This is a genomic window from Arenibacter sp. S6351L (assembly GCF_023016025.1).
Taxonomy (GTDB): Bacteria; Bacteroidota; Bacteroidia; order Flavobacteriales; family Flavobacteriaceae; genus Arenibacter; species Arenibacter algicola_B.
Genome location: NZ_JALKBB010000012.1, coordinates 1 through 115,343, shown reverse-complemented (window position 1 = coordinate 115,343; position 115,343 = coordinate 1). Strand labels below are relative to the sequence as shown.

Below are 115,343 nucleotides of genomic sequence, written 5' to 3'. Positions count from 1 at the left end.
TGCTTTATCAAGCTTCTTTCCTATATGGGAAAAATGGATTTAATTCGGAATTCGAAAAGGAGTTATACAAAGGAAATAGATTTGGTTTATAATTAAATTTAGGTGACTTAAGGCGCAAAACTATAACAACAGGGAATTAACCATTAAGTATTGTGTACCTCGGTCCATGAAAAACAATTTATATAACAGATGAAAATTATTATTGCAGGGGCTGGTGAAGTAGGTTTTCATTTGGCTAAATTACTGTCCTATGAATCGCAGGATATTACTCTGATAGATACCAATAAGGATAGTTTATCTTATGCAGACAGTCATTTGGATATTAGGGTGCTTAGGGGAGATGCTACTTCCATCGCCATTCTAAAGGATGCGCAAGTGGAGAAATCCGACCTGGTCATTGGAGTAACGTCTTCGGAGACCACAAATATAACCTTGTGTATGTTGGCAAAACAATTGGGTTGTAAACGAACAATAGCCCGTATTTCCAACGCTGAGTTTATACATAATAAGGAAGCCATTAGATTTCCGGACTTGGGTATCGATGAGCTTATTTCCCCAGAGGCTTTGGCCGCTACTGAAATACAACTTTTATTGAATCAATCCGCATTTAACAATACTTACGAATTTGAGGAGGGTCTTTTGATAATGGTAGGCGTGTCCTTGCCAGGTACCGCACCTTTTGTAGGTAAGACCGTAAAGGAAGCTGCAAAGATATTTTCTGAGCTACATTTTATGCCCATCGCCATTCAAAGGATGGGTACCCAATACACTATTGTGCCAAGGGGTGATACTGTTTTTAAGGAAAATGATCAAGTGTACTTTATAACTTCCAAAGCGGGGTTGGATGAACTATACAAACTCACCGGTAAGGAGAAAAAGGAAATCAAAAACGTTATGATACTTGGCGGTAGTAAGGTGGGATTCAAAACCGCAAGGGATCTTTGCAGAAATAGGTTTAATGTAAAGCTTATAGAGAAAAATAAGGAAAAGGCCTTTGACTTGGCAGATGAACTGCCCAATGCCCTTATCATAAATGGCGATGGCAGAAATGTAGAGCTGTTGGAGGAGGAAAATTTGGAGGCCATGGATGCTTTCGTAGCTGTTACCGGAAATTCTGAAACGAATATAATGTCTTGCTTGGTGGCTAAATCCAAGAATGTTAAAAAGACAATTGCCCTAGTGGAGAACATGGATTATTTTCAATTATCCCATTCCATAGGTATAGATACCCTGCTCAACAAAAAACTGTTGGCTGCGAATAATATTTTTAGGCATATCCGGAAAGGCGAAATAGTAGCGATGACCCGGCTGAATAATTTAAATGCAGAGATTTTGGAATTCATTGTTAAGCCAACATCCCAAGTAAACGGGCAAATAATTAGGGAGCTGGAATTTCCTAGGGAAGCTACCATTGGAGGGGTAATCCGGGACAATCAAGGGATTATTGCCTTAGGAGGATTTAGAATTACTGAGGGAGATAGGGTAGTGGTATGTTGTTTACCAAGTGCCATTCCAAAAATTGAAAAGCTATTCCTATAGTATGGGCCTAAATTCGAAAATTATCTTTCACCTCATGGGATTGCTATTACTTTGTAATGGTTTTTTTATGATTTTAGCTGCAGTGGTAAGTGGAGTTTATGACGATGGGGCTACTTTGGATATTACCCTTGCGGCCGTGGTTACAATGCTTGTAGGTGTTTTGGCCATGTTCTATACGCGAAATCACAAAAAAGAGGTTAAACGAAAGGAAGGATACATCATTGTTACTTTTGGTTGGTTGGTCATGTCCGCATCGGGGATGTTGCCCTATCTTTTTTCCGGGTCCATTCCGGACGTTACCAATGCCTTTTTTGAAACCATATCCGGATATACTACTACCGGTGCCTCGGTTGTGGACGATATAGAGGCTTTACCGGAAGGGATCTTATTGTGGAGGAGTTTAACGCATTGGATCGGGGGAATGGGGATTATAGTTCTTGCTATTGCTATTTTGCCACTATTGGGTATAGGGGGAATGCAATTGTTTGCCGCGGAGGCTCCTGGGCCAAGTGGGGACAAATTACATCCTAGGATTACGGATACGGCCAAGCGACTTTGGTTGATTTACTTTAGTTATACTGTGGCCGAGACCCTATTGTTGAAATTGGCGGGAATGTCCTTTTTTGATGCAGTAAACCATTCTTTGGCAACCCTTTCCACTGGGGGATTTTCTACCAAAAATGCCAGTATGGCCTATTGGAACGATCAGCCCATGATACAATACATTGTTATTTTGTTTATGTTTTTGGCCGGTAGCAATTTTGTATTAAGCTATTATGCCTTTAAAGGCAAAGTGCAAAAAGTGATTATGGATGAGGAATTTAAATTCTATTCCATCTTTATTTTTTGCTTTACCATAGTGGCCAGTTTGGTAGTTTATTTTCAGGCCAATGTACCGGTGTCCGATTTTCATCCCATGGTATTGGGGGAGTGGGAAAGCGCATTTAGGCATACCTTGTTTCAAGTGGTCTCGGTAATTACGACTACCGGCTTTGTTACCGCCGATTTTACTTCGTGGACGCCTTTTTTGACCATATTCTTTTTTGGACTGTTTTTCCTTGGGGGCTCTGCCGGTTCAACGGCAGGAGGTATCAAGGTGATGAGGCACTTGCTTATTATTAAGAATGGTCTGCTGGAGTTTAAGCGTACACTACATACCAATGCTATTATTCCTGTTAGGTATAACAATAAGACCGTACCCGAAAATATCGTGTATAATATAATTGCATTCTTTGTACTCTATATGTTGCTTTTTATTATTGGATCCTTGGTACTTGGTGCACTGGGATTGGACTTTGAAAGTGCTGTAGGAGGGGCAGCATCCTCGCTGGGTAATGTAGGTCCGGCCTTGGGGACATTAAATCCTTTGGTCAATTTTAACAGCCTTCCGGCTTTGGGGAAATGGTGGTGTGGATTTCTAATGCTTTTGGGTAGGTTGGAGCTGTTTACGGTATTGATCCTGCTTTCGCCTTATTTTTGGAAACGTACTTAGGATACAAAAAAAATAATAAAAAAATGGACGTCGGTTAGGACGTCCATTTTTTTTATGTGTCTAAAGTCTGTATTATAAAACAGCCTTTATTCTAGCTATTGCTTCCCTTAGTTCCTTTTCGGAAGCAGCGTAAGAGATACGTATGCAATTAGCGTTTCCAAAGGCTTCACCGGTTACGGTTGCTACATTTGCCTTTTCCAATAGGTATAGGGCAAAATCGGAAGCATTATTGATCAATGTCCCGTTAATTGTTTTTCCAAAAAAGCTGGAAATATCCGGAAATACATAAAATGCTCCCTCAGGGACATTAAGGTTAAATCCTTTTATTTCTCCCAATAGTTCCAATACAAGATCACGTCTTTTGTGGAATTCGTCTATCATAAATTTAATGGAGGATATAGGTGCATCTAGTGCGGCTATGGTAGCGCGCTGGGCAATGGAATTTGCACCACTGGTAATCTGGCCCTGGAATTTGGTACAAGCCTTGGCAATCCAATCCGGACCTCCTATGTATCCTATACGCCATCCGGTCATTGCAAATGCCTTGGAGACACCGTTTACCGTAATGGTGCGGTCGTACATGCCTTCAATGTTGGCAATACTAACATGACCTCCCCTGAAATTGATATGCTCATAAATTTCATCGGATACCACAAAAATATTGGGATGTTTTCTCAATACTTTGGCCAAACCTTCCAATTCTTCCTTGTTGTAAACAGATCCACTTGGATTACAAGGGGAGCTGAACCACATCATTTTGGTCTTAGGGGTAATGGCCTTCTCCAATTGTTCCGGTGTCATCTTAAAATCGGTGTCAATGCTCGTGGGTACTTCTACGGGCACACCCTGGGCCAATTTCACAATATCGCTATAGCTTACCCAATAAGGAGCTGGAAGAATAACTTCATCGCCGTCATTGAGCATTACCATCGCTATATTGGCCAAAGATTGTTTTGCTCCAGTAGAGACTACAATCTGGTTAAGGCCATAAGTAAGTCCATTGTCCCTTTTAAATTTATTGGCAATGGCCTGCTTTAAATCGGCATAACCATCCACAGGAGAATAGCTACTATAATTTTGGTCTATGGCCTCTTTGGCGGCTTCCTTGATAAAATCAGGGATGTTAAAGTCAGGTTCTCCTAGACTTAAGCCTATGATATCTTTACCTTCATTTTTTAATTCTCTGGCTTTAGCGGCCATAGCCAATGTGGCCGAGGTGGACATGGAATTGATCCTATCGGATAAATGGTTCTTCATTTTTCTGTTATAATTTACTGATATTGTAATTTGGGTTTTTTGCCCAGTTCCTTTAGATGTTTAAAGTGCGAAATTATAGCTTTTCTTGTAGTTTTATATTCGTTGTATGGTAAATTAAATTCATTTGCAGTCTCTTTAACAATTTTGGCAATTTTTGTGTAATGAATATGACTGATGTTCGGGAAAATATGATGTTCCACTTGATGGTTTAATCCCCCTGTAAACCAGTTTACTACACGGTTATTAGTGCCAAAATTTACAGTGGTGAACAACTGGTGAATGGCCCAGGTATTTTTCATGGTACCGTCCTTTTCAGGTAGTGGTGTTTCCGCTTCGTCCACAACATGTGCCAATTGAAAAACTACGCTCAGTATTACTCCGGCAACATAATGCATTATGAAAAAGCCTAAAAGAATTTTCCACCAGGCAATATCCAGAAATACCATAGGTACTATGATCCAAACGGTTATATATATTAACTTGGTGACTACCAGCATACTCCAGTTCATAAATGGATTTGGAAACTTGCCATAGGCCAATTTTCTTTTGGTATAGCGGTACATTTGCTGAAAATCCGTAGTTATTGCCCAATTGAATGTAAGAAGGCCATAAAGGAATATGGAGTAAAAATGCTGAAATTTATGGAATCTGTGCCATTTGGCATGCTTTGAAAACCTCAAAATCCTTCCTGCTTCCAAATCTTCATCGTGTTCATGGATATTGGTATAGGTGTGGTGCAGCACATTGTGTTGTACCTGCCAGTTGTAAACGTTGCCGGCCAGAATATAGATACTGCCTCCCATTAGTTTGTTTACCCATTTCTTGTTGGAATAGGAACCGTGGTTCCCGTCGTGCATTACATTCATCCCAACTCCCGCCATGCCAATGCCCATGGTAATGGTGAGTAATAAATTGGCCCAATTTGGAAGTCCTAGGGTTAGAATTAGAAAATAAGGTGCCAAAAATAAGGCAAACATTACTGCTGTTTTTAAGTGCAATTTCCAGTTCCCTGTCTTTTTAAGGTTGTTTTCTTTGAAATAATCATTAACGCGCTTATTTAGGGTTTTGAAAAATTGGGCAGAGTCTTTTCGTGAAAATCTTATGGGTCTGTTCTCCATGATTTAATTTTTTGTAAATATACGGTAAATCGAGCCCAAATTAAGTATAACTGCTTGGTTAAAACTTAGGCCATGCCTATTAAAGTGCTATTTTTGCAAAAATTTAACTAAACAAAATGGACTACACAATTATTTATAAATATTTTCCGGATTTAACCGATTTGCAGAAACAGCAGATTGAAAAATTGCAACATTTGTACCAGGATTGGAACGTAAAGATAAATGTGGTTTCCAGGAAAGATATAGATGAATTGTATTTAAGACATGTGCTACATTCAATGGCAATAGCCAAATTTATAAAATTTAATCCCGGGGCAAAAGTATTGGACGTAGGAACCGGAGGTGGATTTCCTGGGATACCCTTGGCTATTTTGTACCCCGAGACCCATTTTACACTGGTCGATGCCATAGGGAAAAAAATCAAAGTGGTGCAGGAGGTTGTGGCGGGGCTGGAAATTGAAAATGTCACTGCGGTTAATTTAAGAGTGGAAGAAATTAAGGGGCAGTTCGATTTTATTGTTAGCAGGGCAGTAGCGGCCATGCCAACTTTTACACATTGGGTGAAAGGTAAAATAAAAAAGAAATCGGAACACGAACGGAAAAATGGAATCCTGTATTTAAAAGGGGGAGACCTGGAAGAAGAATTAAGGGATTACCGTACCGTGGAAATCTATAATCTTTCGGAAATTTTTGAAGAGGAATTTTTTGAAACCAAAAAGTTGGTGTACTTACCCGTAAAATTTAAGGGCTAATTCTATAGGCTTAACATGTGGTAATAAGACTCCCTACAGGTTTTGGCATAGGCCTTTATGTAATTAGGGATATTTCTAAATGAAAAACTTTTTGCTTTACTCTGTGTTTTGTTTTCTATGCTTTCTTTCATGGTCACTTGCTTTAATGTTAACTTTAAATTGACTGTAAATTTACAATAACTTAACGTTAAATTTACATTATAATTGTGTGAAAGATGCTTTAATTTATGTTAAATCTATCCTTTTGCCTAGGTTTATTCCGATAATAATCGTTTTTGGGTAGCCGAAATTATCAATTTTAAAGTGTAGGCCATGGGCATATGATTGCCTATAGTGGGTGGAACTTTATAATAAGCAAGGCCCGTATCTGCTACTTGCAGATACGGGCCTTTACAATATAGTTTTATAACCTTATCCCAAGAACGGGTATCTGTAATCTACTGGGGTTACAAAAGTTTCCTTTATTAACCTTGGGGATACCCAACGCAAAAGGTTTTGGGCGGAACCGGCCTTGTCGTTGGTGCCCGAAGCCCGTGCTCCACCAAATGGCTGCTGTCCTACAACGGCACCTGTTGGTTTGTCGTTAATATAAAAGTTGCCGGCACAGTTCTGCAATGCTTTGGTTGCTTCGGCAATAGAATAACGATCTCCAGAGAGTACGGCGCCGGTAAGTGCGTATTCGGAGGTGCTATCTACCAATTTAAGTGTCTTGGACCAATCCTTGTCCTCATACACGTAAATGGTGACCACAGGGCCGAAAAGTTCGGTTTCCATGGTGGTGTATTTTGGGTCGGTGGTTACAATCACGGTAGGCTCTATGAAGTATCCCTTGGATTTGTCATAATTTCCGCCCACATAAATTTCGGCATTCTTGTCCTGTTTGGCCTGGTCAATGTACTTGGCCAATTTGTCAAAAGAGGCTTCATGGATAACGGCTGTAATAAAGTTGCCCATATCCTCTGGAGAACCCGGTTTGTTGAACGATTCCACATCGGTTTTTACAAAATCCAATATTTCCTTGGAGATAGATTTTGGAAGGTAAACCCTGGAGGCGGCACTACATTTCTGGCCTTGGAATTCGAAAGCACCCCTTACAATGGCAGTTGCAACCTGTTTTGGGTTGGCGGTAGGATGCGCTATAATAAAATCCTTACCTCCAGTTTCGCCAACAATCCTAGGATAGGTTTTGTATTTGTGGATATTGTTTCCAATCTGTTTCCACAATTCCTTAAATACATGGGTGGACCCAGTGTAATGGATTCCGGCAAAATCCGGACTGTCCAAAGCTATTTTTGTAATCATTACAGGATCTCCGTAAACCACATTTATAACACCATCGGGTAGCCCGGCTTCCTTAAAGATATCCACGATTACCTTAGCAGAAAACACCTGACTGTCGCTAGGTTTCCACAATACCACATTTCCCATCATTGCAGCACTTGCAGGAAGGTTTCCTGCAATTGCAGTAAAATTAAATGGGGTTATGGCGTAGATGAAACCTTCCAATGGACGGTATTCTACCCTGTTCCAAATACCTTCTGCAGAATCTGGTTGCTCCTCGTAGATCTGGGACATGTATTCCACATTGAAACGGAGGAAATCTATAAGTTCACAGGCAGCATCAATCTCGGCCTGATGTATATTTTTTGATTGCGCAATCATAGTTGCGGCATTGATTTTTGCCCTATATGGTCCCGAAATCAATTCCGCGGCCTTTAGGAATATGGCAGCACGTTGTTCCCATTCCAAATCTGCCCATTGTTTCCTAGCTTCTAAAGCGTTGGATACGGCATTGGACACATCTTCCTTGTTGGCAGTATGGTATTGGCCAACTATGTGCTGATGATCGTGAGGAGGGGAAATGGTTCTGGTATTTCCAGATTTTACATCTTTTCCGCCTATATACATGGCAATGTCTGCGTTGCCATTGAAATAGGCACTGTATTGTTTTAGTACTTCATCCCGCTCTGGAGTGCCGGGGGCATAACTTTTAATAGGTTCGTTATATGCCGTGGGGACTTGAAAAAATCCTTTGCCCATGATAATTATTTTTTAAGTTCAAATTATCGGCAAAGGTACTAAATGCATTAGCGAAAATAAAACTAAGTGCTAAGTGAATTTTGGGGTATGGTGAAAGAATACTAATATTAAGTTGCGGGAATCACGGATATTATTGTTGATACGACGCACTGCATTTTCCATAATGTAACATCATGGAAATATTAGTTAGTAAAAAAGGGTTTGCAATTTAATTTAATGCAAAGGGGGCGCTAAATTTAAAAGTAGGGATGTAGACCCTAAACTTCTCGGAATTATTAATGCTGACCATGTTGTAATGACCCTTCATGGCCCCAATGGTTGAAGCCAATAGGCACCCAGAGCTGTATGTGTGCGATTCTCCAGGTTTGATAACCGGCTTTTTCCCAATTACCCCTTCGCCGTCCAATACTTCCAATTCATTCAAGGAATCATAAATCTGCCAATGACGTGATGTTAATTGAACAGAATCCTTGCTTTGGTTTTCTATAGTTATGGTATAGCCGAAAGCAAAATGCATTTTGTAGTTCTTGAAGAAAGTTCCTTCAAAACTGGTGTTTACCGAAATTTTAATGCCTTTTGTTACCTGTGTTATCATAAGATCGGGTTCTAATATGTAAATAAACTTCCTGTCGTAAGCATTAAAACCTATAATGCCATCAAAACAAAAAATACAGTATTTTCAGATACGTATTTAACTGCGGTTATCAATCTACTTTGCTTAAAGGAATTCCACATTGTTTTACAAAGATAAAGAGCAAATATTACAATTTATCTTAAAATTATAATTCATTTTAATAATGAATATTGGACCTCTAAAAAGCAATTAGTCAGCAAGATAAAGAACAACTACAAATTATAAAAGTTAATGTAGATATAATCGGTGTAATTATATTTATTTCTGATGTAAATCAATACAATTTGTTTCTGCACAATGGTCCAAGGGCTATAATTGAAAATTCGTGCTGGTTCCCTATTTATGTATTAAGGGTCTCTTCAAAATTAATAATGACATTAGTACTATTGTTTCGCTGGATTATTATTTTATATAATCTCAGTAAAATTTATTTAAGCTGAAAAAGAGAACTAATAATGAATATTGAATTATTTTTATTTGTATTCGAGTTTTAATTGTAGAAATTTGTCAAAAGGTATTATGATAATTGAAGGTGTAAAGAAGGTTCTGGTACAAACTTGGTCGAGTTTCGGGCGGTTAGTTGTCTATGTTCGGCAACATCCTTTTAAATCGGTGCTTTTTGCAGCTATTGCAGGATTTTGCAGTCTGTTTTTACTTTTCCTGCTTATTTACCTAGGTGCGTTTGGGAAGTTACCGACCAAGGCCTATTTAAAAACCTTAAAAAACCCTGTAACCTCTACAATCTATGCCTCCAATAAAGAGCCCATTGGGTATTATTATCTTCAAAATAGATCAAATGCCGATAGTTCACAAATAAAACCTGCCCTAATACAGGCACTTGTGGCCACCGAAGATTCACGGTTCTACGAGCATAGGGGGATAGACTACAAGAGTTATGCAAGGGTATTGATAAAATCCATCATTTTGCAGCAAAATGCAGGAGGTGGCAGTACCATCACCCAACAGGTGGCCAAAAATTTGTTCGGTAGGGAGAAACAGTTTTTCCTTTCTACGCCCATCAATAAAATCAGGGAGATATTTATAGCCAGAAGACTGGAAAGTATTTATGATAAAGAGGATATTATATTGCTGTACTTCAATACGGTTTCCTTTGGTGAAAATGTCTATGGAATTGAAAAAGCGGCCTTGCGCTTCTTTAACAAAGCCCCTGAAGAACTTACTTTAACCGAGAGTGCCACCCTGGTAGGTCTCTTAAAGGCACCTTCCTATTATAATCCAAGAAATTTTCCTGAAAGGGCCGAACAGAGACGTAATGTGGTACTGTCCCAAATGCTTAAATACGATTATATTACCCCTGAAACTTTTGAAGAAGCCCAGACTCCCCTGAAATTGGATTATCAGACCCCAAAGAAGGTGTCCTCCTTTTCTGCTTATTTTAAGGATTATGTAGCAACGAAGTTTGCTTTATGGGCTGAAGACAACCCTGCTCCCGACGGTCATACTTACGATTTGGAGGCAGACGGGTTAAACATTTATACTACTTTAAATACGAACATACAGAAATATGCGGAAGCTGCCCTGCATAGACAGGTGGACAATCTCCAGAAACTTATGGATACGTATTGGGCAGCAGCAACTACAGAGGGTGGTAAAGAGGTGCTACTCCAAAAATTGGTGGATCAAAATAGCGAAGTAAAGCAAATGCTACAAAGGGGTAGGACCAAGGAGGAAATAGCAGCCTTTGTAAAGGAAAAGCGGAAAAGAAAATATTGGGTAATCGGCAAGGGGTATGAAGAACAAATGCAGTCGTTGGAAGATTCTATAGCAAAAAGCATCAATAGATTACATGCCGGGGTTATAGCGGTCAGCAGTAATTCTGGTAGGATAATGGGCTATGTAGGTGGTATCGATTACGGATTTAGCCAAATAGACAATGTTGTTACGCCAAGACAGGTCGGCTCTACTTTTAAGCCTATTACCTATTTGGCGGCTTTGCAGGCAGGGGAGGACCCGTGTAATTATTATGACAATAATTTAATAACATATTCCAAATACGAGGATTGGAGACCGCGAAATTCGAATAATAAGTATGGGGGCAGTTATTCCATGCATGGTGCCTTGGCAAATTCTATAAATACGGTTTCGGTGACCCTTCAACTGAGGACCGGTACGGAGAGGGTTTTGGACCAGGCAAAGAAAATGGGTATAGGCTCGGAACTTCCGAATGTGCCATCCATTGTATTGGGCACGGCCGATATCAGTTTGTTGGAAATGGTAACTGCATATGCCAGTATTTCCAATGGTGGAAACAAAATAAAACCTTATGCCATTGATCGTATAGAAGATGAACAGGGCAATGTTTTGTTCGAAGCAAAACCACGGTACGAAGGAAGGGTAGCTAGCTCCGAAAACATTAAGGCCTTGCAAAAAATGATGGAAGGTGTTATTCGGAATGGCACGGGGTCGCGTTTGTTGGGTTATGAGATTCCTTTTAATATTATAGGAAAGACGGGAACTACCCAAAATAATGGCGATGGCTGGTTTATTGGTTGTTCCCCGGAGTTGGTTGTAGGTTCTTGGGTGGGTACCTTTGACAAACGGGTGCAGTTTGCATCCACGAGTATGGGTTCTGGTGCCAATACAGCCCTGCCAATTGTAGCCTCCATATTTAAGAATTTGAGTTATTGGAAAAGACCTTTGCTCACCAATTTTGAGTACGATTTTGATTATTTTCCCTGTAGGCCTTTTGTAGAATCCAATGCGAAGGAGGCTTATGAGTTGGCTCAAACAGATTCTACCTATTTATTGGAATTGAGAATTAAGGATACCCTTGCCATATTAAAAGATAAACCCGTGGAAATTGATAGTGTACAAGGTATTTTTCCAGGCGAGATGCCCCTGGATTCCATTGCAAAGGATAGCCTTACTATCGGCATCGATATATCCAATACAAATATTGATTAGGGATGTAGCTACTACTATCCAGGATTTGTTTTTGGCAATGTTAATAAGAAACCTTTTTAATTATAAATAGTAAACAAATTGATAAATACAATTCTAAATGTCGGTCATTATTTAAAGAAAAATTGGTGTGTAGTTTTTCTCTTGCCATTATTGGTTTTGGTACTTGGCTGTTCCCAAAATTCGAAAACCAGTTTTAGTACAAATTATTTGCGAATAAGTATTAATGACCAAGGCCTAATTTATAGCATTAAAGACCTTACAAAGTCACAGCCAAGGGAGTTGAGTCCTTCTGATAGGCCATCTCCATTATTGACTTTGTACAATAGCAAGCTAGACACCTTGTACCGCCCGCTGAGTGTCGATTTTAAACAACCCCATATTATAGAGCTTGCCTATCCCAACAATTCCAGAGCTGAAATCAGAGTTGAGCAGAAGGACAAGTATCTAAAATTCACTCTTGTTTCCTTGACCAACCGGGAAGATATTGAAGGGGTGCAATGGGGTTCTATCCATACCAATATCACTAATCTTTTTGGGGAAATCATTGGTGTAGCCCGAGATACCAGTGAAACGGTCAATTATGCCGTCGGGATGCTGGCCCTGGACGACAATACCTTAGGTGGTACTTCCAGGACCATTGGGGATGCTGCTCCTTTTCAATATGTTATCCACTCACCCGATACTATTCAATATCCATTACCGGAAGACCTGTTTGAGGGGCAAATTTTTACCTTGGGCGGCAACGGAATTAGTGACGTAGCCTTTTATGCCCACAAGGAACCTTATTATAGGATTTTGTATGGCAACGCTGCTGAAATTGATAACAAGGGAAGGATCTCTATCACCTATAATTCAAGGGACAGAACAAAAAAAAGGGAGGTTTATTTTTCACTTATACCCAATATGGAGGCAAATACGCCCAACCATCTTCAAGTTGAACCTGTACCTGGTGTTGATTATATTGGGTCTTCGGTGGCTTTATGGGGCAGTCCGGATAGCACGGCCTTGATGGATGTGATTCAGGATATTGTTTTGTCTGAAGGACTTCCCTATCCCACGATAGATGGAAAATGGGTGAAAGACCCTGCTGCTTATGTTCCGGATGCCATTACCAGCGGAGGTCTTTACGATAGTATTGTGTCCTATGCTTCCAGATTGGGTTTTAAGGCGATCAGTCTTTATGACCAGAGCTTTTTACGTCCAGATCGTGGTAACGAGGGGTATATAGATGGAAAGAGATTTGAGAAAAAACCGTTAAAATTTACTTCTGGAAATTTATCACATAAAGAGTTTGCCAATATGGCGGGAAAATACGGTATTACAATAGGTAGAACTCCGATTACTACAGCATTAGCTCCAGGCACCAAAGATGCCAGTCCCGTTCCAAGCGATAGTTTGTGCTATCAGCAAAAACGCTTGTTGACGAAAGGCATCAGTCCAATAGATACCATTATACTAGTAGACGATCCCAAATATATGGACGAGATAGGCAGTTGGGAAGGCCATGCGGAAAATCTGAATATGGTAAAAATAGGCAAGGAGCTTATACATTACCTGGGCGTTTCCCAAGAGGAGCCTTATCGACTTCTAAATGTAAAGAGGGGTTATTGGGGGACCACTCCAACAGCACATAAAACCAACGACACCATATACAAACTTCAGGTGACCATAAACTATGGCTATGACGGATTGATACCTAATATAGGGCTTCAGGATAAAATTGCAGAGTACTATGCTGATGTAAGTTTTATTAACGGCTTGGGCTATTACGATTTTGACGGACAGGAGTTTTTGTTCAATAATGGGCACGGATACTATTCGGCCAAGCGTTTTTTTAGAAAAATGTTCGATAGAGCCGCTATGCACGGTATTCCTCCTATCCGATTTACGGGAGCTACCCTATCTGAAGGTTCATGGCATTATCAAAGTATATGGAATGTAGGAGGGGGGAAGAATTTATATGATGTAGAAACTAGGGAATGGGGAAGTGCCACAAGTCAGGGAAAGGATCTTAGGGATGTAACGTATGCCAATTATTTTCCGGTGGGTATGGGTGGAAATTTTCCTATCAATGCCAATTGCACTGTTGAGCAATATGAACATATACAGGCAATTTCAGTAGGGCTTGGCACTACCTATAGTCTCTATTTAAATCAGAAAGATGTGGAAAGCTGTCCAGAAAAGGAGGCCATATTTAAGGTAATAAGGACTTGGGAAAATGCAAGAGCGGCAAATGCCTTTCCGAGAGATGTAAAAAAACTTTTAGTTAAGCCTGAAAAGAATTGGAGGTTGCTCAATGGCGAAAACAAGGATACCTGGATTTTGAACGAATTAAAGGAAGGTGAAAAAGTTAAAAGCTATATATTAAATAGGGCTGAAGGGTATTAGATTATTAAAAATGATGTTGAGGTATGTGCTATATTGGTTATGGAACAAATCTGATTTTTTTTCCACGTTTCTGACCATTAAAGTAATTGGTCTGAAGCAGGCTATGCAGGAGTTCTATGCCCATAATAAATACCGACCATAGGCAAATCGTGTTAACTATTATTTGAAATGCAGCTTTATACGTTGAAATGCAGGTGTTTGGAATAAAATACACAGTTTCTGTTTGATTTTTTTGCCTACATTTGTATAAACAAAATTTATAGGAAAAATATTACTTTATAAAAAATTAAACTTACCCAAAATAAGGAGCGTCAAATCCTTGGCATTATTTCTGTGATTATTGTAGCTTGATAATAACCCACTGTAATCATTCGGAGAGTACTATGCACTAGCGATATGAGTGTGCCTTTTTACACTTTTTAAGGTTATGAAGATAGAAACAGTATGCATTATTGATGATGATCCCATTTTTGTTTATGGAACCAAAGTTTTATTAAACTACAACAGCAGTTTTGGTTCCTCTGTTATTGTACATGAGGATGGTAAGGAAGCTTTGGAAAATCTTTCTTCAATGGCTAAATCCGGCGAAAAACTGCCCGATGTTATCTTTTTGGACCTAAATATGCCCATCATGGATGGATGGGAATTTTTGGATGAATTTGTAAAATTGCCCATCGAGAATAAGCCAAGAGTGTATATAGTGAGTTCTTCAATAGATAATCAAGACATTGAAAAGGCCAAAACCTATGCTATAGTAAAAGACTTTATAGTAAAGCCATTGTCAGACTCCATTCTGTCCAATCTGTTCAAGACCATAGAGACGGAGGGACTACATAACACTTCACTGTAAAATTATTCGCTTTGTTTATTTTGTAGACTGGTTCAATTTTGGGGATTGGGCTTTGATTACTTTTTGCAAGGACACTAAGCCTTTGTGTGGTGCAGCCATGTAGTTGATAGTCGTGTTTTTATTGTTTGTTGGAAATGTAATCGTTAGGGGAGAAGCTAACCCTATATTCCTTTTGTATTTTTCAATTCGTTTAGTCATGGATTGGGCCTATTTCATTTATCCACCGGTACGTTGTTTTTTGGACTTTGGTTTTGGATTATTGTTGCTGTTCGGTAATCATAAAGGCTAGCTTCCGACCTGAATTTTTCTACCTGTACCGAACTACGTATCCGGTCCCATAAATCCAGTTCGTAATTGGTGGGCACACCCAATTGTATATTTTCCACACCTACAAAATCGGGTTCAGGTAAATTAATTGCCGATTGTGCATTAGCTGCCATTTATCGTTGCCTTCATCTGTTATTATGGCTTTTGCCGATAATATTCTGCCAAGTAGCCGCTAGATTTAGGTTGGACAATAATTTTCCTAAAAATCTTTTATCGGGCCATTTCTGTATTGGCAAAATCATAATTGTTAATAATGTCTTAGGGAAATGGGTTTGGGTTTTGCCAATACCGATGGCGTTTGTATTGATTTTTTTGCTGCGTTTGCTTTAGCAGTAATTTGGATAAACTGTTAGCTATCGGAACATACTACGTTTAGATGATAAACAAAGGAGGATATTAAATGTAACCTGCAATAACCCTTTTAAATAAGGTTATTCATAATTATTCGGTTGAATTGGAAGCCGGAATAAAATGGGCTTTCAAATCCGGTTGGGCCATAGTACTGTCCAATGGAAACATTGGTCTTTTGATACGTTTATAACCCAATCTATTAAGATCTTGATCTACACCACCTGGGGTCAATGCCATAACCCAATCGCCGCGCATGTCGTACAGTTCTGGTACCAAGTAACCTATCTTGACTACAATGATATCGGTTTCTTTGGGATTCAATCCTAAATTGGTAAAGTCGCTTAAATAATGGTACGGCTTTCTTTTTTTGGTAACGATTACCCGTACACTTCCAATTTTAACAACGACCTCCACTTCTGCGTTCACATCACCGGCCTTGATAGCTTCTATGGTTCCTTCCAGTTCCAAAGGACCTGCAAATCGGTCATCAACGGCTGCACCGGCCATGGCCTTAATTTTTTCACCTACGCCTAATTCAAGGGCTTTTTCAACAAATTCTGGTCCTGGGATAGAAGCATAAATCAAGGAAGGACCTTTGTCCGATTTAAATTCCGGCCTGGCCAATAATTGTTGCAATGTCCAGGTAACGTCTCCTGCACCGCCAGCAGTTGGGTTGTCTCCCATATCACTGATCATAAATGGATGTTTTTTACTGGCTAGGGCCATTTTTAAACTTTCTTCCAAAGTTTTCGTTGGAGCAACAAATTCAAATTGATTTCGCACATCCCAAAAGTTTTGAGCCAACATTTCTGCCCCTTTTTCAACTTTTTCCTTGTCATCGCCGGTAACCATTACTACGGCATGGTTACGCGGTTCATCCGCCCAAGCATATCCAATCCAGATAGCCGCGTCAATAATACCTTCTTCATTGGTTATATCGGGAACTTTTGCATATAGACTTTTACCCGGTTCAATTCGGGTACTGGTTTTTTCACCGGGCAATAATATGGGTACGGGGATCCAAGCCTTGTATTGGGGCTTACCCTTACCATTTTCAAGTCGTTCCAGAAGATTGGTGACCGCCCTTTTTTTGGATTGGATGGCATCCTCGTGGGGTGCCATTCTATAACAAGTGATCAAATCGGTATGTTTTGCCAATTTTTCGGACACATTTCCGTGAAGGTCCATAGAGGTGGATATGAGGACCTCGGTCCCTATCACGTCCCTAATACGTTCTATGAGGTCGCCCTCAGGGTCGTCCAATCCAACCACACTCATGGCACCGTGTATATCAAAGAAAAGTCCGTCATAGGGACCATTTTCCTTTAATAATTTTAAGGTTTTTGTTACCAAGGATTCGTATGCCTCACGGGTTACTGTTCCGCCTGGCAATGATTTCCCGACCAAGGTAGGCACCCATTGTGCCCTATTCCTATTTAAAGAATCTATTTGTAGAAACGGGTACTTGCCAAAAATAGAGTCACCTACTTTGGCGTGAAAGGCTTCTTCATGGGTTAAGGCAGGTGAAAAGGTACTGCTTTCTATTCCCAGACCTGCAATGGCAATTTTAGGCAGTTCTTTTGTTGATTTTTCATTTTTGCCTTGTTGGCATGAAGCCATTAGGACCAAGAGAAGGATATAAAAATTGTAAAGTGGTTTCAATAGTAATTATGTTTTAGGTTCCCTATTAAGTTTGAAAATGGGCAAGGGCAATATTTTGCCTTAGAAATCCCTTTATGGGAACCCAATATAAGGATTTCTTGGTGGGTTTTTTGAATAAGAATCGAACAAAATTCAATGTTCCAGAGACAAAGTCAACCGTTTAATTCATCCACATTGCAAATAAAAATTCGAGAATTAGGGATATGCTATTTTGGGCCAAGAATTCTAAAAATTATATAAATTATCAGGGAACTGGCTGATGATTTTATATAAATGGCCAACCGGCCTTTTGTAAACATTTTAATTTTTAAAATGTTAAATTTTAATAAGGGTATGTGAAAAATTCCTCTTGTTTATAACTCTGATAGTTCTTCTTTTAAAATCCCAATGGCTTCCTACATTGAATTTAATTCTTAATCATCATAGCTAATCCGGTCTCGTATACCGCCACTCTCTCGATGAATAATGACATCGGCCTTGTATTTTCTAGCTAAACTTTTGGCCTTGCGTATGGCCGTGCTCTGTTTTCGATGTTTACTGGTTATCCGTTGGTTGCCTTCGCGACGTACAGCCCAACCTTCCTCATAGGGCACTACATGGTGGTGCCAAGTTCTGCCTCGTTTGCTTTGTTGCGAGCTGTTAAAAAAGACTTCCAAAAGGTCAATAAGGGTTCGTAACCAAGATTTGACGTTCGACATATTCAATTATTGTTGTTCCGAAGATACCATTATTTCTAGTTTTCCGATTGATGAAAATGAATCGGTGAAGCTCGCAGAAATAGTTAGAGTGTATATTTTAGCTAAGGGGCGAACTAGTGCGCTGGCTTCAATTCGACGGGCCGAACGCAAAAAGGCCACCTATAGGGTAGCCTTTTTTAAGTGGAGCCGGAGGATTGCATATCCCTAATGGTTCCCGTTCTGAAAATGCAACTGGCTGTCCTTGCAGTCCAGGCGCTTTAAAACAACAAAGCCCGATCAAGTAAACTTGCCGGGCTTTTAATGTTGTAATTCGCAAACCAGTTGCGCTTAATCGTGAAGCCGGAGGGATTACCTTCGGTTTTCCCTAATGGTTCCCGTACTGCAAGTACAACTGCCTGACTTTTCAAGCCAGAAGTCTAAAAACATTAAAAACCCATCAAGTAAACTTGTTGGGTTTTTAATGTTTTGATCCAAAATGCAGTTGTGGGTGATCGTGGAGCCGGAGGATTACATATCCCTAATTCTCGCAATGTTGCAAATAAAAATACCCATTGTTATCACAATGGGCATCCTAAAGTGTTCAAAAATACTCAAGCCAGCTTGGCATTTTTTCATGCCTTTAGTCTGCTGCGTATTTTTGAGTGTCGTGGAGCCGGAGGGATTCGAACCCTCGTCCAAACAAGCAATTACAATGCCTTCTACATGCTTAGTTCCTAATTGATTTTCGATGTGCACCTGACTAGAAACAGCCTAATACACACTTATCTTCTTAAGTTTTGGTGATAGTGCCGAAGCTTCACTACCCTTGTGTTGACTTTGATGGTGCTTCTGAAAGGGACGCCGTCAACAAGGGCTTCCCAGAAACATCTCGCTTCCCTACCTTGTAGGGACGAGGCTAAATCCTACTATGATTCGGATTAAGCGGCAAGAGCGTAATTATTTTCGCCAATTAAAAAGTGTGGAAAATGAGATTAACGAGCTGTAGCCCAGCGCTCGGCATGCTTACATTCCAATTGGTCTCGCTGTCAAAACCAGTCGGCCCCTTCAATGAGATAGGTGCGCCCAGGCGTACCGTAATCGAATTGAATCCCGCCATTGGCGGGATATTTTATCCAACCTGCCTAATCGTAGGATAAAGTCAGGTTTGATTCCGCTAGCAGCGGAATATTATTTCGTTGAATAAAATCCCGCCATCGGCAGAAATATTCTCTCATCTTTTTTTTCAATGAACTATGTAATCTTTTCTTGGGCGTTCCCTTTTTTTTTCTCCTGCAAGGTTTTGAAAACCTTGTAGATATCAAAAAAGGTTGGGCTATCGGCTATATTTTTTTGATTTTTTCCCGAACACGGTCCAAGGAAAATCAAAAAAGATGCCGCCTCTATCCCTAACGCGGTCGCCAAAGGTACTCCAAAAACTATTCCAAAAAAAGTTTTGCTAGTCAACTTGTCATGTGTTATATTTATAACTTTATTAGCGAATATAGTTATAAAAATATATTTATGAAAATTGGGATAATAAGGGAACGAAAAAATCCACCCGATCGTAGAGTGGTCCTAACACCGGATGCCTGTGTAAAGATACTCGACAAATTCCCGGAAGCGGAAATTACGGTCGAGCCTTCTCCTATTAGGGTTTTCAGTGATAAAGAGTATGAGGCAAAGGGCATACAGGTCGCATCGGAAATGGAAAAATGCGATGTGCTTATTGGTGTCAAAGAAGTGCCCATAGATCATTTGATTCCCAATAAACAATACTTCTTTTTTTCCCATACCATAAAAAAACAACCTTATAACAGACAATTGCTCAAGGCAGTTTTGGAAAGGAATATCGAATTATATGATCATGAAGTAATTACCAATTCCAAACGACAGCGCTTGGTGGCATTCGGGAGGTATGCCGGAATTGTTGGCGCCTATAATGGTTTAAGGGCTTACGGACTTAAATTTGGTTTGTTTCAATTGCCAAAAGCAGAGACTTTGGCGGACCAGCAAGCTTTGATTTCGGAACTTAAAAAGGTGAAATTGCCAAATATTAAAATTCTCCTTACGGGTAGGGGAAGGGTAGGCAATGGCGCCAAAGAAATGCTGGATGCCATGGAAATCAAAAAAGTTGGGGTGACGGATTATCTGAATAAAACGTTCCCGGAACCTGTGTTTTGTCAGATAGATGCCTCCGAATATAACAAGCGCAAAGATGGGGTTAGAGGTAATAAGGCCGACTTTTTTGCTCATCCCGAGGAATACAAGTCCAATTTCTTTCGTTTTGCCAAAGTGACCGATTTTTATATCGCCGGTCATTTTTACGGTGATAAGGCACCTTATCTTTTTACACGGGAAGATGCAAAGCATCCCGATTTTGGAATAAAAGTAGTGGCCGATGTTAGCTGTGATATCGATGGCCCCGTTGCCACAACTATCAGACCGAGTACAATAGCGGATCCCATTTATGGCTATGACCCCCTCACCGAAACGGAAGTGGATTTTAAGGGCCCCCATGCCATTGCAGTCATGGCCGTTGATAATTTGCCCTGCGAATTGCCGCGCGATGCCAGTGTTGGATTTGGTGATGCCTTTGTAAAATATGTGATCCCCGCCTTTTTTAACGGGGATGCGAACGGGGTTTTGGAACGTGCAAGAATGACGAAAAAAGGAAAGCTTACCAAAAGATTCGCCTATTTACAGGATTATGTGGACGGCGAAAGGGTAGTGAACAGTAATCAGTGAACAGTTGCGGTAAGCAATTGAAATCGGCAATTAAACCATTTGTAGATTGAATAGGACTGTTTTTTATTCCACTATAACATTCCACTCTACTATTGGATGTGTTTTTGGAGCAGTGTAAGCTCCTAGGGCCTCTAGTTTTAGTGTTAAGGTATTCAGCTTTTCCAAGGTTTTGATTTTTAAGATTTTCGTATCTCCAGCGGAAATCCGAAATACTGGTGAGCTGTCATAAAAGGTGTAGCCCATTGCATTCTCAAACAATAGATCGCTACTTGATATGTTCTTGAGTTCCACTTCCAAAACCTGTGTTTTTCCAATATACGCTGCTTTCACAATTTCAATACTGGTCTGCAAAAATGGCTTTAGGTATTCGGCCTTCCCAACCAACAGCTCGTTATAAACGGCAACTGTTCTACCTGCAAAAAGGGCCTCCTTTAATCCTTCTATGCTCTTTTCTTTGGCAAATACCAAGGTAATAGGTCTATGGTTCCCTTTTTGGGTATAGCTCCAATCTATTAATCCGTGAATGTCACTCGTGCCCATAATGGTTAAATTGTTTTCAAGGGCCAGGGCAAGTGATTCTTCGGAATAATCTACAGTATTAATGACTTCAATACCGTGCAATTCACCTTTTTTAATGCGCTCTTTTTGGAAATCACTGAGTATAGGGGTTCCGGCCGGACTTTGGGCATACCAGGCGGGATGGTTCCAAAATACAAAGGCATTTTGCTTCTTTGCCGTGCTAAAGGCATCCTTGGCATCTTCATGCAATAATTCATTGGCATCCGTAATAAAAACGGCATTGTTATGTCCAACAGGTGCAGAACGCGTTATTTCAGAACCTGGGATTATTAATAGCTCGTGTTCCTTAGCTTCCTCCATGGCCAAATGGTAGGCTCTGTTACGATCCGGATGTGGTATATCCTCTTTATGGGGCTGGTACTCCAAATGCTCGGTAAGGGATATGGCATCCAAGTTTTCTCGCAGCGCTTCTTGTACCCTAATAGTTGGCCAAACATTGCCATCGGAAAATACACTGTGCATGTGTAGATCGGTCTTCAAGGTAACATATCCGTCGACATCGGGATAGGATAGGGGCTGGGCCCCGGAATGTGAATGTGTTTGGGCGTTTAAGCCTAGGAAAGTGAAAAGTAACGCCAAGGCTCCAATGGTATTTTTCATTTTGGTTGTTTTTTTCAAAAATAATGGATAGGATACCTTGAAAATAAAGAAAAATATGTTCATTTGGTTAAGAAAAGGTAAATTAAGTCTATCATGAATCCAGCTGAAGAATTTATCCTTAATCAGTCAGAGCCCTACAGAGGTATTCTACTGTACCTTCAATCTGTCATTGAAGGTTCCATTCCAGGTGTGGAGTTAAAATTTAAATATAAAATCCCTTTTTACTACATCAACGGTAGACCCTACTGCTATTTAAACCAAAGCAAGGATTATGTGGATCTGGGGTTCTGGAACGCAGCCCATTTAACGATGCACTTGGAACAAATGAACACAGAAGGACGAAAAATGATGAAATCCCTTCGTTACAAATCCCTAGAAGACATTGATACTACCGTTTTAAAGGAAGTCCTGGTGGATGCCTATAGCGTTAAGGATAGAAAGTTCTGGAAATAAAATCAACCAAAAAAATAATTGGTTATGAGATATTTACATTAATTCCCCCTCATTTTGTCAAATTTAACTGACCACTGACCACTGACCACTGACCACTGACCACTGCCTACTCCTCTATCAATCCCTTGTCCTTATACAGTTGAATATACTGGTTGCCCAACGAATCGGAATCCTTGTATTTTTTCCTTAGCTCATTAAGTTTCTCCTTCAGTTCAGATACCACTTGGGCATAATCCGGATCGTTAAATACATTGTTTAGTTCCTGCGGGTCTTTTGCGCGATCATAGAGTTCCCAAACATCTACATCGTAATAGAAGTGTATTAATTTAAACTCCTTAGTGGCAATGCCATAATGGCGTTTTACAGCATGTTCCGCTGGATATTCATAATAATGGTAATAAACGGCATCCCTGTCCCATTTTTCCTTTTCCCCTTTTAACAAGGGTACTAAACTTTTTCCTTGCATGTCCTCAGGAGCTGTTACCCCTGCAACTTCCAAAAAGGTCTGTGCGAAATCCAAGTTCTGTACCATTTCATCCTCTGTAGTGCCTGGAGTAATTACATTTGGCCATTTTATAAGTAGTGGGGTTTTAAAAGATTCATTGTACATAAACCTTTTGTCGAACCAGCCGTGCTCCCCTAAGTAAAAGCCTTGATCGGAAGTGTATACCACCAAAGTGTTTTCGGTAAGTCCTTCATCATCCAAGTAGTCCAATACTCTCCCCACATTCTCATCAACTGCAGCAATGGTCCCTAAATAATCCTGCATATACCGTTGGTATTTCCAAACCATTAGGGTAGAATCGTTCATGTTGGCGTACTCCTTTTTAAAGGCTTCGTTAATGGGGCCGTATACCTTGTCCCATTCAGCTCTCTGTTCTGGATTAAATTTGTTTAGGCCTCCAATGCCCAAATGTTCCTCAATATTTAATTCTTCCAGTACCTCATCCGTTATCTTTAGGTCATAGCGCAAGGTCATATGCTTAAGGATGTTCATCTCTGCAGGACCGGCCGTAGTTTCACGCGTGGCATAATCGTCGAACAAAGTCACTGGTAATGGATAGGTTTTGTTTGTAAATTCTTTGTAATGTCTTGGTGCTGGCATCCAGGACCTATGTGGTGCCTTGTGCAAATACATCAACATAAAGGGTTTTTTGTCATCCCTACGGTTTTGTAGCCAATCCAAGGTGAGGTCGGTGGTAATATCGGTAACATAGCCCGTCACGATGGTATCCCCGGTAGCTGTAATGAAGCGGGGGTTGTAATAATCTCCTTGTCCTGGAAGAATCTTAAATTCATCGAAACCCTTGGGGTTGTTCCCAAAATGTAGTTTCCCGAACATTGCAGTCTGGTAGCCTGCCTTTTGCAACAATTGAGGAAAGGTAACATTGGTAGTATCAAATGGGGAGATGTTATCTATCTTACCGTTGATGTGGCTATGCTTTCCGGTCAGGATTACGGCACGCGATGGGGCACATATGGAATTGGTAACACTTGCATTGGTAAAGAGCATACCTTCCTTTGCAATTCTGTCTATATTGGGGGTATTAATAAGCCTGTCGTCATAGGCACTAATGGCCTGATAAGCATGGTCATCGGACATGATGAATACTATATTAGGTTTCTTTGGGGCCAGGTCCTTGGCTTCTTGCTTACAACTTGTTATTATTATAAATAATCCTGCGAAAACGATTGTTAAAAATGTGGGCTTCATGTAACTTGTAATAAGGTCTAAAATTAAGGGGTAAAAATAGGGTTTTGTTTTTGTAATACCAGTAATAGATTAACTATTTGTAGTTATAAAAAAATGCCGCACAGACCTGTGCGGCATTCAATAATATATGTTTAACGCTTTTGGGTGTTAAATGTAGTTTATAAGGAATTTACCGTTTTTCTTATCGCTACCAAATTGGTCAACAGTTTCTCCAGATGATCCAAATGCAGCATATTGGCACCGTCACTTTTGGCATTGGCAGGGTCAAAATGGGTCTCCATAAAAATTCCATCGGCACCGGTGACAATTCCGGCACGGGCAATGGTTTCTATCATATCCGGTCTTCCCCCGGTTACCCCTGAAGACTGATTGGGCTGTTGTAAGGAATGGGTAACGTCCAATACCACTGGTGCATACTGCTTCATAGTAGGGATGCCGCGGAAATCCACGATCATATCCTGGTAGCCGAACATGGTGCCCCTGTCGGTGACCATAACTTGTTCATTGTTGGAATCCAAAACTTTTTGTACTGCATGTTTCATGCTCTCAGGGCTCATAAATTGCCCCTTTTTTAAATTCACCACTTTTCCAGTCTCTGCTGCTGCCACTACAAGATCGGTCTGACGCACCAAAAAGGCCGGTATTTGCAGAGCATCCACATATTCGGCTGCCATGTGGGCATCAGAAATTTCATGTATGTCCGTTATGGTTGGTACCTTAAAAGTTTCGGATACTTTTCTAAGAATTTTTAGGGCTTTTTCATCCCCAATACCCGTAAAGGAATCAACCCTACTGCGGTTGGCCTTTTTGAAACTTCCCTTAAAAACGTAAGGAATATTGAGTTTGTCGGTAATGGATACTACCTTTTCCGCAATTCGCATCGCCATTTCTTCCCCTTCAATGGCACATGGCCCACACAGTAAAAAAAAGTTGTTGCTTTTAGTATGTTTAAGTTGAGGTATGAGTTCTAGATTCATCGATCTTAATTTTGGGACAAAGATAGGAATTTGAAGGCAGCAAATTATTCATTGTCCATTGTTAAAGTGTTTTGGAGGTAGGTTAAATTTGTGATAATTCTGGGTTATCGAGGTGCTTGGATGGTAACATAGTGGGATAATTGTTGTAAATTAAAGGGTTAATCAAAAAACAAGACATCATGGAAATTCAAAAATTACTTATTCCGGAATTGGAACACGAAGTAGCCCTTACAGAGAAGTTCTTAAGACGCATTCCTAAGGATAAATTGGACTGGCGCCCACACCCTAAATCCATGTCCATTAAGCAATTGGGAAGTCATTTGGCCGAATTGCCTAGTTGGGTGGTAGGTACTATGTCTCAAGATGAGATGATAATGGATGAATACAAGCCTCCAATTAATGACAATGTGGACGAAATGATTAAAACCCTGAAATCGGCTGCAAAGGAAGCGGTAGATTCTCTAAAAGTAGCCAACAGTGAATATGATAGGAAATGGAAAATGATTCAAGGAGGACAGACTGTGATGGAAATGCCCAAGTATCAAGTGCTAAGGGGGATGGTATTAAATCAATTTCCGCATCATAGAGCCCAATTGGGTGTATGCCTTCGGTTGTTGAACGAGTCGGTTCCTGCCACCTATGGTCCTTCTGCAGATGAGCAATAAATCAATATGGAACAAAATAGGGTTGCAATTTAAAGGGTTAATACTACTTTTCCGCATTTAAGGAGCGTTATCCCAAGCTTTGTAAAACTACTTCAATATCAATAAGATAAGAAAAATTGGGCTTTTGTAGTTGGCGTAAAAAAAATGAGTATCTTTGCGCCCGCATTTAGGGTGCTTAGATGCGTTTAAAATCATATTATGGGAGTTACAAAAAACATAGCTATTATAGCCCACGTTGACCACGGTAAAACGACCTTGGTAGATAAAATAATGTATCACTGTCAACTATTTAGGGAAAATCAGAATACTGGTGACCTAATTTTGGACAATAATGACTTGGAGCGTGAAAGAGGTATTACTATTACCTCAAAGAACGTTTCCGTAGTTTACAAGGATACCAAGATCAACATTATTGATACCCCTGGTCACGCCGATTTTGGCGGGGAAGTAGAGCGTGTTCTAAACATGGCAGATGGCGTACTTTTGTTGGTGGATGCCTTTGAAGGTCCTATGCCACAAACTCGTTTTGTACTTCAAAAGGCAATAGATCTAGGTCTTAAGCCTTGTGTGGTTATCAATAAGGTAGACAAGGAAAACTGTACTCCTGAGGAGGTACATGAAAAAGTTTTTGATCTAATGTTCGAACTTGGTGCCGAAGAATGGCAATTGGATTTTCCAACGGTATATGGTTCTGCGAAGAACAATTGGATGAGTGATGATTGGAAAAACCAGACCGAGAACATAGAACCATTGTTGGATATGGTTATTGAGCATATCCCAACATTTGAACCTAAGGAAGGGAATACGCAAATGTTGATCACTTCTTTGGATTTCTCTTCTTTCACCGGTAGGATAGCTATTGGTAGATTGCAAAGAGGTACTTTGAAAGAAGGTCAACAAGTTTCTTTGATAAAAAGAGATGGAACCATTGTAAAATCTAAAATTAAGGAACTATATACCTTCGAAGGAATGGGCCGTTTAAAGGTTCCAGAGGTAGTGACCGGAGACATTTGTGCTTTGGTAGGTATCGAAGGTTTCGAAATTGGTGATACCGTTGCCGATATTGAAAATCCTGAACAATTGAAAACTATTGCTATTGATGAGCCTACCATGAGTATGCTGTTTACCATCAACGATAGTCCATTTTTTGGAAAGGATGGTAAATTTGTAACGTCAAGACATATCAATGACCGTCTAAAAAGGGAATTGGAAAAGAATTTGGCCCTAAGGGTTAATGAAACCGATAGTGCCGATAAGTTTTTGGTTTTTGGCCGTGGGGTACTGCATCTTTCTGTTTTGATCGAAACCATGAGAAGGGAAGGCTATGAATTGCAAATTGGGCAGCCACAGGTAATCATCAAGGAGATTGATGGTGTTAAATGTGAGCCTATTGAGCAATTGACCATAGATTTGCCGGAAGAAGTTTCAGGTAGGGCAGTGGAAATGGTATCGATCCGTAAAGGGGAAATGACCAGTATGGAAGCCAAAGGAAATCGTATGGTATGTGAATTCTTAATTCCTTCAAGAGGTATTATAGGTTTAAGAAACCAATTATTAACGGCTACCGCAGGTGAAGCCATTATGGCACACCGCTTTTTGGAATACCAACCTATGAAAGGGGATATTCCTCAAAGACAAAACGGTTCTTTGGTATCCATGGAAACAGGAAAGTCTATTCCTTACTCCATTGATAAATTACAGGATAGAGGTAAGTTTTTTGTTGATCCGGGAGAGGATATCTACGAGGGTCAGGTAATTGGAGAAAACTCCAGAGGTGACGACATGACGGTTAATATTACCAAAACCAAAAAACTGTCCAACGTTCGTTCTTCAGGTGCGGATGACAAAGCCAAGATCGTTCCTGCTATTAAGTTTTCTTTGGAAGAAGCTTTGGAATATATCCAAAAAGACGAGTATGTGGAGGTTACACCTAAACACTTACGTCTTAGAAAGATACATTTAACAGAAAATGATCGTAAGCGTAATAAGATAGCATAAGTAGAAAGTCCCTTTTTAAAGGGGCTTTTTTTTACTCTATTTAATAAACTATGAGCCACCTTTTTTGGTGGCTTTTTGTTTATCACACATTTACTATATCAAATTTAAACAGTGGGGCTTGGTGAAATCATTCAGGGAAATTGTCATTTTGAGCTCTTGAATTAAGAAATCACTAAAATTTTGGGCTACATTTTTCTACTTTCTGAATAATTTGAACTAAGTCTATTTTTCTTCGTTTCGGATATGAATTTTAGCTAATTTGAAGTTGAATTACAACTTAATTCGGCCTAACCCAAATTAACAAAATATGCAACTAGAAGGAAAAAATGTACTCATCACAGGCGGTACTAGAGGGATTGGAAAATGTATGATACAGGAATTGGTAAAAGGGGGTGTACGCCATATTGCCGTGATTGCCCGTGATAAACAAAATTTAAAACAGTTATCCCAAGAATTTGATGACGTTAAGTTTATACGCATTGCTGGTGATGTGGCAAACATAGAAGTTTTACGGGAGGCTGCGGCGCTTATAGAAGATAAATGGGGCCATTTGGATATCCTGATCAATAATGCCGGTATAGTATCAGCTGGACCTTTGGAGGATATACAGGATGAAGACCTTTATGATCAAGTAGCGGTGAATATTACTGCGGTGCTTTTGCTTACTAAATATTGCATACCGCTTTTAAAAGCATCCAAAGAAGCTGCCATTTTAAATATATCTTCTGGTTTGGGTCTGTTAGGTATGCCCTTTTATGCAGCCTATGGAAGCACTAAGGCGGCCGTACGCCAATTTTCGGATGCTATGCGAAGGGAACTTGCGCCGTTCAATATAAGTGTTACCTGTTCTTTTCCAACCGGAACTGATACGGATATGATGGAGAAATTTAAAGGTAGAACAATGGATTCTCCGGAATTTGTGGCCCAGCGCTCAATAGAAGGTTTACTAAATAAAGAATTACATGTAATTTTTGGTGGTGAGGAGCGACTTAAGGAAAATATCATGAATTTTGAAGCGCCTCAAGAATTTGATAAAATGGTAGCACAGAATTATGAGGACCGAAAAAAAGCAAGTATAGGCCATAAGGCCGTTTAATCCTTAGGGGATTAGTAATAGTAAAACACAATTTTCAAAATGAAGTATACGCTTATCTATGCAGTATTAATATGTAGTTCTTTGTTCTCCTGTAAGGAAGCCTCTCAATCAAAACAGGAAGTATCTGAGGCCGAAGTGGTTGAAGAAGCCAATCCTGGTCTGATTCCAATTTCCTGGGTGAACAATAGGGTTGAAAAGGCAAAAAAGAGACTTGATGGGACTGAAGCGGGAAAAGTGGTTTGGGATGCCATGGAAGCGATGGGAGGGTTAAAGAAATGGTATGGTAATGGCTATTTGTCCTTTAGATTCAATTATCAACCCTTGGATGGTTCCGTGCCCAGGGATACATACCAGACTATTGATACGTGGAGCAATAAAGCCAGACACCGCAGTGTTACGGACAGTACTGCAATTTATGGATGGGATGGAAAAAACGCTTGGGTAAAAGTCAAGGACAGTACCACTTTTAAATATAATTTGCGATTTTGGGCCTTGACCCCTTTATATCTTGCCGCGCAGCCTTTGGTGTTGGACGGGGAAGGTGTTAATTTGGAATTGTTACCGCAAGTAAATTATAAGGATACACTACAAGATGTGGTGAAAGTAACTTTCGCTTCTGGGACCGGTGATGCTCCGGACGATTATTATATTTTGTATTTGGATGCCAAAACGCACCTTTTATCAGCACTACGGTATATAGTTTCCTATCCAGGATATTTTCCCAATGGGGGGAATAATCCTGAAAAAATTATGGATTTGGTAAGTCGTACTACCGTTAACGGTATAAATTTTCCTTTAAAATTCAATACCTATTGGTCTACAGACGACGGCCAACCAAAAGGAGAACCTATTACGACCATTGAATTGAGCGATATAGAATTCCAAAGTCAGTTGGAAGAGAATTTCTTTGAACAGCCGGAAGGGGCAAAACTTTTGGAGGGTCTGTAATATTGAATAAAAAAAAGGTGATTTCCATGGAACGGAAATCACCTTTTTTTTAATTGCCTATTAGCTAATATTGCTACTTATTTGGGAGCTACATTTTCAGGAATGAAAAATAGCGATTTAATTATGGTCAACTACTTTTAATGTAGTACCCCTTTTTTATTATAAGCTGCGGCTGCCGCGCCAATAATCCCGGCATGATTTTGCAATTCTGCAGGAATTACAGGGGTTTCAATAGTGATATAATCCTTAAACTCGTCCCAATCCTTGGAGGTTCCTCCCCCTAATATAATTAGATCCGGAGATACGATCAATTCAACCAACTCCAAGAAGACGTTAAACCGCTTGCCCCATTTCTTATAACTAAGTTCTTCCCTTTCCTTGGCCGAAGCTGCTGCCCATAATTCAATTTTATCATACTTTTTATAAGGGATCTGGCCCAATTCAAAATTTGGTATCAATTCTCCATTGTAAAAGGCACCACTGCCCAAGCCTGTTCCTATAGTGATCATCAGCACAAGGCCTTCCTTGCCCCGGCCTACGCCAAAATTCATAGATGCGTATCCTGCGGCATCTGCATCGTTTACTACGGTAACCGGTAATCCCGTTGCCTCGCTGAACAATTCATTTACATTTACACCGGCCCACCTTTTATGTAGATTTCCCGGAGTCTTACAGATGCCATTTTTTATAACGGTTGGAAATCCACAGCCTATGGGTCCGCTATAATCAAAATGCTTTACAATTTTGGCTACCACTTCGGCCATGGGTTTTGGTTTTCTCGATTTTGGAGTGGGTATCCTAAACCGCTCCGATATCATTTCACCAGTTTCCATATTCACTAAAGCTCCTTTTATGCCCGAGCCACCGACATCTATTCCTAGGATTTCCATGTATTATATTAATATATTTGTAAACAAAGTAACAAAAAACTTTTGGGAGTTGTAGTATGCATACTTCAAGGACAGACTTTTGCAGTCTTGTTGGGCCTTACTTATATAAAATTACTGCAATAGCTCTTAGGTTCTTATTAATTCTCTATTTTCCTTCATATAGGCCGGTATTTCCCTTTTCCAACAAAGGCATAAGTGACTTGACAATGTCTGGATTTAATTGGGCAATATTTTTGGTTTCATTGGGATCCGCAATATGATCGTATAATTCAACCGTAGGTTCCTCCTCTCTAAAGTATTTGGTTAATCTGTATTTTGTGGTCCGCAACGAAATGCCATTTCTAAAATAGCTGTAGGCCACCAGATCTTCTTTTGGTGTGGCGGCTGTGAAACTATCGTTGAAGCTTTCCCCGTCTATTTTGTGTTTCATACCAATGTTGCACAGTTCCATTATGGTTGGATAAATGTCTACAGTCTCAACAATGGATTCTACTTTTTTGGTCTGATGTTCTTCAAAGGGTGATTTTATTATCAATGCACTTTTTAAGGCATTTTCAAACAAGGTGTGTTTTCCCCAAACCCGCTGATCTCCCAAGTGCCAACCGTGGTCTCCCCATATAACGATAATGGTGTTTTTATCCAGCCCCAACACTTTTAGTTCATCCCAAATTAGCCCTATTTGGGCATCAATATAACTTATGGAGGCTAAATAGGCATGTCTTAATTTTTTGGCGTATTCTAGGGAAACCGGTTCGGAGAGACTTGCCTTTTCCTCACCTAGGGCATATTGATTAAACTCACCGCTCTCGTGTAGGCTTTTTAAGCTTATGTTTTCCGGAATATTGGGATTTGGGGAAACAGGTATCTGGTCCCGGTCATAAAGGTCCCAGTACTTCTTGGGTGCATTAAACGGAAGGTGTGGTTTAAAAAAACCAACTCCCATAAAGAAAGGTTGTTCCTTATCTTTGAGCTCCCTAAGTTTTGTAAGGGCCAATTTGGTGGTCAATCCATCCGGGTAACCCTCGTCATCTACCTCTCCTGCCTCATATGGTTTTACCTGCTTCTTTAGGCTTTGGCGATTTTCTCCGTTCGCGTACCCGAAAAATGCATTCCAACCAGTACCCCATTTCCCGGCATCGAACAATAGCTCGTTCCAGCTATGCGGCAACTCTTTTTTTGTGGAAACAGGTTCTTCATAACCGTAGACCAAACCATCGGCAGAGTGACTAATTTTACCTATCCCAACAGTGTAGTAACCGTTCCTCTTAAGATGGTGGATAAAACTCTCGGGGACATCTTGTTCTTCCTTGTCCGATAGTAAATGTTCAATGGCACTGTTGTTCAAATGTATGGGTTTGCTGGGCCGCATTCCGGTCAATAGGGCATAACGGGAAGCCCCGCAGGTAGGTACTTGAACAAAATGGTTGGTGAAAATAGATCCTTCGGAAGCTATGGCGTCCATATTTGGCGACTTTACTAAAGGGTGACCATATGCGCCCAATTCGGTTCTTAGGTCATCTACAGCAATAAACAATACATTGGGAGGCCTTTGGGCTTGCTTGCATTGCAGATTGCTCCCTAGGAATGTTAGAATTGCGAAAAGGATAAATGGTCTTTTAAAAATGGTTGGCATAGGAGGATTACATTAAGGTGTTAAAGTGGTTTTAAATATAAAAGGCTAGTCAATATATTAAATCAATTGGCCTGAATCTTTAAGTAAATCAAAAATTAATTTATCAACTTCAGAAACTTTTTCCCTGTCCTTGTAGTGCAGCCAAAATATTTCGCCTACTTCAGGCATAATGGTGAGTGTTCCGGTATACTGGGCGGCATAACAGGTGGACCGCACTAAAATAGTAGGTTTGTTATCATCGGCCCGTGCTTCAAAAATCCCCAAATGTTCAAAGGAGGAGATTTCTAGAATTATTCCCAGCTCATTTTTTATTTCCCGTGAAAGTGTCATTACATCGGACTCTTTTGGTTCTTTTTGTCCCCCTGGAAGTATATACTTGGTGTTTCCTGCTGGTTTAATGGCCAATAGCTTTTGGTCTACAATATGGATCCATTTCAATTGGTCTATGATTTCGGCCGAAGGTTCAATATAGTAATCAATGGAATTAAGGGAGTGGTTCTTGTCTATAAGATCCAAGAGTTGATCTATGGCTGATCCAAATTTGGTGAGTGTTCCCAACTTGTTGTTGCGGCCAAGGGCACTGGAAATGGTTTCGTCCCGATTACCAAATTTATAGCCGCCTTTTTTGATCCACAATACGTTTAAAAGATGTTGCATCCCAACATTTCCCAATTGATCTATAGAGATGGCTATTTCTAGAAGATACTCAGACAATCCTACAATACCCTTTTTGAATAAACCATGAAAAATACCATATATAAAACCCAAAGGGAGAGTGAGTGTGAGTAAAAATATAGAGATGAAGAACAGGAGGATCCCAATCAACGGGTTCACCTTTTTGTCTACCTTATAGACTTGTTTTTTTAAAATCATTGGTCTTAGTTGGTAGCTTAAAGGTATAAAATAATTTCTGCCGAAAGGAAGGGTTTTAAAAGTGCTATTGGAAATGGATAAATGAAATCGTATCCATAATTAAAAGTGTAGCTGTAATAATATTAAATAAATGCTATATTTGAGAAATTCTAAAATTTCGGATATTGCCTGTTGTTTGTTTTTTTAATGAGCTAAGTGTTTATGATATTCCTACTTCCAATAATTCTATGTAAAACTTAAGCTTATCCGATAGATCGAAATAATCATTTTAAAATCTTATTGATGAAAAATCACATTGCCCTTGTCCTTGGTCTTTTTATACTGTTTTTTAGTTCTTGTGATAGCAAGAAAAGGGAAGGCGAACCCCGAATTTTGGTCTTTTCCAAGACCATGGGCTTTAAACATGCTTCCATACCCAATGGATTGGAAGCAATACAGAAGTTGGGGATGGAGAACAAAATTAGTGTAGATACGACCAAGAATGCCGATATCTTTAATGATGACGACTTAAAGAAGTACTCTGCAGTAGTATTTCTTAGTACCACTGGCAATATATTGGATGCTAAACAAGAGGCTGCCTTTGAGAGGTATATTCAGGCCGGCGGAGGTTTTGTTGGTGTTCATGCTGCAACGGATACCGAGTATGATTGGGGTTGGTATGGAAGATTGGTCGGGGCTTATTTTGATAGTCACCCAGCAGGTACTCCGGAGGCGGATTTTGTTATTAAGGACAACACTTTCAGTGCTACAAGTATGTTTAGCGATTCTATCTGGCATCGCACCGATGAACTCTATAATTTTAAGAAATTAAATCCTGAGGTAAACGTTTTAATGACCGTTGACGAAAATACCTATAAAGGTGGTAAAAATGGAGAACATCATCCTATGAGTTGGTATCACGAATACGATGGTGGCCGAGCCTTTTATACTGCCCTGGGCCATACTGCGGAAAGTTTTTCCGAAGATTTGTATTTAAAACATCTTCTTGGGGGCATTCAATATGCCATTGGGAAGAATGAAATCTTGGATTATACAAAGGTTACTACTCAGATTCCTCCAGATTCTGATCGCTTTACCAAAGTTCCTTTGAAATTTGGTGAGTTTTTTGAGCCTACCGAAATGGCTATTTTACCCAATAATGACATTTTGGTTTCCCAAAGACGTGGCGAAATAATGCTTTACAAAGCTGCTACTGAAGAATTGTCCCAGGTGGGATTTTTGGATGTGTATCATAAGACCCTAAACACACCAAATGTAAATGCAGAGGAAGGGTTAATGGGATTGCAAAAGGATCCCAATTTTGAAACCAACCATTGGATTTATGTTTATTATAGTCCAACTGGCGATAAGTGGGTCAATAGATTGTCTAGATTCAAGTTTGAGAACGATGTTTTTGATATGGCCTCTGAGCAGATTATTCTAGAAGTGGATAGTCAGCGTGAAATATGCTGCCATACAGCTGGTTCCATAGCTTTTGGTCCAGATAATATGTTGTATTTGTCAACAGGGGATAATAGTACCCCCTTTAATGAAAAAGGGGCGAAGTATACCAATAAAGGGTATGCGCCTTTAAACGATTTACCGGGAAAGGAACAGTACGATGCCCGTAGATCCTCAGGGAACACCAATGATCTCAGGGGTAAGATATTGCGTATTAAGGTAAATGAGGACGGAAGTTACAGTATCCCCGAAGGAAATTTATTCCCAGTAGGTACGGCCAAGACCAGACCTGAAATATTTACCATGGGCCATCGCAATCCATATCGGATTTCGGTAGACCCCAAGAAGGGTTATGTATATTGGGGAGATGTGGGGCCTGATGCTAGAGTAGATAGTTTGGATACTAGAGGGCCAAGGGGTTACGATGAAATGAATCAGGCCAGGGAAGCCGGCAATTTTGGTTGGCCATTATTCGTTGCCGACAATAAACCTTATCGCGACTATGACTATGCCACAGGCGAAAGTGGAGAAGCTTTTGATCCGCAAAAACCCATCAATGATTCTAAAAACAATACTGGGTTAAGGGAGCTTCCGAAGGCCATGCCAGCCTATGGTTTTTATCCGTACGTAGCATCCCAAGAATTTCCGCAAACCGGTACCGGTGGAAGGAATGCTATGGCGGGACCCGTGTATTATTCGGATCTTTACCATGGACCCAATGCCCTGCCAGAGTATTATGATGGTAAGGTGTTGGTTTACGATTGGATACGTGGCTGGATGATGGCCGTTAGTTTGTTTCCCAATGGGGAATTTAATAAAATGGAGCCTTTTGCCGATCAAATTAAGGTAAATAACCTTATAGATATGGAAGTAGGTCCTGATGGTAGGGTATACCTCTTGGAATACGGCAGTGGCTGGTTTTCTAAAAATGATGATTCTGCATTGAGTTATATTGAATATAATGGAGGCAATAGACCTCCGGTGATCGAGAATATCACTGTAGATAAAACATCGGGAAAAATACCGTTGACCATTACGGCCAAGGTTGAGGCTAGTGATAGGGAGCAAGATGTTATGACCTATCTTTGGGACCTGGGGAACGGTGAGACCAAGGAAACCACTACTCCCCAAATAACCTATACCTATGAAAATGTAGGGGACTATTTTGTTTCCGCTTCTGTTGTGGATGCTAAGAAAGCTTCTGCCAAAAGTGAGGCTTTAAATGTTGTGGCCGGAAATACCAGGCCGGAGGTTTCAATAGATATCAGTGGAGGTAGCTCATCCTTTTTTGTACCGGGAGAAGCAGTGAGCTATAAGGTTTCCGTTGTGGATCCGGATGGTTCTGTAATCGATGCGGACAATATTTTTGTTTCCGTAGATTATCTGGAAGGTATGGATGAGGCCTCACTTTCTTTGGGACATCAAGAAGTTTCAGCGGCCGTTACCGGAAAAGCCCTGACCTTGGCATTGGACTGTAAGACCTGCCATAAGGAAAAGGAAAAATCTGTTGGACCCATGTACCGCGATATTGCTGAAAAGTATAAGAACGATAAAAAGGGGCTTAGCTATCTGCAAGGAAAGATAATTTCCGGGGGTAGTGGCGTTTGGGGAGAGGTAACCATGCCTGCCCATCCCAACCTTACCAAGGATGAATCTAGGCAAATTGGGCTGTATATCCAGTCCCTTGCAAGTACTGCTGTTAAGAAGAAATCCTTACCGGCAGCGGGAAGCATAGTTCCAAACCCTACCAAGGGCGAAACAGTAATGGTTATTACGGCAAGCTATACCGATAATGGGGAAAATAATGTAAAACCCTTGACAGGTTCCAAATCGGTGGTATTGCAAAAAGACGCCAATACCGACAAAGCAGGGGCCAAGTAAGGGTCGTTTTTTGTGAATTATTTACCCCTTATGGTTGCCAATTTTGCAATCATAAGGGGTAAGTTTTGTTAAATTAGATGCTATCCGGCGGATTGATTTTACGGTTCGCCAGCTTGAAATCTATGGACTTTGATGGATAAATGGTTTTGTCTTAGAAGTAATAATTGTTACTTTAATTTTTGGGTCAGTTATTCATCCAGTTTTTAAATTCGGCGGCTTTGGCCTTACTGACTACTACTCGCTCTTCATAAACCGGGATTACGTTTACGATAAGCTTTCCGTTGAAATATTGTTTGATGCCAGAAATAGCGTCTCTTTGAACAATGAATTGACGGTTAAGGCGGTAAAAAATGCCAGGGTCCAGGTCATTTTCAATATCTTCCAATTTTTGTTCTATAATATAAGTATGTTTATCCTTGGTTACCGCTTTAACGATTCCGTTATCAATATATAGGTACGCAATTTTTTCTGTCTTTAATGGAATTAATTCATCTCTATGATGGACCAAATACATTGATTTGTAACCTTTTTTCTGATCTTTTAATAAATGCAGTAATCCCTCGACTTGATTGGAAATAAGGCCCTTGCCTTTTTTTTGCTCTTTAAATTGAATCAGGCTTTCTTCCAGCTCATCCTCATCTATGGGTTTTAATAAATAATCGATGCTATTTAGTTTGAAAGCTTTTAAGGCATATTGGTCATAAGCGGTAGTAAAGATTATGGGAGCGTCAATTTTAATGGCGTCAAAAATTTCAAATGACAGCCCATCGGCCAAGTGTATATCCATAAAAACCAGGTCGGCTCCCTGATTTTTCGAAAAATAATCGACAGAGGTTTTTACAGAGTCTAAAACTGCCAATACCTCAATGGTATCCTCTAAGTTTTTTAGCATATAGACAAGATTTTCACTTGCCGCCAATTCATCTTCTACAATTACTACTTTCATGTCATTTTGTTCAAAGGTAACTTTACACGGAATATATCATTTTGTTTATCCACAATAATTTGTTGCTTTCTTATCATGTAATAACGTTTGTACAGATTTAAAAGTCCGGTACCGGTACCTTCCGCCAATGTAGTCCGCGCCCGTACTTTGTTTTCAACATAAATGCATTCACCCTGTGAGTAGATTTGAACTTTTAAAGGATGTGTTTCCGAAATCTCGTTATGTTTTACTGCATTTTCTACCAATAACTGTAATGCCAAAGGTGGAATTTTTCTATCAAGATAACTTTCGTCGATTGCAATATCAATTTGAAAACGGTTCCTGTATCTTGTTTTTATTAAATAGGTATAGCTTTCTAGGAACTTAAGTTCCTCTTTTAAAGAGACCAGATCTCTATCCCCGCTTTGCAATATATAACGGTACATAAAGGAAAGCTTTTTAACAAAAATGGTAGCCTCCTTATTGTCTCGTATAAGGGAATTGAGTGTATTTAGGGAATTGAAAAGAAAATGCGGGTTGATTTGATTCTTTAGGGCAGAAAGTTCATTTTGTAGGTTTTGTTGTTTTAAATGTTCATTTTCCAGAATACTTTCGCCCTGAATAATTTTTAGCCTTAAAATTCTGGAGATAAAAAGGATGATGATGAGGACAACGATGAATATAAAATCTTGAAAATCCTCTTCCCGGTTAGAAATGTCCTTGTCAATAAAAATAGGGTATACGAAATTTAGGATAGAAATTGTGGCCAATAGAATTCCAATATTGCCCAAGAGCCTCAATCCCCAATCCAGTAAGCGGTACTTTTTAGGGATGCGATAAATAAAATTGGTATTGAACTGCAGTGCAGACCATGAAAAAAGGAAGAAAAACCAGAATTTTAAATCAAGATCTACAAATAGCTCACTGGAAAAAATCTCTTTATTGAGACCTGTTGACCTAAAAAGCGATATGGTCAGTGGAAGGGTCACTAAAACAGCAATAAGTAAGGCTATCTTTATTATTTCAAGCTGTTTTACCTGTTTTATAGTTTCCATATTACCTTTGTTGTTTTAAATATACTTCATTACACCTCCCTATCATAGTTCTCAAGATGGATTTTGTAGTTCTCCCGGTTTGGAGTGCAAAAAAGCCCCTGAATAGAGTCAAGGGCTTGTAGGTGATAAATTTATGTATTTATATTATTGTTATTTGGCATAAGCGTTAAATCCCTTGGGCAAATAGTTCATTACTTCAAAGCCAAGGTTGATCTCTTCCTCAATTTCTTCTACTACAATATCGTTAAGGTTCAGTTCCATACCGGCATAGGCATTAAAACCAAGGGGAAGATATTTTGCCGGATCAAATCCCAATACAATTTCTTCATCCAATTCCTCAACAATAATACTGTTAAGATCCAATTCCATCCCAGCATAAGCATTGAATCCAAGAGGGAGGTAGGTTGTAGTCTCAAATCCTAAATTAATTTCTTCCTCCACTTCAATAAGGTTAATTTGATCCAAACTTAAATTTCTTACTTCTTCATCCATAAGCAATCCTTCGGCAAAGGGGTTGTGTGATTCAATATAACAGTTAATGTCATCAGAGTTTAAACATTTGTCCTTTCCTGAAAATGAGAACAGTGAAAGAGATACTAGTATGGTACTTAATAAAAAAGCTGCGTTTTTCATGATATATAATTTTATGAATATTTTGATATGCAATTTATTTCTGGTGCAAAGATAAGGGGCGCATTAGTGCCTTTTAGGTGGTTATTAAGTGAAGTGGATAAAATGGTGGGTGAAGCGACTTTGGATTTAACTGAACCGAACCTGATTTGGAAAATAAAGTAATTAAAATGGTGTCTAATGGCCTATGCGCAACTAGATAAGCCAGTAATATAACCAGCTATTTTAGGTCGGTTTGATGAAGGATATGGCGGGTCTAGACCGGACTATTTTCTTTTTTAATATTTAAACTGCCCGTTGTATTACTTCAAAAACCTTATTGCCATCGCACTTTAATGTCTTGGATGGATATTTAAGAATAAGGGCATAGTCGTGGGTGGCCATAAGGATGGTCCTTCCCGTTTTATTGATGTCCTGAAGTACCTTCATCACTTCTACACTGGTCTGTGGGTCGAGATTCCCGGTAGGCTCGTCCGCCAGAATTAGGTCTGGATCATTTAATAGCGCTCGGGCTATGGCGATACGTTGTTGTTCCCCTCCCGAAAGTTCATGGGGAAATTTAAAGCCTTTTGTTTTCATGCCCACTTTATCCAGGACATCTTCAATCTTGGCGTTCATCTCACTATGGTCTTTCCAGCCGGTGGCCTTTAGTACAAAAAGGAGGTTATTGTTGACGTTGCGATCTGGTAATAATTTAAAATCTTGAAAAACCACCCCTAGTTTTCTTCTCAAATATGGAATTTCTTTTTCTTTCAAGGTGGTGAGATCGAAATCTACAATATGGCCGCTTCCCTGTTTTAATGGAAGATCGCCATATAAAGTTTTCATAAAGCTGCTCTTTCCACTGCCTGTCTTTCCGATAAGGTATACGAATTCCCCTTTTTTGATTTCAAGGCTAATATCGTTCAATACTAAATTTTCACCCTGAAATACGGCTACATCCTTCAATCGCAATATGCTTTCGCCCATAGTTTTTAATGTTGATATAAAAGTAATAAGTTCCTTTGGAATTAAGTCAAATCTTCTTTAAAAATCTTTTTCTTTATCATATACTTAGGGACAATATTTATCGTTATATAATTAAATTACGGTAATTCTTAACTTCTAGAGAACACTATGCTAAGAAAAAAAACCGCTGTAATACTGTGTTTTGTTGGGTCTTTATTTTACGTAAATGCCCAAGAATCCGAGATCTATACTTTTGACCAAAAGGACTACCAAGAAGCTTTGGCCTTGTATAACAATAAACAGTATCAGGCAGCTCAGACTATCTTTGAAAGAGTAAAAAATAATACCAGGGATGAAGAGACCCAGGCCAACAGTGCTTATTATGCCGCTACTGCTGCAATTCGCCTAAATCAGTTGGGGGCCGATAGGTTGATGGAAGACTTTGTTGAAAAGTACCCAACTTCTACCAAACGTAATTCTGCCTATCTCGATGTTGCCGATTATTATTTTGCAACCGGAAAATACCCCTACGCCTTAAAATGGTATACCAAGGTAGATCAAAGTTCCATGTCCAGAAAAGACAAGGAACGCTTCAATTTTAACAATGGTTATGCCTTGTTCTCCTCCAATAAGCCAAAAGAGGCCGAACGTTACCTTAACCAGGTGACCACTTCTCCGACCTATGGTTCCCAAGCCAAGTATTACTTGGGGTATATTGCTTATCAGCAGGACGATTATGCCCAGGCCAACCAGCGTTTTGATCAGATTACCGACCAAGAACTGTTGGAAGAAAAGCTGTCCTATTATCAGGCGGATATGAACTTTAAATTGGGCAAGTTTGAAGAGGCTATTGCCTTGGCGAAAAAGCAATTGCCAAAATCTGATCGAAATGAAGTTTCTGAACTCAATAAAATTATTGGGGAGAGTTATTTCAACCTAAAACAATACGCCAATGCCATACCCTATTTGTCCGAATACAAGGGGAAAAGGGGAAAGTGGAGCAATACCGATTATTATCTATTGGGCTATTCCTACTATATGCAGGGCGATTATGCGAATGGGATACAGCAATTCAACAAAATAATCGATGGCAACAATGATGTTTCCCAGAATGCCTATTATCATTTGGCGGAATGCTATCTAAAGCTGGATAAAAAACAAGAGGCTTTGAACGCCTTTAGAAATGCCTCCCAAATGGATTTCAATCCGGAAATTCAAAAGGATGCCTATTTAAATTATGCCAGACTGAGTTATGAAATAGGGAACGCATATGAGCCTGTGCCCAAGGTGTTGACCAATTATTTGGAGAAATATCCCAATGATGCCAATAAAGGGGAGATGCAGGAACTTTTGGTGGATTCTTATATTACTTCCAAAAATTTTGCCGGTGCCATGGAGCTTTTGGAGAAAAACAAAAACTTTGCCAGTAAGGCTACCTATCAGAAAGTGGCGTTTTATCGGGGAGTGGAATTGTTCTTGGAGGGGAATTACGAGGAAGCATCAGCCGTGTTTAAAAAATCCCTGGACAATGCCGAAGATCAATACTTTAAGGCAAGATCTAGCTACTGGAAGGCGGAATCGGATTATAATATGAACCGTTTTGATGATGCCCTGACCGGATATCTTCAATTCAAATCAAATCCGAGTGCCAGAGCAACTCCTGAATTCAAGGACTTGAATTACAATCTGGCATATACCTATTTCAAATTGAGAAATTATAACAATGCCATATCTGCGTTTTCCAGTTATGTGGAGACCAATAACGGGGATAGTGAAAAACTTAACGATGCCTATCTACGCTTAGGGGATAGCTATTTTGTAAGCAGCAAATATTGGCCTGCCATAGAGACTTATAACAAGGCAATAGCACGGAATAGTGCTTCGAGCGATTATGCTGCCTATCAAAAGGCGCTGAGCTATGGGTTTGTGGACAGGAGTGCAACCAAAATAGAGGAGCTTTCCAATTTTGTGTCCAGGTATCCCAATTCAACACTTAAGGACGACGCTTTGTTTGAACTGGCCAATTCCTATGTGAGGGCCAATAATACGGAAAGAGGGTTGCAGTTATATGATCAGCTCACCATGGATTATAAGGGCAGCTCTTTGGTGCCACAGGCCATGCTGCGTCAGGGATTGGTGCATTATAATGCCAATCGCAATGAACAGGCTTTGGCCAAATTTAAAACGGTGGTAAGGGACCACCCAAACACTCAGGAAGCGCTTCAGGCCGTAACTACGGCCAAGCTTATTTATGTAGACCTGGGTAGGGTGAATGAATATGCCCAATGGGTGAAAGGTCTGGATTTTGTTGAGGTGACCGATACAGAACTGGACAATGCTACTTTTGAATCTGCTGACAAACAATATATTGAAGGCAATCAGGATGCGGCCATAAAGGGATATGAGGCCTATGTTAAACAATTTCCAAACGGATTGAATACCTTAAAAGCCAATTTTAATTTGGCACAATTGTATTTTGGAAAAGGTCAGAAGGATAAAGCATTGCCCTACTTTAAAAATGTGGCAGGCAAGGGGACCAATGAATATGCTGAACAGGCACTTACAAGGGTGTGCGAGATTTATGTAGGCAAAAATGATTATGTCACTGCCATTCCCTTTTTGGAAGAACTGGAAGTCAAGGCGGAAATTCAGCAGAATATCACCTTTGCCCAGTCCAATTTAATGAAGGGTTATTATGAACGGTCAGACTATGCTAAGACCATTCAGTACGCCACTAAAGTGTTATCCAATTCCAACATTGATAACCGTATAAAAAGTGATGCACAAATAATGATCGCAAGATCGGCCATTAAGACCAAAGATGAGAACAGGGCGGAAAAGGCCTATTCGGAAGTGCTTAAAATTGCAACTGGGGAGTTAGCGGCCGAGGCACTATATTACGATGCTTATTTCAAGAACAAGTCTCAAAATTACGAGGCTTCCAACGCTTCGGTTCAAAAATTGGCCAAGGATTATGCGGGGTATAAGGAGTGGAGCGCCAAAGGCTTGATCATTATGGCCAAGAACTTCTATGCCTTGGGAGATGCTTTCCAAGCAACCTATATTTTGGATAGTGTTATCGCCAATTTCGGGGATTATCCGGAAATAGTGGCCCAGGCCAAACAGGAGTCGTCCATTATTAAGGCAAAAGAAGCTCAAAGTAATTCCTCTATTAATCCAGAGGGAAATTAAAATTTCCTTGCAAAAAGAACACAATATGCACAAGCACATAAAAATATCCATTTTTGCTATTCTAGGTTTTCTACAAATCGGATTGGCACAGGACGATAAAAAAGATTTAGGTACGGAAACGGTGACAGTGGTAAAGGCCTATGCACCTACCATTTCGGACGCGTTTAAGGTGAAGTCGGTCCCCACTTTGAACGATTCCATTGTTTTGCAAAAAAAGCCAATCAAATACAGCATATTTTCTGTACCCGTTGCCTCTACTTTTACTCCTTCCAAGGGTAAAGCTTCAGGTGTGAAGAAACTGCCTCCGGAAAAAATATATAACTCCTATGCATCAATAGGTCTGGGCAACTATAATAACGCTTTGGCTGATTTTTATACCAGTAGTGCCCTCAATAGGGATGAAAGATTGGATGTAAGCCTAAACCACCATTCCTCAAGGGGAGAAATAGACGGAACTGCTTTGGATAATATATTTTATAATACCAAATTGGACGCCAATTATACCAAAAGGGACAGGGATATAAGTTGGGGAGCCAATATAGGGGCACAACATCAATTATATAATTGGTACGGAATTCCCAATGGATATTATACAGAGGAACTAGTGAACGGCATAGATGAAAAACAGAACTATTTTAATGCATTTGCAGGTGGTTTTGTGGAAATGGAAGATTCTTTTTTTAAGAGTGCCAATTTGTACTATAGACGATTTTGGGATTCCACTAAATCAGGTGAAAATAGGGCAGTGCTAAAGCCTGCCTTCGAATTTCCTTTGGGAGATGAGTTATTGACGCTTAAGGCCAAGGTAGATTATTTGGGGGGTAAGTTTAAAAATGGTCAAGTGGCCAATGATTCTAATGTTCCCGGAATAGATTATTCGCATTTACAAGTTGGTATAAATCCCAATATTAATATTTTAGGGGATGATCTTTCGCTTAATCTGGGCGTAAATTTAGTGTATGGCATGGATTTGGAAAACAGTGAGGGCAACTTTTATATTTATCCCACAATAACGGCATCCTATCGTTTGTTGGATGAGGTAGCCATAGCTTACGGTGGGGTAGAGGGTGAGTTAAAGCAAAACTCGTTCTATGGATTTGTAGAAGAGAACCCATACGTTTCCCCAACTTTGGACATGCAACCTACAGACCAACAATATGATGCCTACATAGGCTTAAAAGGACAATTATTACCTAATCTTAGCTATAACCTAAAGGGCTCTTATATGGCGGAAAATAGAAAACCACTATTTTTGCTAAATCCTGAAAATACCTCCAGGACAGACGAAAAAGGGTATTTCTATGGTAATAGCTTCCAGGTGTTTTATGATGATGTAAAGACCTTAGGAGTCTTTGGTGAATTAAACGTAGATATAAACCGTAATTTTAGCCTGGGGATAAATGCCCAAGTATATGATTACGATACGGAAACCGATAATCCTGCTTGGAACCTACCAGGTCTTACTGCCGCTATGTTTATGGATTATCAAATAGGGGAGAAGTGGTTCATGGGTGCCAATTTGTTTTATGTAGGGGAACGCGATGACCTTTATACGGTGGCCTCTCCAGGAACTTTACCGGCAGATTTTGCAATGACTCCGGTTACCTTGGATAGCTATTTTGATGCCAATGCGCATATTGGCTATCGCATAAACGAGCAATTGTCAGTTTTTGCAAAGGCAAATAATATAGCCAACCAGAATTATATGCGTTGGAATAATTATCAAGTACAGGGTTTCCAGGTTTTGGCAGGAGCCACGTACAAATTTGATCTATAGATAAAAAAGAATATTTAGAATTAGCGGTTGCTCATGATCTGCCAAAAACCCCGTGGTATTTTATGATCGCCGTAAATGTACCTTCTGCCTTTAGTTTTCTATCTCGGGAAGCAAAAAAGGCAGTAAGGTATTTTTGTTTTTAGGAGGTTTGCCATTATGTGGGTGTTATATAGCGTTGGGACCTCTTGCCCCATTTTGAGCTGAAATCCTGCGATACAGCTGCCTGGGTTTAAGATTTTTTTTCAAAAGCAGTGCTGGTCTGTGTTAAACAAAGTTATATTTAACAAAATGTAATTTTTAAAATTGCCCCCATTCGTCACGGCTAGGACACATTTAATCACAGAATGGGAAAAAAGATTACTTTTTGTTGTTGTATAACTTTATTTTGTTGTCTAGATAATTATTAATTATAAAATTTTATAAGAATGAAAAATATTGGAAAATTGTTTTGCGCTTGTCTTTTTTTTGTTTCGGGTAGTACGTCGCTTTTGGCAGTAAACTCAGGTCATAGTCATTATTGTCCCAATAATTTAACCGAAGTGCTAGAAGAAGTGTATAAATCTCCAATTGGAACATGGGAATATACAGTGGAGGATGTTCCTTATGAATATAGTGCCGGTTTGTTAATTATTACTAAGGACAAAGAGGTGTATAAGGTAGTGGTAAAGGTAAATTATAATACCTTGACGGCTTCGGAAGTAAAGGTAAATGAGAATAAAGTAAACTTTTCGGTTTATATTGAAGGGGGAGAAGTGCAGGTTTCCTTGCAAGTGAAGGATGATGTTATAAATGGTAAGGCCAATTCTACAGAAGGCTCATTTTCGTTGAAAGGGAAAAGAAATAAATCCTAATAGTTATGTAGATCAGACAGTTGTATTTGTCTATAGGTATTACAAACATCCCTGAATATGGGGATGTTTTTTTATTTTTGATAAAATGTACTTAAACTTTTTGTCCGTGAGGGATTCTTTCTGCCAATAAGTTTTACATACAATTTGTTCAGTATGAGGCAAATCGCTGTAGGTTGTAGAAATTGGATAGGGATTTTGTCCGTATTATGCCTCGGTAGGGCCATGTCCCAAAACCTAGTAGAAAATCCAAGTTTTGAATCTTTTTTGGAATGCCCGGATCATTTAGGGAACTTTGGGGAAGACCTTAAATATTGGTCCGTACCTACTAAGGGAACTACTGATTATTTTAATAGCTGTAGTCTTAGCATGGGGGTGCCCACCAATTTTATGGGAGAGCAGACGGCAAAATTTGGGAACGCCTATCTGGGATTCTATATGTATGCCCCTGAAGATTACAGGGAATATATCCAAGGAGAGTTAAAGGAGCCTTTAAAGCAAGGGGTTACCTATACAGTGTCCTTTTATATTAGTTTGGCCGAGAATTCGGATCATGTTGTTCGTGATTTTGATGTCCTTTTGTCTACAAAACCAATAGAGGTTAAAATAAAAAAGGGACTCACTAAATGGCAGCTTTCCAAAATAGAAGGAAATAATTTTACCATCGTTGAAATTTTGGGCAACGAATTTATAACTGATGACAATGCATGGACCAAGATTTCCACTAATTTTCTTGCTGCGGGCGGCGAGCAGTTTATTACTATTGGTAATTTTAAGAACAATGCTTCTACAAGGCGACAGAGGTTGGTAAAGGAAAAAAATGTGAATGGGGCCTATTATTTTTTGGATATGGTATATGTTGGGGAGGGAATACAGACCTATGCCTTGGACGAGGCCCATATTTTTGAAAATGTTCATTTTAATTTTGATGAGTCCCATCTAGGGGAAAAGGGCGCTCATGAGATAATGCGCGTCTACAATTATTTGCAATCAGACAGTACTTTGAACATTGTAATCAATGGATATACAGACAATTTGGGTACTTCTTCCTACAATACAGACCTTTCTGTTAAACGTGCAATGGCAGTGGCAAATAGGTTGATCCAATTGGGTTTGGCCGGCCAAAGAATTACCTACAATGGTTTTGGAGCAGCGCAACCACTAGGAAATAATGAGGATGAAGAGGGTAGGGCACAGAATAGAAGGGTAGAGTTTATAATTTTCAAAACCCCTGAAAAGTAAGCTTTTAAAGGGCTGAGCGATTTTTTTTTAAATACATGTTAAAATTGTTGGCTATAAATGATTGTGGTTCAAACTTTTGGAACTATATTTGATTCACAATAAGTAATTAATTTAAATTTTAGTAATGAGTAGAGGAACAGTAAAATTTTTCAACGATGCCAAAGGATTTGGGTTCATCACAGAAGAAGGTTCTAACAAAGAACATTTTGTACACATCTCTGGTTTAATCGACGAAATTCGCGAAGGCGATGAAGTTGAGTTTGAACTAAAAGAAGGAAAAAAAGGATTAAACGCAGTAAACGTTAAAGTTATTTAATATATACTTTTTTAATTTCCTAAGACCTAAGGCCTATCGTTTGATAGGCTTTTTTTTTGTTCGTGAGACCCGTATTTTAAAAGCCGCAGGCGCATTGGAATACGATAGTCGAACGAACCCCGCCAAAAGGCGGGGTTTTCGGTATAATACCAGATCTTGGGACGGTTTAATACCCCGAGCTTCGGGTACGTCCCTTATAGGAGTCCAGTGAATGGTTTAGGTTTTAATGCCATTACTGTTTCAATACTGCTTTACCCCCAATGCTATGGCCAATAATGTGATTATATATCTTTATACCTTCGGGTGGCTATGATTTTATTCTTTATATTGGATTTTGGAAACCTTAGTTGGCATTATTGGTAGACGTGCTAGTACATCCCGATAGTAATACATATGGTTTCCTTCAATAACTAAATGTAATTGTTCCTATGTTCGAATATTTGGATAAAATAAAATTACTGATCAATAAAATGTCCACTGAACAGAAGGATCAATTGGTCAGTGCCGCTAATATTGTAGCGGATGTTATCAAGAATGATGGCATAATTCACACCATAGGCACAGGTCATTCCCAAATGATAGGGATGGAAATGTTTGGCAGGGCCTCCAATTTGGCCAACGTAAATGCCATTATGGACGATATGGTGCTTATGGCCAGCGGGGCAAGAAGATCGGCTAAAATGGAACAAATTAGTGGACTTGCCGAAATACTTTGGAATAAGTATCAATTTAATAAAGGGGATGTGTTGATTGTTGTTTCAAATTCTGGAAGAAATGCCTTGCCCTTGGAGATGGCTATGAAGGCAAAGCAGAAGGGGTTAAGTACAATAGCGATTACCTCTTTGGAGCAGTCCAAAAAGTATCCTTCCAGGCATTCTAGCGGAAAGAAATTATATCAGATTGCGGATTTGGTCATTGATAATTGTGTTCCATCCGGGGATGGGGTTATCGCTATAAACGACCTTCTTATAGGTCCTGCTTCCTCGGTACTGGGAATGATCATTGTAAACATAATCTCGACCGAAGCCATAAAAATTAATTTGGACAGAGGTGTGGATGTCTCCGTTTTTCAAAGTCAGAACATAGATGAGGCGGACAATGAGGCGCTCTATCAAAAATATGAATCTAGGGTAAAACATTTATAGCATCTATTAGGGCTCCCTAAAAGAAGTCCAACAGGGCCACAATCCCATTATAAGAGATAATAATTGAAAAAAGAAAAGCGGCATATAATCCTATATTTAGGAAAATACTTGCTTTGTATTTGCCCATTAGCTTTTTATTATTAATCAGTAAAATAATTCCAAGTATTACCAGGGGTAATACAAATACATTAAAAACTTGGGACAGAATTTGCATTTCTATAGGGTTGGCGCCAAAAACAGGAACAATTAGGGCAAACAGACATGCAACGGCCGTAATTATCTTAAACTGTTTGGAAGTGGTGTCCAATTCCCCCGATTGGTAATCGGCCAATAGGATAGGAGCAATCAATAGGCAGGGAAATATAGAGGACAGACCAGCGCTTAAAGTCCCGAAGAAGAACAGGGTCAATGCGAATTTTCCAGCGACCGGTTCCAGGGTGTTTACCATATCCAATACTTTGGTTACCGGTTGACCTTGATGAAACAGAGCTCCGCTGGCTACGGCCATGACCGATGCACTAATAACAAAGACAAGACAGGCGGCTATTATGGAATCCTTTTTTTGTTGCTTAAGGTTGTTGATATTCCATCCTTTGCCCTTAACAAATAAAGGTCGGGATAAAAAAGTAGCAGCAGCCATGGTGGTACCTACAAAGGCGGCCACCATCATTTTACCTCCTTCCACCTTGGGTATGGACGGTATTAATCCTTTAGCGACTTCAATAGGCAAGGGGTAGACCATAAAAAGTGAGATAAAAAAGGAAAGTCCCATAATGGTGACGAAAATGACCAATATTTTTTCAAAGAAGGCATACTTCCCTACCATTAGGAAACCGTACATGATTATAATGACCACTATGGCAATTATTAAAACGGATTCATATTGAAAGCCTTCCAAATTGGGAAAATAGATGAGGAATATCTCGAAGATAATGTTGGCGGAAATCCCTAAAATACCCATTAAAGAATTCCATTGCCCAAATGAAATGCCAATGATTATCATTATGGCAATTAGCTTTCCCCATCTTAGGTGCTTCTTAAAAGCAAATAGGGCTGTTTCTCCGGTGACCAGGGCGAAATTACCATAGGAATACATTAAGATTCCGGAGAATAGGCAGCTCAGCAACAAAACCCATAGCAATTGCATGCCGTAGGTGCTTCCTGCAACGATCATGGAGGTTACACTTCCTGTGCCGATAGTATATCCAATGGCAAAAATTCCGGGGCCAAAGGCCAGAACCAAAGCCAATAATTTTTTTAAAAGTGAATTTTTTTTGGTCTGGTTTTCCATCAATTTAGTTTCTTAGCTTTATTATAGACCCTAAAGTTTCGCGAACGGTATTTTCAAGTCCAACGAAATCCTCATTGGTCAATATTTCTTTACTAATAAGTTGGGATCCCAGTCCTACACAGGTTACGCCGGCATTGAACCATGCCTTTAAGTTGGAAACTTCAGTAGTGACCCCTCCGGTGGGCATTATGCTTGTCCAGGGTTGTGGTCCTTTAATGGCCTTTACGAATGAAGGACCATAAGTAGATCCGGGAAACAATTTTACGATTTCGCAACCCAATTCCTCGGCATTGTTAATTTCGGTAAGGGAACCGCATCCAGGAGACCAAAGGACTTTTCTTCTATTACAGGCAATTGCAATATCTTCCCTGAGGGATGGGGTTACTATAAAATTGGCCCCCATTTGCATATATAATGAAGCTGCGGCGGCATCGGTAATAGAACCTACCCCGAGAATCATGCCTGGAAGTTCTTTTATGGCAAATTTGTTCAGCGCTGAGAAAACTTCGAAAGCGAAGTCGCCCCTTGCTGTAAATTCCATTAATCTGGCACCACCATCTTAGCATGCTTTTAAAACCTTCTTGCCAAGTGCTATGTCCGAATGGTAGAACAAAGGTACCATTCCGGTTTCCTTCATAATAGTTGCTACTTCTATTCTTGTGTATTGTGCCATATATTTTTATTACTATTTGGTAGTCTTCCGGGTACTGTAGCAGACGGTATACTTTGGCCAAGAAAAAAGTATTCAGCGTGCCGTTTGCAAAGACGTGGGCCAAGTATGTGATCTGTAAATACAAATAAATCCGGGAAGAGCCTTCCGGCCTATGAATTCCCGGATTTTAATTACTTTTTTACTTATTGTTTTCTATTTCCTTAAATTCCTAAACCTTGTCCACCACCTATTTGGATAGTTTCGGCAGTAAGGAAAGCGGCATCCTTACCAGCTAAAAACGAAATTACAGAGGCTACTTCCTCAGGTTGTCCTAATCTTCCTAACAAGATATTGTTTTTCCAGGAAGCGAATACTTCTGGTTTGGTAGATTTGATTTCGGTATGGAAAGGGGTGTCAATGGTACCCGGAGATACTGCATTTACTCTAATTCCATATTCGGCAAGGTCTTTTGCCAATGCCCTGGTTATGGCATGGACACCCGCTTTGGATGTTCCATAAATTCCTGCTCCAGGCCCTCCGGCATTCCAGCCTGCAATGGATGTGTAGTTAATGATGGTAGGAAGATCTCCTTTTTTTAGATAAGGTATGGCAGCTCTTGAAGCGAAAAATACTGAATCCAAGTTTAATGCCATCACAAATCTGTAAAATTCAGTGGTCATTTCTTCAAACCTGGATCTTCCGCCCAGTCCACCTGCATTGTTTACTAGAACATCAATTTTTCCATATTTCTTGCCAATTTTATTAATGTTTGCTGTTACTTCGTCTTCCTTGGTAACATCAAATCCGTAATATTCAGCAGTGATACCTTCGGCAGTAAGCTCTTTAATTCTTTTAGCTCCTCCTTCATCATCTATACCGTTCAATACTACTGTGTATCCGTCTTTGCCCAATCTTTTTGCTACTTCGAAACCAATGCCTCCGGTAGCTCCTGTTATTACTGCTACTTTTCCTTTTGAATTACTCATATTTCAATTTTTATATTATTAAATTTTAAATTATTCTACTGATTTTATATTCTTTGCGAAATAATAGATAGATCCTACGCCAAGAGGAACGAAAATGGCTATGGCCACAAAAATGGGTGTATAGGAAACCTTTGCAATTACAGGTACTAAAAAGTTCATGATAATTACAGAAAACACCCCTACCATGCCACCTAGACCGGCCAAAGACCCTACAGATTTACCACTAAAAAAGTCGCTAGGTAAGGTTTGGATATTTCCAATGGCAAACTGAAATCCGAATAACACTATAAATACGATCGCAACGAATTTTTCTGGGGTATCTGCAAACAAAATAGTCGCTATAAGACCCAAGGCCATTATGACGCCACCTATGAAAATAGTGGTTTTCCTACCTTTGTTTATTGAGTTCGTTTTTGAAATAATGACTCCAGAAACATAGCCGCCTGCAATACTCCCAATGGCTGCACCTACGTAAGGAACCCAGGCAAACATTCCCACTTCTTTTACATTAAAGCCATACACGTCAAATAAATATATGGGCATCCAGCCCACAAAGAGCCACCAGATAGGTTCCAAGAAGAATCTACTTGCTACAATGGCCCAAGATTCTTTATAAGAAAGTATTTCTTTTAGGCTAAGTCCTTTTTGGTCTTCAGTGGCATTTTGATCGGCTACACTTTGTCCTTCTGAAATAAACTTTTGTTCTTCTTCAGTTATCCAAGGATGCTTTTTTGGTCCCGCTTTATTGATTAACAGCCAGGGAATAATCCATAAAAGACCTATGGCCCCTACTATGATAAACGTAACTTCCCAACCATAGGCCACAAAAAGGACTGCTATTAGGGGTGGTGCTATAACCGACCCAATGGAGGCACCGGCATTGAACAACCCCTGCGCTATGGCACGTTCTTTTATTGGAAACCATTCCGCATTGCTTTTTACGGCACCTGGCCAGTTTCCTGCTTCTGATAATCCTAATGTTGTTCTGAAAAATGCAAGTGATAAAAACCCTCTTACTGTAGAGTGCAATAAGGTGGATAAACTCCAAATACCAATGCTGATTACATATCCAATCCTGGTACCTACTTTATCGAATAGTTTGCCCGAGAATAATTGTCCCAAGGCATAAGCTACCATGAAAATATTTAGGATATAGCTATAGTGATCTTTGGTTAGGCCCAAAGAATGGGATATGGAGCCTTCAACATTCTCATTGCCCCACATTATGGACAAAGCACTTCTGTCTATATAATTAATAACAGTTGCTAAAAAGATAAGACCGATAATGAACCAACGTAATCCTTTAATTTTCATAGTATTTTGCTTTGGTTTGTATTTCTGTTGCTATGTCATTTTAGGCAATAGAGGGTAAGCGGATGAATTATCCGTGCTTTTTTAATACTTGAATTATAGCTGAAAATTTTAGGAGTATTTAAATATTACTCAATTCCATAGTATTATTTCAAGTATTATTTCCCTTCAGATTATTTTTTTATAAAGCGATAAAAGTGTGCGTTTTTATCACTTGGTGATTTTTATTAATCTTTAATATTGTAACAATATTGATATAGCATTTTAAAATGTACTTTCATTTTTTCCTTGGCCAATTGGGGGTCTTGGTTCTTTATAGCTTCATAAATATCCCTATGCTCTTGAATTCCAATAAAAGCGATATTCTTGTCGCATACATGATATTTGGTAAAGTTGGTAATGATCTCTGGTGTAATAGTCAGCATAAATGTATTTATCGTACTGTTACCGCTTGCCTTGGCAATGGCCAAATGGAACAATAAATCTTCCTGTACGGCATCTTCCCCATTCATTACTTTTGCCGAATAGGCCTCCAAAGCCTCCTCTATTTCTATCAATTCTTCTTTGGATCTTCTCAAAGCTGCCAATCTAACAGTTTTTAGCTCCAACAGTATTCTTGTCTCCACCAAGGATTTGAAATCTGGCTTTTCTAGCCTTAAAATATCCGTTATCATGCCATTCAATGCCACGGAACCAATATCGGCAACAAACGTACCGCTCTGCGGCTTTGATTTTAACAGACCATAGAACTCCAAGGTCTGAATAGCCTCCCTTACGTTGCTTCTGCTTACTTCAAAATTTTCGGATAGCTTTCTTTCCGAAGGTAATTTGTCCCCTGGCTCCAGGTTCTTGTAATTTATATAATCCCTGATCTTGGATATAATCTCTTTTTGAATGGCGTCGTTTTCGTTTTTTGGGAGAATTTCTATTTTCATGCTAATCTTGTTATGTCGTAAATTGGTTAACCAGTTTGGCGTGTCAAATTTAGGTATAAAAGGCAATCGAGAAAAATATTACTTAATTATAATTCCGGCCTTGTTACATTAACTTTGCGATAATAAAAATTTACTGGCCTGACAACAAGCCAGTAAATTTTAAAACAATAACTAACTAAAACTGCCAATCCTTTATGGGTGGGGTCCCACTTGTTTATATACCTTTACTTTTATGGCTCCACTTCCGACTTTAAAACCACAAGCTGGCAAATACTTTGTTGTCCCTAGTCTGAAGATAATTAGCTGCTTTTTAATAACCATCATTTTGGGTAATAACTCCATCGCTAGCAAGAATTTCTGAGTTTGGTATAGGAAACACATAGTAATCACTGCTAATCGTTGCTCCCATTTCCGCATCTACTCTACCTGTCCTTACCAAATCGAACCATCTGTGGCCTTCTAGGGCCAACTCCACTCTTCTTTCGTCAGCAATTGCCTGTCTAACGTCAGCTTGTGAGCTTACTGTTCCAGTTAAACTATTTAAACCCGCTCTTGTTCTTATAGGATCCAATAATGGAAGTACAGTTGATGCAGGAGCGCTATTTTCATTCAGTGCTTCTGCGTACATTAGAATAACATCGGATAACCTCAATTCTATATAGTCCTGTTCCAAAGCTCCAGTATATTTCTTACTGCCATTCATATTATCCGTATCAATAGTAAGCGCCTTTCTTAAATCCGTACCTCCACCACCAGCGCTACTGTCGTCAAAAGCGGCAATTAAGCGTGGGTCTAAAGGCGTAAGGGCTTTTGTATCTGCCCCGGTAAACCATCCTACAAATGTGGTGGCTGAGCCATAGGCGTTTGGAATTGAAGTTGATAATTGGGTTGCAAATATGATTTCCGAATTACCGTCGACTACAACGTTGGCAAAGTCGTTTTCCAGACTTATCCCTGCGGCAGCAGCACCGCTTATAACAGTTCCAAGCGTTGTTGCAGCTTCCGGAAAATTACCTCTGTACATATATACTTTTCCAAGAAAACCCTGAGCTGCGATTTTGGATGCGCGCCCACTTGCCAATCCAGAATTGTCCAAACCAGCTATTGCGGCTTGGAAGTCTGGGATAATCACGTTATTGTACACGTCGGCAGCCGGTTGTCTTGTTAAAATGGACAAATCGGAAGGGCTGGGTGTAGGGGATAAATTCACGGTGACATCACCAAAAACCATCACCAATTTAAAGTAGGACAGAGCTCTTAAGAATTTAGCCTCAGCTATCTCCTTAGGCTTGGTTGAATTTTCAATGACATTATTGGCACTTAAGATTGCCTTGTACATATTGCTATAGAATGGTCTAAAAAATTGTTCCACCAAATCTAAACCTCCTAAATCTGCATTGTAGGTGTCAAATGCCGTATATGGGCTTTCTAACATCAACATATTGTCGGCCCTAAAGTCGCCCATCACACCCATTGGTGTTGAACCACCGGTCTGATAGTAATACGCCGCATTCAAAACGGGTCCAAATTCCTCCAAACCACTGGATTCAAGTAATAAAGGTGGTGTTTGATCCAAATCGTTATCACATGATGTTATCAACAACAAGGAAACTATTACTAAATATATAGATTTCATTTTTTTCATGATTTCTTTATTAAAAATTAACATTTACACCCAAAGTAAAACTTCTCACAATAGGGCTTGCACCTTCTTGGTATCCGTAGGTGGTTGGACCCGCATAACCATCATTTTCGATCTCTACACCTTCAGGGTTAAATGAGGTATAATTATCTGCCATTATATACAACAAATTGGTAGCTGCAACATATACCCTCATAGAACCTATGCCAATTTTATCCGTTAGGTCAGGATCAAGAGTATACCCTAAGGTTATGTTTCTTAGAGCGGTAAAGGAAGCATCTTGAATCCCAGAACCATGTGCATTTCTAGTCTCTTGATAAAACTTGCCACTGGCATCGGCAATACCGTCATTATTGGCATCAAAACTGGACTTTAATCTACCTCCAAATTGTGATTTCCAGTAAATGGGGTCTATATTGTAAAGTTCTGCTCCTTGAGATCCTTGGAATTGGAACGAAAAATCAAAATTCTTTATGCTCATGGAACTAGAAAGTCCCCAATAGAAATCCGGTGTTGCGGATCCTAACTTTACATAATCTCCTTCATAGGTAATTTCTCCGTCACCGTTTTGGTCTACAACATACCATTCTCCGGCACCAAATCCAACGCCTCTGGAGGGATCTGACATATGTATCGTTTCAACCTCACCAGTTACTTCATAACCCCACATTTCACCAATTTCACCTCCTACATAGTTTCTAAATTCAGGACCTCTACCACTCGGTCCACCGTAAATTTGCCTGGGCAGTTCGGTCAGTTCACCTAGATTGGTAATTTCTGATTTAGCAGTTGATAAATTGGCGTTGATATTCCAAGAGAAGTTTTGATTGGTAATTATTTTTGTATTAAGTTCAAATTCCAAACCGGAACTGGTCACATCACCGCGATTAAGTTTTATAGCTGGTGTTCCAAGAACTTCAGAAACACTTTGATTGATCAACATATCTTGTACATCGGACGTATAGTAATCTACACTCAATCTAATTCGGTTATTTATAAACCCTGTATCAACCCCATAGTTTGTCTCTTTATTGGTTTGCCATGTTAGATCTGGGTTTGCTATATCCTCAGGAATTAGAAACCCTGTCCCGAAAGCGGTCGGTGAGGTACCTAAAATACTTAATGAGTTGTATGACCCTAAGAAGGAAGCGGTTCCTAAAGACCCGGTACTAAACCTAAGTTTAAATAGGCTAAACGCATCAGCATTTCCGAAAAAAGATTCATTATGAATATTCCAGCCTAAGGATAGTGCTGGGAATACTGCGTATTTTTCATTGGCCCCAAATCGTGAATCACCATCTCTCCTAATGGATGCCGATAATAGATAACGATCATCAAACGCGTAGGCAATTCTTCCAAAAAAACCATTTCTTGATTGAGTCTCATCTATCTCGTTGGTAATCACATCTGCAGGATCAAAAAAGTCATAATTTAAAGGTAGGCCAAATGGGACGTTCGATCCATTGTTGACAATTCCCTTATAATAGGTATTTACAAACTCCATTCCCGCCACCGCAGAAATATCGTGCTTATCAGCAAATACTTTTGCATAATTTAAAGTAGTTGTACTTAACACGGTAGATTTTTTTATATTGGATATATCCAACTCTGTTTGATTGGAACGCTGTTGGCCATCCGATAATATTCCGTGATATTCGTAGGTCTGGGTATCTTCAAGATCTGCTCCAAAAACGGTTTTAATATTTAAACCCTCTATGATTTCATATTGTAGATAAGAACTTACGTTCCCAAAATATGTCTTTTTCCATCTTTGTGAATTATCAAACTTCGCCGCTACACCTGCATCTCCTGTTCCTCCAATACCATTTTGATTTCTACCGTATTGCCAATCGTGAACTACATCACCTGGTTGCAGATCATAGATACTTGTAGGATCCAGACCTATACCTCTATAATCTTGGTCAAATGATCTGCCTATGTTATTTCCTGTAAATCCAGAATTAAATAATGCCTGTCTTTTTTGATCCAATTGTTGAACGAAATCTATTGAGGCTTGCGTATGGTATATAGGACTTATGCTATATGATCTCAAAAGATCTCTCATTTCCCAAGGAACAATATCTTGCTTGCCATAATATCCGTTCATACTCAATCCGGCCTTTAATTTGGCACCCAAGTTGGCATCTAGGTTCATACGTCCGTTATATCTTTCATAACCTTGCCCTTTTACAATACCTTCAGTGTTCAGATAGCCAAGGGAGGCAAAAGCTTTTATATTTTCAGACCCTCCGCTCACGCTGAAATCATGGCTAGTTGAACTACCATTTTTGAAAAGCCAATCTTCTATACTTACTACATCAGGCGCATTAGCGTATGCATCCAGTCTGTAAGCCAATAAACCTGGGTCGGTTTCGGAAAGATCATAAGCACTAGTTTGTAACTCATTGGCCCATTCCCCTGCAGTCTTAAGCATTTCAATGTCCTTTACATACTTGCTTGAAGTGCTTGTATATGAATTGTAATTAAAATTGACTTTTCCTGCTTTACCTTTTTTGGTGGTTACCAAAATAACACCATTTGCACCCAAAGAACCATAAATAGCAGCTGAAGCAGCATCTTTTAATACCTCTAAGCTTTCTATATCGTTAGGGTTAACGGTTGCTAGATTACCTGAAATTGGATAGCCATCCACAACAATTAACGGCCCTGAGTCACCTGAAACAGATGAAGCTGCCCTTATTTGGATCTTTGGATCGGCACCAGGTTCTCCGCTTTGATTTTGAATCCTTACCCCAGACAACTTACCTGCCAGAGCATCATCCACACGGGCCACTTGAACAGCAGCAACCTCATCCCCGCCTACTTTGGCTACCGCTCCGGTAAGATGTGATTTTTTTATAGTACCATATCCAACTACCACAACCTCATCAAGTTGACTTGCATCTTCTTGCAGGGTGATATTCAATTGTTCTTGATTTGTAATTGGTATAGATTGGCTTACAAAGCCCAAAGACGAGAACTGTAGTACATCCCCATTTTTTACCTCAATTTGGTAATTTCCATCAAAGTCGGTTGCCGTACCGGTAGTAGTATTGGCTATAATTACATTCACTCCAGGCACTGGAATCTGGGCAGCATCCGTTACCGTTCCGGACAGTATTCGTCCATCTTGGGCGAACAGTGCAATATTGAATAACAATACTACTGTTAGAATTAAATTGGTTTTGAATTTCATTAGTGATTTAATTAAGTTAGTAATAAATTCTGGCTCATTTGCCGTGGGTACCTTTAATGTGATATTGTTCACATTTAATCCTTCAACTTACTAAAACACATTGCTGCACTAATATTCAATGAAATTACTTAGTTTTGCAGTAAATATGTAATTAGTATTATTTGCATGTTTTGGTATTACTTCCCTTCAGAATGAAGTAATCTTTTTACAAAAGGATGGGTGTGCGCCCGTCCTTTTTTTTGTTAAATTCTAGGGTTTATTATTAAGTGTCTTTCTTTTAACATGGTCTTGTTGTTTTAAGTTTTTCTGGTAAACCAAATTGGTTAACCAGTTTGGTTTACCAAATATATGTTATTTAATTGTTAATTAAAAATTTAATTACAATTTTTGTGTGTTAAATTTTTCTATCTGCTAATTGGAGCTTGTAGAAATTATCAAATTCGTATTTGATCTATTCTATGAAAAGGCAAGTCCACCGTTAATATCGATGTTTGCCCCTGTAATAAAGGAAGTTTCAGAAGATGCCAGGCAGGCCACTGCATTTGCAATTTCCTCTGCCGAGCCTTCCCTGCGAAGCGGGGTCATTCCTGCTACTTTCTCCCGTACTTCATCTGTGGTGAAGGTGTCGTGAAAGGTGGTGGCAATCATACCGGGACAAAGGGCATTTACCCGAATATTTTTTGGGCCCACCTCTTTGGCCAGACCTCTAGTAAAGGTCATTATAGCTCCTTTTGATGTTGCATAGGCTATAGATCCACCGCCCCCACCATCCCTACCGGCCTGGGAGGCTATATTTACTATGGAGGCCCCAGATTTCATATGGGGCAAAACTGCCTTGGTGACCAAGAAAGTTGAATTAAGATTTAATTTAATCACCTTGTCAAAAAAAGCTTCGTCCATCTCAGCTACTGTCTTTCGGGCAACCAGGCCACCGGCATTGTTTACCAGTACGTCTATAGTATCACCATAATTGCCAATGGTTTCCTTTATGAGTCTATCTACTTCGGATTTCTTGGTCACATCCGCCTTGACAATGATGGCTTCCCCACCGGCCGATTTAATTGCGTTCAGAGTTTCTTTGGCATTTGCTTCATTGCTATAGTAATTTACTACAACCTTAGCACCTTCCTTGGCCAATTTAATGGAAATGGCCTTTCCAATATCTCTAGTGCCACCTGTAACAATGGCTATTTTTCCTTTTAAATTCATATGTGTTGTTTATGACATAAAGTCTTCCCGAAAAGGGCGTTTTTTTTATTATGACTTCTTATCTCCAAAATACGATACCTCTCCACCGCTCAAGAAATCTTCTCTTACAGGACTAAATGTGTCAATTAGTATCCCTTCTTCCAAACAAACTGCACTATGCAATAGATTAGGTTCAATATAAACTCCATCTCCTGCTTCTACAATTTTCTTTTCTCCATTAATTTCAAATTCAAATTTACCTGAAGCACAATAGGTAGCTTGTGTATGAAAATGTTTATGTGGGGAACCTAATGCTCCTTTTTCAAACTTCACTTTTACCATCATGATTTGGTTATCGTACCCCAAAAACTGTCTTGATACTCCTCCTCCAAGTTCTTCCCATTCCATTTCTTTTGTGGTGATGTACTTTTTACTAAATCGTTTCATTTTTTTATGATTTTAATATGTCTTTACTCTTTTTTAATAGCGATCAACTGCTTTATGTAAATCAATTCCATTTACTTTGGTGGTGTACCCTGACCTACTGTTGCTTCCCTAAACCATACTTCCGTATAACAGCCATTTTCATATTGTTTGGCGATATCACCTCCATAGGTTTCCGCACCTGCAAACCAAACCATATTGGTTTCGGGACTTTTTCCATTGGTCTGGTTGTACGCCCCTTGTTTAAAATAATTCAACTCTCCACTATAAGCAGTGGTACGTTCAGTTCCATCTTGACCTATGGGAACAAATAATTTCTTCATCTGTGCAGGAAAGTCCGATTTTTTTACATATTCAGATGAGATTAGATTTTTGGTAAATGTTTTAGTTTCGTGATCTTCACTTTTGAAGGTTAGATACATGATTCCCTTATAAACATTTACTTCATAACTGAATTCTTCACCCAATTCAATTCCATTTTTAGGCTCAGCGGGATAGTCGTTTTTACCTTTTCCAATGACAGACATATCGTGCCCCCAAACAGCATTGGAATATTCCCACCTTCCGGAATTGTCATCACCTTCTGGATTGATTTCATAATTCCAAAAGACCGAACCTTTAGTGTGACCAGGAAACTTCTTGTAAAATATTTTTAGTGGTTCATTTTCATGTCCTTCACCACTGTGAATTTGCCCGACAACAGTTGAATAAGAGGCAGCAACTCTGGCATCTCCAGAAATGGAGACCTGCATTACCTTGCAGGTACCTGTTAGTTTACCACCATCTTCAGGGAGCCATTCTCTTTTTTCGTGTAGTTCGGTTCTTGTATTACTGGAGTTTTTTGAAGTGACACCAGAATTTGGAGTTTTGTAGACTACCCAACGTCTTGTACCGTCAATCACGGTGTAGAAGAAATCTTTGTGTTCGAACTCCGTGATATCTTCCACCTCCGTGCCGTCACCCAACAATATTTTAAATTTATCCATAAAAGGAATTACCTCATTTGGGTAAACCGTTTTCGAACTTAAGCCATCATTCGCTTCGAAATAACCTGCATTCGAAATGGCATCATCGCTGATTGTGATATCTGCTGATTTAAACCAAACCTCGGCGTAATTGCCATCTGCATATTGTTTTTGTAGATCACCACCATGGGTTTCGGCACCAGAACACCAGACTTTATTGATTTTAGGGTCTTTCCCGTTGGTTTGGTTATACGTGCCCAATTTGAAAAATAGGCCCTCGCCGGTATACGCTTCTTTGCGCTCCAGGCCATCCTGCCCTATGGGTACAAATAATTTCTTGGTTTGCTCTGGCATGTCTGAACGATTTGCATATTCAGAGGAAATAAGATTTTTAGTGAATTTTTTGGTCTCATGGCCTTCACTCGTGAATGTTAGATACATCATACCTTCCTTAATGACTACTTCATAAGTGAATTCTTCACCTAAAGCAATTCCGTCAACCGGTTCAGGGGGATAGGTGTTTTCATCAGTACCGACAACAGAAAAGTCATAGCCCCATATAGGATATGAATAATCCCATCTTTTGGAATTATCATCACCTGCAGTATTTATTTCGTAATGCCAAAAGACAGAGCCTTTTTCATGCCCAGGAAATTTTTTATAAAAGATTTTAAGTGGTTCGTTTTCATGCCCATCTGCACTGTGAATCTGACCAACCACTACTGAATACGTTGAAGCAACGCGGGCATCGCCGGTAGTTGACACGTTCATTACCTTTAGGGTAGCTTTCATAGTAGCTTCTGTCATTGGTGACCACTTCTTTAATTGGGCCAATTCGGTTCTTGTATTGTTCGAGGTACCATGGGTATTTCCTGCATTTGGAGTTTTGAATACGACCCAATCCCCATGATCATCACTCGCAGTATAAAAGAAATTCTTGTTCTCATAGTCAAGTGCTTGGCCTACATTAGAGCCATCACCTAGGATCAAATTCCAATGTTGAAAAAATGGTATGATGTCGTTTGCACTGCGACCTAAGGCTACATTGTCAGTTTTGTCTGTAGATTCTTGTTTTTTGTTTTCTTTACAGCTAATAAATAGCAAAATGGTACTTATCATGAATAAATAATGTACCGAAACCGAATTGAATACTTTAAAGTTCATATTATATGGGTTATGTTTTCTATAAAAACCGTAAAAAGCTATTTTTTTAACGGCAAGGATAATTTCTTCAACAATCTAAAAGAAACCTTCTATCAGATGGTTTTACCTGCACTTCTACGATAACGAAAGCCATTAAAAAACATAGCGAAAGTGATTTTGTAAAAATTGGTTTACCAGATTGGTTTACCAAAAATACGCAAATTTGTGGAACCACCAAATATTTAACATTAAATCCATCTGTTTTATCTTTAATTAATAATATTCTATCTATGAAATTGCTAATTCGGCAAATATGAATTTTGCTCTAAGAGGGTATTGTATAGGGGGTATTCAAAAAAGAATTTGGGATTAAGGTTCTTTATTCCAAAAGACCGCTAAATAATAGACCTTATAAGATCTAATCAAATTAGAAGCAATGGTATTACATCGCTTGGATAAATTGTGGCTTTTGAATCTTGATTATTGGACCTCTTAGCGGTATTAAGAGAGCTATTTATTACTGCTATATGAGCTGGTACGAATAATTTTGCAATTATGGCGGCCATTTTAATAGGTTTTAATTTTTGTTTATTTCTTTTTAATTAGAAACATTGGATGTAATCCTTGCAAAGTGGCTTAATGAAAGGGGGATTGGTTTAGTACAGTAATTTCATTTCTAAATTCTCTTCAACACGGATTTCCCCTGAATTGCTTATCTCATTGTCCGAATAGGTATTGTTTTTCGCTCCCCAAAGTAAGGCTACCAGTTTTACCGGATTGTTTTTAAAGGTGTTTTTGGAAATATCGACATTAACAATGCCATGGGAGTTGATCAGAATTCCACTTTTTTCTTGTGCCCCACAATTTGTGAAGGTGCTGTTGGTGACCAACAGATTCCCACCAATGGTAGATTCGTCATAACCTCCACGATAGTAGTCGATCACATTGCTTTTTACATTGGAGAACCGGCAATTATTTATAGTTAGGTATTCAGTGTTATAATCTCCTAGATCATTAGTTTCTTCTGATAGTTCCAAACCATTTTCGCAGTTTAAAATTGAAGTGTTTTCAAAGGTGATACGTTCTGCAAAGGACTCTTTATAGACCTTTAAGACATAATTAAAATCATTGATATCACAATCGGCAACCGTTAACCCAAAATGTGTAAACATATTTTCTTTTAAACTGGCAAATGCATGTTGGGCATTATTTCCTTTTAATGTTACATTTTTCAGATTTAAAAAGCCTTTAGGTTGAAGTTGGAATAATGGTGAATTTTCTGCTCCTGAATAATTTAGGACAACTTTTGACTTATCCAAAGATTGAATGGTCAGCTTTTTATTGATTATCAAGGATTTCGGGATATCATAATTTCCCGCTTCCAGTGAAATTATATCCCCATTATCCGCTTCATTTATTTTTGTTTGTAGATTTTCTGTTTTTGCAACAACTAGCATTTTAGGTTGAGGAGCTTCTGCTGTAGCTGAATACCAACTTGGACCATATTTGGACCGGTCCAAAATTTTTGGGTCTTTAAAATCCGTATTCGTGAAGGCTCCAATAGAATTGTTTTTGGCCCTGGAATTTCCAACTAAATCTTTCGAAATTTTTTCAAATTCGAACCCATGGTAAGGTTCAATATCTATTTTGGATGAAGGGATAAAAATATTTTCACCGATTTCTTTAATATTAAAATTAACGGGCTCCAATCCTTCATAGGATTTAAAATCTACACCTTGATTATTGATGGCGTTGCTTCTAAAGGTCACTCCATCGGCCTTATCGTGTTCCACAACCGGTGAAGCATCACCTTTTTCATTATAAATTACGTTGTTGGCAATTATTGTCCTTATGGGTCTGGCTGAACGAATTTCAGAAGAAGGCAAAACATCTTCCTGACTTAAATTTTGACCAACTCCGAATTGCCAGGGGGAATCGCAATTTATGTAGGTATTATAAGCGACCACTACATCTGTAACCTGATTGTATCTGTTTAGGGGTGATTTTGGAATTCCGTTCATCACGGCCAGGGCACTTCTAAAATTCTTCCCTTTTATATTGTAGAAGTAATTGTTGGTTACCCAATGCCCAGTATTGATTATTCTGATACCTCCTATGTTTTCGTTTTTACCATCGCCAATAAAGTAATTGCCATCAATAGTGCAATAATTACCGTGTCTTGTTACCAAAGAACCTTCGCTTTTGTAGAATACATTATTTCTGAACTCATTGAAGTTGGTTTTACTGGAAATAATTTCAACTTCGCCATTGCACTCTTCAAATAAATTATTTGCAACCTTTGTATAACTTGGGGACATTGATGAATAGCTATTGCCAATTTGAATAGTCTCGCCACTTGCACCCCCTTTTGGAGGTCTAGGCCCAAAATGGTTGTTAATGATCTGATGGTAATTCTTTATGCTCTCATTGCCTTCCAGATCCACCCTAATAGTTGGGCCACGATTTGTTTTTCCGGCAATATAACTGTTGCTCAGGGTATTGTGTCTTCCCCAAAATTGAACCCAAAGATCCGTATCATCACGATGCATTTTATTAAAATCCTCAATAACGCAATTGGTAACGGTGCAGTGATTGCCTATCATATTTTCGTCCACCCTAAATTCCAATACTGCTTCGCTCGGGGAATGACCATTTCTAAAGTGCAGACCATCGACCACTAAGTACTTCCCTCCTAATTTTAAATCGGATACCCCTTCAATAAAAACTTTTCCAGGTGTTTCAGCTTTAATTGTAATTGGCTTGTCTTCTGTGCCTTCACCTATAAATTTGATTTGGACATCTTTCCATATACCATTGGCCATAACAATGTTATCCCCAGCCTGTACATTTTTTATGGCTTCTTCCAATTCTTCAGGAGTGCCTACGGTTTTGGTATTAAGATTGGTCTTTTCCCCACAAGCGCCGATAATAAACAAAAAGCAAAATAATGTTACTAGTCTTGTCATAATTAATGAATTTTATGTAGCACTTATAATTATTAATTGGTTAACCAGATTGGTTAACCAAAAATACGTATATTTGTTGGACTAACAAATATTTAACATAAAAACTGTGTAATAATCTATAAAGCAACCTATAAAATGAAGAAAAGGACAATTTATGAAAGAAGAGATTTTGTTAAACTTGCCGCAATGGCTGGTGCTGCCTTACCATTGATGGGATTTGATGAATCCATTTTTAATCCTATTTCCAAATCGAGCGGGAATCTGGAAGTGCATTTATTTTCCAAACATCTTCAGTTCCTTAACTATAAGGATATGTCCGAGGCGGCGGCGGAAATGGGTTTTGACGGATTGGATTTGACGGTAAGGCCAGAGGGGCACGTATTGCCAGATCGTGTATCGGAGGATTTGCCTAAGGCGGTCGAGGCCATGAAAAAATATGGTCTAAACCCTAGACTGATGACCACCAACGTTATTGATGTTAATAACAAGGAACATAGATCCGTGTTGGAAACAGCCAGCAAAAGTGGATTTTCCCATTATCGTACTGCTTGGCTAAGCTATCCTGAGAACAGGGAGATTTCTGAAAGTCAGACTATCTATGGCGAACAATTGAAGAATTTGGAAGTTCTAAATAAACAGCTGGGTCTTATCGGCTGTTATCAAAATCATGCAGGTAATCACGTAGGGGCGCCCATATGGGATTTGCCGCCTATTCTTCAGGCTACCAAAAATGCAAATATTGGTTGCCAATATGATATAAGACACGCCGTTGTGGAAGGGGGCAGCAGTTGGGAACTCGGGTTGCGACTTATTAGACCTTTTATTAAAACCATAGTCATTAAAGATTTTAAATGGGGAACCGTCAATGGACAATGGAAGCCCATCAATACTCCGTTGGGGGAGGGGATGGTAGATTTTGATCGCTACTTTTCATTGCTCAAAAAATATAAAATAAACGTGCCTGTTTCCCTGCACTTGGAGTACGGGTTGGGAGGTGCTGAACACGGCGCGACTGAAATCACCATAGATAAAAAAGAAGTCTTTGCACAAATGAAAAAGGATTTGACCTTCCTTCAGGAAGCTTGGCAAAGAGCGGAATAAATAGGGATAACCAGAGCATAACAATATGGACTACACAACAAATTCTACAAAAGAGAAATTAAGAAAAGTCAGTACCGCCACTATTGCTACCTGTCTTTTTAAAAAAGGATTGAAAAAACAATTTATTCAGGACATTAAACCTTTAAAATTGGGTAAGCCTACTATGGTAGGGGAGGCCTATACCTTGCGTTATATACCGGCCCGTGAAGATTTAAATACTATTGAAGTGTTCAAGGACCCTAAACATCTACAACGGGTAGCGGTTGAAGAGTGTCCCAAAGGCGCTATTTTGGTTATTGATAGCAGAAAGGATGCCCGAGCTGCTTCCGCGGGTTCCATATTGGTCACCCGATTGATGGTAAGAGGGGTCTCGGGAATTGTAACAGATGGCGGTTTCCGGGATTCCGCTGAAATTGCCGAGTTGAATATTCCCTCTTATCACAATAGACCATCGGCACCCACCAATCTTACCTTGCACCAGGCCATTGCCATTAACGAACCCATTGGATGTGGTGATGTGGCTGTCTTTCCAGGAGATATTTTGGTAGGGGACGATGATGGGGTTATGGTAATCCCTGCCGCTATTTCCGATGAGGTGGCCGACGAATGTTTGCAAATGACCCTATTCGAGGAATTCGTGATGGAAAATGTACAAAATGGACGATCAATTGTTGGACTATACCCTTTAGTGGATAAAAAAATTGCTGAAGAATTTGAGGCTTGGAGGGCAAATAAAACTTAAAACAATTAAACTATAACATTCTTGAGCAGTGGTAACTAAGCAATAAAACTGTTGTACTTCTAGTGGGTTTTGCTCCATCCCGGAAGTGCAAACTGAGTTTTTTTAATATCGTGAACCCCCCTTGTTCCTATGGCATTGTACTTCCTAGATCCCGAAAATCTGATTTTAGGGCATTGTACCGGTAACCGTGTCCAAAAAACAGGTTTGCTGGTCACTAATTTAATTGCCCTGAAAAAGGAATGGATTGTTAGCCCTTAGATAATGGAATAATGTTTATTAAGATTCTAGTAAAGACTTTTAGTGGTAATGCGAAATTAAGTAATTTGTACTCCTATTCAGTTTGACTTAAAAAAGAATCAACAAAACTTGAAACTATTTCTTATGATTTTAAAGTATACACATCGTATTATTCTTTTCCTAATTTTAAGTCTAACCGTTGGTGCAAAGGGTCAATCCAAACAACATCCCAACGTAATCTTGATCATTACGGATGACCAAGGCTACGGAGATTTGGGGATTACGGGGAACCCCCATGTGCAGACACCGGTTATTGATGCCATGGCAAGTGAAAGTGTTAGGTTCAATAATTTTTACGTTTCTCCTGTTTGTGCTCCCACCAGATCCAGTTTAATGACAGGACGATATTCCTTGCGTACAGGAATGCGGGACACCTACAATGGGGGAGCCATTATGGCTTCCAACGAAGTAACCATTGCTGAAATGTTGAAACAGGCCGATTATAGTACCGGGGCTTTTGGTAAATGGCATTTAGGCGATAACTTTCCGAGTAGGCCAAGTGATCAAGGTTTTGATGAATCCGTAATTCATCTTTCTGGGGGTATGGGTCAGGTTGGAGATATTACCACTTATTTTAAAGGGGATAGAAGTTATTTTGACCCTGTACTATGGCATAATAACCAGCAAGAGCCTTATGACGGGTATTGTTCGGATATTTTTACCGATCAAGCCATCAATTTTATTGATAAAAATAAGGAGTCCCCTTTTTTCTGTTATTTGGCATTTAATGCACCTCATACCCCTTTGCAAGTTCCTGATTCCTATTATCAAAAATACAAGGACATAGACCCCTCTTCTGGTTTTGGTAAGGACGGTAAGCCTTTTCCCGAAATGAGCGAGAAGGACAAGGAAGATGCTAGAAAGGTATACGCCATGGTCAACAATATTGATGACAATCTAGGGAAACTCTTCAAAAAATTGAAAGACTTGAAGCTCACGGAAAACACGCTTGTAATTTTCATGACAGACAATGGTCCCCAACAAACCAGATATGTGGGTGGTATGAGGGGACTTAAGGGAGATGTTTACAATGGGGGTGTCCGAGTGCCGTTTTATTTGAAATATCCAGCTCTTTCCAAAGGCAATATAGATGTGGAAACTATGACTGCGCATTTGGATGTTTTGCCTACCTTATCCGCAATTTGTAATGTGGAAATGCCCAAGGACAGGGTAATAGATGGTAAAAGCTTGGTTCCTTTAATAAAGGGCCAGCAAGTAGAGTGGGCCGATCGTTCCTTGTTTTTTTATTGGTCCCGGCGTTATCCCGAGTTGTACAATAATATGGCCATTCAAAAAGCTGGGTATAAACTAGTGGGAAAAACGGACTATAACGCCACTATTGAAGAGTTCGAATTGTTTCAGCTTACCAAGGATCCATATGAACAGTACAATGTGTTAAAGGAGAATAAAGCATTGGCCATAGACCTTAAAAAGGAATTGGATAAAATATATAATGAGTTGATCATTTCTGAAAATCTTGTGAACCCTCCAAAAATTTTGGTCGGTACCCCAAACGAAAACCCTGTCATTTTAAATAGGAATGATGCTGGTGGGGAACGCGGTATTTGGAATCAAGAGGAAATTTATGGTCATTGGGAAACTGATATTGAAGAGGGCTATTATGATATTACATTTAAGTTTGTAAAGCCTGTAGCAGCCAATGGTAAAATGGTTTTGGAAGCCAATACCCTGGTAAGACAAATGGAAAACAAAGATGGGAATACCGATATAATTCAGATGGAGAAGGTTTATTTTCCAAAAATGACGGGCAAGCTTTTACCTTTTTATGCAGTGGACAACAAAAATATATTTCCGTTTTGGATGGAAATGGAAAAGGTGGATTAGGAAGCTAACGGATATTTTTATCACTCATTTTCAAGGAAGGGGATGTATTTTTTTGGTCGGAATTTTCCCGAAGAGTTACCTTAAATAATTGTTGCACAATACCTTTATTGGCGTACATTCGCGCAAAATATTTATGTCCATGGAAAGTAGGGTAAAAGCAGTTGAGGCGTTATTCGCCGTTTTGGATCGGGAGATAGCTACTTTTCAATCCGAATCGGGTCTGGGCTGTAAAGCAGGTTGCGGTAAATGTTGCACCCATCCGGACATAGATGCTTCCCCTTTGGAATTTTTGCCATGGGCTTTCCATCTCTTTTTAAATGGGAAGGCAGAAACTACCTTAGAGGAATTAAGGGTAAATAGCAGTTCTCTGTGCTATTTGTACAGGCCACTTTCTGTGCTTGATAGTAATAGCGGAAGCTGTGGCGATTACAAGTATCGTGGATTAATATGCCGACTGTTTGGATATGGGGCAAGCAGGGATAAACTGGGACAACTCCGTTTGGCCACCTGCAAGATCATTAAGGAGAATCAGGCCGAACGTTACGAGTATGCCCAAGCAGCTATGAAGAATGGACTATACGTGCCTATTTTTACGGACTACTATATGAACCTCAATCAAATAGATTTTAGGATGGGCAACAGTATTCTACCTATCAACAAGGCCATGAAGGCTGCCATAGAGGAAGTACTTCAATATTATGCCTACCGTCCCTTTCCGGAAGGGCATAAGGTTATCGCATAATCTCATACTTTATACTTAATTAGGGTATTCCAGGTCTTTTGTGGTGGAAAAATCTATTAATTCCTCCACGGATTCATTTTGTACGGTTAAAGAAGAGTGTTTTGACTTTTTTACTTAGTTTTGAAAATGCCGTATGCTGGAACATTCTTTGGGATAACTAGATATGTTTTTCCTTCATAACCGGCGGATATCAACAAACTATTTATAAGTAAAATAATTAAAAGATAATTGTATGAAAGTGAGACTATTTTTGACTACACTGTTTGTTATTGGTGCCGTACTAAGTGCATTTGCATCCCAGATAGATACCTTGAACGTCAAGAGTAGATCAATGAATAAATCCATAGCCAATCTGGTAATTTTGCCTGATAGCTATACTGAGCAAAAGCAAGGTTATCCGGTGCTTTATCTGTTACACGGAGCAGGAGGCGACCATACGGATTGGGTAACCAAGGTAGGGGCCATTAAAGGGTATGCGGACACATATAACATGATTATAGTCTGTCCTGATGGAAGTAAGACCAGTTGGTACTTTGATAGTCCTGTAGATCCATCCATGCGATATGAGACCTATGTTTCCGAAGAACTTGTTCAGGCCGTGGATAAGAAATACAATACTCTGGCCAATAGAAAATCTAGGGCAATTACGGGCTTAAGTATGGGGGGTCATGGGGCATTTTACCTAGCCTTTAAAAATCAGGAGGTTTGGGGAGCTGCCGGAAGTATGAGCGGGGGACTGGATATACGTCCTTTTCCTGAAAATTGGGACCTCTCCCTACGCTTGGGCGATTATGCCGTAAATCGGGACAATTGGGAAGATAATACGGTAATCAATATGGTGTATTTGTTGAAAAAAGACAACCTAAAGCTCATTTTTGATTGTGGAGTTAATGATTTCTTTTATGATGCCAATAACAGAATGCACCAAAAATTGATGGAAAGAAATATTCCCCATGATTATATAGAGCGACCTGGAAGCCATAATTGGGATTATTGGGCTAATGCCGTTCAATACCAACTATTGTTTTTTGATAATTTTTTTAGATCCTAAAGTTAGGTTATAGTTCTTGTTGACTTTGATTGGGGTGTCAATTCGCTATTGATATTTTGGGAATTACGCCTTTAAATCTATTTCTTTAAGGTTCTCTATTCTGTTGCGTACCAAGAAGGCATCTATGGTCTCGAAATGTTCTATGACGCGTTTGTTCTTGAATTCGAACACCTTTTGAGAAAGTCCTTGTAGAAAATCCCGGTCGTGGGAGACCAATATAAGTGTGCCATCAAAGGCAAGTAGTGCTTCTTTAAGCACGTCCTTGGATTTTAGGTCCAAATGGTTGGTAGGCTCATCCAAGATCAAAAGATTTACCGGTTCCAATAGCAATTTAACCATGGCCAATCTGGTTTTTTCCCCTCCAGAAAGTACACTTACCTTTTTTTCCAGGTCATCACCGCTAAACATAAACCTGCCTAGGATATTTTTGATCTGTGTACGTACGTCTCCTTCTGCTACTTCATCCACGGTCTGGAAGATGGTAAGTTCAGGGTCTAACAAGGAGGCTTGGTTTTGGGCAAAATAACCAACTTTTACATTGTGTCCCAAACTGCATTTTCCCTCTACTTCAATTTCACCCAAAATGGCCTTGATCATAGTAGATTTTCCTTCGCCGTTTCTCCCTACAAAAGAAACCTTTTCGCCACGCGAAATAGAGAGATTGGCATCTTTGAAAACCACATGGTCGCCATAACTTTTGGAAAGTCCTTCGGCTGTAACCGGATAGTCGCCCGAACGTATGGAAGGAGGAAACCTTAACTTCAAGGCTGTTGTATCCACTTCATCGATTTCTATGATCTGTAATTTTTCCAACATTCTTTCCCTGGAGGTAACCTGGTTGGTTTTGGAATAGGTGCCTTTAAATCGATCAATAAAGGCCTGGTTGTCCGCAATAAACTTTTGCTGTTCCTGATAAGCCTTTATTTGATGGCTTCGTCTGTCTTCCCTCAATTGAAGGTAGTGGGTGTAGTTGGCCTTGTAATCATAGATCCTGCCCATGGTTACTTCTATGGTTCTGTTGGTAATATTGTCAATAAAGGTTTTATCATGGGAAATTACAACGACCGCCTTTGCTTTGTTCAAAAGGAAATCCTCCAGCCAAATTACAGATTCGATATCTACATGGTTGGTAGGCTCATCCAAAAGGATCAGGTCCGGCTTTTGCAATAATATCTTGGCAAGTTCTATTCTCATTCGCCACCCACCACTGAATTCACTGGTAAGGCGATGAAAATCTTCACGTTTAAACCCTAGTCCCCTCAGCGCTTTTTCAACCTCTGCCTCATAGTTTATTTCCTCTAGCGCATAGAATTTCTCGCCTAGGTCCGATACTTTTTCAATGATATTCATATAGGCGTCCGATTCATAATCGGTCCGGGTTTCCAATTCCTTGTTCAGGCGTTCAATTTCATCGCGCATGCTAAAGATTTCCTTAAAGGCTTTGGAGGCTTCCTCGAAAACGGTACAGCTGTCATCTGTTAGTAAATGCTGGGGCAAATAGGCAATTACGGCGTCCTTTGGATAACGAATATGACCACGGGTAGCTTTTTGCTCCCCTGCAATTATCTTCATCATGGTGGATTTTCCAGCCCCGTTTTTTCCCATAAGGGCAATCTTATCGTTTTCATTGATAACAAAGGAAACATCACTAAATAAGGTGTCACCACTAAACTCCACCGCTATTGCATCTACAGATATCATATCTCAAATTTAAGTCTGCAAAACTATAAAAAAGGGGGATACCCAGCGCATTTTATTGGGGCATTGGACGAATGTTTTTTATAGACGCTATAAAGAAGCTGTTTAATACTTCGTTCAACCATGAAATACCTATTTTTAAGGAACAACAGCCCCAGGGCCCAAAACTTATCCCTTTGCTGTGTTAAAGCGATGGTAGCAAAGTTTTAAACATTGGGTTTTTCAGGGCTTTTATGGTGAATAGCCAATCCATTTTGGATTATTATTTCGATCTTGTCCTCTTTCGGAGTTTCATGAGTCGGTCTTTGTAGTAAGCCTTCAGTTCGTCCACAAAGCTCATTGGGTTTTTGTACTCCGTCAATACTTTGTAGGTATGCCTGTTTTTGGTCTCAGCCAATTCCTCCTGCAGTTTTTTAAGTTCCATCTTTAAGTACGCAAGTTCGGGACCTTTTGAGGGTTCTTGTATTTGGGGAGGCATTATCAAGGTGTTGCCACTAAAAATGTGCGCGTGATAGGCTTTTAGAGCGGCCAAATCCCCGGATCGGTATATTTCTATGAGCTGGGTTGTAATCTCCGTAGCCAAATCCAATTTATCGGTTTGCATAGAAAATTTATCGGGATGTACATATAACATGGCCTCTCGGTACAATTGTTTCCTTAACTGTTGTTCCCTTGAATTTTTTTCTGGAATCGGTTTCGATTGGTTGGAGGTAAGGATTCCTGTTTGGTCATAGTTTTTTCCGCGCTGTTTTTGTGCCAAACGTTTGGCCTTTTTTGCTTTTTTCTGTTGCTTATAGAGCAGTGAAAGTTCTTGTTCCTCAATTAATTCATCTTCGATTTCGGCACGAAGAAGGTTTTCAAAAACGGATGTTTTATGTATTATTTCATTGATTTCCATTTGCAGGCGGTTAATCTCCGCCTGAAGGAGTTGAATTTGGGTTGGGAGTTCACTGGGAAGGTGATTTTTACTCATGGGTTCCGGGTGATAGCAATCTTATTTTGATGGCAATTTAAACAATAAAAATTGCCTAAACGGAGTTCTTATGGTGTTGTGCCCACCAAAGGAATAAAGTAGTAAAAATATTATGGGCATGCCAGTTGCCCAGTTTTATTATAAATTTTATTGTGTATAAAACAATTTTGATTCAAAAAAATAAAGAGATGAAAAATTTTAAAGGTATTGTGAAGTTTGGATTGGTAGTATGCATCATGTTATTGGGGCATTCTTCCTTTGCTTCTCAAAATGTAAATCAATTGGCTATTGAGGTAAATAAAAGTCCCACACTTTTTGGCGAGGAAAATTTTCTGGGCAATTGGAAGTATTCTGCTGAAAATGTGCCTTACGAGTATGCTAGGGGGATATTGTTTATCTCTAAAAAGGAAGGTATACTTACGGTTATTGTTGCTTTAAGAGGTGGGGAACGCAAGGCACAGGATGTTAAGGTAGAAGAGAATACTTTGACATTTGTGCTTAATTTGGAGGGCCAATTAGTATCCGTGAGTATCACCACGGACGGAGATAAAATAAGTGGAAAGGCAAGTTCTGAGGACGGTATTTTCCAATTAACAGGAGAAAGGCGTTTGGATCCTGAATAGGATTTGGATATTTAACCTTTTTTGGGGAGGCTTAGATTCCCTTAAGTCATAAAAAAAAACCGAAGTTCTTAACTTCGGTTTTTTTCTTTTAAAAAATATTTCCCTTAAAAGGTAATTGGCAAGGAAACTCTAGTATTTCCCCATCCTAAAACCATATGGGTACCATTATCAACATCTTTATAAGCAATGGAAAAGGCGTCCAATGATTCGGATGCGTTGCTCACACTGGCGGGTACACGTACTACGTCCGCATCTTCCTGATAGGAATAGGCACCCCATTGATTTAAATTTTTGTTCAAAATTACGGTCCACTCCTTATCACCTGGGATAGTGAATAGGGAATAAGTACCAGCGGCAACAGATTTACCACCTACAGTAGCATCCTTATAAAAAATAATTTCAGGGGCTTCGTTGGCTCCAGTTCTCCAAACCTTTCCAGCTGGGGCAAGTTCAGAAATTGAACGTCCTTTTAATTGTGGGCGACTATAAGTTACCCGAACCAATTTTTCTGAAACTTTATAATCAGTAGGATAGGAGGCAATGTCCGCTGGACTCTTGTCCAATCCGCTGAATTTCTGTGCCATAGCCTCAGAACTAAAGGCCAAAGCAATAACCATAAGTGTAATCGTAAATAAATTTTTCATTTTCTTTTGTTTTAGTGATTGTCAAATTTAAGTAGTATTCCTATTAATTTGAATTAAAAGTCGGTAAATTTTGGACACCTTACAAAATAGAGGGTTGGTGTAAGTGAATTCATTTATATTATGACAATATAGTGGTATTTGATCATTAATAGTTTTAAATTATAACTAATTATGGGTTTTGTATTTTATAATATATATATTAACTGGATATTTGCTTTAAAATTGACATAAATATTATTGTATGTGTGGAATTGTATGTGCATTTGATGTAAAGGAGAGTACAGAGGTTTTAAGGCCTCAATTATTGGAGATGTCTAAGAAAATTAGACATAGGGGACCTGACTGGAGTGGGATATATGCTAACGATAAGGCTATTTTAGCGCATGAACGTTTGTCTATTGTGGATCCGGCATCAGGGAAACAACCTTTATTCAGTCCGGATAAGAAATTGGTTTTGGCCGCTAATGGTGAAATTTATAACCATAGGGAGTTGCGTAAGCAGTTTGCAGGAACCTATAATTTTCAGACAGAGTCGGATTGTGAAGTGATCTTGGCCTTGTATCAAAAAAAAGGGGTCGACTTCTTGGATGAAATGAATGGTATCTTTGGTTTTGCTATCTATGATGCTGAAAAAGATGAGTACTTTATTGCTAGAGATCATATGGGAATCATTCCCTTATATATAGGTTGGGATGTTAATGGTACTTTTTATGTGGCTTCCGAATTAAAGGCGTTGGAAGGAACTTGTACCAAAATACAGTTGTTTCCTCCGGGGCATTACCTGCATAGTAAGGATGGGGAATTTAAGAGATGGTATTCCCGTGATTGGATGGAATATGATGCGGTAAAGGATAATGAGACTAGCATACAGGCCATTAAAGAGGCTTTAGAGGCTGCGGTGCATAGACAATTAATGTCCGATGTTCCTTATGGTGTTCTGCTCTCAGGGGGATTGGATTCTTCGGTAACCTCGGCTATTGCAAAGAAATACGCCCAGAAAAGAATTGAATCGGACGATACTACCGATGCTTGGTGGCCACAATTACATTCCTTTTCGGTTGGTTTGGAAGGATCTCCCGATTTGGCAGCGGCACAAAAGGTGGCGGAACATATCGGTACGGTGCACCATGAGATAAAATTTACAATTCAAGAAGGATTGGATGCTATAAAAGATGTCGTTTATAACCTGGAAACCTATGATATAACAACAATTAGGGCATCCACTCCAATGTATCTTATGGCCAGAGTGATAAAATCCATGGGTATTAAAATGGTTTTATCAGGAGAAGGAGCAGACGAATTATTTGGAGGTTATTTGTACTTCCATAAAGCGCCAAATGCTAAGGAATTCCATGAGGAAACGGTCCGTAAATTGGACAAGCTACATATGTACGATTGTCTAAGGGCCAACAAATCTTTGGCAGCTTGGGGTATAGAAGGGCGAGTGCCATTTTTGGATAAGGAATTTATGGACGTGGCTATGAGAATCAATCCTCAGGATAAGATGATCAACGGTGAGCGTATGGAGAAATGGGTGGTTCGTAAGGCTTTTGAGGATATGTTGCCAGAAAGTGTTGCCTGGAGACAAAAGGAACAATTTTCGGATGGAGTTGGTTATAGCTGGATAGATACCTTAAAGGAGGTTGTTAAGAACGAAGTTACGGATGATCAATTGGCCAATGCCAAATACAGATTCCCACTGCAGACACCTACCTCCAAGGAAGAGTTTTATTACCGCTCCATTTTTGAAGAGCATTTTCCATCCGATGCTGCTGCATTATGTGTTCCCCAGGAACCTTCGGTAGCATGTAGTACCAGAATTGCACTGGAATGGGACGAGGCCTTTAAAAACATGAACGATCCGTCTGGAAGGGCTGTATCCAAAGTGCATTCCGATGCTTATGTAAAATAATGCAGCCGGAATAGGCAATAAGAATTCTATAGATCAAGTTTTTAGTTTATTAGTGTACAAGAGGCATCTTTTAGGGGGTGCCTTTTTTATTTAAGGGGGTTGTTTGGGGGTTGGTGAATTGGCGAATCCAGACCTAAAGGGGCGAAGTCCTGTAAACACTTTATTCGGCTTTCCCGGAATATCTGTGTTAGCTGGGTTCTGTCGATCTAATTTCGTGTTATTTTGTTGATTGTTATCGTTGGAATCGGGTAGGTAGGGGGTGGAATAACGCGCTTCGGTATCTTATATATCGATTGGTATTTTTTCCACAATTTTTGTTGATAACTTAGTAACTTATATTGGCTATCAACCCTATATTTCATGGGGTATTGCGTATATTTGTAGGATTGCTAAAATTATAATGAAATAAGTATTTATTTATGAGCGAAGAAGCAAATAAAGACGAGCAAAAAAAGAACAATTATTCTGCGGATAGTATCCAGGCCCTTGAGGGTATGGAGCATGTGCGCATGAGGCCTTCCATGTATATAGGTGATGTAGGGGTACGTGGTTTGCACCATTTGGTTTATGAAGTGGTGGATAACTCCATAGATGAAGCTATGGGCGGTCATTGTGATGAGATTACTGTGACGATAAATGAAGACAATTCCATTACTACCCAGGATAACGGTAGGGGTATCCCTGTAGACCTTCACAAAAAAGAAGGTGTTTCAGCTTTGGAGGTTGTTATGACCAAAATAGGTGCCGGGGGTAAATTTGACAAGGATTCCTACAAGGTATCGGGTGGTTTGCACGGTGTTGGGGTATCTTGTGTCAATGCGCTTTCTAAACACCTGAAAGCTACTGTACATAGGGATGGAAAAATATGGGAACAGGAATACAGTAAAGGTAAAGCGCTTTATCCAGTAAAAAGTGTTGGGGAAACCGATAAGAGGGGGACCATCGTTACTTTTACACCGGACGATACAATTTTTACCCAGACTGTGGAATACAGTTATGAGACCTTGGCCAATAGAATGCGCGAGCTTTCATTTTTGAACAAGGGTGTTGCCATTACCCTTATGGATAGGAGGCAAAAGGATAAGGACAGCGAAAGTGGTTTTGTAACCGAACGCTTTTATTCAGAAGAAGGATTAAAAGAGTTTATCAAGTTTCTGGATGGTAATCGCGAGCCTCTTATACGTAGCGTAATTTCTATGGAAGGGGAGAAGAACGATATTCCTGTGGAAGTGGCTATGGTCTACAATACTTCTTATACGGAGAACCTGCATTCCTACGTGAATAATATCAATACCCATGAAGGTGGAACACATTTGGCCGGATTTAGAAGAGGTTTAACATCCACATTGAAGAAGTATGCGGATGCATCCGGAATGTTGGAAAAATTAAAATTCGAAGTTCAGGGAGATGACTTTAGGGAAGGTTTAACGGCTATTATCTCCGTAAAGGTGGCAGAGCCTCAGTTCGAGGGGCAAACTAAAACCAAATTGGGAAACAGGGAAGTATCTGCGGCCGTAAGTCAGGCAGTATCGGAAATGTTGACCAATTACTTGGAAGAGAACCCAGATGATGCCAAAACCATTGTTCAGAAAGTAATTTTGGCGGCCCAGGCCCGTCATGCGGCTACGAAGGCCCGTGAAATGGTTCAGCGTAAAACGGTGATGAGCATAGGTGGCTTGCCCGGAAAACTATCGGATTGTTCGGAGCAAGATCCATCATTGTGCGAAGTGTTTCTGGTAGAGGGAGATTCTGCGGGAGGTACTGCCAAACAGGGGAGGGACAGGGCTTTTCAGGCTATTCTTCCTTTAAGGGGTAAAATCCTTAACGTGGAAAAAGCTATGACCCATAAGGTCTTCGAGAACGAGGAGATAAAAAATATATATACGGCCTTGGGTGTTACCATTGGTACCGAGGACGACAGTAAAGCCTTGAACTTGGATAAGTTGCGCTATCACAAAGTTGTTATTATGTGTGATGCGGATGTGGATGGTAGTCATATTGAGACTTTGATATTGACCTTTTTCTTTAGATATATGCGCGAACTAATAGAGGGAGGGCATGTTTATATTGCAACCCCACCTCTTTATTTAGTGAAAAAAGGTAACAAGAAAAGATATGCCTGGACCGATAAGGAAAGGGATGAGATTGCCGAGAGCTTTAACGGAAGCGTAGGTATTCAGCGTTATAAGGGTCTTGGAGAGATGAATGCCGAACAATTATGGGATACTACCATGAATCCGGAATTTAGAACCTTAAGGCAGATAACCATTGATAACGCAACGGAGACCGATAGAGTATTCTCTATGTTGATGGGAGATGAGGTTCCACCTCGAAGGGAGTTTATCGAGAAAAATGCCGTCTATGCTAACATTGATGCATAAAAAATAGTGTTTACACAACAAAAACTCGCACCACCGGTGCGAGTTTTTTAGTTTTAACAAAAATCTAAGAGTTATGAAATATTTATTTTTAACAGGAATTTTGTTTTTTAGTGTAGCGGGTTTTTCGCAATCCAACGTCAATGAACTATTTGCTGCTGGGATCAATGATGCGGAAAAATTTTCGGATAGTTATTTTGGGCCTGTGTCCGAGGGTGCTATTTACAGTTTGTCCAATGGATGGTACAACTCTGCCGATTCTAAACCCTTGGGTGGTTTTGAGATTTCTATAATCGGTAATATGACCTCTTTTAAAAATAAGGAAGACAAAAAGACTTTCGTTCTAAACACAGCGGATTATGAAAATCTACAGTTCGTAGGTGGGAGCACTTCCCAGCCGGTTTCAACTGCTTTGGGGGATATGGAAGGTATTAGGGTGTTTGTGGAAGGAGAGGTTGGCCCCATTACAACTCGGGAGGAATTTGAATTGCCGACCGGACTGGCTTCTGAAAACATTAACTTTATTCCAACGGCCTTTTTGCAACTAAGTGTAGGATTGGTCAAGGGGTTGGAAGTTAAGGCCAGATTTTTGCCTAAAATTGATACGGAGGACGTTGCTGTGGGATTATACGGTTTTGGTCTGCAATATGACTTTTCTAAATTGTTGCCTGCGGATAAAATATTGCCAGTTGCGCTTTCCGCTGTTGCGGGGTATACGCATTTAAATGCCTCCTATGATTTTACGGACAGTAATATTGTGGATGGTAGCGATCAGCAGATAGAAGTGGATATGAATGTTATAACAGTACAGGCCGTGGCCTCCACAAAGCTTCCGGTCATTAATTTTTATGGGGCTATCGGATATGTTTCCGGAAAATCCACAACAGACGTTTTAGGAACCTACCAAGTACAGTCTGGGCCATTTCAAGAAACCTATGTAGATCCTTTTTCTTTGACTAGAAAGGCAAGTGGAGTTTCAGGAACTTTAGGTGCCAAATTAAAACTTGGTTTCTTTAGGTTGCATGCGGATTATTCCTTGGCGGAATTCAATAATCTAACAGTAGGTGTAAATTTTGGATTTAGATAAATCCAAAATTTACATCTTTATTCCCTTATTGCCAATACGTTGCCTTCATTATCGGCCAATATAATTCCATTATCGGACTCTGTCATGAGTACTATATCTTCTTCTTTATCAAGACCGGGATAAGAAATAATGTATACGCTGTCCTTATGGACCCATTTAAAGTCCGAAATAACCGTTAAATTTTTGTTGTGATAGGTGTGGTATCTACCTAGGTAGGCATCATTAAATATCCACTCCTGTCTAACCGTAACATCCTGTTTTTGCGTGGTGCTTCCATCGGTAGAAATATGGGACCATATCCCAATTACCGGATCGTTGTTTTCTGTAATTCTGGTGCAATTACTGGCCAGTAGGATGCCAATTATCGCCAAGAATGAAAATAATTTCTTCATTTTGTAGGAATTTTCTTAGATTTGGGTACTTACTATTGAACGTACAGTTTCAACTTTCTATTATATTAATTCGACGTATGGAACAGTATTTTAACTTTTTTCGATAAAAGGTCTTTTTATTACGTTCAGTATAAAATTGGAATGGGCTCCAATGGCCATTACTTTTTCCAAAGCCGATATAAAAAGACAAATTCTAATTCCCAATAAAATTTAGTTGGTTTCTATGGATGGGGTGGTATTGTTCTGTTAAAAATCAGTACTTTTGAAAGATAAAATTTAACTTAAAATAACCTTATAATGAAAGTTACCGTTGTTGGAGCAGGTGCTGTTGGCGCAAGTTGTGCAGAGTACATTGCTATAAAGAATTTTGCATCTGAAGTAGTTGTGTTGGATATTAAGGAAGGTTTTGCTGAAGGCAAGGCCATGGATTTAATGCAAACAGCTTCATTGAATGGTTTTGATACCAAAATAACAGGAGTTACAAATGATTATAGCAAAACTGCAGGAAGCGATGTCGCTATTATCACTTCAGGTATTCCACGTAAGCCGGGAATGACCCGTGAGGAGTTGATAGGGATAAATGCAGGGATTGTAAAAACGGTTTCTTCCAATTTGTTGGAACATTCTCCGAACGTAATTTTGATCGTAGTTAGTAATCCAATGGATACCATGACTTATTTGGTACACAAAACTACTGGTTTGCCTAAGAATAGAATTATAGGAATGGGTGGTGCTTTGGATAGCGCAAGGTTTAAATACAGATTGGCCGAGGCCTTGGAGGCTCCAATCTCCGATGTGGATGGTATGGTCATTGGTGGTCATAGTGACACAGGTATGGTTCCTTTAACCGCACATGCCACTAGGAATAGTATTAAGGTATCCGAATTTTTGTCCGAAGAGCGCCTTGCTCAAGTGTCGGAGGATACCAAAGTGGGTGGTGCCACTCTCACAAAATTGTTGGGCACTAGTGCTTGGTATGCACCAGGTGCTGCTGTTTCTTCTATGGTACAGGCCATTGCCTGCGATCAGAAGAAGATGTTCCCATGTTCTGCATTTTTGGAAGGTGAGTACGGACTTAACGATATTTGTATTGGTGTTCCGGTACTTTTGGGTAAAAATGGTATCGAGAAAATTGTAAAAATAGATTTGGCCGAGGCTGAAAAAGCAAAAATGAAGGAAAGCGCTGAAGGCGTAAGAAAGACGAATAGCTTATTGACCCTATAGTTTATTGGGGTTCACTAATATTTAGGGCATCCGTCCCATTTGTTTCCGAGTACCATCGGAACGGGGCGGATGCCCTTATTTTATAAAACTGATAAATATATTGTTAGTTCCTATGGGAAATAATATATTTGCACGCTATTTAAGAATACCATTTTTAAATTAATATATAACCAATGCAAAATAAAGGACTTATAAAGCTTTTCGCTTTTTTGTTTGGGCTAGTTAGTATCTATCAACTATCCTATACATTTATTACCAATAAAGTAGAAAAGGATGCAACTGTCTTTGCTACCAATAAAATTTCAGAATCTGAAGAAGATTACCTTGCAAAAAGGGAAGCACTGGAAGCAAGATATTTAGACTCTATTGGGGGGAATTCCATTTTAGGATTCACCAGTTATGACGAAGCCAAGAAAAAGGAACTTAATAAGGGTCTGGATTTAAAAGGGGGAATCAATGTTACCCTTCAAATTTCTGTAAAGGATATTTTAAAAGGCCTTGCCAATAATACCAAGAATCCTGTTTTTAACAAGGCCTTGGCCGATGCCGATGCCGCTTCTAAAAATAGTGATGCAACTTATATAGACCTGTTCTTTGAGTCTTTTGACAAAATAAAAGGGGATACCAAATTGGCCTCTCCGGATATTTTTGCAAATAAAGGTTTGAGCGATGTCATTAACTTTCAAATGACAGATGATCAGGTTAAACCAATTATTAGGACTAAGATTGATGAGTCTATCGTTTCTGCTTTTGAAGTACTTCGTGAGCGTATAGATGGCTTCGGTGTTACACAGCCCAATATTCAACGTGAAGGTAATTCTGGTCGAATTTTGGTTGAATTGCCTGGTGCAAGAGATATAGGACGTGCGCAGGATTTATTGTCCAGTACGGCCCAATTGGAATTTTGGGAAACATATAAGCAAAGTAACCCTAGTTTAAGTACCTTTTTGCAGGCCGCCAACGAGAGGTTAAAAACTTTGGTAGAGGTTGAAAAGCCGGAAGAAGTTGTTAAGCCAGAATCTGAATTGGATTCTTTGTTGTCTGATGTTGCACAGGATTCATTGGATTTTTCCCAAGATGTAAATCCACTTTTCAGTTTACTTATCCCAGCAAATCCTAACGGAAATGCCTTGGTAAGTGCCGCTATTCAGGATACGGCTAAAATTGGGGAATACCTTAGAATGAAGGAAATTCGCAGATTGATTCCAGCGGATATTCAGTTTGTTAAGTTTGTTTGGGAACGTCCAACCGAAGGTTCGGAAGTTGTTGAGTTATATGCCTTAAAATCCAATAGGGACAATACACCTAGAATTAGTGGGGACGTTGTTTCCGATGCTTCGGATACTTTTGATCAATATAACAAGCCTGCGGTTACCATGACCATGAATACCAAAGGTGCAAAGGAATGGGAAAAACTAACAGGGGATGCCTTTAATAATCAGACCGGTATCGCTATCGTGTTGGATAATAAAGTGTATACTGCGCCTGGCGTTTCTTCAGGACCTATATCTGGTGGTCGTTCAGAAATTACCGGTACCTTTACTATTAATGAGACCAAGGATATTGCCAACGTACTAAGAGCGGGTAAACTGCCTGCTTCTGCAGAAATTATTCAATCGGAAATTGTAGGACCTTCTTTGGGACAGGAAGCTATTAGTAGTGGTTTCTTTTCCTTTATGATCGCTATGGCCATTGTATTGATATGGATGGTGTTTTACTACGGTAAGGCTGGTATTTTTGCTGATATCGCTTTGCTTCTAAACATCCTGTTGATCTTTGGTGTTCTGGTTAGTTTAAATGCCGTTCTTACCCTGCCGGGTATAGCAGGTATTGTATTGACCATTGGTATGTCTGTGGATGCGAACGTACTTATTTTTGAACGTATTAAAGAGGAATTGGCAAAAGGTAAAGGACAGAGCCAAGCTATTGCTGATGGTTTTGGAAATGCACTTTCTTCTATCTTGGATGCCAACATTACTACTGGTTTAACGGCCCTTATATTGTTTGTCTTTGGTTCTGGTCCTATTAAAGGATTTGCTACCACCTTATTGATAGGTATAGTAACCTCATTGTTTACGGCCATATTCATCACTAGACTTTTGGTTGACTGGTATGTGAGTGGAAAAGGAAGAAAATTGGATTTCTCAACAGCCGTGACCAAAAACTTGTTCAAGAATATCAATATCGATTTCTTGGCCAAAAGAAAGATTGCCTATATAGCTTCATCCATTTTGGTGGCAATAGGACTATTCTCATTATTTACCCAAGGTCTTCAGCAAGGAGTCGATTTTGTTGGAGGACGTTCTTATACTGTAAGATTTGAGAAGATGGTAAATCCATCGGAAATCGCTTCGGAATTGAATACTGTTTTTGGAAGTGGTACCAATGTTAAAACTTATGGGGAGGCCAATCAAATTAAAATCACTACTCCTTATAAAGTGGATGTTGAAGGAATTGAGGTGGATAATGAAATTCAGAATAAACTGTATACTTCCCTTCAAAAATATTTGCCGGATGGTACCAGTTTTGAGAATTTTACCATAGGTAGTGGTGAAAAGGCCATAGGAATCCTTCAATCTGTAAAAGTGGGTCCAACCATTGCGGATGATATTAAAAAGAATGCCTTCTTGGCTATTATTGGTTCTTTGGCGGTAGTATTCCTTTATATCTTATTTAGGTTCCGCAAATGGCAGTTCTCTTTGGGTGCAGTTGCGGCTGTATTCCATGATATATTGATTGTATTGGGTGTATTCTCCATTTTTGGTAAGCTTATGCCTTTTAATATGGAGATTGACCAAGCCTTTATCGCTGCAATACTTACGGTTATTGGTTACTCCCTGAATGATACTGTGGTAGTTTTTGACCGTATTAGGGAGATTATAGCTGAAAAGGGATGGAAAGCAGGAGAGAATACCAACTTGGCCCTGAACAGTACCTTAAGTAGAACCTTGAATACGTCCATGACCACCTTGGTAGTGTTGTTGGCAATATTCATATTTGGCGGTGAATCCCTAAGAGGATTTATGTTTGCCATGATTATAGGTATCATTGTGGGTACTTATTCCTCCTTGTTCATTGCAACTCCAGTAATGTTCGATACTTTAAAGAAGAAAACTCAAATAGGAAAGGAAGAGTAGTATTCTCTGACCAACTATAATACAAAAGGCCGCTGATCAGCGGCCTTTTTTTATATTATTTTTCCATGGGATCCTTCGGGAGATGTTTCTAGTTCATAGATAAATTGGGGTTCCAAGCCTGGTTCTTTCCTATGGGATACAAAGACAATGGCAGACTTGCTTTCCTTTGCAATTTTATTGACAAGGGATATAAAAAGCAACGCACTTTCATCATCCAGCCCTGCGGTAGGCTCATCCAAAATTAGCAGGGGAGGGTGTTTTATCATAGCCCTAGCGGTCATGACCATACGCTGTTGCCCTGCAGATAGGTCGGCGAATAGAACGTCCCTAAGATGCCACATATCCAGTATAATTAGCCATTCTTTGGCCAAGGCCTTCTGGTTTTCAGTGGCTCTTAGATAGAGTCCAACAGAATCGTTCATCCCGGAAATGACCATGTTTAGACAAGAGTGTAGGCCCGAAAATTTATCGGTCATGGCAGGGGTGTAGTACCCAATCCTTTTCTTAATGTCCCAAACGCTTTCCCCACTGCCTTTGCGCTGTCCAAAAAGGTACAGCTGTTGTCCGTAGCCTTTGTGGTTGTCTCCGGTAATCATGGATAGCAGTGTTGATTTTCCACTTCCGTTTGGGCCTATGAGTTGCCAAAACTCCCCTTTTTTAATAGTCCAATTAATATTGTCCAGTATTTTTTTGTCCCCATATATTACGCTTATGTCCTTGCAGTCTATCAAAATGGATTCTTCATAATCCGTAGGTGTAATGGGCATGGGAATTCTACCGGCAAAAGAAGAATCTATGGATGGGTTGTATTCCTTATTTGCTTTAGATCCACTGGTAAGCGGTCGTATTGTAGATCCTTCCAAAATCATCTCATGGGTTATAAACGGTAAAATATCGGCTTTTCTGCTTATAAGCTGAATGATATAGGTGTTTTTTGAAATATGGTCAAGAGAGGTTTTTAGGTCCTTTTGGGCGTTCTTATCCAAATTGTCGAAGGGATTGTCCAAAACAATATAATCGGGCTTTAAATGAAAGATATATTTCAATAGCGCCTTTTTTTGTTCCCCGCTGGACATCGTCTTAAGCAACTGCTGTGAATTTTTATTGATAATCTGGATTCCGTGCCTTTCCTCTTCGTCTATAAATTGGTTTAGGGTTATTTTGGAGAATAAGGCCCCATCTAAATTCTCCAGGGCGTCAAATCCTTCAGGGAGGGGACCTTCCAATACATTTTTTATGAACTGGTCCTTATGTGAGTTGTTGCTGATAAATACGGCCCAGTGTATTCTTTTGTTCATCATTAATGGCATTTTATACAATTCAACGGAAATATATGATCAATTTATTTTTTGTGATTTTTGGCCTTATTTATTGAACCAATAAGTGAATTTTAATGTCAAAGCCCAATTTCTTCCTTCAAGGGGTTCAATAAGGTAGTTGTTGCTGTACACCAAAAATAGGTCGGAGGCGGGCTTATAGCGCCATTGAAACCGCGAATTTAGATTAAAGTTTTTGGATTGCTCATTGTATTGGAACAAGGTCGCAAAGAATAATTTATTGGTAAAGGTAACATCTACCTCCGAGCCAATTAGCCAAAATTCTGTGTTGTTCCATGGCGCCGGTAGATTAATGTGGTTATAACTTAAATTACTGCTTAGACTTACAAATGGCTGAAAGCGGTAACCCAATTCGCTTATAAGGCTCGTTCTATTGCCATCGGAATAATATCCTCCAAAACGTCCGCCAAAGGAATAGGTAAACATACTTTGTGGCTTGGAAATAAAATCGAAGGTATAGGCGTTCCAATGGTGCCGGGTTCCAATATCCAAGGATTCCTTGCCCGATCTTGTTGGGTCAAAAGGGGATAGTAGTTCCACGTATTCATCGGATACGCCAAAGTTTAATTTGGAACGGTCCCTAAAGTCCAACAGGTACTCTAAAAGGTTAATATTGTCGGTACGCTCCAATTTTTCATTAAAAAAATAGCTGGTGCTTAGTTTAGGGCCATGACTTAAAATAGTGCTTTTCTTTGGAAAGAATAAAAGCCCTGCATAAGAGGTTATGTTGATATATCCATTTCGCGGAACAAAGCCAACCTCGGCTGTGTAATTGTCTTCGACGGACTCTTCCTGTATTCGCCAATTCCATTTTCGGCTTTTAAACTCTAGATGCGCGGCTTGGGTAAATCCGTTTCCATTTTTGTTGGGGGCGAACGACTTCAGGAAAAAGGCTTTCCCTGTCCATTGATTATTGGCGGAGGCCAAGTTATATTCCAATCCCAAATTTCGATTAAACCTTGGAAAAACTGTTCTAATGGAATCCGTATCCTGAGGGTAATTAATAGACTCCTTGTTTACAAACATTAGGCCAATGCTGGAACGGGCAAAAACTTTTCTTTGTAAAGAGAGCACCCCAAAATTCTGGCTGGGAAGTCCTGTTTCCTCTATACTGGCGGTTTGCATATCCATTAACCCCATCCGCCATTTGTTACTGAGATTTCCGCTTACCCTTGCACCAGCTCTAATGGGTACACCCAATCCTATTCTCCTGGAGAAGAAGGGGCGTATGGTGGCATATCCAAAGTTGGCAAACAGATCCCCGTTCTCCAAGAAGAATTGTCTTTTTTCTGGGAAAAAAAGTTCAAATCGGTCAAGATTGGTTACCTGTCGATCTACCTCTACCTGGGAGAAATCTGGGTTTACCGTCAAGTCTAAATTCAAGGAGGTACTAAGACTGAATTTAACATCGCCTCCAATTTTTTTGTCATATTGGGTATCCGTGTTATTTTCCATGTCTTCACTAATACCGCCCAATACATATGGAATAATGGAAAAATTTGTTTTTGGGGAGGGAGGAGGGGAGTCCCATACCAAAGTTCCGGTGTAGGCTAACGATGCCGTGGGAAATTGTCGGGGAATTGGTGTCCAACTCGATTTTTCACCCGATTTTAAATCCAATCTACTAAAGTTAATGCCCCATTCGGTAACGCCATCTTCATAACGTATGGATTTGAAGGGGATGGCCATTTCGAAGACCCATTTTTCATCATCGCTTGTTACTGCGGATACCCATTTGCTGTCCCAGTTGAGATCTACACTTCCACCACTGTGCATGGTGCCGTCCCATTGGGCGCCTGCCGCGTTGGAGCCAAAAGAATAACCGGTGGTTTGGTTGTTAAAGGGGTCCATAAATAATAAAAAGTTGTCATTTTTTCCAAAAATAAAATCGCGTCGCAATGATTCTACATAGTAAGGGCCTTTGGTGGCGTTGTAAAAAGTAGCTAAAAGGTAGAGGTTATTGTCGTCGTAGGTCATCCGGATTTCAGAGGGTTCATTCGCCATTCCGGTATCCATGGGCAATACCATGTAGAAGTTGGTTGCCACATCGGTATCCTGCCAGGCCAAATCATTCCCAATGCCATCTATTTCTATAGCTGCAGTAGTCTTGTGGATATGGAGTTGAAAGGATTGGTTTTTTTTCTGAGCAGCAAGGGGTAAGGCCAAAACAAGGGCTAAAAGAGTTAGGAGCACTTTTTTATAGGCAGACAAAGGGTTGGTATTTTTGTTGGTTGAACTCACTAAAATAGGCATTTTATGAGGATCTAAACCATTTGGCATGCTTTACTTTCAATCCCAAATACAACAATTTTACTTGCCAATTATGGTGTTTTCCTATATGCAATGGAATCCCCTACGGTTAAAGACCATTTGTCCGACATGCCAGCATTTACTTCCAGAACATATTTTACGGGAACTTTAGAGGGCAAGCTGCTTTCATTAAAGGGCTGTGCATTTTTTTGAAAACTGGCAATTTTCAATTGGTCGTCCACAAAGATAAGGTCCAAGGGAAACTCAGTGTTTTTCATATAAAAGTAATGCATGGCAACATCATCAAAAACAAACAACATGCCCTGGTTCGGTTCCATGGAACTACGGTACATGAGTCCAGTTTCTCTTTCGTAGTCGGTATCTGCTATCTCTATGTCCAAAGTAGTTAAAACGGAATCCGATTCCTTCTTCAGTATGCGGAGATCGCCTTCTTTCTTAAAGGTAACCGGAGCTGTTTTTATAGCTTTTTTCGATTCTTCCTTGCAGGAAAGCTGAATGATAAAACAAACAACAAAAAGTAGATAGATTTTATTATTTCTCATTTTACAATTACTGTTTGGTCCAGGCGCCTTTAATCTTTTCCAGTTTACTATTTTGAGGTGCCCGATTTTGGTCTAAGGATATAATAGAATCCAACTAAAATAAATGGTATGCTCAACCATTGACCGGTAGATAGCAAACCAAGTGACTCTTCAAATCCGCCCTGACTTTTCTTTACGTATTCCACAAAGAAGCGCACCGTCCATAATAGCACCAGGAATACCCCAAAAAGATACCCAAGTTTATCCTTTTTATCGGTTTTCCAATATAAATAATACAAAATGGCAAAGACAAAAATATAGCAAAACCCTTCATAGAGTTGGGCTGGATGCCTATAGGGAATAGCCTCCAAATACTCGGCAAACCTAGGGTCTTTCTCAATTAGATTGTAAGCAGCATTTACCGTTTTTTCTTTGGTAATGGATAATGCTTTGTAAGCAGGCATGTCGTCGGAATCGCGTACGAACCTAGTGGCCAGGGCAAAAGATTTTTCCACAGGTTTACCGTTGATCTCCGAATTGAAGAAATTCCCCAATCGAACACAAAAGGCACCAATGGATACTGGAATTACAATGCGATCCAGGATCCATAGAATTTTAAATTCAGGATATTTTCTGGTGTAGAGGTACATGCCAATGATAATTCCAATGGCTGCTCCGTGACTTGCCAAACCGGTAAATCCTGTAAACTCGTAACCATTAATAAACCCGAAAAGTGTGCTATCGGCACTTTCTCTAATGGGCAGCAAAATTTCCAATAAATGGTTTTGGTAATATGGCCAATCATAAAAGAACACATGGCCTAATCTTGCCCCCAACATGGTAGCCAGAACGGTATAAATAAAAAGGGAGTCTAACTGCTCCAGGGATTTTTTTTCTTTTAAGAATATCTTCTTCATGAGATACCAGCCCAATGCGAAAGCGATTATCCAAAGAAGATTGTAATATTTTATTTGTATTACCCCAATTTTAAAAAGTGTATCGGCGGGATTCCAAGTAAAGCCTAAAAAGTACATCTACGATTTTTTAAGGGACTAAGATAAGTAAATACTGCAAAGAATTGAGGTCGGAAATAGGTTAATTTGGATCTGCGGACAGGAATATATTTAGAAAAGCTTTGCTGCCTCTGTGTGCAATTATGTTAAAATTGGCTTGATAAATTATTATTAAACCAGGAATCCGGAAATAAAAAAACTATGGTACCGGGTCGTAACCACTTCCACCCCAAGGGTGACAACTAAAAATCCTTTTTAAGGCCAACCAGCCACCTTTGAACAGGCCATGTTTTTGTAGGGCTTCCAAAGTGTATTGTGAACAGGTAGGGGAATAGCGGCAAGAGGCCGGGGTAAGTGGGGAGATGAAATTTTGGTAAAACTTCACCAACAGCACAAAAGGGGCAATTAATATTTTTTTCATCTGTTTAGAAATTTCGTATTAATCTGGAAAATGTACTCTATAAAAATTTTCCGCAAAGATTAAACGCTTCACTTTCGTATAAAAGCCAATTCTGTTATGGGTAGATATCTACTTTAGCTGAGACTAAAGGTAGTGCCGTCTTTTCCATCATTCAATTGAATGCCCATCCCTGCAAGTTGGTCCCTTATTTTGTCCGATGTGGAGAAATCTTTATTGGCCCGTGCCTCATTTCGCAACTGAATAAGAAGGCCAACTACACTGCTTAATTTATCGGAATTAAGCATAGCGCTATTTTGATTTTCCAAACCTAATACATCAAAAACAAAACCGTTCATGGCCTCTATGAAAAGTTCCTTGTCCTTTTCGGTTATAGTTTCCTTGCCCTCTTTTATTAAATTGATGCGTTTTACAGCTTCAAACAAATTGGCCGTTAGCATAGGGGTGTTGAAATCATCGTTCATGGCATCGTAACCCTTCTGTTTCCACTCCTCCACATTAAAGCTGGATGACGAACTGGTAGTTAGGTTACCCATGCTGCCAATGGCATCCATCAATTTTTGAAACCCCTTTTCGGATGCGGAAAGCGCTTCGTCGCTTAGGTCCAATATACTGGTATAGTGCGCCTGCATCATAAAAAAGCGTACTACGGATGGTGTGTATGGTTTACTTAGGATTTTATTCTCGCCAGAGAACATCTCATTGGGCAAGATATTGTTTCCGGTAGATTTGGCCATTTTTTTGCCGTTCAAGGTCAGCATGTTGGCATGTAACCAATACTTTACGGGAGCATGTCCGTTGCAAGCTTCGGCCTGGGCAATTTCACATTCATGATGTGGAAATTTAAGGTCCATACCGCCACCATGTATGTCAAAAGTTTCTCCCAGATACTTGGTGCTCATGGCCGTGCACTCCAAATGCCAGCCAGGGAAACCATCTCCCCAGGGGGAAGGCCAACGCATTATATGCTGGGCTTCCGCTTTTTTCCACAACGCAAAGTCCTGTGGACTCTTTTTTTCGTCCTGAGCGGCCAATTCACGGGTATTGGCAATCATATCCTCCAATTTTCTCCCACTTAATTTACCGTACTCATTGGTCTTGTTGAATTTTTCAACATCAAAATAAACAGACCCGTTAATTTCGTAGGCATATCCTTTTTCCAGGATATTCTTTATGATTTCAATTTGCTCAATAATGTGTCCGGTGGCGGTAGGTTCAATGCTTGGGGGCAATAAATTGAATTTTTGCAATATGCTGTGAAAATCCAGGGTATATTGTTGAACCACCTCCATGGGTTCCAATTGTTCCAATCTCGCTTTCTTGGCAATCTTATCCTCTCCGTCTTCCGCATCATTCTCCAAATGCCCGGCGTCTGTAATATTCCGGACATATCTCACCTTGTAACCCAAATGCTTTAAATACCTGAAGATCATGTCGAAAGACATAAAGGTTCGGCAGTTGCCCAAATGTACATTGCTGTAAACGGTAGGTCCACAGACGTACATGCCTACATGACCCTCGCTTAAAGGTTCAAAAACTTCTTTTTCTCCCGTAAGGGAATTGTAAACTTTTAATTTTTGAGTTTGGTACAAAGACATTATTAAGCGGGACAATTAAAATTTGGTATCGATGTTTATATAGTCTAAAAATTCTCGTCTAACGGCCTCTTCCTTAAATTTTCCACCGTATTCTGCCGTTACGGTACTACTTTCAATGTCGCGTATGCCCCGGGAATTTACACATAAATGTTTGGCGTCTATAACACAGGCAACATCTTCCGTTCCTAAAACCTCTTGAAGTTCCCTTACGATCTGAATATTTAGTCGCTCCTGGACCTGTGGTCTTTTGGCGTAATAATCCACTATCCTGTTCATTTTGGACAAGCCAACAACGGTACCTTTGGAAATATAGGCCACGTGGGCTTTCCCCACTATTGGCAATAAATGATGTTCGCAGGTGGAGTATAGTGTTATGTTTTTTTCCACTAACATTTCACCGTACTTGTATTTATTGTCGAAGGTGGATGATTTGGGCCGTCGTTTTGGATTTAGTCCCCCAAAAATTTCATTGACGAACATTTTGGCCACCCTATTCGGGGTTCCCTTTAAACTGTCGTCCTCTAGGTCGAGGCCCAAAGTCAGCATTATTTCGTTTACACTGCCTCTGATACGGGCTATTTTTTCTTCATCACTTAGCACAAATGCATCCTTACGTAAAGGTGTGTCCTCAGCAGCGGAAACGTGATCGTCCCCTAACTCTTCAAAATGCTTTTCCAATGCGTTGTCGATTTTCATTAAAATATTGCTTTTTAAGGCAGCAAAGATATACATTATATGCCACTTTATACCAAGTTTGCTTACTTACACAACATAAATTAGTGTTAACTAAACTAGGGTGTTACTTTTGAAATTCCCAAATTTTATAGGTATTCATGAACAGGTTGGTCGTCGTTTTAGGTGTTATTTGGTGTCTAGGTACTGCTTTGGCCAAGGCCCAAGTGGCTCCGGATTGCTCAAATGCGGTGCCTATTTGCAACAATACACCGGTCAACGGCGGTACTAATGGCTATGGTGCTGATGACTTTAAAGGTGCCGGGAAATCCGGTTGTTTGGAAAAAACACTTTCAGGCGCAATTGAATCCAATGCTGCGTGGTATAGATTTAGGACGGGTGCCTCTGGACAATTAGGATTTAATATTGGTTTCGATTCTAACGAAGATTGGGATTTTGCCCTTTATAAGGCCAGTGATTGCAATTCCTTGGGTGACCCCATACGCTGTAATTTTTTTGATAATAGGGATGCCAATAGTTTTATTGGTGTAGGGGAGGACCCTCAAGGTGCAACGGATAATGTTCAATACGAAGAATGGTTGGAGGTTTTGCCCGGTGAGGATTACTACTTATTGGTGAATAATTTTAGTAATATTAATTCTGGCTTTTCCATTCAGTTCACAGGTCAAATCTTTGTTACCAATCCTTATGATGCATTGGATTGTGCAATAATCAACAATCTTTTGGGGCCTCCAATTGCGGCGTGTAACAATGAAAACATTGTTTTGGATGCCTCTACTGCCGATGTAGTAAGTTATACCTGGTATAAGGATGTAGGAAATGGTTATGCTGTAATTCCAGGGGAGGTATCCGCTACCTTAAATGTGTTGGAAGCCGCTTTTTACCGAGTGGAAGTAATAACCCAGTCCCAGAATAATATAATTAGTGATGTGCAAGTGGGGTTTTCCCAAGCGCCTACAACATCTCCTGTAGATGATGAACACCTGTGCCTGGATTCCGGTTATTTTTATTTAAGTGATAAGGATCAAATGGCATTGGGCGGACAATCTGCGAATGACGTAATTATATCCTATCATACCAGTTTGGCCGATGCGGATGCAGGGGTAAATGCCCTGCCTTTGGAATATGGGTTGCAGGCTGGGGAACAACAGATATATATCAGGGCTACCTCCGTACAGAATCCCAGATGCTATGATGCTTCAGAGGATTTTAAATTAACGGTTCATGAACCTTTGGCTCCTAATTTTCCCTTGGAGGTTTTTCTCTGCGAAGGGGAGGTCAATGCTGTAATAGGGGAGGCGGTCCCGGATCCAGAATATAATTATCTTTGGAGTACAGGTGAAATAACTTCCAGTATAACAGTTGCCCAGGGCGGGGAATATTCCTTGACGATTACCGATAAGCTTGGTGTTTCAGCATGTGACAATACCTTTATGATTAATGTTTATGCTTCAAAAACACCGCATATAAAGGAGGTCATAATAGAGGATCTGCAGGATAGCAATACCGTTACGATAGTTCCCGATAGGGAGGGCGATTTTGAATATCGTTTGGATGAAGGGACATATCAGCCAGATAATAAATTTTATAATGTACTTCCCGGTAGGCATAGCGTTACATTGAGCGATTTGAATGGTTGCGGATCTGCCACGGAAACCATTGTTGTGGTGGGGTTTCCTAAGTTTTTTACCCCCAATGGGGACGGGGCAAACGATGTTTGGAACATTGTAGGTATTTCCAACTTGGAAGAACCTATATTAACGGTTTATAATAGGTATGGAAAGTTGCTTAAACAATTGTCCCAAAATAGCATGGGTTGGGATGGCACCTATAATGGTGTGGCATTGCCTTCGGACGATTATTGGTTCAAGCTTAGTTTTAAGGATCAAGATGGTCAGCGTATCATGGCAAAGCATATTAATAATCATTTTTCCTTAAAACGTTAATACTAAATTGGTGGGGCGGTAACTCATATCTATCCTGCCAATCTTGATGGCCATTGTCTGCAAATTCTATTTAATAATTGCGTACAAACGATGGGTATCCGGGACTGGCAAAGCCACAATGGATACATATAAAAAAGGCCAAGTTTTTGTGATAAAATATACCTCCTATATACTAAATCATTTTCATAAGAGTTATTATACTTGATTTAAGTATGTATTTAGCCCCAATTTCTATGCGGACACTTATCTGTTCTATATGTGTTATGTTACTGTTTGTTAGTAATATAGTTGCACAAAATTCACCGGATTGTAGGAGTGCTATTCCTGTTTGTGCAGATGGCCAGCCAATTATGCCAATTGTTGATGGCAGTGGTGATATAGACGACTTTGATCCTGATGTAATTCGGCAAAGTGGTTGTTTGGAGAAAGGAAGTGTAAGTTCTGCGAATATCGAAAACAACACCTCTTGGTTTGTTTTTAGAGCAGGTACAGGCGGTCAGGTAGGTTTTGACATTGAGGCTTTGCCGGTAACGGGTACTACAATAACAGCGGAGTGGGACTTTGCGGTTTATGGTCCTTATGATCAGACCAGTGGGCAAAATTTCTGTTCGATTATAGGAAGTGGATCAGAACCTATCCGTTGTAATTATGAAGCCAATAATACGCGTTTCACGGGAATAGGGATTAATCCGGAGAATGGGGATGTGGGTGCTCCTTTTTTAAAGCAAAGCCAAAACACATATGACGAATGGTTAGATGTACTCCCAGGAGAAATCTACTATATTTTCATTAATAATTTCAACACCAATTTCGATGATGATGCCGAGCAATTTTCATTGACTTTTACGGGTAGTTCGGTTGATGCCGATCAAGATAATGCGTTGGATTGTACCTTACGTGACGAATTTTTGGGATTGGATATAATTGCTTGTGAGGATGATCCGGACATCACCTTATCTGCACAAAATTCTCCTTTTGGACCTGATATTACAAGTGTTGTTTGGACTGTAGATTATGAGGACGATGGCGTTATTGATGCCACCTTGCCGGGATCCGGACCTTCCAATGCCGAATTGGTGGTCAGTAGCCCCAATTCTGGACGCTATTTTGTTGAACTGACCAACAGTTTTGGAAATGATGTAGGTGATAATATACTAATCACCTTTTTTGGAACCCCAGTACTGCAGGAGGTAATCGTTAGGGATGACCTTTCTGATAACAACATTGTAGAAATAGTAGTGGCCAACCCGGACGGTAATTATGAATATGCCATTAACGGAGGCGAATTTCAGGATGATCCTGTTTTTAATAATGTGCCACCCGGGGTAAATACGGTGATTATAAATGATAAAAATGGTTGTGGAACTACGGAGCCTATAGAGTTTTTAGTGGTCGGGTATCCCAAGTTCTTTACGCCCAATGCCGATGGTATCCATGACCGTTGGAATGTATATGGAATCTCCACCTTGATAGATCCGGTGGTATTTATATTTGATCGTTACGGCAAACTCCTTAAACAGATTGATGAAACCACAATAGGGTGGGACGGTACCTTTAACGGAAGGCCAATGCCTTCATCGGACTACTGGTTTAGGATGGACTATTCACGGGACGAAGACGGAATCATAGTGGCGCGCTCAGTTAGGACCCACTTTACTTTGAAGCGATAATCAAATTATTCTAAAATAAAAAAGACGGGTAAATCCCGTCTTTTTTGTTTCTAGTCTATTGTGTTCTTTAGAAATTCAGGGTATAGCCCAAACTTACTACGGAGTTTTTATTGGTTATGTTGGCCGGTGTTGGAAGGCCAACATCAAACAGTTGTTTGTTTATGTCCTGACTGGAGTAGTTGTAGGATAGGTCTAGCCTGCTTCCTCCAAAATTATAACCGATACCACCTGAATAGCCATTTAAATCGCCTATGGTACCCCCATTGGCGTACGGACTTTGTTCAAATCTATATCCTGCCCTTAAACTTAAGGCTTCAATGCGGTACTCACCACCTAATCTAAAAGTTGAAACGGCACTTAACTTATCGGAAATGAAATCGTTTTCTGAGGCAAAACTAGGATCTGAACCTGGTCTTAACTCTGCTTTTGACATGTCTTGATAGCTATAGTCGAAACTTAAAAGGCCATTCTGACCAAATATCATAGCCAAACTTCCTGTTAATTTCCCTGGTATTTTAATGGTATAGTCCTCAAAAACATTAATGATATTAAAGTTGATAAATGAAATATCGCTATCCGCCAGATCCGAATATATTTTTTGAGAGGTTTCGTCTGATAAATTGTACCAGGTTGGGGATTGATAACTACCACCTATTCTAAAATTTTCATTTAATTTCCCAATGGCCCCCAGGCTAAAGGAAAAACCATTTCCTTGGGTCCTAAGTAAATTATCGAAGGTTATAGTCTGAATTTCCGAATCGGAATCAAAGCCTCTTTCGGATAATCTGGTAAGTTTGTCCAGAAATACACTATGAATGTTCAGGGAAGCACCCAAATACAGATTGTCACCGTACTGTGAGGCTAAATTTGCGGTAAACTTACTGTTGTATCCAGCAGTACTCTGAGAGTAATCTTGGTTAAGGGTACTGTATTTCGCATTGGAGATATAATCGGTATTATTGTCATCCGAGAAATCTACAGGGTCTATTATACCACCGTAATATCCCAAAAATGCTTGCTGGTCCACAAAACCTAAGGTGGATCCTATGTCCAGGTAGGCTTCTTCTATGTACTCGCCGTCTTGTATTAGAAGTGGACCAAAAGGTACTCCGTTGGCCAAATCCAAAAAGTAATTATCTATGCCCTGATTACTATTACCGGAAACAAAAAGGTCATCGTCAAAATTTTTGATCAGGTCATAGTTAAATGCCAATGCTAATTTTCTCCATGGAGAACTGGCATTTGTGCTTTTAAATACAAAAACACCCCCAACTTGATTAAGGTCCAACGAATTTAAGGAGGTGCTGGAGCTACCATTGAAATAAAGGGCATCATTTTTAACATTGTAATTGGATCCGGTTATGGATAACAAGCTGTTGTTGAAAACAGCCGAACCGGCAGGATTTACGTTTAGGGAGGATAAATCTCCCCCCAATGCACCAAATGCGCCATTTAATCCTTGAAAACGTGCTGTACCATAGGAACCTTCTCCGCTAAGCCTTAAAACATCATTGATGTTCTGAGCACTCGCAAATGCACATACCAATAGTAGAATGAAAGTGTAATTCCTTTTCATTTTATTTAATTTTGAAAGTTTTTATTGAAATAAGGGACCATGTTTTTTAGTTGCGCCTTCCGCTACTTCTACTACTGGATGACGAAGATCTTGAAGAAGAACTGCTAGAGCTTCTAACGCTACCACTGGAACTGCTGGAGCTGCTAGAACTTCTATAGGTACTACTCGATGATCTGGTTGGAGTGCTGCTGGAGCTACTTCTGTAGTTTCCACTTGAAGACCTTGTCGGAGTTGAGCTTCTGTAGTTTCCACTGGATGACCTTGTAGGCGTACTACCGGAACTTCTATAAGTAGAGGTTCTGGGAGCTGTGCCCTTATAGGTTCCGCTAGAGCTGTTGCTCCTGTATGTCTGATTGCTTCTGGAGCTACTATTGTAATTTGGTACCGTCCTGGTGCTTCTGCTGGTGCGGTATGATCTGTTTCTTTCCAAAGCATCTACCCCAACATTACTGCGCGATGTAGTTCCAGTTCTATTGACATTACTGCGGCCAGTGGTGCTTCTATATCTGCTAGTGCTTGTTCGGTTTGCAGTGCCTATATTAGATCTTCCGTTTAGAGCAGTGCTCCTAAGATTGGTATTGGAGTTGTAAACACCTCTCCTGCTAGCGCTGTAGGCGTAATTTCTATTGTAGTAATTGTTGCCGAACCTACTGCGGGAATAGTAATATGGGTAGTGTCGGTAAGGAGAATAGAAGTAAGGGCTGTAATAACCGCTCCATCCGTAGCCTCCCCAGCCCCAGTTGTTCCATCCGTAACCACCCCAGCCCCAGTTGTTCCAACCATATCCATATCCGTAACGGTTCCATCTCCAAGGGTTGTAATATCCGTAATAGCCTCCGTAGAAGCCGCCGTAAAAACCACCATATCCCCATGCAAATGGAGAGCCGCCCCAACCCCAATCGTCATAAATGTTGATGTTCACATTGGTGGCATTATCCCCCCATGATCCGTACCCATTATAGTCGTTGTTGGTGGCATTATAGCCTAGATCCTGGTTATAGTCAAGGCTGTCGGATTCCATGTCACTATAATATCCATCAACATCGGTGAATACCTCGCTATCCAGAATCTCTCCATATTCATCGGCCTTTTGTCCAAAATAATCGCCATAGGCATTTGGTTTTTGGGTGGGCTGTTGTGTTCTTGGCCGTTGTTCGGTTACCCGAACTTGCTCGGTCCTATTGGAATAGATGCCATCATTATCATAATACGAGGCTTGCTGGTAAGACCCGCAAGATGCCAATACTATGCTAAGGAGTACAACAGTTGCTGCTATATGTATTCTTCGGTGGGGTAGAGAATGTATCATCGCTGTAAATTTAATTGTTGAACATTGTAAAAATAGTTAGTTTTGCCGAACTATTTCATTTAAATATAAGGTCGCAAGTTTTGTGCCAAACTTACTGGTATGGGTAAAAATTTAACGAAAAGAGCAGAGGATTATTCCAAATGGTATAATGAACTTGTTGTAAAAGCGGATTTAGCTGAAAATTCGGGAGTTAGGGGTTGTATGGTCATTAAACCTTATGGCTATGCCATATGGGAAAAGATGCAGGCCCAATTGGATATAATGTTTAAGGAAACTGGACATGAGAATGCCTATTTCCCATTGTTTATACCTAAGTCCTACTTGAGCAAAGAGGCCAGTCATGTGGAAGGTTTTGCAAAGGAATGTGCCGTGGTGACCCATTATAGGTTAAAAAATGCCGAGGATGGCAGTGGTATTATTGTGGACCCAGATGCCAAGCTGGAGGAAGAGCTTATTGTTAGGCCTACATCCGAAACAATTATATGGGATACCTATAGAAGATGGATTCAGTCTTATCGGGATTTGCCACTGCTGATCAACCAATGGGCCAATGTGGTGCGATGGGAAATGAGAACCCGACTTTTCTTGAGAACTGCGGAATTTTTATGGCAGGAAGGCCATACTGCGCATGCTACCGAAAAGGAAGCCATTGCCGAGGCAGAACAGATGATGGATATATATGCGGAATTTGCAGAAAATTACATGGCGGTACCTGTTATTAAAGGAACCAAAACGGCCAGCGAACGTTTTGCAGGTGCATTGGAGACCTACTGTATAGAGGCCTTAATGCAGGATGGTAAGGCCTTGCAGGCCGGTACCTCGCATTTTTTGGGACAAAATTTCGCCAAGGCTTTTGATGTGAAGTTTGCTACCAAGGAAGGGGTGCAGGAATATGTGTGGGCAACATCTTGGGGAGTCTCTACCCGCTTGATGGGGGCGTTGATCATGACCCACAGTGATGATAACGGTCTGGTATTGCCACCTAAATTGGCTCCAATACAAGTCGTAATTGTACCTATTTATAAAGGTGAAGATCAATTGGATGCTATTTCGGAAAGAGTGGCTCCTCTGGTAAAGGAATTGAGATCCAAAGGAATCTCTGTAAAATATGATAACCGGGATACCCATAAGCCTGGATTTAAGTTCAATGAGTACGAGTTGAAAGGAGTGCCTGTTCGTTTGGCGATAGGGCAGAGGGATATGGATAATGGTACTTATGAAGTGGCACGTAGGGATACTTTTGAAAAGGAAACCGTCAAGGGCGATGAGGTAGTGGCTAAAATTGAGTTTTTGTTGGAGGATATTCAGGCAAATATTTATAATAAGGCCCTGGATTATAGAGAAACACATATAACCGAGGTAAATTCTTATGAAGAATTTAAAGAAGTTTTGGAAAGTAAGGGTGGATTTTTATCGGCACATTGGGATGGGACCTCGGAAACGGAAGAATTAGTGAAAGAGCAAACAAAAGCTACTATTCGCTGCATTCCTATAGATGTCAAAGAAGAGGCCGGAGTCTGCATGGTAACGGGAAAACCCTCCTCCAAAAGAGTGCTTTTTGCTAAGGCGTATTAAAAGATTTTAAAAAATTTTATTTAGGTCTTGCGATAGTAAAAAATAATTGTATTTTTGCATCCGCAATTATGCGATTTGATGGTCCGTTCGTCTAGGGGTTAGGACGCCAGGTTTTCATCCTGGTAACAGGGGTTCGATTCCCCTACGGACTACTAAAGGTTATTTTGAAATTTTGGGGTATTGATGGCAACTTATAAGTTCTGTCCGTACTTGAAACCAAAAAATGGTCCGTTCGTCTAGGGGTTAGGACGCCAGGTTTTCATCCTGGTAACAGGGGTTCGATTCCCCTACGGACTACACAGTATGTTTAGGGGTGTAACCCAATAAAAAAAATTAATTAAATAGAAAATGGCAAATCATAAGTCAGCATTAAAGAGGATTAGAAGGAACGAAGCGGTAAGGTTACGTAACAGGTACCAGCATAAAACGACCCGTAACGCTATCAGAAGATTGCGTACAGAGGAGGATAAGAAAGCTGCTGAAACTTTGTTGCCAAGCGTGGTAAGTATGATCGATAGATTGGCTAAGCGCAATATTATCCATTCCAACAAAGCTGCAAACTTAAAGAGCAAGTTGACTAAGCAAGTAGCTGCACTATAAGTTTTATAATTTATATTAAGGAACGCCCTTCGTAAGAATGGGCGTTTTTTTGTTTTTGCTATCCACCATATTTCTCTTGTTATAAAAGTGTTTTATATAGGATAAATAATGGGGGATATCAATTTGGGTTAAGATATATAATGAAATTATCAAGATACCGTAAGGTTAAAGATATGCTTCTGAAAACCGTAGGTAATTCAATGAAATCATATTATATTCGGATTTCATTTTTTTTAATCCAAACGAATTGAAACAGAAAGTAATGGGAAAACTACGCTTTACACAAAAATTAGGGTTTATTGTATTCACGATTCTCTTAGGCTGTAAGTCGCAACAGGAAAAAGTACCACATAGTCACTCCCATGAAACTGAACACTCCCATTCCCATGCACACAGCCACTATCCGGAACATGATTCCATAACGGCCCATAAACTAATGTTTCCTTCCCAAGTACCGGACAGGGTAATTGCCAATTTAACGGCGGATCCAGCCCATAGCATGGCCGTGAATTGGAGAACGGATCAACAGGTGGAAGCTGGATTTGTCGAAATTGCCATAGCGACCGATGGACCGGAGTTTTTGTTGAAAGACGTAAGACGAGTGGAAGCGAAAAGTGAAATTTTTCAAAATCAGAACAGAAAGGAGCCCCTTGTAAAAGCGGTATACCATTCAGCTTTAGTGAAAAATTTACAGCCAAAAACCACCTATGTGTATAGGGTTGGTAATGGAAAGGAAGGCAACGATGGTTGGAGCGAATGGTTCCAATATACCACGGCCAGTGCCACTTCCGGAGACCCTTTTAGCTTTATTTATTTTGGGGACGCCCAAAATAATGTGAAATCGCTCTGGTCCAGGGTAATACGAAATTCTTACCGAAAATTTCCGGAAGTTGATTTTATGTTACATGCTGGCGATCTAATAAATGACAGGGATGCCAATCTGGAATGGGGAGAATGGTTTTATGCAGGTAGCTTTATTCATGCCACGGTGCCAAGTGTTATGACGCCGGGTAATCATGAATACAGGGATGGTGTATTGACCTCTTTATGGAAACCACAATTCACTTTGCCCGAAAATGGACCAATTGAGGAATTAAAAGAAACGTGTTTTGTAATTGATTATCAAGACATGAAATTGATTTCTATCGATAGCGAAGGTTATGATGAAAGTTTGGAAGCCCGTTCGGCACAGATAAAATGGCTAGATTCCGTATTGCAATCAAACACTAAAAAATGGATAACCATTTTCACGCATTATCCAGTTTATTCTACCAAAGAAGGGCGAGACAATTGGGAGCTGAGAGAAGGTATAAAACCTTTGATAGATAAATATGGGGTAGATTTGGTATTACAAGGGCATGATCATACCTACGCAAGAGGCTATCCTGATAACGAAGGTAAGGGTCTGACACTTCTGGACGATGCCGGTACCGTTTATGCAGTTTCTATTAGTGGCCCTAAAATGTACGAATCCGCGGACCAGGATTGGATGGTACGAAGGGGGGAATACACCCAATTGTTTCAAATAATTACCGTTACCAAAGATACCATTAAATATGAGGCGTACACGCCTATAGGTAACTTGTATGATGCCTTCGACCTTATTAAAAAGGATGGTAAAAAGCAGCTTATCAATAGAGTGCCGGATAGTCCCATCCGATTAAAAAAGGACTTTGTGAGAGAAGATAAATAGAGAATTCTATTTACGTTGTTGTTCAGTTAGGTCGTGATAAATGGTCTTTTTATTGATGTTGACCATAATTTAATGGTTAATTAATTTTATCGCTGTCTACGATAATCTGTAGGAGTAACGCCTTTAATTTCTTTAAACTTCCTGTTGAAATTGGCTATGGTTCTAAATCCGCATTGTTCGGATATCATGGAAATTGAAAGGTCGGGGTTGCTATTGATAATTTTACAGGCATTTTCAATTCGTATTTCAATCAAAAATTGAAAAAATGTTTTGTTGGTTCGTTTTTTAAAATAGCGGCAAAAGGAATTCTTGTTCATATGGGCCTTGTCCGCAATCTCTTCCAAAGTAATAGGTTCGTAGAACTTTTCCATGGCATATTTAAACACATCGTTCATGCGTTTTCCCTCGTCGTCCGTATATTTCTTTTTATAAACAAAGGACGATAGCGGAGTCGTTTCCGCTGTACTTATCAAATTTATTATTTTTAAAAGCGTAGCTACCCTTTCTATCTTATTCTGATGACTTAGTTTATTGAATTGCTTCGTGATTTTCTGTTTTTTGGAAAGTACCTTCAATCCGTATTCCGAACCCTTAAAGAATTCCTTGGTTTCTGCCATATCCGTTATCTCGAAAAAATGCCTTCCAAACGCGTCCTTTTTAAAAAATAAGGAGCACATGATAGATTCATCACTTTTGTGGGAATCACTTTTAAAAACATGGGGAACATATCCTCCAATTACCAAAATGTCGTTTTCCTTGTATTCGTGTATGGTGTCTGCGACAATAAAAGATCCAGACCCTTTTACGACAAGGCTTATTTGTATTTCCTGATGTTGGTGAAGTTGGCCATAAAATATCCTTTCGCGATCTTCTTGGTAGATGAGGGCTTCGTTTTTTGGTTTGGGTATTTTAAAGGGTAGTACTTTCAAGAATTGTTTTTGCAAATATTAGGTAAAAATATAATATTATGCAGTTTTTGGGGTAATATAGTATAATAATATGCTATTCTTGATTAGTTTTAATATATGGTAGGATAGGCTGCTATATATTATTGGATCGACACCTTAAGACCGACCCTTAAAATCAAACCTTAGCTTTTCTCCAATACCGGATGGTTATTATAATTTTAAGTTTGTTTTGCGGTGGATCTGAGACTTTACACTTTTTTGATTATCCCTAAAGTGAACTATGTGTTTATTTTCTTAGCGACATGCCTAGCAATATAGAAGTTTTATATACCAGCAAACCAGTGTGTTAAAATTGGCCAAGACAAGCAAGAAGATCTTTTTGGCACTTGCTGTACGCGTGTAGGAGGGAAGTGGTACAGTTGAGGGTGAGGTAAACCATATCAACTAATAATTCATAATTGTGTACGGTATACGCAGTTTATAGTTTTTTGATTTTTTCCACAACTTGCTCATAAATATCCAATTCATCTTCCAATTTCAAACGGTCATTATATTTTTTCTTAAGATCATAGTCCGTTAAAATGATATGTTCATTGGGTTCGATGTCTATGTTCTTTAGGCACTCTTTGGCGCATTGAAGGGGGCATCCATCAACTACAATTATCGGCCTATTGGACCTAGCCTTTTTTACAAGTGATTTGACTTTGCCGCCTATTCCGGCTATACATGACATCTCAGCGATACCATCGGAATTTGTTTTTACGGCAATATCGTTCGCCAATTGCGCCACATTGCTACAACCTGAACAGGAATATATTAAAGGTACCGTACTTTGCTTATGCTTTTCCATTGTTACAATTTTTGTAAAGATTTACAATAGATTTTTTATCCGACTATCCTTATCGGTTTGTACATTGTCCACATTGTAATAACCACCTTTGTTATGCTTTCGTTCCACGGATTGGCGAATAATTAAATGAGCTACATTCACCATGTTTCTTAATTCACAGAGCGAAGTGTTAATTTTTACGCTTTTATAAAGTTCCTCGACCTCATTGTAAATCAGGTCAAGATGCCGAACTGCCTTTGTTAAACGACTATTGCTTCTTACAATTCCCACATAATCCCGCATTAGTGCCTGCAACTGTGTAAGATTGTGTTGTATTAGAACATATTCTTTGGGAATGCTTGTGCCGTCATCATTCCATTCAGGAATGGTTGTGCATATCCAATCAACCGGATGTGCAGTGTGATATTCATATATATTATGGGCATAAACCAAAGCTTCCAATAAGGAGTTCGAAGCCAATCTATTGGCCCCGTGCAATCCTGTTCTTGAGCACTCACCGCAGGCAAATAGGTTGGTGACCGAAGTTTTTCCGTTCTTATCCACAACAATGCCACCACATAGGTAATGTGAAGCGGGAACAACGGGAATCCAATCTTTTTCAACATCAATATGGTTGATCAGGCATTCTTGATAGATATTTGGAAAATGATTTTTGAAGACATCGATATCCAGGTGGGTGCAGTCTAAAAAGACATGGGTATCCCCTGATTTTTTCAACTCTTTGTCTATGCTTTGGGATACGATATCCCTCGAAGCTAATTCTTCTCTTTTATCATAATCTGGCATAAATCTATGCCCGTTTTTATCGCGTAAAATGGCACCAAAGCCCCTGACCGCTTCAGAAATCAGAAATGATTTCCCATCTTTATTGTTATACAGCGCCGTGGGATGAAACTGTACAAACTCCATATCCTTAATTTCAGCTTTTGCCCTATAGGCCATTGCTATGCCGTCCCCTGTTGCTATTATTGGATTTGTGGTATGACCGTATACCCGACCAATACCACCCGATGCCAATAACGTGCTATCTGCTCTAATCGTAATAATATCTCCCGTCTTTTGATCTAATACGTAAGCCCCGTAGCATGTTATATTTTTTGATTCCGGGGTATTAAGATGATGTTCAGTAATCAGGTCCATTGCAAAATGATAGGATAAAACAGTGACATTGGACAATTTATGAACTTGTTGCAGCAATGCTCGCTCTATCTCGAACCCTGTAATATCCTTATGGTGCACAACACGGTATTCAGAGTGTCCACCTTCAATTCCTAAATCCAGCTTACCGGAATCATTAATATCAAAACTGGCACCCCAGAGCATTAATTCCTTGAGCCGTTGTGGACCTTCCTTTATAACCATTTCAACCACGGCTTCATCACACAATCCGTCTCCCGCAACCAAAGTATCTTGAATGTGTTTTTGAAAAGAATCTTCCTCTAAATCCAATACTACGGCAACACCACCTTGGGCATATTTTGTGTTGGATTCCTGCTCATCTGCCTTAGTGACTATAATTACCGTCTTATTGGGAAACCTCTGGGCAATCTTTACGGCGTAGGTCAATCCTGCCACGCCCGAGCCTATAACAAGAAAATTTGCATTTACCATTTTATTTCGATAATTCCAACATTCTTTGAATAGGTTGTAGTGCACGCAACCTTATGTCTTCTTGAACTTCAATTTGTGGTGTTTCATTTAAAAGACAATCATAAACTTTTTGAAGGGTATTGACTTTCATATAAGCACATTCACTGCAGGCACAGGTGTTATCTTCCTCTGCAGGGGCCGGAATAAGAACGGTAGTGGGGACCTCAAGCTGCATTTTGTGTAATATACCGGCTTCCGTGGCAACAATAAACTGTTCCTTGGGGTGGGTTTTTACATAATTGATCATACCTGCAGTGGAGCCAATGTAGGTAGCAAGATCTAGGATGTGCTCCTCTGATTCTGGATGGGCTATTATTTTGGATTCGGGATAAGTCTTATAGAGAGCCAAGAGCTTATCTACGGAAAAAGCCTCATGAACTAAACAGGAACCATCCCACAGCAATAGGTCTCGTCCCGTTTTTTTACTTATATAGCGTCCCAAGTTTTTGTCGGGTGCAAAAATAATTGGTCGGTCCTTAGGTACCGACTCTACTATTTTTAGGGCATTGGATGAGGTACATACAATGTCGCTCATTGCTTTAATTTCTGCGGAACAATTAACATATGTAATAACCAGATGCTCGGGGTGTGCTTTTATGAATTTTGAAAACGGCTCTGGCGGGCAGGAATCTGCCAACGAACAACCTGCATTTAAGTCGGGCAAAAGCACTTTTTTTGTTGGATTAAGGATTTTTGCCGTCTCAGCCATAAAGTGTACCCCAGCAAATACAATAATAGATGCATCGGTCTCAGCGGCCATTTGTGAAAGTCCCAAACTGTCGCCAACGTAATCGGCAATTTCTTGTATCTCATCGCGCTGGTAGTAATGCGCGAGAATAACGGCATTTTTTTCACGCCTTAAGCCGTTAATTCGCTCTTTTAAGTCCATAAGATCAAAAGTAATTTTGAATCGGGCAAGTTAGGAGTTGCACCTCCTGTGAAAAATGATAAATATCATAAAATCAGATAAAAATATCTTTTTATCATCTAATTAATTTTAATAAGGAATCGTGCTAGGTTTCGGGCTTCTGGACTAAAATGATACCAATAGGTGGGTTCTGTAAAATTTGATCTAGGCTTAGTGGATGTTTATAAGCTTTGACATGCCATGGACATATTGGAAATCAATAATTATTATTTCATATAACAATGGACAAAGGGGTGTAATTAATAATGTGCCTTTTTCCAAGAGAGCATTTATGAACCGGAAGCATTTTTGTTTTTGTACCTCAACTCGCCCAACTCAATTCCTATAGCTGTCTTGGCAAGGATAGTAAACACAAATGCCCCCAATGCCCAAATGCCTATGGTAACCCCTATTTCTATATTAGTAGGTAGATATTCCACTATTTTGCCGTAAGGTCCGGGAATAAACCCAGGTACAATTAAGCCAAATCCCTTCTCGATCCATATGGCCACAAAGAGGATAAAACAGCAGAAGTACAATACTTTTAGATTATTTCTAAATTTACCAAAGGTTAGAATTACTGTAGCTAAAATATTTAAAGGTATAGCGGTCCAAATCCATGGAAGCAAGGCGTTCTTACCGTGTAATCCAAAGAAAAGATAATAAGCACTTTCGCTATGATGTGTGGGTGCGTAGAATTCCTTGAACAATTCCGAGACTAGCATTATTAGGTTAATCTGTGCTGCTACGGTCACGATCATAGCAATTTTTTTGATTGTTTTATCTTCTATTTTAAAGGCAGTAAAAGAACGGATAACAGCCAAGACCAAAATTATCAATGCCGGCCCAGCTGCAAAGGCCGATGCCAAGAAGCGTGGTCCTAACAGTGCATTATTCCAAAATGGTCGCGCTTGCAAACCTTGGTATAAAAAAGCTGTCACAAGGTGAATGCCAACGGCCCAGAAAACGGACAGAACAGCCCCTGGGACGTATACTTTTTGCTTGGCCTCCTTACCTTGATAATGTCTAAAGAGAATATAAAAGGGAATGCTAATATTTATAAAAAGATACCCGTTTAAAACAATGACGTCCCATGTCAACATAGAATTGGGAAAATTAAAAACTCCTATTCCAGGAATCATATGCCAAAGTACAGAGGGACCTCCCATATCGGCCACCACAAAGGCCAAGCACATTATCAATGCAGCTACAGCTAATCCTTCGCCAATAAGGACGGCTTGTTTAAAGTCTATATCCTTAAGAACATATGTTGGCATTACCAGCATAACAGCGGCGGCGGCAACTCCTACTAAAAAGGTGAAATTTGAAATATAAAGCCCCCAACTAACGCGATCGGACATTCCAGTAACACTGAGTCCCTCATCCAATTGAATGGAATAGCAATACATGCCTATGAGCATTACCAAGGTCAGAAATCCCATCCAAATATGATACTTAATAGATCCTTTGGTAATGGTATCCAGACTATCGATTACTAAACTTTTTAATACTTTTAGTTGTCCCATTATATATTATATATTGATTTGAAAATCAATCTCATTAGCCGTAAATATTATACTCAGCGTTCTGATTTACCATTTTCCTATTGCTACCTTTTTTGGTGGTTAATCCATAAAGTACCAGAACTTGGGTTCTGTTCCTAAATCTTCCTTCAGCCTAAAGACTTTTTTGTTTTCCAATACCCATCTGATGGTACTGTTAGGGTCTAAAAGGTTGCCAAAAATTCTGGCTCCTGTTGGGCAGGCTTCAACGCATGCCGGATTCTTTCCTTTTCTAGTTCGTTGCACACAAAAAGTGCACTTTTCCATTACTCCTTTTTTACGCATTCTATTTCCCAGGTAGTGCTGGTTTTTATTAATTTCCTTTTCTGGAACTTCAGGTTTACTCCAGTTAAATCTTCTTCCGTCATAGGGGCAGGCGGCCATGCAATAGCGGCACCCTACGCACCAGTCGTAGTCTATAACAACCAGCCCATCTTCTTCTTTCCAAGTAGCTTGTACGGGGCATACTTCCACGCAGGGTGGATTGTCACAGTGGAAGCATTGGGTACCCATATAAAAATGACCTTCTGCAGGAACTTCATGATAGTAATTGTCATCTGCCTTGTCAAACTTAAATCCTTCCCCATCTTTCATTTCGTGGATACGGATATACTGCATTTGTGAATTTCTATCCTGATTGTTCTCTTCCACGCAGGCACTTACACAGTTCATATATCCTTGACATTTGGAAATATTAAAAGCATACCCAAAGAGAACGTCTTCTGCGGCATTTTCTGCCGTCATACTTATATTCTTGCCGGTACGTAATTCATACGATCGCATAAGTCTATTAATTGTACTTTGCTTCTCTTCATCGGTCATCAGCTTATAGTTTCCTTTAAACTGTTCTTCCCAATCAATTTGTGCCTTTTCTTTAGTTTCATCGTCAACTACAACGCTACAAGAGGTACTAACTGCGCCAGCTCCAATAAGTAGGCTTGCCGTTAGTTTTCTAAAGGCGGTCCTTCTATCCATCTTTACATCAAAAACCTGCTCAAAACCATCTCTATGTCTTTCCTCGCCTATTGAAGCATTGATGGCAGCCTCATAAAATTCATCGGCACTAAGTTCTTCTTTCTGGCTATTGCAACTGCCTTGCGACTTGCCACATCCACACGATCCCGAAGATTCTTTTTTCTTATTCGGACCTAGATCTAGGGAATACCATTTTTTATTAACGCTCATACCTTTGTTTTTAATGATCTAAACCTTCTTTTCGTTCTTTTAATGTTTGGGTGTTAAATTGTACCGGCCACCTTTTTTCAAAACCGGGACTGTGTGGATTATGACAATTTACGCAGGTCATCGAAGCTCGTGGCGGTGCCCATCCGGCAACTTTTTTACCGTGGGCACCTCCTTTCCAATCTTCGAACTGACTAAAATGGCATTGTGCACAAAGTTTATAGCTAAGGTTGAAATCTATGTTTTGGCCAGTTAGGGCATTTAGATTGTTCATATCATTTCCGTTATGGCAGGTAGCACAATTCATTATCTCACTTTTGGCGTGATTCAATTTAATGTCCCAGTGGGCTTTTTGAGCATCCAAGTTCTTCATTTGTGCAACAGGTCTGGAATGACACTCCGTACATGCAAATGATTTTATTTGTCCTTTTCTTTCCGGTATCAGGAATGTATGTTCTCCTTCGGTAATTGTAATTAATTCAGAATCGACCAATAATGGGTCGGAGGTAAGCTTTCCATGGTAAGGTTTACTCTCTGCTTCTATCTTATCTGAAATGGAATGATATTCTCCTTCTTCTTTGCAAGAGTAGAACCCCAGAATGAATAGGACTATTAAATAATATGTAAGGGTTTTATTCTTCATGTGAACTATTAAATTGTCTTAGGAAGGTACTGGCATCCATTTGGAGCTTCTCATTTTTTATGGGTAAATGGCATTGTCTACAATTAATGCGCTCCGGATGTGAGACTCTAATTTCTTTAGGAGCACTTGGTCCGGAATGACAGGAAATGCAGTTTTCCCTCATCTGCAATTGGTGGGGGATCATAGGAGGACTTCCTGGCATGGTGTTATTTGCGCCAACCCCTACTTTTGGAGGTTGTGCTTTGGCGAAAGCGAATTCCCTAAACGTGTTATTGGAGTTTATTGCAACATGGCATTGGCGACAATTTATCATCTCAGGATGTGGGGTTACAGGTGCATATGCATTGAATTTTTCTACAAATCCGCCATTCTGGTGGCATTGCAAGCAGGTGTTACCGCCCAGGCTTCGATCCTTCGCTACCGGATGTGGAATACTTGGTGGAGCTCCGGGATATGCCCTGTTGTCATAGTAACTTTCAAGTGTACGTTGATGGTTTTCGTCTATTGGCATATTTGAGTAGTCCATGCCTTTATTGTCGAATCTCTTAAAAACATTACTTTCCGAGGGAATAAAATTCCCAGTGGGAGTATCAATAGACGGTATGTCTGCTTCTTCAAGACCTTCCTGGTAGCTATAGTTCCAAGTGATAATAAACGCTAAGAAGATGATTACAAAAAATGATATGATTCCCAGTCTCTTTTTCATATTTTATGCTTTTTCAACTTTAACAGCGCATTTCTTGTAATCGGGTTCTTTGGAAATGGGACAGAAAGCATCAAGAGTCACATCGTTAATAAGCATATTTTCGTCAAAGAATGGAACAAATACTTGTCCTTTGGTCGGCAGTCCTCTTTCATTAATAGAAGCGGGTAAATTACAGGAACCCCTTCGGGAGGTTATTTTGATACTTTCGCCATTTCTTATTCCTAATGACTTGGCATCATCCGGATGAAACTCCACATAGGCATGGGGCATGGCTTGATGTAATACGGGGATTCTGCGGGTCATGGAACCGGTGTGCCAGTGTTCAATTACACGTCCTGTATTCAGCCAGAATGGATATTCTTCATCTGGCTTTTCCGGAGCTTCTTCAAAAGGTCGTTGCCATATCACAGCTTTTCCATCTGGCTTTCCGTAAAAATGAAAGTCTTTGCCGTTGGAACAAGCAGGATCATATTTTGCGTTAAATCGCCATTGGGTTGATTTTCCATTTACATAGGGCCAAATGGCGCCAGATTCTTTTTTCAGAACGTCCAATGGTGCCATACCGTGTTTGGCGCCTTCATGAAACTGCCTGTATTCGTTGAATATTTCCTCTACGTGATTTTCTTTGCTATAGGGAAACAGATCTCCATATCCCATTCGTTTGGCCACCTCAATAAACATCCAGGCATCTGGCGTAGTTTCACCTGGTCCTTCCACCATTTTGTCCCAATGTTGGGTTCGTCTTTCAGAGTTGCCATATAGTCCACCCTTCTCGATATGCCAGGAAGCTGGGAGAATAACATCTGCGACATCCGAAGTAGGTGTTGGAAATACATCTGAAACAACAATAAAACAAGAGTCCTTTTCCATTCCTGGCCTATAGCGACTGGTTTTTGGTAGTGAGACCAAGGGATTTGTGGCTTGCACCCATATGAACTTGATATCCCCTCTATCTACCGCCCTAAACATTTCAGTTGCATGGTAGGTGGGTTTGGATGGAATATTTTCGACAGGGACTTTCCAAATTTTAGCTGCCATCTCCCTATCTTCTTTATTGGTTACAACACCGTGCGGTAATTTATGGGTAAAAGTTCCCACCTCACGGGCAGTGCCACAAGCCGAAGGTTGCCCTGTTAAAGAAAATGGGCCATTCCCTGGTTGGGAAATCTTTCCGGTTAGTAAATGTATATTATATACTAAATTATTTATCCAAGTACCACGCGTATGTTGGTTCATTCCCATACACCAATAGGAGACTACCTTTTTATTTGGATCGCCATAAATTGCGGCTAAATATTTAATATCCTTCACGGAGACTTTAGAGTATTTGGCAACCTTTTCCGGACTGTAATCTTTCAGAAACTCCTTATAGGCATCAAAGTCTATTTTTTCTGGCTTATCCGTAAATTCATAATGGTCTTCCAGGCCGTATCCCATATTGGTGAGCCCTTTACTAAAACTACAGTGATTTTCAACAAAGGATTTGTTTACCCAGCCATTCTTGATAATCTCATAACAAATGGCATTGGCAACTGCTAGGTCGGTTTGGGGCTCAAACAGAATGGACTTGTCCGATGCTGTACTGGAACGAGTTGTTCTTGTGGCAAAATCAATAATTTTTGCACCGCGTTGAGATTTTTGCTCCAGCATTCTAGAGAATAATACAGGGTGCATTTCGGCCATATTATTCCCCCAGGTCACAAAGTAATCTGCATGATCAATATCTTCATAACAACCCATTGGCTCATCCGCGCCAAAGCTGGTCAAGAAACCTGTTACGGCACTTGCCATGCATAAGCGCGCATTGCAATCCAGATTATTGGTGCCTATGGCCCCTTTCATTAGTTTTGAAGCTATATATCCTTCGGGAATTGTGGATTGTCCGGAGGTGTACATGGCAACGGAATCCTTGCCGTGCTTTTCAATAGTTCCTTTCATTTTGGAAGCAACAAGATCCAAAGCCTCGTTGATTGGGGTTTGGATATACTTGCCATTTTTCTTGACCAGCGCATGTGTAAGCCTGTCCTTGGATTGAATACACATAATCTGGTGATATCCCTTTACGCAAAGTAATCCCTTATTGACCGATGAGTTGGGATCTCCTTTTACTGCAACGGCCCTTCCGTTTTCTGTGCCCACAAGTATTCCGCATCCCACGCCACAGAATCTACAAGGGCCCTTTTTCCAATCTAGGTTGGCATCTTCGGGAATTCCTTTTTCCTGGTCACTTGCAAATATAATTCCGGGAAACATAGATGCAGCAGCGGTCATGGCTGATAACATGGCCATTTTTTTAATAAAACTTCTTCTATTTGTTGCGGATTTGTACATAGATATATTATTAATTAGGCGGTGTATTAAAACCGGAGACTAGGGATAACATTTTGAGACTGTCTATAGCTTCAATTTTTTCTTTAAGGATTTCTTCCTCTATTTCGTCTGTCGTGTCGGTTACTAGCGCAAGAACATCTTGGTTCTTGGCCGGGACGACCTCACATTGCTGAAGGCTTCTCAATGCCTTCATCAACTCTTCTTTTTTTCCTGTGATGGGATGTGCTAGGTAACTTTTAATCGGCATCTAATTGATATGTTAATAATTTGAATAAGTCTTCTTTGTCAAATTCCCTATCAATTTAATAAAATTCAATAAACATTAATTGATAAGGGTCATAAATATTATCGATAATGTAAAAATGAAGGTGCTGGTTTAGAAGCTAAAAGGGAATTTTATGTATTTCCAACAATGTTTTAAAAGGAAAGCGACTCGAGTTTTATAGGGAAACAAATAAGCAATGCCCAAATAGGACTATTAATGTAATAATAAATGCCGTAACAACCTTTATCCCAGGTTTATAGCATTATTGGGTCTTCTTTCTTTTGCTGAGGGGGAATTTTAAATACCTGGATTCCACCCGATGGCGATTGCAACTTGTTTATTATCTTTAATTACAGACCTTATTATATAGGGCCGTTCAATACCAACATTTTCTAGGGAGGTTTCCATAGTCTCACCGTCTATTAGGACAGTGCCAGTGAAGTTGCTTTTTGGTTGGTGACCTAGTCCGTATCTATTATCTGCTACAAGAAGGAGCATTAGCATCTTTTCAGGGTCGGCGCAAGAACAATAGATGCCCAAACCATCCCAAAGATACACGCTGTTTTTGGTTTGTTTAATTGGTTCAATACGCGTGGCATCACCCAATATGTTTTTTATGATATTGTAGCTCGTTGGAAAACTAATAGGTGAATTGTTGATGCTTATCTCTTTAGGGGTGCACTCAATAATGACAGTAACTGTCTTTTTTTTTCTTTTGCTTGGATCTCTAAAGTCAAATATTCCCATTAGATGCAAGATATTTCTTTTTTTATTAATTGTGGATTAATTAGTTTTTTTTGCTAAAATAGAAGTAATGTCAGTTCTTGATTTGTTATTGTTGGTGCCTTTCAACATTGGTTGCTCAAACCTTATTTATTTCAAAACCTCAAACTGCGTTTGGCTTTTTCCGCAAAAAAAAGAACCACGCCTAAAAAGACGTGGTTTCTTGCTTGTGGTGACCTCGACTGGAGT

The 115,343-nt window shown here is 39.8% G+C and carries 86 protein-coding genes, 2 tRNA genes, 1 other RNA gene and 1 pseudogene; 37 read left to right on the top strand and 53 right to left on the bottom strand.

Features of this window, described 5'->3' with window-relative positions; translation table 11 throughout:
- Positions 1 to 189: 189 nt before the first annotated feature.
- Both trkA and MWU82_RS11815 read left to right on the top strand, forming a co-directional pair.
- Positions 190 to 1,539 (top strand): Trk system potassium transporter TrkA, encoded by a 1,350-nt coding sequence (gene trkA / locus MWU82_RS11820; RefSeq protein WP_215946297.1) that lies wholly within the window; start codon positions 190 to 192, stop codon positions 1,537 to 1,539.
- A 1-nt stretch (position 1,540) separates the two neighbouring features.
- Entirely contained in the window at positions 1,541 to 3,031 is a 1,491-nt protein-coding gene (locus tag MWU82_RS11815; RefSeq protein ID WP_247096548.1) for a potassium transporter TrkG, read from the top strand.
- A gap of 72 nt (positions 3,032 to 3,103) precedes the next feature.
- On the opposite strand, the gene MWU82_RS11810 is transcribed toward MWU82_RS11815, so the two are convergent.
- Together MWU82_RS11810 and MWU82_RS11805 are read right to left on the bottom strand one after the other, a co-directional pair.
- The gene (locus MWU82_RS11810) at positions 3,104 to 4,288 is read right to left on the bottom strand and encodes a pyridoxal phosphate-dependent aminotransferase (protein ID WP_215946299.1); all 1,185 of its coding nucleotides are present in this window, start codon (positions 4,286 to 4,288) and stop codon (positions 3,104 to 3,106) included.
- Between the two features lie 14 nt (positions 4,289 to 4,302).
- Positions 4,303 to 5,406, bottom strand: coding sequence for an acyl-CoA desaturase (locus MWU82_RS11805; protein ID WP_215946300.1), 1,104 nt, complete (start codon positions 5,404 to 5,406; stop codon positions 4,303 to 4,305).
- Positions 5,407 to 5,522: 116 nt separating this feature from the next.
- On the opposite strand from MWU82_RS11805, the gene rsmG reads away from it, so the two are divergent.
- Positions 5,523 to 6,158, top strand: coding sequence for a 16S rRNA (guanine(527)-N(7))-methyltransferase RsmG (rsmG, locus tag MWU82_RS11800; protein ID WP_247096526.1), 636 nt, complete (start codon positions 5,523 to 5,525; stop codon positions 6,156 to 6,158).
- 411 nt (positions 6,159 to 6,569) lie between these two features.
- On the opposite strand, the gene pruA is transcribed toward rsmG, so the two are convergent.
- Both pruA and apaG read right to left on the bottom strand, forming a co-directional pair.
- Positions 6,570 to 8,198, bottom strand: a complete 1,629-nt coding sequence (gene pruA, locus MWU82_RS11795) for an L-glutamate gamma-semialdehyde dehydrogenase (protein ID WP_247096525.1) — start codon at positions 8,196 to 8,198, stop codon at positions 6,570 to 6,572.
- 208 nt (positions 8,199 to 8,406) lie between these two features.
- On the bottom strand, positions 8,407 to 8,793 hold the full coding sequence (apaG, locus tag MWU82_RS11790; protein ID WP_085495565.1) for a Co2+/Mg2+ efflux protein ApaG: 387 nt from the start codon (positions 8,791 to 8,793) through the stop codon (positions 8,407 to 8,409).
- Positions 8,794 to 9,336: 543 nt separating this feature from the next.
- Between apaG and MWU82_RS11785 the strand changes: the two genes are divergently transcribed.
- From MWU82_RS11785 to MWU82_RS11775, 3 genes are all read left to right on the top strand, one after another.
- Complete coding sequence (locus MWU82_RS11785) at positions 9,337 to 11,757, top strand: transglycosylase domain-containing protein (protein ID WP_247096524.1); 2,421 nt, start codon at positions 9,337 to 9,339, stop codon at positions 11,755 to 11,757.
- Positions 11,758 to 11,964: 207 nt separating this feature from the next.
- Complete coding sequence (locus tag MWU82_RS11780; RefSeq protein ID WP_247096523.1) at positions 11,965 to 14,145, top strand: hypothetical protein; 2,181 nt, start codon at positions 11,965 to 11,967, stop codon at positions 14,143 to 14,145.
- Positions 14,146 to 14,572: 427 nt separating this feature from the next.
- Positions 14,573 to 14,995 (top strand): response regulator, encoded by a 423-nt coding sequence (locus tag MWU82_RS11775; protein WP_215946305.1) that lies wholly within the window; start codon positions 14,573 to 14,575, stop codon positions 14,993 to 14,995.
- A gap of 212 nt (positions 14,996 to 15,207) precedes the next feature.
- On the opposite strand, the gene MWU82_RS11770 is transcribed toward MWU82_RS11775, so the two are convergent.
- The 4 genes from MWU82_RS11770 to ssrA all read right to left on the bottom strand — a co-directional run bounded on the left by MWU82_RS11770 (position 15,208) and on the right by ssrA (position 19,076).
- Positions 15,208 to 15,435, bottom strand: a complete 228-nt coding sequence (locus tag MWU82_RS11770; RefSeq protein ID WP_247096522.1) for a hypothetical protein — start codon at positions 15,433 to 15,435, stop codon at positions 15,208 to 15,210.
- Between the two features lie 328 nt (positions 15,436 to 15,763).
- Complete coding sequence (locus MWU82_RS11765) at positions 15,764 to 17,293, bottom strand: M81 family metallopeptidase (protein WP_348646987.1); 1,530 nt, start codon at positions 17,291 to 17,293, stop codon at positions 15,764 to 15,766.
- 455 nt (positions 17,294 to 17,748) lie between these two features.
- On the bottom strand, positions 17,749 to 18,033 hold the full coding sequence (locus tag MWU82_RS11760) for a DUF2188 domain-containing protein (protein ID WP_215946306.1): 285 nt from the start codon (positions 18,031 to 18,033) through the stop codon (positions 17,749 to 17,751).
- Between the two features lie 644 nt (positions 18,034 to 18,677).
- Positions 18,678 to 19,076: a transfer-messenger RNA gene (gene ssrA / locus MWU82_RS11755) on the bottom strand.
- Between the two features lie 457 nt (positions 19,077 to 19,533).
- Between ssrA and MWU82_RS11750 the strand changes: the two genes are divergently transcribed.
- Positions 19,534 to 20,757: an NAD(P)-dependent oxidoreductase gene (locus tag MWU82_RS11750; protein ID WP_247096520.1), complete on the top strand. Its 1,224-nt coding sequence runs from the start codon at positions 19,534 to 19,536 to the stop codon at positions 20,755 to 20,757.
- A gap of 63 nt (positions 20,758 to 20,820) precedes the next feature.
- Here the strand turns inward: MWU82_RS11750 and MWU82_RS11745 are convergent, their stop codons facing one another.
- On the bottom strand, positions 20,821 to 21,936 hold the full coding sequence (locus MWU82_RS11745) for an Sb-PDE family phosphodiesterase (protein WP_247096519.1): 1,116 nt from the start codon (positions 21,934 to 21,936) through the stop codon (positions 20,821 to 20,823).
- 93 nt (positions 21,937 to 22,029) lie between these two features.
- Here MWU82_RS11745 and MWU82_RS11740 point away from each other — a divergent pair, with 93 nt between their 5' ends.
- Complete coding sequence (locus MWU82_RS11740) at positions 22,030 to 22,389, top strand: DUF1801 domain-containing protein (RefSeq protein WP_215946341.1); 360 nt, start codon at positions 22,030 to 22,032, stop codon at positions 22,387 to 22,389.
- Between the two features lie 106 nt (positions 22,390 to 22,495).
- Here MWU82_RS11740 and MWU82_RS11735 read toward each other — a convergent pair whose 3' ends face one another.
- Together MWU82_RS11735 and kdsA are read right to left on the bottom strand one after the other, a co-directional pair.
- Complete coding sequence (locus tag MWU82_RS11735) at positions 22,496 to 24,103, bottom strand: sulfatase (RefSeq protein WP_247096518.1); 1,608 nt, start codon at positions 24,101 to 24,103, stop codon at positions 22,496 to 22,498.
- Positions 24,104 to 24,261: 158 nt separating this feature from the next.
- Positions 24,262 to 25,080, bottom strand: a complete 819-nt coding sequence (kdsA, locus tag MWU82_RS11730; RefSeq protein ID WP_247096517.1) for a 3-deoxy-8-phosphooctulonate synthase — start codon at positions 25,078 to 25,080, stop codon at positions 24,262 to 24,264.
- Between the two features lie 179 nt (positions 25,081 to 25,259).
- Between kdsA and MWU82_RS11725 the strand changes: the two genes are divergently transcribed.
- From MWU82_RS11725 to MWU82_RS11710, 4 genes are all read left to right on the top strand, one after another.
- Positions 25,260 to 25,745: a DinB family protein gene (locus tag MWU82_RS11725; protein WP_215946344.1), complete on the top strand. Its 486-nt coding sequence runs from the start codon at positions 25,260 to 25,262 to the stop codon at positions 25,743 to 25,745.
- A 198-nt stretch (positions 25,746 to 25,943) separates the two neighbouring features.
- Positions 25,944 to 27,743, top strand: a complete 1,800-nt coding sequence (typA, locus tag MWU82_RS11720; RefSeq protein ID WP_215946345.1) for a translational GTPase TypA — start codon at positions 25,944 to 25,946, stop codon at positions 27,741 to 27,743.
- Positions 27,744 to 28,050: 307 nt separating this feature from the next.
- The gene (locus tag MWU82_RS11715) at positions 28,051 to 28,839 is read left to right on the top strand and encodes an SDR family oxidoreductase (RefSeq protein ID WP_247096516.1); all 789 of its coding nucleotides are present in this window, start codon (positions 28,051 to 28,053) and stop codon (positions 28,837 to 28,839) included.
- Between the two features lie 39 nt (positions 28,840 to 28,878).
- Positions 28,879 to 29,787, top strand: coding sequence for a hypothetical protein (locus MWU82_RS11710; RefSeq protein ID WP_247096515.1), 909 nt, complete (start codon positions 28,879 to 28,881; stop codon positions 29,785 to 29,787).
- Between the two features lie 137 nt (positions 29,788 to 29,924).
- On the opposite strand, the gene ppgK is transcribed toward MWU82_RS11710, so the two are convergent.
- The 3 genes from ppgK to MWU82_RS11695 form a co-directional block, all read right to left on the bottom strand.
- Positions 29,925 to 30,677 (bottom strand): polyphosphate--glucose phosphotransferase, encoded by a 753-nt coding sequence (gene ppgK, locus MWU82_RS11705; RefSeq protein WP_215946348.1) that lies wholly within the window; start codon positions 30,675 to 30,677, stop codon positions 29,925 to 29,927.
- A gap of 145 nt (positions 30,678 to 30,822) precedes the next feature.
- Entirely contained in the window at positions 30,823 to 32,310 is a 1,488-nt protein-coding gene (locus MWU82_RS11700; RefSeq protein ID WP_247096514.1) for a sulfatase, read from the bottom strand.
- 57 nt (positions 32,311 to 32,367) lie between these two features.
- Entirely contained in the window at positions 32,368 to 33,183 is an 816-nt protein-coding gene (locus MWU82_RS11695; RefSeq protein ID WP_247096513.1) for an NUDIX domain-containing protein, read from the bottom strand.
- Between the two features lie 282 nt (positions 33,184 to 33,465).
- Between MWU82_RS11695 and MWU82_RS11690 the strand changes: the two genes are divergently transcribed.
- Positions 33,466 to 36,504: a ThuA domain-containing protein gene (locus tag MWU82_RS11690; RefSeq protein ID WP_247096512.1), complete on the top strand. Its 3,039-nt coding sequence runs from the start codon at positions 33,466 to 33,468 to the stop codon at positions 36,502 to 36,504.
- 184 nt (positions 36,505 to 36,688) lie between these two features.
- On the opposite strand, the gene MWU82_RS11685 is transcribed toward MWU82_RS11690, so the two are convergent.
- The 4 genes from MWU82_RS11685 to MWU82_RS11670 all read right to left on the bottom strand — a co-directional run bounded on the left by MWU82_RS11685 (position 36,689) and on the right by MWU82_RS11670 (position 40,083).
- Positions 36,689 to 37,450 carry a LytTR family DNA-binding domain-containing protein gene (locus MWU82_RS11685; protein ID WP_247096511.1) on the bottom strand — a complete coding sequence of 254 codons (762 nt, stop codon included), beginning with the start codon at positions 37,448 to 37,450 and terminating at the stop codon, positions 36,689 to 36,691.
- On the bottom strand, positions 37,447 to 38,484 hold the full coding sequence (locus MWU82_RS11680) for a histidine kinase (protein ID WP_215946353.1): 1,038 nt from the start codon (positions 38,482 to 38,484) through the stop codon (positions 37,447 to 37,449). Before MWU82_RS11680 ends, MWU82_RS11685 begins: the two co-directional genes overlap by 4 nt.
- Before the next feature lie 150 nt (positions 38,485 to 38,634).
- Positions 38,635 to 39,117 (bottom strand): hypothetical protein, encoded by a 483-nt coding sequence (locus tag MWU82_RS11675; protein WP_215946354.1) that lies wholly within the window; start codon positions 39,115 to 39,117, stop codon positions 38,635 to 38,637.
- Between the two features lie 282 nt (positions 39,118 to 39,399).
- Complete coding sequence (locus tag MWU82_RS11670) at positions 39,400 to 40,083, bottom strand: ATP-binding cassette domain-containing protein (RefSeq protein ID WP_215946355.1); 684 nt, start codon at positions 40,081 to 40,083, stop codon at positions 39,400 to 39,402.
- Between the two features lie 147 nt (positions 40,084 to 40,230).
- On the opposite strand from MWU82_RS11670, the gene MWU82_RS11665 reads away from it, so the two are divergent.
- The 6 genes from MWU82_RS11665 to MWU82_RS11640 all read left to right on the top strand — a co-directional run bounded on the left by MWU82_RS11665 (position 40,231) and on the right by MWU82_RS11640 (position 48,582).
- Complete coding sequence (locus MWU82_RS11665; protein ID WP_215946356.1) at positions 40,231 to 43,254, top strand: tetratricopeptide repeat protein; 3,024 nt, start codon at positions 40,231 to 40,233, stop codon at positions 43,252 to 43,254.
- Positions 43,255 to 43,279: 25 nt separating this feature from the next.
- Positions 43,280 to 45,031 (top strand): TonB-dependent receptor, encoded by a 1,752-nt coding sequence (locus MWU82_RS11660; RefSeq protein WP_215946357.1) that lies wholly within the window; start codon positions 43,280 to 43,282, stop codon positions 45,029 to 45,031.
- Positions 45,032 to 45,456: 425 nt separating this feature from the next.
- A complete protein-coding gene (locus MWU82_RS11655; RefSeq protein WP_247096510.1) occupies positions 45,457 to 45,882 on the top strand; it encodes a hypothetical protein in 426 nt (141 codons plus the stop codon).
- A 153-nt stretch (positions 45,883 to 46,035) separates the two neighbouring features.
- Positions 46,036 to 47,121 (top strand): OmpA family protein, encoded by a 1,086-nt coding sequence (locus tag MWU82_RS11650; RefSeq protein ID WP_247096509.1) that lies wholly within the window; start codon positions 46,036 to 46,038, stop codon positions 47,119 to 47,121.
- Between the two features lie 124 nt (positions 47,122 to 47,245).
- Positions 47,246 to 47,437 (top strand): cold shock domain-containing protein, encoded by a 192-nt coding sequence (locus tag MWU82_RS11645; RefSeq protein WP_031442744.1) that lies wholly within the window; start codon positions 47,246 to 47,248, stop codon positions 47,435 to 47,437.
- A 428-nt stretch (positions 47,438 to 47,865) separates the two neighbouring features.
- Complete coding sequence (locus tag MWU82_RS11640) at positions 47,866 to 48,582, top strand: SIS domain-containing protein (protein ID WP_215946359.1); 717 nt, start codon at positions 47,866 to 47,868, stop codon at positions 48,580 to 48,582.
- A gap of 16 nt (positions 48,583 to 48,598) precedes the next feature.
- On the opposite strand, the gene MWU82_RS11635 is transcribed toward MWU82_RS11640, so the two are convergent.
- The 11 genes and pseudogenes from MWU82_RS11635 to MWU82_RS11580 form a co-directional block, all read right to left on the bottom strand.
- A complete protein-coding gene (locus MWU82_RS11635; RefSeq protein ID WP_247096508.1) occupies positions 48,599 to 49,873 on the bottom strand; it encodes an Nramp family divalent metal transporter in 1,275 nt (424 codons plus the stop codon).
- Positions 49,874 to 49,877: 4 nt separating this feature from the next.
- Positions 49,878 to 50,546: pseudogene (locus MWU82_RS11630) on the bottom strand (bifunctional 4-hydroxy-2-oxoglutarate aldolase/2-dehydro-3-deoxy-phosphogluconate aldolase).
- Between the two features lie 200 nt (positions 50,547 to 50,746).
- Positions 50,747 to 51,511 carry an SDR family NAD(P)-dependent oxidoreductase gene (locus tag MWU82_RS11625; RefSeq protein ID WP_215946362.1) on the bottom strand — a complete coding sequence of 255 codons (765 nt, stop codon included), beginning with the start codon at positions 51,509 to 51,511 and terminating at the stop codon, positions 50,747 to 50,749.
- Between the two features lie 30 nt (positions 51,512 to 51,541).
- The gene (locus MWU82_RS11620; protein ID WP_215946363.1) at positions 51,542 to 52,825 is read right to left on the bottom strand and encodes an MFS transporter; all 1,284 of its coding nucleotides are present in this window, start codon (positions 52,823 to 52,825) and stop codon (positions 51,542 to 51,544) included.
- A gap of 224 nt (positions 52,826 to 53,049) precedes the next feature.
- Positions 53,050 to 53,757: a FadR/GntR family transcriptional regulator gene (locus MWU82_RS11615; protein WP_247096507.1), complete on the bottom strand. Its 708-nt coding sequence runs from the start codon at positions 53,755 to 53,757 to the stop codon at positions 53,050 to 53,052.
- 310 nt (positions 53,758 to 54,067) lie between these two features.
- Positions 54,068 to 55,402, bottom strand: coding sequence for a RagB/SusD family nutrient uptake outer membrane protein (locus MWU82_RS11610; protein ID WP_247096506.1), 1,335 nt, complete (start codon positions 55,400 to 55,402; stop codon positions 54,068 to 54,070).
- 10 nt (positions 55,403 to 55,412) lie between these two features.
- A complete protein-coding gene (locus MWU82_RS11605; protein WP_215946365.1) occupies positions 55,413 to 58,595 on the bottom strand; it encodes a TonB-dependent receptor in 3,183 nt (1,060 codons plus the stop codon).
- A gap of 456 nt (positions 58,596 to 59,051) precedes the next feature.
- Positions 59,052 to 59,804: a glucose 1-dehydrogenase gene (locus MWU82_RS11600; RefSeq protein ID WP_215946366.1), complete on the bottom strand. Its 753-nt coding sequence runs from the start codon at positions 59,802 to 59,804 to the stop codon at positions 59,052 to 59,054.
- 48 nt (positions 59,805 to 59,852) lie between these two features.
- The gene (locus tag MWU82_RS11595; RefSeq protein ID WP_215946367.1) at positions 59,853 to 60,230 is read right to left on the bottom strand and encodes a cupin domain-containing protein; all 378 of its coding nucleotides are present in this window, start codon (positions 60,228 to 60,230) and stop codon (positions 59,853 to 59,855) included.
- A 71-nt stretch (positions 60,231 to 60,301) separates the two neighbouring features.
- The gene (locus MWU82_RS24375) at positions 60,302 to 62,356 is read right to left on the bottom strand and encodes a polysaccharide lyase family 7 protein (protein ID WP_348646985.1); all 2,055 of its coding nucleotides are present in this window, start codon (positions 62,354 to 62,356) and stop codon (positions 60,302 to 60,304) included.
- Between the two features lie 635 nt (positions 62,357 to 62,991).
- On the bottom strand, positions 62,992 to 65,301 hold the full coding sequence (locus tag MWU82_RS11580; RefSeq protein WP_247096505.1) for a chondroitinase-B domain-containing protein: 2,310 nt from the start codon (positions 65,299 to 65,301) through the stop codon (positions 62,992 to 62,994).
- Positions 65,302 to 65,436: 135 nt separating this feature from the next.
- Here MWU82_RS11580 and MWU82_RS11575 point away from each other — a divergent pair, with 135 nt between their 5' ends.
- The 5 genes from MWU82_RS11575 (at position 65,437) to MWU82_RS11555 (ending at position 71,079) form a co-directional block, all read left to right on the top strand.
- Positions 65,437 to 66,402: a TIM barrel protein gene (locus tag MWU82_RS11575; RefSeq protein ID WP_215946369.1), complete on the top strand. Its 966-nt coding sequence runs from the start codon at positions 65,437 to 65,439 to the stop codon at positions 66,400 to 66,402.
- 25 nt (positions 66,403 to 66,427) lie between these two features.
- Complete coding sequence (locus tag MWU82_RS11570) at positions 66,428 to 67,144, top strand: ribonuclease activity regulator RraA (RefSeq protein WP_247096504.1); 717 nt, start codon at positions 66,428 to 66,430, stop codon at positions 67,142 to 67,144.
- A 381-nt stretch (positions 67,145 to 67,525) separates the two neighbouring features.
- Positions 67,526 to 69,286 carry an arylsulfatase gene (locus MWU82_RS11565; protein ID WP_247096503.1) on the top strand — a complete coding sequence of 587 codons (1,761 nt, stop codon included), beginning with the start codon at positions 67,526 to 67,528 and terminating at the stop codon, positions 69,284 to 69,286.
- Positions 69,287 to 69,425: 139 nt separating this feature from the next.
- Positions 69,426 to 70,028 (top strand): YkgJ family cysteine cluster protein, encoded by a 603-nt coding sequence (locus MWU82_RS11560; protein WP_348646984.1) that lies wholly within the window; start codon positions 69,426 to 69,428, stop codon positions 70,026 to 70,028.
- Positions 70,029 to 70,260: 232 nt separating this feature from the next.
- Positions 70,261 to 71,079 carry an alpha/beta hydrolase family protein gene (locus MWU82_RS11555; protein WP_247096502.1) on the top strand — a complete coding sequence of 273 codons (819 nt, stop codon included), beginning with the start codon at positions 70,261 to 70,263 and terminating at the stop codon, positions 71,077 to 71,079.
- A gap of 63 nt (positions 71,080 to 71,142) precedes the next feature.
- Here MWU82_RS11555 and MWU82_RS11550 read toward each other — a convergent pair whose 3' ends face one another.
- Together MWU82_RS11550 and MWU82_RS11545 are read right to left on the bottom strand one after the other, a co-directional pair.
- Positions 71,143 to 72,780, bottom strand: a complete 1,638-nt coding sequence (locus MWU82_RS11550; protein ID WP_215946373.1) for an ABC-F family ATP-binding cassette domain-containing protein — start codon at positions 72,778 to 72,780, stop codon at positions 71,143 to 71,145.
- A gap of 259 nt (positions 72,781 to 73,039) precedes the next feature.
- On the bottom strand, positions 73,040 to 73,750 hold the full coding sequence (locus tag MWU82_RS11545; protein ID WP_215946374.1) for a hypothetical protein: 711 nt from the start codon (positions 73,748 to 73,750) through the stop codon (positions 73,040 to 73,042).
- A gap of 188 nt (positions 73,751 to 73,938) precedes the next feature.
- Between MWU82_RS11545 and MWU82_RS11540 the strand changes: the two genes are divergently transcribed.
- Positions 73,939 to 74,373 carry a hypothetical protein gene (locus MWU82_RS11540; protein WP_215946375.1) on the top strand — a complete coding sequence of 145 codons (435 nt, stop codon included), beginning with the start codon at positions 73,939 to 73,941 and terminating at the stop codon, positions 74,371 to 74,373.
- A 104-nt stretch (positions 74,374 to 74,477) separates the two neighbouring features.
- Here the strand turns inward: MWU82_RS11540 and MWU82_RS11535 are convergent, their stop codons facing one another.
- Positions 74,478 to 75,017, bottom strand: coding sequence for a DUF2911 domain-containing protein (locus MWU82_RS11535; protein ID WP_247096501.1), 540 nt, complete (start codon positions 75,015 to 75,017; stop codon positions 74,478 to 74,480).
- A gap of 241 nt (positions 75,018 to 75,258) precedes the next feature.
- On the opposite strand from MWU82_RS11535, the gene asnB reads away from it, so the two are divergent.
- The 3 genes from asnB to MWU82_RS11520 all read left to right on the top strand — a co-directional run bounded on the left by asnB (position 75,259) and on the right by MWU82_RS11520 (position 80,394).
- Positions 75,259 to 76,929 (top strand): asparagine synthase B, encoded by a 1,671-nt coding sequence (asnB, locus tag MWU82_RS11530; RefSeq protein ID WP_215946377.1) that lies wholly within the window; start codon positions 75,259 to 75,261, stop codon positions 76,927 to 76,929.
- 419 nt (positions 76,930 to 77,348) lie between these two features.
- Positions 77,349 to 79,310 carry a DNA topoisomerase (ATP-hydrolyzing) subunit B gene (gene gyrB, locus MWU82_RS11525; RefSeq protein WP_215946378.1) on the top strand — a complete coding sequence of 654 codons (1,962 nt, stop codon included), beginning with the start codon at positions 77,349 to 77,351 and terminating at the stop codon, positions 79,308 to 79,310.
- Positions 79,311 to 79,383: 73 nt separating this feature from the next.
- Entirely contained in the window at positions 79,384 to 80,394 is a 1,011-nt protein-coding gene (locus tag MWU82_RS11520) for a DUF6588 family protein (RefSeq protein ID WP_247096500.1), read from the top strand.
- A gap of 17 nt (positions 80,395 to 80,411) precedes the next feature.
- On the opposite strand, the gene MWU82_RS11515 is transcribed toward MWU82_RS11520, so the two are convergent.
- Positions 80,412 to 80,786, bottom strand: coding sequence for a hypothetical protein (locus tag MWU82_RS11515; protein WP_215946380.1), 375 nt, complete (start codon positions 80,784 to 80,786; stop codon positions 80,412 to 80,414).
- A gap of 297 nt (positions 80,787 to 81,083) precedes the next feature.
- Here MWU82_RS11515 and mdh point away from each other — a divergent pair, with 297 nt between their 5' ends.
- Together mdh and secDF are read left to right on the top strand one after the other, a co-directional pair.
- Complete coding sequence (mdh, locus tag MWU82_RS11510; protein WP_215946381.1) at positions 81,084 to 82,010, top strand: malate dehydrogenase; 927 nt, start codon at positions 81,084 to 81,086, stop codon at positions 82,008 to 82,010.
- Positions 82,011 to 82,183: 173 nt separating this feature from the next.
- Complete coding sequence (gene secDF / locus MWU82_RS11505) at positions 82,184 to 85,147, top strand: protein translocase subunit SecDF (RefSeq protein ID WP_215946382.1); 2,964 nt, start codon at positions 82,184 to 82,186, stop codon at positions 85,145 to 85,147.
- A 50-nt stretch (positions 85,148 to 85,197) separates the two neighbouring features.
- Here the strand turns inward: secDF and MWU82_RS11500 are convergent, their stop codons facing one another.
- The 7 genes from MWU82_RS11500 to folE all read right to left on the bottom strand — a co-directional run bounded on the left by MWU82_RS11500 (position 85,198) and on the right by folE (position 93,001).
- The gene (locus MWU82_RS11500; protein WP_247096499.1) at positions 85,198 to 86,448 is read right to left on the bottom strand and encodes an ATP-binding cassette domain-containing protein; all 1,251 of its coding nucleotides are present in this window, start codon (positions 86,446 to 86,448) and stop codon (positions 85,198 to 85,200) included.
- A gap of 63 nt (positions 86,449 to 86,511) precedes the next feature.
- Entirely contained in the window at positions 86,512 to 88,725 is a 2,214-nt protein-coding gene (locus tag MWU82_RS11495; protein ID WP_247096498.1) for a DUF5916 domain-containing protein, read from the bottom strand.
- Positions 88,726 to 88,805: 80 nt separating this feature from the next.
- Positions 88,806 to 89,297: a DUF192 domain-containing protein gene (locus tag MWU82_RS11490; RefSeq protein WP_215946384.1), complete on the bottom strand. Its 492-nt coding sequence runs from the start codon at positions 89,295 to 89,297 to the stop codon at positions 88,806 to 88,808.
- A gap of 47 nt (positions 89,298 to 89,344) precedes the next feature.
- The gene (gene lgt, locus MWU82_RS11485) at positions 89,345 to 90,310 is read right to left on the bottom strand and encodes a prolipoprotein diacylglyceryl transferase (RefSeq protein ID WP_072862167.1); all 966 of its coding nucleotides are present in this window, start codon (positions 90,308 to 90,310) and stop codon (positions 89,345 to 89,347) included.
- A 178-nt stretch (positions 90,311 to 90,488) separates the two neighbouring features.
- Complete coding sequence (gene yidD / locus MWU82_RS11480; protein WP_034248263.1) at positions 90,489 to 90,710, bottom strand: membrane protein insertion efficiency factor YidD; 222 nt, start codon at positions 90,708 to 90,710, stop codon at positions 90,489 to 90,491.
- A 113-nt stretch (positions 90,711 to 90,823) separates the two neighbouring features.
- On the bottom strand, positions 90,824 to 92,305 hold the full coding sequence (gene cysS, locus MWU82_RS11475; RefSeq protein ID WP_215946385.1) for a cysteine--tRNA ligase: 1,482 nt from the start codon (positions 92,303 to 92,305) through the stop codon (positions 90,824 to 90,826).
- Positions 92,306 to 92,320: 15 nt separating this feature from the next.
- Positions 92,321 to 93,001, bottom strand: a complete 681-nt coding sequence (gene folE / locus MWU82_RS11470; RefSeq protein WP_110355841.1) for a GTP cyclohydrolase I FolE — start codon at positions 92,999 to 93,001, stop codon at positions 92,321 to 92,323.
- Positions 93,002 to 93,138: 137 nt separating this feature from the next.
- Here folE and MWU82_RS11465 point away from each other — a divergent pair, with 137 nt between their 5' ends.
- On the top strand, positions 93,139 to 94,944 hold the full coding sequence (locus tag MWU82_RS11465; protein ID WP_247096497.1) for a T9SS type B sorting domain-containing protein: 1,806 nt from the start codon (positions 93,139 to 93,141) through the stop codon (positions 94,942 to 94,944).
- A gap of 263 nt (positions 94,945 to 95,207) precedes the next feature.
- A complete protein-coding gene (locus MWU82_RS11460; RefSeq protein ID WP_247096496.1) occupies positions 95,208 to 96,614 on the top strand; it encodes a T9SS type B sorting domain-containing protein in 1,407 nt (468 codons plus the stop codon).
- Positions 96,615 to 96,681: 67 nt separating this feature from the next.
- On the opposite strand, the gene MWU82_RS11455 is transcribed toward MWU82_RS11460, so the two are convergent.
- Together MWU82_RS11455 and MWU82_RS11450 are read right to left on the bottom strand one after the other, a co-directional pair.
- Complete coding sequence (locus MWU82_RS11455; protein ID WP_215946388.1) at positions 96,682 to 98,190, bottom strand: outer membrane protein transport protein; 1,509 nt, start codon at positions 98,188 to 98,190, stop codon at positions 96,682 to 96,684.
- Between the two features lie 46 nt (positions 98,191 to 98,236).
- Entirely contained in the window at positions 98,237 to 99,499 is a 1,263-nt protein-coding gene (locus tag MWU82_RS11450) for a hypothetical protein (protein WP_247096495.1), read from the bottom strand.
- 99 nt (positions 99,500 to 99,598) lie between these two features.
- Between MWU82_RS11450 and proS the strand changes: the two genes are divergently transcribed.
- The 5 genes from proS to MWU82_RS11425 all read left to right on the top strand — a co-directional run bounded on the left by proS (position 99,599) and on the right by MWU82_RS11425 (position 103,367).
- Positions 99,599 to 101,074, top strand: coding sequence for a proline--tRNA ligase (gene proS / locus MWU82_RS11445; RefSeq protein WP_215946390.1), 1,476 nt, complete (start codon positions 99,599 to 99,601; stop codon positions 101,072 to 101,074).
- Positions 101,075 to 101,154: 80 nt separating this feature from the next.
- Positions 101,155 to 101,226, top strand: a tRNA-Glu gene (locus tag MWU82_RS11440).
- 73 nt (positions 101,227 to 101,299) lie between these two features.
- Positions 101,300 to 101,371: transfer RNA gene (locus MWU82_RS11435), tRNA-Glu, on the top strand.
- 51 nt (positions 101,372 to 101,422) lie between these two features.
- Positions 101,423 to 101,674: a 30S ribosomal protein S20 gene (rpsT, locus tag MWU82_RS11430; RefSeq protein WP_031442787.1), complete on the top strand. Its 252-nt coding sequence runs from the start codon at positions 101,423 to 101,425 to the stop codon at positions 101,672 to 101,674.
- A gap of 247 nt (positions 101,675 to 101,921) precedes the next feature.
- Complete coding sequence (locus MWU82_RS11425; RefSeq protein ID WP_247096494.1) at positions 101,922 to 103,367, top strand: metallophosphoesterase family protein; 1,446 nt, start codon at positions 101,922 to 101,924, stop codon at positions 103,365 to 103,367.
- Positions 103,368 to 103,453: 86 nt separating this feature from the next.
- Here the strand turns inward: MWU82_RS11425 and MWU82_RS11420 are convergent, their stop codons facing one another.
- From MWU82_RS11420 to MWU82_RS11370, 11 genes are all read right to left on the bottom strand, one after another.
- Positions 103,454 to 104,296: an AraC family transcriptional regulator gene (locus MWU82_RS11420; RefSeq protein WP_247096493.1), complete on the bottom strand. Its 843-nt coding sequence runs from the start codon at positions 104,294 to 104,296 to the stop codon at positions 103,454 to 103,456.
- Between the two features lie 457 nt (positions 104,297 to 104,753).
- Positions 104,754 to 105,125 carry a putative zinc-binding protein gene (locus MWU82_RS11415; RefSeq protein WP_247096492.1) on the bottom strand — a complete coding sequence of 124 codons (372 nt, stop codon included), beginning with the start codon at positions 105,123 to 105,125 and terminating at the stop codon, positions 104,754 to 104,756.
- Between the two features lie 21 nt (positions 105,126 to 105,146).
- On the bottom strand, positions 105,147 to 106,736 hold the full coding sequence (gene nadB, locus MWU82_RS11410; protein ID WP_247096491.1) for an L-aspartate oxidase: 1,590 nt from the start codon (positions 106,734 to 106,736) through the stop codon (positions 105,147 to 105,149).
- 1 nt (position 106,737) lies between these two features.
- Complete coding sequence (gene nadA / locus MWU82_RS11405; protein ID WP_247096490.1) at positions 106,738 to 107,664, bottom strand: quinolinate synthase NadA; 927 nt, start codon at positions 107,662 to 107,664, stop codon at positions 106,738 to 106,740.
- 308 nt (positions 107,665 to 107,972) lie between these two features.
- On the bottom strand, positions 107,973 to 109,208 hold the full coding sequence (gene dsrP, locus MWU82_RS11400; RefSeq protein ID WP_247096489.1) for a sulfate reduction electron transfer complex DsrMKJOP subunit DsrP: 1,236 nt from the start codon (positions 109,206 to 109,208) through the stop codon (positions 107,973 to 107,975).
- 99 nt (positions 109,209 to 109,307) lie between these two features.
- Positions 109,308 to 110,429, bottom strand: coding sequence for a 4Fe-4S dicluster domain-containing protein (locus tag MWU82_RS11395; protein WP_247096488.1), 1,122 nt, complete (start codon positions 110,427 to 110,429; stop codon positions 109,308 to 109,310).
- Positions 110,430 to 110,439: 10 nt separating this feature from the next.
- On the bottom strand, positions 110,440 to 111,069 hold the full coding sequence (locus MWU82_RS11390) for a cytochrome c3 family protein (RefSeq protein WP_247096487.1): 630 nt from the start codon (positions 111,067 to 111,069) through the stop codon (positions 110,440 to 110,442).
- Positions 111,059 to 111,775 carry a nitrate reductase cytochrome c-type subunit gene (locus MWU82_RS11385; protein ID WP_247096486.1) on the bottom strand — a complete coding sequence of 239 codons (717 nt, stop codon included), beginning with the start codon at positions 111,773 to 111,775 and terminating at the stop codon, positions 111,059 to 111,061. The genes MWU82_RS11390 and MWU82_RS11385 overlap by 11 nt, the downstream gene beginning before the upstream one ends.
- 3 nt (positions 111,776 to 111,778) lie before the next feature.
- Positions 111,779 to 114,106: a molybdopterin-dependent oxidoreductase gene (locus MWU82_RS11380; RefSeq protein WP_247096485.1), complete on the bottom strand. Its 2,328-nt coding sequence runs from the start codon at positions 114,104 to 114,106 to the stop codon at positions 111,779 to 111,781.
- Between the two features lie 10 nt (positions 114,107 to 114,116).
- Positions 114,117 to 114,353 (bottom strand): hypothetical protein, encoded by a 237-nt coding sequence (locus MWU82_RS11375; RefSeq protein WP_247096484.1) that lies wholly within the window; start codon positions 114,351 to 114,353, stop codon positions 114,117 to 114,119.
- Between the two features lie 315 nt (positions 114,354 to 114,668).
- A complete protein-coding gene (locus MWU82_RS11370) occupies positions 114,669 to 115,118 on the bottom strand; it encodes a hypothetical protein (RefSeq protein WP_247096483.1) in 450 nt (149 codons plus the stop codon).
- Positions 115,119 to 115,343: the final 225 nt, after the last annotated feature.

Excerpts from the sequence above, each read along its gene's own strand:
- MWU82_RS11635 (WP_247096508.1), bottom strand. The coding sequence starts at position 49,873 with ATGGAAAACCAGACCAAAAAAAATTCACTTTTAAAAAAATTATTGGCT.
- nadB (WP_247096491.1), bottom strand. The coding sequence starts at position 106,736 with ATGGTAAATGCAAATTTTCTTGTTATAGGCTCGGGCGTGGCAGGATTG.
- MWU82_RS11710 (WP_247096515.1), top strand. The coding sequence starts at position 28,879 with ATGAAGTATACGCTTATCTATGCAGTATTAATATGTAGTTCTTTGTTC.
- MWU82_RS11550 (WP_215946373.1), bottom strand. The coding sequence starts at position 72,780 with ATGATATCTGTAGATGCAATAGCGGTGGAGTTTAGTGGTGACACCTTA.
- MWU82_RS11535 (WP_247096501.1), bottom strand. The coding sequence starts at position 75,017 with ATGAAAAATTTATTTACGATTACACTTATGGTTATTGCTTTGGCCTTT.
- MWU82_RS11775 (WP_215946305.1), top strand. The coding sequence starts at position 14,573 with ATGAAGATAGAAACAGTATGCATTATTGATGATGATCCCATTTTTGTT.
- MWU82_RS11560 (WP_348646984.1), top strand. The coding sequence starts at position 69,426 with ATGGAAAGTAGGGTAAAAGCAGTTGAGGCGTTATTCGCCGTTTTGGAT.
- MWU82_RS11575 (WP_215946369.1), top strand. The coding sequence starts at position 65,437 with ATGAAGAAAAGGACAATTTATGAAAGAAGAGATTTTGTTAAACTTGCC.
- folE (WP_110355841.1), bottom strand. The coding sequence starts at position 93,001 with ATGAAAATCGACAACGCATTGGAAAAGCATTTTGAAGAGTTAGGGGAC.
- gyrB (WP_215946378.1), top strand. The coding sequence starts at position 77,349 with ATGAGCGAAGAAGCAAATAAAGACGAGCAAAAAAAGAACAATTATTCT.
- MWU82_RS11500 (WP_247096499.1), bottom strand. The coding sequence starts at position 86,448 with ATGATGAACAAAAGAATACACTGGGCCGTATTTATCAGCAACAACTCA.
- lgt (WP_072862167.1), bottom strand. The coding sequence starts at position 90,310 with ATGTACTTTTTAGGCTTTACTTGGAATCCCGCCGATACACTTTTTAAA.
- secDF (WP_215946382.1), top strand. The coding sequence starts at position 82,184 with ATGCAAAATAAAGGACTTATAAAGCTTTTCGCTTTTTTGTTTGGGCTA.
- MWU82_RS11595 (WP_215946367.1), bottom strand. The coding sequence starts at position 60,230 with ATGAAACGATTTAGTAAAAAGTACATCACCACAAAAGAAATGGAATGG.
- MWU82_RS11690 (WP_247096512.1), top strand. The coding sequence starts at position 33,466 with ATGAAAAATCACATTGCCCTTGTCCTTGGTCTTTTTATACTGTTTTTT.
- MWU82_RS11620 (WP_215946363.1), bottom strand. The coding sequence starts at position 52,825 with ATGAAAATTAAAGGATTACGTTGGTTCATTATCGGTCTTATCTTTTTA.
- ppgK (WP_215946348.1), bottom strand. The coding sequence starts at position 30,677 with ATGGAAATCCTAGGAATAGATGTCGGTGGCTCGGGCATAAAAGGAGCT.
- yidD (WP_034248263.1), bottom strand. The coding sequence starts at position 90,710 with ATGAAAAAAATATTAATTGCCCCTTTTGTGCTGTTGGTGAAGTTTTAC.
- kdsA (WP_247096517.1), bottom strand. The coding sequence starts at position 25,080 with ATGAATCTAGAACTCATACCTCAACTTAAACATACTAAAAGCAACAAC.
- asnB (WP_215946377.1), top strand. The coding sequence starts at position 75,259 with ATGTGTGGAATTGTATGTGCATTTGATGTAAAGGAGAGTACAGAGGTT.
- MWU82_RS11460 (WP_247096496.1), top strand. The coding sequence starts at position 95,208 with ATGTTACTGTTTGTTAGTAATATAGTTGCACAAAATTCACCGGATTGT.
- rpsT (WP_031442787.1), top strand. The coding sequence starts at position 101,423 with ATGGCAAATCATAAGTCAGCATTAAAGAGGATTAGAAGGAACGAAGCG.
- MWU82_RS11375 (WP_247096484.1), bottom strand. The coding sequence starts at position 114,353 with ATGCCGATTAAAAGTTACCTAGCACATCCCATCACAGGAAAAAAAGAA.
- MWU82_RS11520 (WP_247096500.1), top strand. The coding sequence starts at position 79,384 with ATGAAATATTTATTTTTAACAGGAATTTTGTTTTTTAGTGTAGCGGGT.
- MWU82_RS11740 (WP_215946341.1), top strand. The coding sequence starts at position 22,030 with ATGAATCCAGCTGAAGAATTTATCCTTAATCAGTCAGAGCCCTACAGA.
- MWU82_RS11395 (WP_247096488.1), bottom strand. The coding sequence starts at position 110,429 with ATGAGCGTTAATAAAAAATGGTATTCCCTAGATCTAGGTCCGAATAAG.
- MWU82_RS11760 (WP_215946306.1), bottom strand. The coding sequence starts at position 18,033 with ATGTCGAACGTCAAATCTTGGTTACGAACCCTTATTGACCTTTTGGAA.
- MWU82_RS11370 (WP_247096483.1), bottom strand. The coding sequence starts at position 115,118 with ATGGGAATATTTGACTTTAGAGATCCAAGCAAAAGAAAAAAAAAGACA.
- dsrP (WP_247096489.1), bottom strand. The coding sequence starts at position 109,208 with ATGGGACAACTAAAAGTATTAAAAAGTTTAGTAATCGATAGTCTGGAT.
- MWU82_RS11455 (WP_215946388.1), bottom strand. The coding sequence starts at position 98,190 with ATGAAAAGGAATTACACTTTCATTCTACTATTGGTATGTGCATTTGCG.
- MWU82_RS11645 (WP_031442744.1), top strand. The coding sequence starts at position 47,246 with ATGAGTAGAGGAACAGTAAAATTTTTCAACGATGCCAAAGGATTTGGG.
- MWU82_RS11675 (WP_215946354.1), bottom strand. The coding sequence starts at position 39,117 with ATGAAAAACGCAGCTTTTTTATTAAGTACCATACTAGTATCTCTTTCA.
- MWU82_RS11610 (WP_247096506.1), bottom strand. The coding sequence starts at position 55,402 with ATGAAAAAAATGAAATCTATATATTTAGTAATAGTTTCCTTGTTGTTG.
- MWU82_RS11545 (WP_215946374.1), bottom strand. The coding sequence starts at position 73,750 with ATGAGTAAAAATCACCTTCCCAGTGAACTCCCAACCCAAATTCAACTC.
- MWU82_RS11625 (WP_215946362.1), bottom strand. The coding sequence starts at position 51,511 with ATGAGTAATTCAAAAGGAAAAGTAGCAGTAATAACAGGAGCTACCGGA.
- MWU82_RS11490 (WP_215946384.1), bottom strand. The coding sequence starts at position 89,297 with ATGAGAAATAATAAAATCTATCTACTTTTTGTTGTTTGTTTTATCATT.
- MWU82_RS11715 (WP_247096516.1), top strand. The coding sequence starts at position 28,051 with ATGCAACTAGAAGGAAAAAATGTACTCATCACAGGCGGTACTAGAGGG.
- MWU82_RS11670 (WP_215946355.1), bottom strand. The coding sequence starts at position 40,083 with ATGGGCGAAAGCATATTGCGATTGAAGGATGTAGCCGTATTTCAGGGT.
- MWU82_RS11605 (WP_215946365.1), bottom strand. The coding sequence starts at position 58,595 with ATGAAATTCAAAACCAATTTAATTCTAACAGTAGTATTGTTATTCAAT.
- MWU82_RS11640 (WP_215946359.1), top strand. The coding sequence starts at position 47,866 with ATGTTCGAATATTTGGATAAAATAAAATTACTGATCAATAAAATGTCC.
- mdh (WP_215946381.1), top strand. The coding sequence starts at position 81,084 with ATGAAAGTTACCGTTGTTGGAGCAGGTGCTGTTGGCGCAAGTTGTGCA.
- typA (WP_215946345.1), top strand. The coding sequence starts at position 25,944 with ATGGGAGTTACAAAAAACATAGCTATTATAGCCCACGTTGACCACGGT.
- MWU82_RS11615 (WP_247096507.1), bottom strand. The coding sequence starts at position 53,757 with ATGAAAATAGAAATTCTCCCAAAAAACGAAAACGACGCCATTCAAAAA.
- MWU82_RS11815 (WP_247096548.1), top strand. The coding sequence starts at position 1,541 with ATGGGCCTAAATTCGAAAATTATCTTTCACCTCATGGGATTGCTATTA.
- MWU82_RS11810 (WP_215946299.1), bottom strand. The coding sequence starts at position 4,288 with ATGAAGAACCATTTATCCGATAGGATCAATTCCATGTCCACCTCGGCC.
- MWU82_RS11600 (WP_215946366.1), bottom strand. The coding sequence starts at position 59,804 with ATGAATTTAAAAGGAAAAATAGCCATTGTTACAGGTGGCACTAGAGAT.
- MWU82_RS11805 (WP_215946300.1), bottom strand. The coding sequence starts at position 5,406 with ATGGAGAACAGACCCATAAGATTTTCACGAAAAGACTCTGCCCAATTT.
- nadA (WP_247096490.1), bottom strand. The coding sequence starts at position 107,664 with ATGGACTTAAAAGAGCGAATTAACGGCTTAAGGCGTGAAAAAAATGCC.
- MWU82_RS11450 (WP_247096495.1), bottom strand. The coding sequence starts at position 99,499 with ATGATACATTCTCTACCCCACCGAAGAATACATATAGCAGCAACTGTT.
- MWU82_RS11555 (WP_247096502.1), top strand. The coding sequence starts at position 70,261 with ATGAAAGTGAGACTATTTTTGACTACACTGTTTGTTATTGGTGCCGTA.
- MWU82_RS11725 (WP_215946344.1), top strand. The coding sequence starts at position 25,260 with ATGGAAATTCAAAAATTACTTATTCCGGAATTGGAACACGAAGTAGCC.
- MWU82_RS11380 (WP_247096485.1), bottom strand. The coding sequence starts at position 114,106 with ATGTACAAATCCGCAACAAATAGAAGAAGTTTTATTAAAAAAATGGCC.
- apaG (WP_085495565.1), bottom strand. The coding sequence starts at position 8,793 with ATGATAACACAGGTAACAAAAGGCATTAAAATTTCGGTAAACACCAGT.
- MWU82_RS11570 (WP_247096504.1), top strand. The coding sequence starts at position 66,428 with ATGGACTACACAACAAATTCTACAAAAGAGAAATTAAGAAAAGTCAGT.
- rsmG (WP_247096526.1), top strand. The coding sequence starts at position 5,523 with ATGGACTACACAATTATTTATAAATATTTTCCGGATTTAACCGATTTG.
- MWU82_RS11765 (WP_348646987.1), bottom strand. The coding sequence starts at position 17,293 with ATGGCTTCATGCCAACAAGGCAAAAATGAAAAATCAACAAAAGAACTG.
- MWU82_RS11540 (WP_215946375.1), top strand. The coding sequence starts at position 73,939 with ATGAAAAATTTTAAAGGTATTGTGAAGTTTGGATTGGTAGTATGCATC.
- MWU82_RS11515 (WP_215946380.1), bottom strand. The coding sequence starts at position 80,786 with ATGAAGAAATTATTTTCATTCTTGGCGATAATTGGCATCCTACTGGCC.
- MWU82_RS11750 (WP_247096520.1), top strand. The coding sequence starts at position 19,534 with ATGAAAATTGGGATAATAAGGGAACGAAAAAATCCACCCGATCGTAGA.
- MWU82_RS11390 (WP_247096487.1), bottom strand. The coding sequence starts at position 111,069 with ATGAAGAATAAAACCCTTACATATTATTTAATAGTCCTATTCATTCTG.
- MWU82_RS11465 (WP_247096497.1), top strand. The coding sequence starts at position 93,139 with ATGAACAGGTTGGTCGTCGTTTTAGGTGTTATTTGGTGTCTAGGTACT.
- proS (WP_215946390.1), top strand. The coding sequence starts at position 99,599 with ATGGGTAAAAATTTAACGAAAAGAGCAGAGGATTATTCCAAATGGTAT.
- trkA (WP_215946297.1), top strand. The coding sequence starts at position 190 with ATGAAAATTATTATTGCAGGGGCTGGTGAAGTAGGTTTTCATTTGGCT.
- MWU82_RS11700 (WP_247096514.1), bottom strand. The coding sequence starts at position 32,310 with ATGCCAACCATTTTTAAAAGACCATTTATCCTTTTCGCAATTCTAACA.
- MWU82_RS11650 (WP_247096509.1), top strand. The coding sequence starts at position 46,036 with ATGAGGCAAATCGCTGTAGGTTGTAGAAATTGGATAGGGATTTTGTCC.
- MWU82_RS11735 (WP_247096518.1), bottom strand. The coding sequence starts at position 24,103 with ATGAAGCCCACATTTTTAACAATCGTTTTCGCAGGATTATTTATAATA.
- MWU82_RS11685 (WP_247096511.1), bottom strand. The coding sequence starts at position 37,450 with ATGAAAGTAGTAATTGTAGAAGATGAATTGGCGGCAAGTGAAAATCTT.
- MWU82_RS11580 (WP_247096505.1), bottom strand. The coding sequence starts at position 65,301 with ATGACAAGACTAGTAACATTATTTTGCTTTTTGTTTATTATCGGCGCT.
- MWU82_RS11385 (WP_247096486.1), bottom strand. The coding sequence starts at position 111,775 with ATGAAAAAGAGACTGGGAATCATATCATTTTTTGTAATCATCTTCTTA.
- MWU82_RS11680 (WP_215946353.1), bottom strand. The coding sequence starts at position 38,484 with ATGGAAACTATAAAACAGGTAAAACAGCTTGAAATAATAAAGATAGCC.
- MWU82_RS11660 (WP_215946357.1), top strand. The coding sequence starts at position 43,280 with ATGCACAAGCACATAAAAATATCCATTTTTGCTATTCTAGGTTTTCTA.
- MWU82_RS11770 (WP_247096522.1), bottom strand. The coding sequence starts at position 15,435 with ATGGCAGCTAATGCACAATCGGCAATTAATTTACCTGAACCCGATTTT.
- MWU82_RS24375 (WP_348646985.1), bottom strand. The coding sequence starts at position 62,356 with ATGAACTTTAAAGTATTCAATTCGGTTTCGGTACATTATTTATTCATG.
- pruA (WP_247096525.1), bottom strand. The coding sequence starts at position 8,198 with ATGGGCAAAGGATTTTTTCAAGTCCCCACGGCATATAACGAACCTATT.
- MWU82_RS11745 (WP_247096519.1), bottom strand. The coding sequence starts at position 21,936 with ATGAAAAATACCATTGGAGCCTTGGCGTTACTTTTCACTTTCCTAGGC.
- MWU82_RS11665 (WP_215946356.1), top strand. The coding sequence starts at position 40,231 with ATGCTAAGAAAAAAAACCGCTGTAATACTGTGTTTTGTTGGGTCTTTA.
- MWU82_RS11565 (WP_247096503.1), top strand. The coding sequence starts at position 67,526 with ATGATTTTAAAGTATACACATCGTATTATTCTTTTCCTAATTTTAAGT.
- MWU82_RS11695 (WP_247096513.1), bottom strand. The coding sequence starts at position 33,183 with ATGATTTTAAAAAAACAAGTCTATAAGGTAGACAAAAAGGTGAACCCG.
- MWU82_RS11655 (WP_247096510.1), top strand. The coding sequence starts at position 45,457 with ATGAAAAATATTGGAAAATTGTTTTGCGCTTGTCTTTTTTTTGTTTCG.
- cysS (WP_215946385.1), bottom strand. The coding sequence starts at position 92,305 with ATGTCTTTGTACCAAACTCAAAAATTAAAAGTTTACAATTCCCTTACG.
- MWU82_RS11415 (WP_247096492.1), bottom strand. The coding sequence starts at position 105,125 with ATGGAAAAGCATAAGCAAAGTACGGTACCTTTAATATATTCCTGTTCA.